Raw genomic sequence first — 112,933 nt, 5'->3', positions numbered from 1 at the left:
GCACGACGCCGCGCCCGGCGACGCGCTCGTCCGGATCGAGGATCGAGATCACCACGCGGGCAACGCCTGATGCGATGAGCGCGTCCGCGCAAGGCGGCGTCTTGCCGTGGTGCGAGCAGGGCTCCAGCGTCACGTAGGCCGTCGCTCCCCTCGCCCCCTCACCGGCTTCGGCAAGCGCCTGGGTTTCGGCATGCGGACGGCCGCTTCGCGCCGTCACGGCGCGCCCGACGATGACGCCGTCCTTGACGATCAGGCAGGCGACGGAAGGATTTGTGGATGTCTGTCCGAGATGATGGCGGGCCAGCCTCAGCGCCGCGGCCATGAACCTCTCGTCTTCACGGTTGGTCGCTGCCATGGCTCTATCCAGCGTGTGTTCTATTCGCCGGGATCGCGCGCGATCTTGGCGCTGATCTCAGTGATGACCTTCTCGAAATCCTCGGCATGCGAGAAATCGCGATAGACCGAAGCGTAACGCACGAAGGCAACGTCATCGAGGCTCTTGAGGGCCTCGAGCACCTGCAAACCGATTTCTTCGGAGGGAATCTCCGTCTCGCCCGAGCTTTCGAGACGCCGCACGATGCCGGAGACCGCCCGCTCGATGCGGTCGCGATCGACCGGACGCTTCCTCAGCGCGATCTCGAAAGACCGCAGGAGCTTGTCCCGGTCGAAAGGTACCTTCCGACCGGTCTTCTTGATGATCATCAGTTCACGCAACTGCACCCGCTCGAAGGTCGTGAAGCGACCTCCGCAATCCGGACAAATCCGGCGACGGCGAATGGCGTTCCCGTCCTCTGCCGGACGGGAATCCTTCACCTGGCTGTCTTCAGAACCGCAGTAGGGGCAGCGCATGGGCGACCGATCACATGTAGCCGTACATCGGGAAACGGTCGGTCAGCTTGACGACCTTGTCGCGAACGCCCGCTTCGACGGCGGCATTGCCCTCGTCGGAGTTGGCGACCTTCAGGCCATCGAGGACCTCGACGATCAGCTCGCCGATTTCCTTGAACTCGGCTTCCTTGAAGCCGCGGGTCGTGCCAGCCGGCGTGCCGAGACGGACGCCCGAGGTGACGAACGGCTTCTCGGGATCGAACGGGATGCCGTTCTTGTTGCAGGTGATGAAGGCACGGCCGAGCGCGGCTTCTGCACGCTTACCGGTCGCATTCTTCTTGCGCAGATCGACGAGCATCAGGTGGTTGTCGGTGCCGCCGGAAACGATGTCGAGGCCATTGGCCTTGAGCGTTTCGGCGAGCGTCCGGGCGTTCTTGACGATCTGGGCCGCATAGTCCTTGAACGAGGGGTGCAGAGCCTCGCCGAGCGCGACCGCCTTGGCGGCGATGACGTGCATCAGCGGGCCACCCTGGAGACCCGGGAAGACGGCCGAGTTGATCTTCTTGGCGATGTCTTCGTCGTTGGTCAGAACCATGCCGCCACGCGGGCCGCGCAGCGACTTATGCGTGGTCGTGGTGGCGACGTGGCAATGCGGGAACGGCGACGGGTGCTGGCCACCGGCAACGAGACCGGCGATATGCGCCATGTCGACCATCAGCCAGGCGCCGATCTCATCGGCGATCTCGCGGAAGCGCTTCCAGTCCCAGATACGCGAATAGGCCGTGCCGCCGGCGATGATCAGCTTCGGCTTGTGCTTGCGTGCCTTCTCGGCGACGTCGTCCATGTCGAGCAGGTGATCGTCTTCACGCACGCCGTAGGAGACGACGTTGAACCACTTGCCGGACATGTTGACCGGCGAACCGTGCGTCAGGTGGCCGCCCGAATTGAGGTCGAGGCCCATGAAGGTATCGCCCGGCTGCAGGAGCGCCAGGAACACGGCCTGGTTCATCTGCGAACCGGAGTTCGGCTGAACGTTCGCGAAGTTGACGCCGAAGAGTTTCTTGGCGCGCTCGATCGCCAGTTCCTCGGCGATATCGACGAACTGGCAGCCGCCGTAATAGCGCTTGCCCGGATAGCCCTCGGCATATTTGTTGGTCATGATCGAGCCCTGGGCTTCGAGCACGGCGCGGGAAACGATGTTCTCGGAGGCGATCAGTTCGATCTCGTGGCGCTGACGACCCAGCTCCTTCTCGATCGCACCGAAGATATCCGGATCGCTGTCGGCCAGAGAGCGGGTGAAGAAGGCGTCATTGGTCTGTTCAGGCATCGGCGCGAGGCTCCTCTCAAGGGTGGCAGTTCTTTAGCTTCCTCGCACGGCGAGAGCAATATCTGCTGTGCGGTTTGCGTCATTTCCCCCATCTGCCGCGCCGAAATACCGCGGGGCTCCGTGCACGAAAAAGCCGCGCGGGCAAGGCTCGCGCGGCTTCAATCGGAAAATGCCCGACTTTGCTTATTGCGGCAGATTATCCTGCTCGATCGAGCCGGCCGATTGTTCGATGCCGGTCGTCGTCTGCAATGCCAGCTGCTGTTCGCCGTCCATTTCGTAGATGTCGTCGCGGAACTGGACGATGCCGTCCATCGCTGCCCAGGCGGTGATGTACTTGAAATAGACCGGAACCTCGACCGCCAGCTTGATCGGCGAATTCTGGCCCGAACGGATCGTCGCCTCGATCTGCTGGCGCGACCAGCCGGGCGTGTCGCGCAGAAGCCACGTCGTCAGGTCGCGCACGTTCTGAACCCGCACGCAACCGGACGATTCGAAGCGCGCCAGCTTGTTGAACAGGCCCTGCTGCGGCGTGTCGTGCATGTACTCGTTGTTTTCATTATGGAAATTGATCTTCGTCGAGGCCATGGCATTGGTCTTGCCGGGATCCTGGCGGAACGTCAGGTTCGGTGCCTTTTCGGCATTCCAGTCGATTGTCTCAGGGGAGACCTCGTTGCCGCTGCCGTCGATGAGGCGGATCGCATTCTTCTCCAGATATTCCGGATCCTTGCGCATCAGCGGAACGATGTCCTTTTCGACGATCGAACGCGGCGCGGTCCAATAGGGATTGAGGATGACCTCATAGATATTCGAGTTGATGATGTGCGTCGGGCGGCTGATACGGCCGACGACGGCCGTGTGGCGCGTTGCAACGCGGCCATTTTCGACCGCCTCGATGTAGGCCGCGGGAATGTTGACGAGGACATAGCGGCTGCCGAGATCTCCGGACATGGACTGTAGCCGCACGATATTCGTGTTCAGTTGCCCAAGCCGGACATCCGCGGAGATGTTCATCGCCTTGATGGAATATTCGCCGAGCACGCCGTCCGCCGGCAGTCCGTGGCGGGCCTGGAAGCGCTTGACCGCGCCATCGACGTAGGAGTCGAATGCGCTGGAAATCCCGGCAGACTGTGGAAGGTCACCGGAAATCATCAGACGCTGGCGCAGAGCCTGCACGGCCGGATCGGAGACGCCCATCTGCAAGCGAACTGCCGAATTGACCTGCGGCCAGCCGCCGGCGGAGACGATCTGTTGATACTGCGCAATGGCGTTCTGCGTGTTGGCAAGCGTATCGATGCCGAAGATCGGATTGTTGGAAACGACGGCGGTCGCGGCCCGCGCGGCCTTCGCGTCATACTGGTCATCCCAGGAACCGCGGCGCGGCGAATTGATGATCTCGTTCAGGGCATCCTGTGCGCTTGCCGCGCCAGCGACCGCCACAGCACCGAAGGTTGCCGCCGAGCGCAGAAAGGCGCGGCGCGAGAATGCATCAATTCCATTCTTTTTCGACATATTCCTACCATCCCAATGCGTTGGCACGCGCCCTATGCGCTGGCACGCATGTTGCCGGAGCCCTAACACGATCGTGGTTAACAAAGGTCAACCAACGAGCCACCCTGCCCTCACAAGTTTTCACGATACCGCGAGTGAGAACCCTCATCCGGCAGGCGAAACGCGAAATGAATCCACGCTTGAAGAAACCACGTGGCCGCACCTACCGCATGTCGTCGTCGCTGTCACAGCAATATGGCCAATTCGTGTCTCGGCGAGGCTGAACGACGACGTGGCACGCCATTTGCTTTTCACCGCAATGGAGAGGCCCGCAGGTAGGCTGCAGACAACAACATTTTGATTTTCTAATATTTTCCCCCTGGAAAGCCGGCCAAACGCAGGATTGACGGGCCGAAGGGTGCGGCTTTTGGGCAACAGGGCGCCAAGCCGACAAATGGCAAAGGTCGGACACGCAGGGATTGCGCCCGACCCTTGAACTGGAGGTTTTGTCTGGATCAGAGACGGTACATGATCGAGTCGTTCCAGAAGCGATCCAGGCGCTGCAGCAACTTGTTCATCTGGGTGAACTCGTCCGAACCGATACCGCCGACCTTCTGGATCGAGCCGATGTGGCGCTCATAAAGCTTGGCGACGGTTTCGGCGATGTCCTGGCCATCTTCCGTCAGGCTGATGCGGACCGAGCGACGATCGACGCGGGAGCGCTGGTGGTTGATCAGGCCAAGGTCGACGAGCTTCTTGACGTTGTAGGAGACGTTCGAGCCGAGGTAGTAGCCGCGGGAGCGAAGTTCGCCGGCGGTCAGTTCCGAATTGCCGATGTTGAAGAGCAACAGGGCCTGGACGGCGTTGACGTCGCTGCGACCTTCGCGGTCGAACTCGTCCTTGATGACGTCGAGCAGACGGCGATGCAGGCGCTCGACGAGGTGAAGGGATTCCATGTAGAGACCACGGATGGTTTCTTCCTGAGGGTCTCGGGGCTGAGCCGCCTGCGGCTTCATCTTGGTGTTCATTTGACTGCCTCACTGTTTTGTTTGGCGGTGTCTGTTTGTCTTCCCGCCTTGAGTGAGACCCTATCGAATACGTCTAAAATTCTACTTAAACCGCAGCCTTAACAAGAGCTTGCCATTTGACGAGCCTGTCTCAGGGTGAATCAACTCTTACCTGCTTGGCCTGCCGCCAACGCTGATAGAAGAGCGCCGCCCGGAAAAGAACGAAGGTCACGGCAACCGCCGCATGCAGCACGAGCAGCAGCGGACGGGCGCCGAAACTGGTCGGATAGAACTCGTACATGGCGATCTCGATCGCCGCGGCGACCACCCAGACCACGGGCCCCCAGGAGACCAGCAGCCAGAGGCCGAGCGCCGCAACGGGATAGACGACGGCGAGCGCCGTGGCGGCCGCACGCCATTCGGGAGACAGGAGATCGAAGCGACCGGCGCCGCCATGGGAAAAGCCGATCAGCATGGCCCAGTAGTTGAGTGCGAACCAGATGCACGAGGCAGCGACCAGACGCAGGAAGACACCGAAGAGGATCTCGGTGAGCGATGGTTTCGGCACATGGGCAGAATCATGAAGCATGGTCGGCAAGATAGGGCGGCTCTTGCTCCTCCGCCAGCGGGATCGCTGCGCGCCCTCCCCTGCCGCCGTCATCTGAAGAGAAGAAATGCCGCAGCCTGTTCGCCTGACGCGCGGTTCCCAATTGCCGCCGCCCCATGATAAAGCGCTTGGCTAACGACGATTTTGACCGGAAAGGCGCGGCGCTATGAACGACAGGACAAATCTTGTGGACAGGATCACCGGGCACCGCCGCATGCGCCGCAACCGCAAGGCCGACTGGACGCGGCGGCTGGTGCAGGAAAGCCGCCTGACCGTCGACGATCTGATCTGGCCGATCTTCATCGTGCCGGGCAGCAACATCGTCCAGCCGATCGACGCAATGCCCGGCGTCAACCGCATGAGCGTCGACAAGGCGGTGGAAGCCGTCAAGGAGGCAGCCGACCTCGGCATTCCGGCGATCGCCACCTTCCCCAACATCGACATGCGGCTGCGCGACGAGACCGGCTCCAACAGCCTGGCTGCCGACAACCTGATCAACGAGGCGACGCGCGCGTTCAAGAAGGCGGTGCCCGAGATCGGCGTCATCACCGACGTCGCGCTCGATCCCTTCACCAGCCACGGGCACGACGGCATCCTGCGCAACGGCGAGATCGTCAACGATGAAACCGTCGAGATGATCTCCAGAGCGGCGGTCGCCCAGGCGGATGCCGGCTCCGACATCATCGCCCCCTCCGATATGATGGATGGCCGGATCGGCGCGATCCGCCAGGCGCTTGACGCCGCCGGGCACCAGAATGTCGGCATCATGTCCTATGCGACGAAGTTCGCCTCCGGCTTCTACGGTCCCTATCGCGAAGCGATCGGCACCGGCGGCCTGCTCAAGGGCGACAAGAAGACCTATTACATCGATCCGGCAAACGGCACCGAAGCCATCCGCGACGCCGCCCTCGACGTCGAGGAAGGCGCCGACATGCTGATGGTGAAGCCGGGTCTCCCCTATCTCGACATCTGCTGGCGGATGAAGGAGGCCTTCGGCCTGCCGGTCTTCGCCTACCAGGTGTCTGGCGAATATTCGCAGATAAAAGCCGCCGCCGCCAATGGCTGGATCGACGGCGAGAAGGTAATGCTGGAAACGCTGCTCGCCTTCAAGCGCGCCGGCTGTGACGGCATCCTCAGCTATTTCGCCGTCGAGGTCGCTCGCATCCTCGCCAAGGGCCGTTAGGCCCGGGTTCTTGGGCCCGAGGCTCTGCGGCGCCGAGCGTCTTTTCAGACAGGGGGGTCGCCGCAGCATTTTGAGTTGCCGGATATTTTGTCCGGATGTCGTTTCCGACCTAAGGAATAGGCAGGAGCCTGCGATCCTTGTTTTGCCGGCGTCACCGTCCCATATTCTGCATGCACCCAAGCGAGGCTTAAACGGATGACCATGCACAACGAAGAACTGAGGCTGCCGAGCAATGACTGGCGCGCCTATCAGGGCGTGCTCTCCCGGCGCATATTCGCGTTCCTGCTGGATTACGCCATCATCGCCCTTTTGTGGATCCCGGCGGCGGTCGTCGTCTTCTTCCTGGGCATCCTCACGCTCGGCCTCGGCTTCATGCTTTACCCGGCGCTCTTTGCCATCGTCGCCGTGCTTTATTTCGGCCTGACGGTCGGCGGGCGGGAGCAGGCCTCCCCCGGCATGCGGATGATGGGATTGGCGGTCGCCCGCACCGATGGACGTCCGATGGATTTCCTGACCGCCATCGTCCACCTCGTCATCTTCTGGATCGCCAACGCTCTGCTGACGCCGCTGATCCTGCTGATCGGCCTCTTTACCGATCGCAGCCGCCTGCTGCACGACCTGCTGATCGGTACCGTCATGGTCCGCCGTGACATGTACTGACCGGAAGCGCGCCCATTGTCGGCAATGCTAAAATAACTGGCCGGCAAAGGCGGAAGCTGCAAACGAGTGAGTTGACGTTTTCCATTCTTCCGCCATGCTACTGTCATGAGCAACCGCGTGAAGAGTAACCTCCGCACTCGATGAACACACAGACCGCACCGTCTCCGCAATTCTACCTCACTGCGCCGGCAGCCTGCCCTTACCTGCCGAACGAGATGGAGCGAAAAGTCTTCACCCACATGGTGGGCGAGCGCGCGCCTGAACTCAACGATCTTCTGACACAGGGCGGCTTCCGCCGCTCGCAGAACATCGCCTACCGCCCGGCCTGCGAGACCTGTCGCGCCTGTATCTCGGTGCGCATTCTTGCCAACGAGTTCAAGCCCAGCCGCTCCATGCGCCGGGTGCTTGCCGCCAATCAGGACGTGACATCGGCGGAGTATCCGGCCGAGCCGTCGAGCGAACAGTACAATCTTTTCCGTCGGTATCTCGACCGCAGACACCAGAAGGGCGGCATGTCTGACATGTCGGTGCTCGACTACGCGATGATGGTCGAGGACACGCATGTGCACACGAAGATCATCGAGTATCGCCTTAGGGTCGAAGGCGATGGCATTAGCGAGAAAGCGCGCGGACCGCTGATCGCGGCAGCGCTGACAGATCGCATGGGCGACGGGCTTTCGATGGTCTATTCCTTCTTCGATCCCGATCGAGAAGACCGCTCGCTCGGCACGTTTATGATTCTCGACCACATTCGCCGCGCCAGAGAGCGCGGATTGCCCCATGTCTATCTTGGCTATTGGGTCAAGGGATCGCGGAAGATGGGCTATAAGACAAAGTTTTTGCCGCAAGAACACCTTATGGCCCGTGGCTGGGAACGCTATGAAGGCGGAGACACCACAGTGGAAGCCGCACCTACGAAAACGGGTTAGAAATTGAGTTCATCTTCTGATGCCGCGATGCACCGGCGCGGCCTTGCCATAACCGGTCTCGGCGGTCTCGCGCTCTCCTTCGACATCCCGCTCATCCGCTCCGCCGGTGGCGACGTCTGGTCGCTGCTTGCCGTGCGCAGCCTGTCGACGTTCGTCGTCGCGCTCGGCGCCTGGTTCGTGATCAACCGCGTGTTCGGCCGCAAGCTCTCCCTGTTACCAGGCAAGACCGGGCTTGCCGTCGGGCTGTTCTACGGCATCAATTCCTGCACCTTCCTGCTCGCCGTCTTCAACACCTCGACGGCGAATGTGGTCTTCATCCTCGCCTTCACCTCGATGTTTGCCGCCATTTTGTCCTGGATCTTCCTGAAGGAACGGCCATCGAACGCCACATTGGTGACGATGCTGGTCATGGTGTTCGGCGTCGGATTGATCGTCCAGGACGGATTGGAAAGCGGCCATCTCTTCGGCGATGCGATGGCCGCATCCTCTGCCTTTCTCCTCGCCAGTGCCATCACGATCAGCCGCGCGAGCAAGCGCGACATGGCGCTGGTACCGTTGGTGACGGCGATCTTTCCGGCAGCGGTCGCTCTGCTGATGCTGCCGCCTTCGGGCTTCTCGATCGCAGAGCCTAGTTACATCTTCTTCAACGGCCTCGTGATGATCCCGCTCGCCTTCTTCTGCCTGGCGACGGGACCGCGTTACCTCTCCGCGCCGGAAGTGGGCATGTTCTACCTGCTCGAAACGATCCTGGCGCCGATCTGGGTCTGGCTGGTCTTTGCCGAAACCCCGACAACGCAGACCTTGCTGGGCGGCGCGATCCTGATTTTGGCGCTCATTGGTCATTCGCTCTGGCAGATGCGCAGCCGAGCGCTGAGAGCCGCAGTGACCTGCGCCGAGTAACGATATCGGATCAATGATCGCGGCGAGGACCGGTCGGCCGCGGGCGGCGCGGCTTCTGGTCGGATTCGCCACGGCGATCACGAATCGGGGTTCGTTCCGGCACCGGTTCCGGCGCGGCGGATGCCAGTCGGGTTTCAGGCATCTGCACGCGCATCGCCCACAGCTCACGATTGGTGTTGATCCAGGTGGCCGCCTCGCTCAAAGGCGCCGGATTCCCGCTTAGCGATTCGCCTTCGCGACGCCGCAGGCGCGTGACGAGACCCGCTGCCTCAAGGAGTGCGATGTGCTTCTCCAGTTCTTCGCCTCGCACCGCAACGGCCGAGGCGATGTCGGTGACACGCGCCTCGCCGGCAAAGAGGATCTCGAAGATCCGCCGGCGAACCGGGCTGGCGAGCGCCAGGAGAATATCGTCGAGCGTGTTGGCGTTCGGCATTGGCACCATCCTGTTGGATGGGCAGTGATCCACGATACGTGCGGCACTTACAAGCGCCGCATCTCGCTCGGTTTCAACTGTATTTCCAATACCTTAATGTACAAATTCAGTGCCCCGGAACGGGACACCGGCCATGCGGCTCGTCGGCCGCACGGCCAGCAATTGCTGGTCAGCCGCTAAACTTTCCGCTGCGCGGGAAGCCCTTCGGAACGACGCGGCCGGCCGATGCGCGATCGCCCTGCCACTCGATCAGCTCATCCTTCGTCTTGGTAAAGACACGGCCGGCGCTGTCTTCCCAGACGAGCCCCTCGGCGATCGTGAAGCAGCGGATGTCGGAGATGCCGCCATCCTTGTAGCGCTGCAGCCGGACGCCCTTGCCGCGCGCCATTTCAGGGATTTGGACGAGCGGGAAAACAAGCATCTTGCGGTTCTCGCCGACGACGGCAACATGGTCTCCCTTGACCGGCACGACCAGCTTGGTTTCGTCCGGCATCGAGACGTTCATCACCTGCTTGCCCTTGCGGGTGTTGGCGACGATGTCGCTTTCCGTCACGACAAAACCGTTGCCGGCAGCCGACGAGACAATGAGCTTGCGCGCCGGATCGTGGACGAAGGCGGTCAGCACGTCCTGGTCGTTCTCCATGTCGACGATGATGCGCAGCGGCTCGCCATGGCCGCGACCGCCAGGCAGCTTGTCGCCGCCGAGCGTGTAGACCTTGCCGCCCGTCGTGAAGACGAGGATCTTGTCGGTCGTCTGCGCCGGGAACGCCACCTTGAGCGCATCGCCCTCCTTGAACTGAAGCGAGGACGTGTCGGTGATGTGTCCCTTCAGCGCCCGGATCCAGCCCTTTTCCGAGATGACGACGGTGATCGGTTCCTTCTCGATCATCGCCTGCTGGATCGCTTCGACGTCAGCCTCCGGTGCATCGGCGAAGGTGCTGCGACGCTTGCCGATCTCGGTGGCCTTGGCAAACTTCTTTTTGACCTCGCCAATCTCCCAGGCGACGGTCTGCCACTGCTTCTCCTCCGAGGCGAGCAGTGCTTCGATCTCGGCCTTCTCCTTCGAAAGCGCGTCGAATTCGGTGCGGATCTCGAACTCTTCGAGCCGGCGCAAGGAGCGAAGGCGCATGTTGAGGATCGACTCGGCCTGCAGATCGGTGAGCGAGAAGCGCTCCATCATGACCGGCTTCGGCTCGTCTTCTTCGCGGATGATGCGAATGACTTCGTCGATGTTCAGATAGGCGACGAGATAGCCACCGAGGATTTCCAGCCGGCGATCAATGGCCGACAGGCGGTGGCGGGAGCGGCGCTGCAACACCTCGCGACGGTGCGCCAGCCATTCCGAGAGCACCTCGTTGAGCGCCATGACCTTCGGCACGCGCCCCATGGACAGCACGTTCATGTTGAGCGAGATGCGGCTCTCCAGCTCGGTCAGCTTGAAGAGCGACTCCATCAGAATGCCGGCATCGACCGAGCGGCTCTTCGGCACGAGAACGATGCGGACGTCTTCCGCGGATTCATCGCGGATGTCTTCGAGCAGGGGCAGCTTGCGGGCGACCAGAAGCTCGGCGATCTTTTCGATCAGGCGCGACTTCTGAACCTGATAGGGGATCTCGGTGACGACGATCTGGTAGCCGCCACGGCCGAGATCCTCCTGCACCCAGCGAGCGCGAACGCGGAAACCGCCACGGCCCGTGCGATAGGACTCGGCCATGCTTTCGCGACTCTCGACGATCACGCCGCCGGTCGGGAAATCGGGGCCTTCAATGCCGCCCTTCTGTGGATTGGCCGGATCGTAAAGCAGATCCTCGACACTCGCGTCCGGATGGCGGATGAGGTGCAGCGCCGCGTCGCACAGTTCGTGTGCGTTGTGCGGCGGGATCGAGGTGGCCATGCCGACCGCAATGCCGGTGGCGCCGTTTGCCAGCAGATTCGGGAAGGCCCCGGGAAGCACGGTCGGCTCCTGGTCCTCCTCGTTGTAGGTGGGGCGGAAATCCACCGCGTCCTGGTCGATCCCTTCGAGCAGGAGCGAGCAGACGTCCGTCATCTTCGCTTCGGTGTATCGCATCGCCGCGGCGTTATCGCCGTCGATATTGCCGAAGTTGCCCTGGCCGTCCACCAGCGGATAACGGATCGCAAATTCCTGGGACAGGCGCACCAGCGCGTCATAGATCGATGCGTCGCCATGCGGGTGGAACTTACCCATGACGTCGCCGACGATACGGGCGCATTTCTTGAACGACGAGTTGGGCCTGAGGCCCATTTCGCTCATCGCATGCACGATGCGGCGATGCACGGGCTTCAATCCGTCGCGGACGTCCGGAAGCGCGCGGTGCATAATGGTCGACAAGGCATAGGCAAGATAACGCTCTTCCAACGCCGCCTTGAGGTCAACCGGCTGAATATTGTCGTCCCCGCCTGACGGGGGAGTAAGGCTTTGTCCCATAGGTCCTTGCTAACGCAACAAACCCGGAACAGCAAGGTTTTCAGGGGATGCGATTGTGGAGAACCCCCTTGCGGGCCAACTGTTGGCGGTCGAAGCGATCCGCTTGCTCCGGCGCAATGTTCGTGCAACGGTCGGACGGCTATGCGTCGGAGGCGAGCGCTTGGTAACATCCCGGAAAGCATGCCCGACCGGGAACATGTGCGGTTCGACCAAGCGAATATAATTTCGCCCTGTTTCGTAATAGCTTCGGCTGCAGTTGATTTGGACGAATTGTGAGGGGGATTGCAAGACACGAACTGGCCGCCGACATCCACCGGATGTTGCCGTTCGCTCCCAGTTGACGCCCTCGGCGGAAACAAACCAGATTAGCCACGCCTCATCTTCGAAACAGCTAGACAATCAAAGATTTTACGAAGGAACTCGACAATGATGCACACGCGCAAGATCCGCCTGATGATGGCGAGCGCCGCGCTCCTCACGCTCGCCGGTCCGGCCTTCGCGCTCGATGGCGCGGATCTGATGAAGAAGCTCGACGCGGCGACGAACGCGAACGGAACATCCCTTACCTACGACAAGGCCGAAGTCGACGGCGACAAGGTAACGGTGTCCGGCGTGCAACTGAAGGTCGCCAGCCATCCGGGCGACGCGCTGAAGATCGGTGAGTTGACCTTCGAAGGTGTCGAAGAAACCGAAGGCGGCGGATACTACGCAGAAACCGTATCCTTCCCCGACGTCAATCTAAGCCAGGACGAGGGCAGCCTGTCGGTCAAGGACATCCTGCTTTCGGGCCTGACGATCCCCGCCAACGCGAACGGCGGCACCATCAACGATATTCTCCTCTACGAAAGCGCCAGCACCGGCCCGATCACGGTGAATGCGAAGGGCAAGGAAGTCTTCTCGCTGGAGAGCACCGAAGCCAACCTGGCGCGCCAGGAAAACGACGCCGGCTTCGACTTCGACGCGACGGCGTCCGGCATCAAGGCGGACCTTTCGTCCGTCGAGGACGCCAAGACGAAGGACGCAATCGAAAAGCTCGGCCTGACCACGCTTGACGGCGCCCTGACGATGAAGGGTAGGTGGGAGATCGAGAGCGGCAATGTCGCCCTGGAAGAATATTCCTTCGACTTCAAGAATGTCGGCCGGCTGAACTTCGCCTTCGACATCTCGGGCTACACGCTCGCCTTCGTCAAGTCGATGCAGGAGGCGATGAAGGCGGCCGAGGCCAACCCGAACAAGGAAGAGGCCAACCAGGCCATGGGCCTCGCGATGATGGGCCTGATGCAGCAGCTGACATTCAACAGCGCCGAAATCCGCTTCGATGACGCCTCGATCACCAAGAAGGCGCTCGACTATGCCGGTTCGCAGCAAGGCGTTTCCGGCGAGCAGATGGCTCAGTCGCTGAAGGGCCTGGTGCCGATCATGATGGCACAGCTCAATGTGCCGGAACTGCAGAACCAGGTATCCGCCGCCGTGAACGCCTATCTCGATGGCCCGAAGAGCCTGACGATCAGCGCGGCACCGGAAAAGCCGGTTCCGTTCCCGATGATCATGGGCGCCGCCATGGGCGCACCGAACACCATTCCGTCGGTGCTCGGCGTCAAGGTGACCGCGAACGACTGACCCTCGCACCTGTTCCCGGCCTCAGCCGAGCCCGAAACAAGCGACGTTACGATAAGCGTTTGCGCGCCCGTACGGGCGCGCAAACTTGAGTGGCCGCATCGGTCCCCTGATTTTGTCGCACGATCCGCGAGACTTCCAATCCGGCTTCCCCGAAGCAGGTTTGTATTTCACACCCATTGGCTGCGCACAGATCAAGGCTCGCTTCTACTTGCGGACATGCTTTCGGCTGACACCCGTACTTCTTGGCGGAGCGCGCATCGGTTGCAGCGATCGTCACTCTCCCAGCAGGCTATTCATGGCATCAAGAAAAATCCGCGGTCGGGCGATGGCGTTTTTCATCAAAATCGGGCATGCCACACTCACGCGACTGAAAATCCGACTTCTGACGAACTTGAGTACATCTAAGGCTTAGCAGGGTCATCCCGGACTTTACGTAAGAAATACAAGTATACGCCTGAATATAATCTTCACTTTACGGCAGATCGGACGTAAATGCTCGCCTGGCTCCAGCAGACTGTAAATTTTAGAGAAGAATTGGCGGACGGGAAATTCGCCCCCGTGCGCGCCGATTACTATTCGGGCCCGCCGGGTAAGCCGCTTCGCCTCCTGCTCCAGGCGCGAACGGATTTCCTGTCGATCTGGCGCGCCGGCGATTATACCGAAAAGGTCTCGCAGATCCGGATTCTCGGCCGGCAGGTCATCGTCGTCAACTCACCCGACTTGATCCGGCAGGTGGTCGTCAAACGACACGAGAACTTCGAGCGCAAGAGCCCGCAGATGCGCCGGGCGCTCGAATTCCTGCTCGGGGACGGGTTGTTCATTTCCGACGGCGACACCTGGAAGCAACGCCGGCCATTGGTGGCGGACATCGTCCACGCGAAGAGGGTTCCGTCCTTCGGCCCTGTCATGGAGAAGACGACCAGCGAACTGGTCGAGCGCTGGAACCGGATGCCCGATGGGGCCGAGGTCAATGCGCTCCACGAAATGGCGGGCCTGACCGCCGAGATCATCGCGCGCAGCGTCTTCGGCAACCAGCTCGGTGATGACAGTGCGGCCGCCGTTACCGAGGGCTTCACCAGTTACCAGTCGTTGGTCGATTCCATCAACATCGGCTATTTCCTCGGCTTTGACGACGGGCTTCCCGTCCTGCGCACCCCGAGCCTGCGTCGCTCGGTCAAGCGTATCCACGGGACCATCGACAAGGTGGTGGAGGATCATCTTGCCGGGCGCGGTGACCACAATTCCATGGTCGAACTGCTCATCCGGCGGCAACAGCGAAATCCGGAGCTGAAGCTCGACCTCGTCGCCTTGCGCAACGAGGCCGCGACCATCTTCATGGCCGGCCATGAGACGACGGCGGCCACGCTTACCTGGACCTGGTATCTGCTTTCCAAGGCGGGCTGGATCGAGAAGGCCGTCCACGACGAGATCGCCAGGGTCTGCGGCGACCGAATGCCGACGATCGACGATGTGCCGCAGCTCGAATGGTGCCGGGCCGTCATCGAGGAAACACTTCGTCTCTACCCGCCGGTTCCGATCCTGGCGCGACAGACGCGCGAGGCGGACATGATCGGCGACGTCGCTGCCGAGCCGGGCTCGCTGGTCCTGATCGTGCCATGGCTCCTCCACCGCACCGCAAGCCTCTTCGAAGACCCGCACCATTTCCATCCGGAGCGGTTCACCGAGGGCCGCCGCCCGACGCCCTACAGCTTCATTCCCTTCGCAAGCGGCCCGCGCGTCTGCCCGGGCCTGCATTTCGGCCTGACGGAAGCGATCCTGTGCCTGGCCATCATCGCTCAGCGCTACCGGGTTCGCCTGCGCGAACGCCACGCGGTCGAGCCGATCTGCCGGCTGACCCTGAGGCCGAAGGGCGGGCTGCCGGTCACCCTACATAGGCGAGAAGGCACGTCGCATGGCGCCGGATAATCCTGGCTTCAAGGGACCTATCGCCAAGCGGAAAGCCTGGATCTTCGCTGAAGAGCACCCGCCGCGTCTTGCTGACGCGCTGGCGGGGGGCGAACGCGCGCGAGCCTTTCGGCGCTACTGGATCAGCGACAATCTCTCGAATCTCGCCAACCTTGCCGCCCATTTCGGCATGAAACTGTTGCCGATGGATGCATGCTCGCGCCTGGGGGCCGCGCTTGGCCTGTTCGCGGTGCCGCGCTTTCACAAGGTCGCCGCTCAGCGCGCCCGCGATACGATCAAACATCTGCGTCCGGACCTGAGCCCCGCGGAACAGGAAGCCTTGTTTCTCGAAAACTGTCGGGCCCAGGGGCGCCTGATGACGGAGTTTTCCGTCATCAACAGATTGCAGAGATATCACGATAGGTTGCTGACCGAGGGTCTCGCGCCGATCCGCAACGCGGCGAAAGACGGCCCAATCATCCTCGTCGGGCTTCATCTCGGCAATTGGGAGGTCGGGACGATCGCGTTCCGCAATCTCGGCCTCCAGCCCCACGCCTTCTATGTTCCCCCGAAAAGCCGTGCCAAGGCATGGATCGCCGAACGCGTGCGCAGCAAGGCCGGACTGCAGTTTCTTCCGCCGGGCGCCGAGGGAATTCGGCCGGCGCTCAAGGTCCTGAAGAGCGGTGGCGTTGTCAGCATGTTCTGTGACGAAGGTTTTGGCGGCATGATCCGCGGACCGTTCTTCGACCGCAAACCGCATCAGGAAGGCAATCTCGCGCTTGCCATTCGCCTGGCACGCATGACAGGTGCCACGATCTGCCCCTGGTACGGCCTGCGTACTGACGGCTTTCGCTTCGAATGCCGGGCGCTGGAGCCCACACGACTTCCGGCCTCAGATCCCGCCAACGCGCGCCTCCTGGACGATATGCTGCTTCTGAACGAGGCGATCGAGCCCGTCGTTCGAGCCCATCTCGACCAATGGTATTTCCTGGACAACGCGCTTCGGCCGGAATGACGGCACCGCGGTTTTTTGCCCCCTTGGCTTCCATGATATGATCAGCGCTTGATGCCGTCAGACCTCGGCCTATTTACTTTGGGCGGGGATCCGAGGTCCCCGCATTCCTGACCGATAAAACGGAAGGAGGAGCCCATGGGACTGAAGCATGCGGATATTACCGCTATCCTTGGCCCGGTCGACGAGACGCTGATGGCCGAGTTGCTTGCGACCGGCGCGACGGCGGCCGAACTCGCCGAGGCCATTGCCTGGGTCAACAACGACGAGGCGCTGATTGGCGAAGGCCGCCACCTGCCGGCTGGCCGGGTTGCGGCATTGATCGATATCCTGACGCCGGACAATGACGAGGAACGGGACTTCGCGACGTAGCCGAACAGGCAGCGAGGCGCGCTGAAGGTTTTCGATTGCATGCAGGGTTGTCCCCCGCGCGGCGGGCGGCGGGAGCATGAGGCTACGTGTTTGGTGTTGAGGGAGGTCAACAATGGCAGCCAAGGAAGTCAAGTTCAGCAGCGATGCCCGCGACCGTATGCTGCGTGGTGTCGATATCCTCGCCGATGCCGTGAAGGTGACGCTCGGCCCGAAGGGGCGGAACGTAGTGATCGACAAGGCCTTTGGCGCGCCACGCGTCACCAAGGACGGCGTCTCGGTTGCCAAGGAGATCGAACTCGAAGACAAATTCGAGAATATGGGCGCGCAGATGCTGCGTGAAGTGGCGTCACGCACCAGCGACGTCGCCGGCGACGGAACGACGACGGCCACCGTGCTCGCTCAAGCCATTGTCCGGGAAGGCGTCAAGGCGATCGCATCGGGCATGAACCCGATGGACCTCAAGCGCGGCATCGATCTCGCCGTCGAAACGATCGTTGCGCAATTGAAGACCCATGCCCGAAAGATTTCCAACAACGAGGAAATCGCCCAGGTCGGCACGATCTCGGCGAACGGCGACAAGGAAATCGGCAACTATCTGGCAAAAGCGATGGAGCGCGTCGGCAACGAGGGCGTGATCACCGTCGAGGAAGCCAAGACCGCCGAGATCGAACTTGAGATCGTCGAGGGTATGCAGTTCGACCGCGGCTACCTTTCCCCCTACTTCATTACCGACCAGGAGAAGATGCGCGTCGAATTTGAAGACCCGTATATTCTCATTCACGAGAAGAAGCTCTCTAACCTGCAGGCCATGATCCCGATCCTCGAATCCGTGATCCAGGCGAGCCATCCCTTGCTGATCATCGCCGAGGATGTGGAGGGCGAAGCGCTTGCCACGCTCGTCGTCAACAAACTGCGCGGTGGTCTCAAGATCGCGGCCGTCAAAGCCCCCGGCTTCGGAGATCGGCGCAAGGCGATCCTCGAGGACATCGCCATCCTGACGGGCGGCACGGTCATTTCCGAGGATCTCGGCATAAAGCTTGAAAACGTGACGCTGGACACGCTCGGGCGCGCCAAGCGGGTGATGGTCGAGAAGGAAAACACCACGATCGTCGATGGCGCCGGAACGAAGGCGGATATCGGCGGACGTGTCAGCCAGATCAAGGCACAGATCGAGGAAACGACGTCCGACTACGATCGGGAAAAGCTGCAGGAACGGCTCGCCAAACTCGCCGGCGGCGTCGCGGTGATCCGGGTTGGCGGCTCGACCGAAGTCGAAGTGAAGGAGAAGAAGGATCGCGTCGACGACGCCCTGCATGCGACGCGAGCCGCGGTAGAGGAAGGTATTCTGCCCGGCGGCGGCGTCGCGCTGCTCAGGGTCGCGCACGCACTCGACGGGCTCAAGGCCGGCAATGACGATCAACGCGTGGGCGTCGAGATCGTTCGGCGGGCAGTCGAGATGCCCGTTCGCCAGATTGCCGAGAATGCCGGTGCCGAAGGCTCCGTGATCGTCGGAAAGCTCCGAGAAAGGAGTGACTTCGCCCACGGCTGGAACGCCCAGACCGGCGAATATGGCGACCTCTTCCGCATGGGGGTCATCGACCCCGCCAAGGTGGTGCGTGCGGCGCTGCAGGATGCGGCTTCCATCGCCGGTCTCTTGGTGACGACCGAGGCCATGGTCGCGGAAAAACCGAAGAAGAATGGACCCGCGCCGACGCCCGGTCCCGGCATGGACTTCTGACGGACGCCAGAAGCTCATCGTTGCATGACGAACGCGACCTTTGCGGACAGGGGCAGTTAACGCGTGACGTTCGCGACAGTGCCTACGGCAGGCGCTGAGACGGGTGGGACGTATCAAACGAAAAAGCCCGGCGAGACGACCGCCGGGCTTTTCTTTTTGCGAGATCTGCTCGACCTCAGTCCTTCTTCTGCGGGATCGGGCGGATCGCCAGTTCGCGCAGCTGTGCCGGGGTTGCGGCCGACGGCGCGCCCATCAAGAGGTCGACAGCCTGCTGGTTCATCGGGAACAGCGAGATCTCGCGCAGGTTCTTGGCGCCGACCAAGAGCATGACGATGCGGTCGATACCGAAGGCCATACCGCCATGCGGCGGTGCGCCGTACTGGAAGGCGCGGTAGAGGCCGCCGAACTGCTCTTCGACTTCCTGCTGCGACTTGCCGGTCAGTTCGAATGCCTTGACCATGACTTCCGGAAGCTGGTTACGAATCGAGCCCGAGGCGATTTCGAAGCCGTTGCAGACCATGTCGTACTGGTAGGCCTTGATCGACAGCGGGTCTTCGCCGTTGAGCGCTTCCAGGCCGCCCTGCGGCATCGAGAAGGGGTTGTGGGCGAAGTCGATCTTCTTCTCGTCTTCCAGCCATTCGTAGAACGGGAAATCGACGATCCAGCAGAATTCGTAGCGGTCACGGTCGACGAGGTTGAGTTCCTCGCCGGCGCGGGTGCGGGCTTCGCCGGCAAATTTGTAAAACTTAGCGGGATCGCCGGCGACAAAGAAACAGGCGTCGCCGTCGTCGAGGCCGAGCTGCGTGCGGATCGCGTCCGTGCGCTCCTCGCCGATGTTCTTGGCGAGCGGGCCGGCGCCTTCGAGCTTTTCGCCTTCCTTGCGCCAGAAGATGTAGCCGAGGCCGGGCTGGCCCTGGCTTTGCGCCCAGGCGTTCATGCGGTCGCAGAAGGCGCGCGAGCCACCGGTCTTGGCCGGGATCGCCCAGACTTCGACCTTCGGGTTCGACGCGATCATGTTGGCGAAGACCTTGAAGCCGGAGCCGGCAAAGTGCTCGGTGACCGCCTGCATCTCGATCGGGTTGCGCAGGTCCGGCTTGTCGGAGCCATACTTGCGGATCGCCGTGTCATAGGGGATGCGCGGGAAAGTCTCGGTCACCGGCTTGCCTTCGGCGAACTCGACGAAGATCTCGCGGATCACCGGTTCCATGGTCGACCAGACGTCTTCCTGCTCGACGAAGCTCATTTCGAGGTCGAGCTGGTAGAACTCGCCCGGCAGACGGTCGGCGCGCGGGTCTTCGTCGCGGAAGCACGGTGCGATCTGGAAGTACCGGTCGAAGCCGGCAACCATCAAGAGCTGCTTGTACTGCTGCGGCGCCTGCGGCAGGGCGTAGAAGTTGCCGGGGTGGATACGTGACGGTACCAGGAAGTCACGCGCGCCTTCCGGCGACGATGCCGTCAGGATCGGGGTCGTGTATTCCGTGAAGCCGACTTCGCCCATGTGGCGGCGCATCGACGAAATGATCTGCGTGCGCTTGACGATGTTCTTGTGCAGCGTGTCGCGGCGCAGATCGAGGAAGCGATACTTCAGGCGCACGTCTTCCGGGTAGTCAGGCTCGCCGAACACCGGCAGCGGCAGTTCCTTGGCGGCCGAGAGAACCTCGATCTCCTTGGCATAGAGCTCGATCTCGCCGGTCGGCATGCCCTTGTTGACGGTATCGTCGGTGCGCGCCTTGACGACGCCATCGATACGGATCACCCATTCGCCGCGCACCGTCTCTGCGATCTTGAACGCCGGGCTATCCGGATCGGCGACGACCTGGGTCATGCCGTAATGGTCGCGCAGGTCGATGAACAGCACGCCGCCATGATCGCGGACGCGGTGGACCCAGCCGGAGAGGCGAACGGTGGAGCCGACGTCCGACTTGCGGAGGGCGGCACAGGTGTGGCTGCGGTAACGATGCATCGTCTTATCCCGGAATTGCAAAGAGCCGCGCAGGCTCGTGGGACACGGCGCGCGGCAACATGGTCAAAATCGGGCGGAAAAGCGCATGATGCGCGGCCTTTGTCAAGCCGCGCGACCGCTGCCGCCCCCGATGGAGGCGCGTTGTAGACGAAGGAAGCGGCCAGTCCAAGGCCGTGCTCGAACAAGAGCCCGCCGAAATGCCGCGAAAAGAATGGCAATCGTCACAATTCGGGGCTGTCCGGCAGCAGAATGCGGGGCTACACATTTGAGGCCCGCAACGATCCCTCGAGTCGCGGCCGATTTCCGGATGTCGCCTGCCCCATGTCTCAGATTCGCCCGCTCATCCCCCTTCTCGTTACCGCAGGCATCCTCATCGGCGGCAATGGCCTGCAGGGCACCTTCATCTCGCTTCGTGCATTGGAAGAGGGGTTTTCGACATCCCTGATCGGCGTGATCGGCGCCGGCTACAATATCGGCTTCGCGCTCGGCTGCGTCTATGTCACGCGCATCCTGCGCGCCATCGGCCACATCCGCACCTTCTCGGCAATGGCTGCGATCGCATCGGCCGCGGCGATCTGCATGGTGCTCGTCATCAATCCGCTGATGTGGTTCCTGATGCGACTGCTTGCCGGCATCTGTTTTGCCTGCCTGTTCGCGACCGTCGAAAGCTGGCTGAATGCCAGCGTCACCAACGCCAACCGGGCGCGCACCCTTTCGGTCTACCGCCTCGTCGATCTCGGATCGGTGACGGCAGCCCAATATGTCATCCCCGGCATCGGCCTCGAGGGCTTCGAACTCTTCGCCATCATCTCCATGGCGCTGACGCTGTCGCTGGTCCCGATCTCCTTCGCCGATCGGTCGAGCCCCGTGGCCCCGGAAGCCATCCGCTTCGATGTGAAAGCGCTCTGGAACATCTCGCCGCTCGCGACCATCGGCTGCATCGTCGTCGGCCTGACCAACGCCGCCTTTCGCTCTCTCGGCCCGATCTATGGCCAAGGCATCGGCCTCTCCGTGACGGCCATCGCCACCTTCATGAGCGCCGGCATCATCGGCGGCGTCGTGCTGCAATATCCGCTTGGCCACTATTCCGACCGGCTCGACCGCCGGCTGATCATCCTGATCGCCACCTTCGGTTCGCTGCTGGCCGGCCTGTTCCTGGCGTTCGGCGCCGGCAACGACGAGTGGCTGAACTTTGCCGGCATCTTCCTGTTCGGCGCCTTTGCAATGCCGCTCTATTCGCTCTGCTCGGCCCACGCCAACGACCATGCCGCAGAGGGCCAACATGCACTGGTTTCGGCAGGCATGCTGTTCTTCTGGTCGCTCGGCGCGATCATCGGGCCGCTCTTTGCGTCGTTTCTGCTCGAGATCTTCGGGCCTCAGGCGCTCTTCATCTACACGGCCGCCGTCCTCTTCCTGTTCATGCTCTACACGCTGCAGCGCATGACGGCGCGCGGGCCGGTACCTGCGGAAGCGCGCGCCATGCCGTTCCGCAACCTCCTGCGCACCTCGTCTTTCTTCAACAAGCTTGCCGCCGGCAACAACCACAGGCGCAAGGACGGCTGACCCTGCGGCAAGATGCGCGCAGTCCGGCTAATTGCTGAATGCGGCGATCAGGTTTAGAACCGACGCCAGAGCGGGATGAGGAAAAGTGTTTGCGGTTTTCCGCCTGCATCCCGCTCTAACGTGATCTAACCAGTTGCCGAGATTGCCTGAATGCCCGCCATCAGTCGCCGCACCTTCCTTCAAGGTTCCGCCGCCCTCGGAGGCGCCTTTGCGCTCGGCGCCGGCATGGCGGCACGCGCCGGCACCGCCCGCGATCCGCAGATCCTGACGGCGCAGTTTACCAAAGCGCAGATCGCCACCGACGGCATCACACCGAAAGTAATGACCTACGGATTGGGAGAGGCCGAGAGCGGCGGCATGCCCCCGGTCCTGCGCATGCGCAAGGGCGAGCCCTACGCCGCCCGCCTCCTCAACCGGCTGGACGAGCCGACGACGGTGCACTGGCACGGTCTTCGCATCGCCAACGCCATGGACGGCGTGCCCGAGCTGACGCAGCCCTATGTCTATCCGGGCGATCGCTTCGACTATCTCATCACGCCGCCGGATGCCGGCACCTTCTGGTACCACCCGCACTGCAATACCCTGACGCAGATGGGCGCCGGCCTGACCGGCGTGATCGTCGTCGAGAACCCGGAGGATCCGGCGTTCGATGCCGAGATCGTGCTCAACCTGCGCGACTGGCGGCTCGGCACAGGCGGCGCCTTCATCGATCCGTTCAAGCCGCGCGACGCCGCACGCGGCGGCACCTACGGCACGGTGCGCACAGCCAATTGGCAGCAGGAACCGACCTATGATGCGCCGGCCGGCGGGCTGGTGCGCGTGCGCATCGCCGCCACCGACGTCACGCGCATCTATACGATCGGCCTCGATGGCGCCGGGGCGATGGTAATCGCGCTCGACGGCAATCCGGTCGACAAGCCTTTCGCGCTCGATCGCTACGACTTCGGCCCCGGCCAGCGCGTCGATCTTGTCGTGCGCATGCCCGATGAAGAGGGGCAGACGGCCGTGCTCGGCAATTTCCGCGGATCGAACCCCTGGACCATCGCGCGTTTCCGTGCGACCGGCTCTTCGCTGAAACGCGACCTCCGCGATGTCGCCCCCCTGCCCGCCAACCCGATCTCCGAGGCGGACCTTTCCACCGCGACCCGCGTGCCGATCGAACTGACGGCAACGGCCGAGCATAAGGCTGCCCCTTCTATCTGCGGCTCGCTCGGCTATACGTTCTGGGCGATCAACAAGGTGCCGTGGCCAGGCGACACCCCGGATCCGATCGCACCGATCGAGGAGATGAAGCTCGGCAAGAGCTATGTCCTGCAGGTAGCCAACCGAACGCCGCACGCGCATCCGATCCATCTGCACGGCTTGAGCTTCCGCATCCTCAATTCCAACAAGCGGACATTCCTGCCGCCGCCGACCGATACGATCCTGCTTTTGCCCGACGAACAGGCGGAACTGGCGCTGGTGGCCGACAATCCGGGCGACTGGGTCATTCATTGCCACATCATCGAGCACCAGAAGACCGGCATGACGGGTTATTTCAAGATCGTCTGAGATTTCGATTGTGACAGATGGCGCGACGGGCTACACGAAAATGTAAGCCGCATTTTTGCCATAGTGATTTAAATCTGATGATTGAAACAACCGCAGACCTTGAGGCGGCGTGCCAACAACTGGCCCGCTCAAATTATATTACGATCGATACTGAATTCCTGCGCGAGACAACCTTCTGGCCAGAGCTCTGCCTGATCCAGATGGCGAGCCCGGATCTCGCCGTCATCGTCGACCCGATGGCCAAAGGCATTGATCTGTCGCCCTTCTTCGCGCTGATGGCCAACCCTGAAGTCATCAAGGTATTCCATGCCGCGCGTCAGGACATCGAGATCATTTTCCATCTCGGCAACCTCATTCCGCACCCGATCTTCGACACGCAGGTCGCGGCCATGGTTTGCGGGTTCGGCGACAGCGTCTCCTATGACCAGCTCGTCAACCGCGTTACCGGCACCCAGATCGACAAGTCTTCGCGCTTTACCGACTGGAGCCGCCGGCCGCTGACCGACAAGCAGCTCGACTATGCGCTGGCCGACGTCACGCATCTGCGCGACATTTACCAGTACCTGGCCGCCGAACTGGAGCGCGAGGGGCGCTCGCTGTGGCTGACCGAGGAGATGGCGATCCTCGAGGCGCGCGACACCTACGACCTGCATCCGGACGACGCCTGGCAGCGTCTGAAGATGCGCGTCAAGAAACCGATCGAACTCGCCACGCTCAAGACCGTCGCCGCCTGGCGCGAACGCGAGGCACGCGCCCGCAACGTGCCGCGTGGCCGCATCCTGAAGGACGACGCCATCTACGAGATCGCCCAGCAGCAGCCGAAGGACGCGGAAGCCCTGGCACGGCTCAGGACCATTCCCAAGGGCTGGGAACGCTCCAGCGCCGGAACGGCGGTCATCGAAGCGGTCAATGAGGCGCTCGCGATTCCCAAGGCCGATCTGCCGAAACTGCCGCGTCAAAGCCATACGCCGGAAGGTGCCGCTGCCGCAGGCGAAATGCTGAAGGTGCTATTGAAGCTCATCGCCGAAAAGCAGGGCGTGGCCGCGAAGATCATCGCCAACAGCGACGATCTCGACAAGATCGCCGCCGAAGGCGAGAAGGCCGATGTCGGCGCGCTCAAGGGCTGGCGGCGCGAACTCTTCGGGGAAACCGCGCTGAAGCTCATCAATGGCGAAGTGGCTCTTCGTTTCGTCGACAAGAAGATCGAGACGGTGGAGCTCAGCGGCTGAGCCTGCAAGGGCGGAGCCAAGTTTCCGCCCGAATCCGGCTCTAGCCGAAAGCCCGGCGGAACAGAATCACCATCGTCTCAAACGAGGTGACAGGGCGTGGAGCCGGCGCGGTTAACCGGGCCGGCCGACACGGATGCCGCTTCTTCCGGTACCAGGGCTTTCCGCATGCGTTGGCGTTTCTCCACTTTCGAAGGACTGCTCCTGCTCCTGGTGGTTGCGGCCGCCGGCGCAGTCTACGCCTGGATTGCCTATGGCACAGGCGCGCTGATCGGCGCGACCTATGCGCTGTTCATGTGCATTCCGATCATTGCGTTCGAGCGGCGCATCATTTTCCGACGCCTCAACCGACGAATTCACGCCTTCTCGACACCGATGTTTTTCGCCGCCTCGCTTGCGATCTACTTTGTGCTTCTGGACGTCGGCTACGCGGCCGCCGGTCTGATCATGCAGACAAGCGGCGCTTTCGGAGACGTCTACTGGATGGAGGCGATGATGCCCTCCAAGACGGTGCTGCTCTATGCGCTGACGATCTCGGGCTCGCTCATCTTCATCCTCCGGGTCCGCGAACTTCTTGGACGCGACGTGTTCCTGAGCCTCCTGACGGGGCGTTACCGCAGACCGATCCAGGAGGAGCGCGTCTTCCTGTTCATCGACCTCGCCGGATCGACCTCCTATGCCGAACGCTACGGCGACCTCAGGATGCAGGAATATCTCGGCAAGCTCTTTGCGACGATTGCCGACCCCGTGCTGCGCTATCGCGGGTCGATCGACGACTATGTGGGTGACGCCGCCGTCATCACCTGGCCTTTCGACCGCGCCACCAACAACGCGGCCTGCATCCATTGCGTCTTCGACATTCTGGAAATCATCGATGCGGACGCGCACCGCTGGCAGAAGGAATTCGGCGAAGTCCCGCGCCTGCGCGCGGCGCTTCATGGCGGCACCATCGTCGCCGCCGAAATCGGCCTCGATCGGCACAAGATCACCTATTTCGGCGACACGGTGAACACCACCGCCCGGTTGGAAGGCTTCTGCAAGACGCTCGGCCACCAGGTGCTGATCTCCACCGATCTCGCCCGCAAGATGCGTCTGCCGCATTACGTCCGCGTCGAAGATCTCGGCGAGCACGCCGTCAAGGGACGCGGGCAGAAGCTCGGCGTGCTGGCGCTGCGTGCCGGAGGCTCGACGCCTGCCCTCGCCCCCAGTGCGGCGGAATAGTCATCATCGGGCGGCAGCCGCTTCAGCCGTGCAGCTTTGCGCCCTTGGTGATCTTGTCGACCAGCTTCTTGTCCGCGTGGATCGCGATGCCGGCAACGGCGGCATCATCCGGGCTGGTCTGTGCGAAGACTGCGCGGTTGGCGCTGTCGTGACCGGTGGCGAACATTGCATCGACATAGATCGACGCCCGGACGTCTTTCTCGATCGCACGGCGTTGAATGTTGCCGAGCGTCTTCCCATCGGCGGCAAGTACGATGATCGGCTGAACGCTCAAGGCGTTGTAGACGTTGCCGGCGCCGTCGCGATAATCTTCGCCGATGATGTCGGGCTTCTGCCCGGCAATACCGGTGGCGAGGAAGGCGGTGACGTTCAGCTTCTGCCAGGTTGCCAGGTCCTCGCGCAATACGATCGCAAATTTGGTATCGAACATGAAGGTCATCTCCATTTCAGCCCGACAGGGCGTGCCGGAAGACGCATTATCGGAGGATGCCGCGATCGATCTTGAACGATTGTGCGGCGCGCCGGGCGATGGCATCCGCGTCGCTCCGGTGGTCGAAGGCATCGAGCGCATCGAAGCGCGGCTACACGGGAAATTCTTCGAGCCGCACCGCCACGACACCTATGCGATCGGCGTCACGCTCGGCGGTGTTCAGACGTTTCAGTACCGGGGCGAAAGCCGCTTCAGCAAACCTGGCAGCATCATCATCCTCCACCCGGACGAGATCCACGATGGCGGCGCGGGAACGGAGATGGGGCTACGCTACAGGATGATGTATCTGCAGCCGGAAAGGCTGCTTGCCGCGCTCGACGAAACGAGCCGCTCCCTGCCCTTTGTCGCAGCACCGGTGGTGGGTGATGAGGCTTTGCGGCAGGCAGTCGGGGAAGCCTTGATGGACCTCGACAATGGCATTGACGAGCTGGCGCTCGACGACATCCTCGTGCGGATTGCCGAGGGCCTCTATCGGCATGCCGGCGCCAAGGACATCAAGCCGGGAAAGGCCGACAGGCACGCGGTTCTCGAGGCAACAGAATTCCTTCGCGCCAACCTCGAACGGCCCGTCGGTTCCCAGGAACTCGAAGCGATCAGCGGACTTGATCGCTTCACGCTCGCCCGGCAATTTCGCAAGGTTCTCGGCACCAGCCCGCACCGCTATCTCTTGATGCGCCGGCTGGAGCGCGCCCGGCAGATGATCGCCAGGGGCGAAAGCCTTGCAGGCGCGGCGCTCGAGACCGGCTTCGCCGACCAGGCGCATTTCACCCGCCATTTCAAGCGAGCTTACGGCATCACGCCCGGGCGCTGGTCAAGCCTTACCGTCGCCGGCTGAGCCTGTCACCAAAGCTTCATCGGCCTGTAAAGCAAGCATCACCCAACCGTCATCAAAGCCGCCTATCGGGTTGCCTTCTACAGTCCCGCGCGTCCGATCGGACTCGCAAAGGTCGCTGTAGCACTTTGAATGGCTGCATGCCTTTGTCCTGAAATCGAGGGCGAGGAGACATGCAGGAGGCTCCAACCCATGGTGACTTTCATGACGAAAACGCTTCTCGCCACCGCGGCTCTTTCTCTTTTGATGACGATGGCCGCTTCGGCCGAGGAAAAGTCCTTCACCGCTACCCTGAAGGGTCACGCGATCCTGCCGGCAAACACGATCATCGCGGCCCCCTCGGACGCGCCTGAATACCTGAAAACCTCGGGCAAGTTCACCACCCCGGACCGCAAGCGCGCCGAGGCGCTGGGCACCGTTCCGGGTAAGGACGGCGTTCGTCCGACCGGCCTGTCGCTGCCCTTCGATGGCCAGCCGATGCAGGGCTTCTCCGGCATCAAGGCGATGGAAGACGGCACGTTCTGGAGCCTCTCCGACAATGGCTTCGGCAGCAAGATGAACTCCAGCGATGCCATGCTGATGCTGCACCATGTGAAGATGGACTGGGATGCCGGCAAGGTCGAGGCGCTGAAGACAGTGTTCCTCACCGACCCGGACAAGAAGGCGCCCTTCCCGATCGTCATGGAGGGCTCCGACAAGCGCTATCTCACCGGCGCCGACTTCGACGTCGAATCGATCCAGCCGGTCGCCGACGGCTTCTGGGTCGGTGAGGAGTTCGGGCCTTACATCCTCAAGTTCGATCTCGACGGCAAGCTGACGGACGTCATCCCAACGACCGTTAACGGCAAGCCGATCATGTCGCCCGACAATCCGACGCTGGCGCTGCAGGCTGATCCGTCGAAGAAGACGCCCGCCTTCAACCTGAAGCGCTCCGGCGGCTATGAGGGCATGGCCCTTTCCAAGGACGGCAGCAAGCTCTACGGCCTGCTCGAAGGCCCGCTCTGGACGGACAGTGAAACAGTCGAGCAGGCCGAAGGCCGCCCGGCCCTTCGCATCATCGAACTCGATGTTGCAAGCAAAGCCTGGACCGGCCGTAGCTGGCTCTATCCGCTGGCTGAAGGCGGCGAGGCGATCGGCGATTTCAACATGCTCGATGACCGAACCGCGCTGGTGATCGAACGCGATAACGGCGCCGGCACGGTCGACAAGGCCTGCGCCGATCCGAAGGACCCCAAGCCGGACTGCTTCGCCACCGGTTCCAGGGTCAAGCGCATCTACAAGATCGCCTTCGACGACAGCAATGTCGGCAAGGCCGTGCGCAAGATCGGCTACATCGACCTGCTGAAGATCGCCGATCCGGATAACAAGAAGCGCCAGGGTGGCGGCGAAGGCTTCTATGACATGCCCTTCGTCACCATCGAAAACGTCGACCGCGTCGATGCGACCCACATCATCGTCGGCAACGACAACAACCTGCCGTTCTCGGCCGGCCGCTCACTCGACAAGGCCGATGACAACGAGTTCGTGCTGCTCGAAGTCGGCGATTTCCTGAAGGCCGAATAAACAAAAAGGGCGCGCGAACACTGCATGTTTCCTTAAATCGTTCGCCGATTTAAGGATAAAAACATGCAGTAAATCAGCCGGCTACAGCGACCTTTGCGCGTCCGACAGGACGCGCGGCGCTGAAGCGTTCGCGCGCCCTGCCCGTTTCATCCGGGGATTTTCTTCGACGTCAGCTTTCGAAGTGGAAAGCGAGCCGCTTGCCGGTAAGCTTGCCAAGTTGCTGCAGGCGCCCATCCAGTCGTTCGCCCGCAAACTCCGAGTAAGCGGCCGGAACGACGATTTCGAGATCCACGTCCGGCTGAGACGACTTGCGGAACGTCAGGTTCCGCGCGATCCCAGGCATCGATGCCGAGAAGAGATAGGCGACACGCAGCAAGCCGCCGAGCAGCTTCGCCAGCTCCAGCAGGCGCGGCGTGGTGATACCGGCGAGCGCGTTCGTGGCGCCGTCGTCGTTCAACCCTTCGAAGCGATAATAGTTGGCGAGCGCGATATAAGCGCGGCCCGCATGGGTAATCCCCGAAAAGGTCGAGTGAGCGATGATGTTCAGTGCCTGCAGGCCGCGATAATCCGGATGCGCGCGCCAGCTGATATCGGCGAGCAGGCAGGCGGCTTGACGATAACGGCTTTCCTCTTCCGTTTCCTCGATCCCGAAGAACGGCACCATGCGGCCGGTCCAGTCGGCCAGTTCGCGGGCGTGCTCGGGCGAGCGGGCGCGCAGGATGGCGATCTCGTTCGCCGCCGTCAGCAATGGGTCCTGGGCGCGTTCCTCATGCTTCAGCAGCGAGAACAGATAGCCTTCGCGCACGCCGAGCGCCGAGAACGAAATCCGCTCCGGCTCCATGATCGCGAGCGCTTCCTGCATGGCGATCGCCCCGAAGGGCAAAAGGCTTCGGCGGCTCTTCGAGATCGTCGAATAGGCCGAGGGCTTGATGTTCTTCGGCTCGATCACCTCCGGCAGGAGCGCCATCGCCTCGTCAAAGGAAATCTCGTAGCCCTGCATCATGTGCAGCGGATAATCGCGGATCTCCATGTGCAGCTTGGCGATCGAGCGCCAGGTGCCGCCGACGGCATAGAAGGTGCGCCCCGTGCCGGTCTTCAGGACAGCCGAGTTCTTCATGAACTTGCGCACCCAGGTGCGCGCTTTCGTCAACGAGCCGTTGCTGTGTTCGAACAGGCGGATGCCGCCGAGCGGCAGGGTGATGCCCTTGCCGATCTTCGTGCCCGAGACGTCGACGAGTTCGAGGGAGCCGCCGCCAAGGTCGCCAACGACGCCATCAGGATCGTAATAGCCGCTGACGATGCCCATCGCGGAATAGTAGGCCTCCTCCTCGCCGCTGAGGATGCGGACCTTATGACCAAGGATGGCCTCCGCCTTTTCGATGAAAGCCGGGCCGTTGCTGGCCTCGCGCGCGGCCGCGGTGGCGAGCACGTACATCGATGTCGCACGCGCCTGCTTCGAGAGCGCGTGAAAACGATGCAGCGCCTTCAGCGCACGCTCGACGCTTTCTTCGTCCATGCGACCGGTGGCATCGATACCCTTGCCGAGACCGCACATCACCTTTTCGTTGAACAGCATGGCCGGCGAGCGGCTCAGGCCTTCGTAGACGACAAGGCGGATGGAGTTCGAACCGATATCGATAACGGAAACCGGGCGGATGCCGGGCAGACGCCCCTGCGCTTCAGATTCGACCATGCAATTCCAGTTTATTTGTGCCAGCCGCTCTTCCAGCCGGCGATGAGCTTCGGTGCGCTGGACTTCAGGGCCTCGCCCCGGCCGGAGAGGCTGGGATTGGTCATGAAATAGTGCTGTGCGTTGAAAGGCTCGGCGTCCTTGCCGACTTCCATCCGGCGAGAGGTGCCGTCAGGAAGAATTTCGTAGCTCTGCTGGTTGTCGATGAGATTGCCCAGCATGATCTGCGACAGAACCTGTTCGTGCACAGTCCGGTTGATGAGAGGCACGAGCGTCTCGACCCGCCGGTCCAGATTGCGCGGCATCATATCCGCCGAGCCGATATAGACAAGGGCATTTTCCGATGGAAGCCCGTGACCGTTGCCAAAGCAGAATATGCGGGAATGCTCGAGGAAACGGCCGACGATGGACTTGACGCGGATGTTGTCGGAGAGCCCCGGAACCTGTGGTCGCAGGCAGCAGATGCCGCGCACCACGAGGTCGATCTCGACGCCGGCGCGGCTCGCCTTGTAGAGCGCGTCGATGATTTCCGGATCGACGAGCGAGTTCATCTTCATCCAGATCGCCGCCGGGCGCCCGGCCTTGGCGTGCTCGATCTCTTCATCGATGTGCTTGAGAATACGCGGGCGTAGCGTGTGCGGTGAGACCGCCAGCTTCATGCCCGCCTCCGGCTCGCCATAGCCGGTAATGAAGTTGAAGATGTTCGCCATGTCGTGGGCGATCACCGGGTTGCAGGTGAAGAACGACAGGTCCGTGTAGATCTTCGCCGTCACCGGGTGATAATTGCCGGTGCCGAGGTGGCAATAGGTCCTGAGCTTGCCCTCCTCGCGCCGCACGACCATCGACATCTTGGCGTGGGTCTTCAGTTCGATGAAGCCGAAGACGACCTGCACGCCGGCGCGTTCCAGGTCGCGCGCCCAGCGGATATTGGCTTCCTCGTCGAAGCGAGCCTTGAGCTCCACGAGAGCGGTCACCGACTTGCCGGCCTCGGCGGCGTCGATCAACGCACGCACGATCGGGCTGTCATTCGAAGTGCGGTAGAGCGTCTGCTTGATGGCGACGACATCAGGATCGCGCGCCGCCTGCAGCAAGAATTGCACGACGACGTCGAAGGATTCATAGGGGTGGTGGACGACCATGTCCTTTTCGCGGATTGCCGCAAGGCAATCGCCGGCATGTTCGCGCACCCGCTCGGGAAAGCGCGGATTGTAGGGCTCGAAGCGCAGGTCGTCGCGCGGCGCCTTGGTGATCTCCGAGAGCGTGTTGAGTGCCAACAGCCCCGGCAGAACGGCAATGCGGTTTTCCGGAACGCCGAGTTCCTGCACGACGAACTGGCGCAGCGATGCCGGCATCTCCGAATCGGTCTCGATGCGGATCACCGATCCACGGCGACGGCGCTTCAGCGCCGTCTCGAAGAAGCGCACCAGATCCTCGGCCTCTTCCTCCACTTCGATATCACTGTCGCGAATGATGCGGAACGTACCGGAACCCTTCACCTCGTAGCCGGGGAACAACCGGTCGATGAACTGGCTGACGACATCCTCGAGCGTGATGTAGCGGATGACGTTCTTGACGTCAGGCAGCCGGACGAAACGATCGAGCGCCACCGGCAAACGCAGGAGCGCGGTCATCGGCTCGCGGCCGGTCTTGCTGACGAGCTGCAGGCCCATCGAAAAGCCGAGGTTCGGAATGAACGGGAACGGGTGGGCCGGGTCGATCGAGAGCGGCGTCAGCACCGGGAAGATCGACTGATCGAATTCGTTGGCGAGCCAGCTCTTGTCCTGCGCCGAAAGCGACGCCGGACGCACGATCAGGATGTCCTCCTTGGCGAGATACTGCTGCAGCACGGCAAGCGAGGCCTGCTGCTCCATCTGCAGGTTGTCGATTTCCTTGAGAATGTCTTCGAGCTGCTCGATCGGTGTCTTGCCGTCAGGCGAACGCATGGCGAGGCCCTGGCGGACCTGTCCTTCGAGGCCCGCGACACGCACCATGAAGAACTCGTCGAGGTTGGCGGCAGAGATGGACAGGAAGCGAATACGCTCCAGCAGCGGATGGGCCGTGTTCAGCGTCTCTTCAAGCACGCGACGATTGAACTGCAGCCAGGAGAATTCGCGGTTGATGAAGCGCTGCGGGCTGGCCAGCAGATCAACTTCCTCCGCCGCAGCCTGGTTCTCGTTCACCGCCGATACCGCGTTATCCATGCTCATTCGATCCCATTGCTCCGGTTGCACCGGCTATCTCAGTTTGACGACGGTTCTGTGACAGTCAATCGGACCGCCGCTGATTCCCCAGTTCTTCAAGAACTTCGGAGGCGAGCGCTCGGCTGAGCTTCGTGCCGCGCGAGAGCGCCAGATGATCGATCCGCTCGACGATCGTCTGCGCTGCTCCCAGCGACCGCTCCATGCGCTGGACGATGTAGCCGACGAGCCGTTCGTCGACGAAGAGCTGACGGTCGGCGAAGAGCTTGATCAGCACCTGCGTCAGCAGCTCGTCATCCGGCTCGCCGATCTCGACGACGGTCGCCGCCTTCAGGCGCGAGCGCAGATCCGGCAGCGTCACCGGCCAGGACATCGGCCAGAGCCGCGTGGTCATCAAGAGCCCGGTGCCGTGCTGGCGTACGTTGTTGATGACGTGAAACAGGGTGGTGTCGTCGAAGCTGTTCCGGTCGGCGTCCTCGAAGAGAACAGGCTTTTCCGCCGCAATCAGCGCGGCATCGGAGCCGGCGAGCGGGTGGATTACCTCGGCTCCTGCCCGTTCTTTCCAGATGCTGGCGAGATGCGATTTGCCGGAGCCAACCGGCCCGGCGATGATGACGACCGGTGACGGCCAATCCGGCCAGTGATCGACGATGGCGATCGCCGCGCTCAGCCGGTCGGAGACGAGCAGATCCTCACGGCCCGTCGCCGGGTCGTGGCCGAAGGCCAGGGGTAATTGTTCGAATGGGCGTTTTGTCATGCTGTACTCGGGACAATCGTCGGAAATCAGGCGGCCTTGTCGCTCTTCGCCTTCTTTTCCACGGCCTTGCCGTGCCCGTGATAGAGGTCGCTATCAAGGTACCGCTGGATGCCGAAGCGGACAAGCACGCCGATGGCCGCTGCCGCCGGCACCGCCACCAACAGACCGACGAAGCCGAACAGCGCGCCAAAGGCAAGCAGGGCGAACATCAGCCAGACCGGATGCAGGCCGACGCTTTTGCCCACCAGCTTCGGCTGGAGGATGTTGCCCTCCATGAACTGGCCGCTGAAGAAGACTGCCAGCACGAGGCCGATCCAGAGATAGTCCGGCCAGAACTGCACCAGGGCGACGCCGACGGCGAGCACGAGGCCGACCATGGATCCGACGTAAGGAATGAAGCTGATCATGCCGGCGAAAAGGCCAATCAGCAGGCCGAAATTGAGGCCGACGAGCGACAGGCCGATGCCGTAGTAAAGGCCGAGAATGACGCAGAGCGAACCCTGTCCGCGCACGAAACCGGCGATTGTCATGTTCATGTCTCGGGCGATCTGGCGCACCGTCGTCACATGGTCGCGCGGCACCCAGCTATCGACCTTCTCGACCATCCGGTCCCAGTCGAGCAGAATGTAGAAGGCGACGACGGGGGTGACGACGAGCAGCGAGATGACGTCGAGCAAAGCCACGCCGGAGTTCCAGAGCTGCTGGAAGAGCGTGCCCAGGAAGGCGGCCCCCTGTTCCAGCAGCTTGCCGGAACTTTGCTTGAGCGACGGCATCTGGCTTGCCAGCCAATCCGGAATGAGCCGTGTCTGCGCTTCGTTGACGAGCAACTGCAGCTTGGCGGCATAGCCCGGGATGTTCGCAATGAAATCCGAAGCCTGACTGACGACCACGGGAATGATGATCATCAGTGCAAGCACGAAGACGACGACGAAGCCGATCAGGATGACGACCGTCGCCATCAGCCGGCTGAGGCCCAGCCGCTCGAGACGGTCGGCGACCGGATCGAGGAAATAGGCAAGCGCCATGCCGGCAAGGAACGGCAGCAGGATCGAGCTGAAAACCATGAGGAAGGCAATGAAGGCGGCAAGCACCAGCAGCCAGAAGATGACCTGGCGCTGCAATCCGGAACCGCTGACCTTGATATCCATGATGCTCCCTTTAGATCACGATGATTTTAGGTCGGATCGGCCTAAAATCATCGTGATCGTTTCTCATAAGTGAGAGCGGGACGCGGGCGGAAAGCCGCACGCACTTCTTCTCATCCCGCTCTAGCGCGCCGCGCGCACCGATCGCGTATCACAATCCTTCAAAGGAGATAGGGGGCGGCGCGGGCGCCGGTCAAGTCCAACCGGGCGGGAGCGCGCGGTTTGGAGCGATACCCGCTCGCTTCCATCGTGGGATATGGGCAAAATGTTGAAAAAACGCCGTTGACGACAGCTCTCGGCTTGCACTCCCCTGCCTGCCGTGCCAATCGCATCCGCAAATTACCTGTCGCACGACGAGCCTTGGAGAACGAGCATGAGCCAGTCGGGAAAGAACGGCCTCACCTATAGCGACGCGGGCGTGGATATCGACGCCGGCAACCTGATGGTCGAGAAGATCAAGCCGCATGTGCGCTCGACCAGGCGGCCTGGTGCCGACGGTGAGATCGGCGGCTTCGGTGGCCTCTTCGATCTCAAGGCTGCGGGCTTCACCGACCCGGTTCTGGTTGCCGCCAATGACGGCGTCGGCACCAAGCTCAAGATTGCCATCGACGCCAACAAGCACGACACCGTCGGGATCGACCTCGTCGCCATGTGCGTCAACGATCTGGTGGTCCAGGGCGCCGAACCGCTGTTCTTCCTCGATTACTTCGCGACCGGCAAGCTCGACCCGGATCAGGGTGCGGCCATCGTCGCCGGCATTGCCAGCGGCTGCCGGGAAGCGGGCTGTGCGCTCATCGGCGGCGAAACCGCGGAAATGCCGGGCATGTATTCCGGCGGCGACTATGATCTTGCGGGCTTTGCCGTCGGCGCTGCCGAACGCGGTCAGTTGCTTCCCGCCGGCGACATCGGCGAAGGCGACGTCATTCTCGGCCTCGCCTCGTCGGGCGTTCATTCCAACGGCTATTCGCTGGTACGCAAGATCGTTTCGCTCTCGGGCCTTGCCTGGGACGCCCCTGCTCCATTCGGCGAAGGAACGCTTGCCGACCTCTTGATGACGCCGACGCGTATCTATGTGAAGCCGCTTCTGAAGGCAATCCGCGCGACCGGCGCGATCAAGGCGCTCGCTCACATCACCGGCGGCGGTTTCCCGGAGAACATTCCGCGCGTGCTGCCGAAGCACCTGGCGGCCGAAATCGACCTCGATGCAATCAAGGCGCCGAAGGTATTCTCCTGGCTCGCACAGACCGGCGGCGTTGCTGCCAATGAAATGCTGCGCACCTTCAATTGCGGCGTCGGCATGATCGTCGTCGTTCCGGCTGACAAGGCCGCAGAGGTTTCGGCGGTGCTGACCGGCGAAGGCGAAACCGTCTTCACCCTTGGCCGGATGGTCGCGCGCGCCGAAGGTGCTGCCGGCACGATCTACAAGGGCAGCCTCGCCCTATGACGAGCGATGTGACGTCAGGCAAGAAGCGGGTCGTCGTCTTCATTTCGGGCGGCGGCTCCAACATGCTGGCGCTCGCAAAGGCAACGGCCGAGCCCGGCTTCCCGGCCGAGATCGTTGCCGTCATCGCCGACAGGGCGGATGCCGGCGGGCTCGCCAAGGCGGCGGCGCTCGGCATTCCGACGAGGAGCTTCCAGCGCAAGGATTTCGACAGCAAGGACGCGCACGAGGCGGCGATCCTTGCCGAGCTCGATCGCCTGTCGCCCGACATCATCTGCCTGGCTGGCTACATGCGGCTGCTTTCCGCGACGTTCATCCAGCGCCATGAAGGGCGGATCCTCAACATCCACCCCTCGCTGCTGCCGCTGTTTCCGGGCTTGCATACCCACCAGCGCGCAATCGACGCCGGCATGAAGGTCGCCGGCTGCACCGTGCATTTCGTCACTGAAGGCATGGACGAAGGCCCGATCCTCGCCCAGGCGGTCGTGCCGGTTCTCCCCGGCGATACGTCCGACAGCCTTGCTGCACGGGTGCTGACCGTCGAGCACCGCACCTATCCGATGGCGCTTCGAATGATGGCCGAGGGCAAGGTGCGCATAGAAGGCGGCCGCGCGGTGATCGATGGCGCTCGCGAGGCAACGGGCACGCTGATTTCGCCGGCGGCGTGATCGTCCGCGGCTGTCGTGAGCGACAGCAGTCCAAGCGAGCTTGGCTACCCCCTTGTGGGGAGATGCCCTGGCAGCGCAGAGGGGCATCTCCACCTTCGTCGTCATTGCTCCTGACCGTTTCAGGGCCAGGCGCCACGCCGCAAAGTCAGTTCACTTCGCCGACGCCAGCCGGCGATCGAGCGCATCGAGCACCCGCCGCGTCAGTGCCGGATAATCCTCGTCGAAGTGGTGGCCACCATCGATGCCGATGACATCGACGCCGGTCCCCTTCAATTCAGGGCAGGCATCGTCGTCTTCGTCCGTGCCGTAGATGCATTGCACGAGCGTAGGATCGATGCGCTTGATATCATCGAGCGGATCGCCGCCCTTGCCATCGCCCTCCGCGCCCAGCCAACCGAGCACCGAGACCTTGTAGTCGACCATGTGCGAGAGCGCCATCAGCGTCACCTGGCGGACATGAGCCTTGTCGCCTGACGGCAGCAGGTTGAAGGTTCGCGGCAAAACGTCGGCACCGAAGGAATAGCCGATCAGGAGCACATTGCGGACGTTCCAGTGCTTGCGATAGTAGCTCATGACCTTGGCAAGGTCGTCCGCGGTCGCCTGCGGGTCTCGCTCGGACCAGAAGTAATGCAGGGAATCGAAGCCGACAACGGGCACGCCTTGCTGCTGGAGGACGTCGCCGACCTCCTTGTCGATGTCGCGCCAGCCACCGTCGCCCGAGTAGATCACTGCCATCGTATCTCGCGTCGGCTTCGCGTCGAGAACGGTCAGCGGCAGGCCAAATGGATTGCCGGCATCGCGCTGGCTGTCGATCAGATCGGTGAGGTGATCGGACAATGCCGTGAAGGCGTCCTCATCGCTGTCTTCCTGCTCGACGTCCGGATGTTTCGCAACGAGTGCCGCGACATGCGCACGGCCATCCGCGGAGGCTGCCGGAGAAAAGACGACGGAGACCGGGTCCGGCAAGGCGCCGTCGGTCAGCCCATAGACCATCCGGTCGTCCTTCCGCACCTTATCAGCCGGTGTGCAGAGTTGCTTCTCGAGCGCGATCCCCTCCTCCGGGTCGACGGCCAGCGTCTGACCGATCGTTGCCGGCGGGGTCTGGGCGGCAATCGCAAGCGCCATCGCGCCGCCCGCGCCGACGCCCGCGACAACGGGCAACTGATAAGCGTCGGTGCCGACTGCGCGCTGCACCTGTTGGCTGAGCGACTCGATATCGGAGACCATGTAGACGCAATCGCCGTCGTCCTTGGCAAGCGACGCGAGATAGGCCTTGAGGTCAATACCGATGACGACGGTCTTGTCGCCGGTGAGCGTATCGGCGATCGCCTGCTCCTTGTCCGTCCAGCCACCGGCATCCGAAAGCAGCACCACCAGTGCGGCCGCCTTTTCCTTGGGCAGCATGATGCGTGGCGAGGGGATCATCCCGGTATCGTAGCTCTTCGCCGCGTCTTCTGCGGAAGCGGGAAGAATGGAAGCCGAAAGCAGCAGCGCCGCCGAGGCAAGGCATTTCCAGGCGTTCGCAACACGGATCATTTCTTCACCACTCCCTTGAGACCGCCGCCGATCAGGAATGTCGCATCCATCAAGGCGAGGATCGGATTGATGCCGCCGCTGGCGACAAGATAGCGCGGTTGCCACTGCGGATGAAACTTCGACTTGAAGGCACGTAGGCCCTTGAAGTTGTAGAAGCGCTCACCGTGTTCGAAGAAGGTGCGGCCGGCCCGGTCCCACACCGGCGCGATCTGGCGCGTCGACATGCCCGATAGCGGCGCCATGCCGAGGTTGAAGGTGCGATAGCCCTCCGCCTTCAGATATTCCATGACCTGAGCGAAGAGGAAATCCATCGCCCCTTTCGGCGCATCGGGCGCAAAACGCATCAGATCGACGGTCCCCTCCTTCTTGGTCCCCGTCACCAGGATGTTGGCGAAGGCGACGATGCGTCCGCCACAGGTGAGGATCGCAACGGGCTGCTGGGCCAGATAGTCGGGGTCGAAGGCACCAAGCGAGAAGCCCTTTTCCTTGGCGTTGTGATGTTCCAGCCAGGCATCGGAAACCGCCGTCAGGTCGTCCATGATCTCGGCCACCTCTGCCGGCGGTACGACCTGGAATTCGAGCCCTTCACGCTGGGCACGGCTGACCTGCTGGCGCAGGTTTGCCCACTTGCCGCCCTTCATTTCGAAGCGGGTGAGGTCGACGCGCGCCAGTTCGCCGAGCCGGAAGGCACGCAGCCCCGCATCGGCATAATAAGCTAGGCCGTCGGGTGAGACCTGGTAGAAAACCGCCCGGCACCCCGAGGCGCGCGCCTTTTCGATGAATTGCCAGATCAGCTCTGGCCAGGCATCGATCGGGCCGACGGGATCGAAAAGCGCGATCCAGGAACGGGCGCGCTGACCGTACATGATGAAGGCGCGCCCATCGGCGGAAAACAGGATGCTCTTGTCGCCCATGCGCACCAGATTGGCATCGGACATGTCCTGTGCCTCGACGATCGCCAATGCCCGCTCCATCGCATCGTCAGAGGCGGGCTCAGCTGCCCCGGTTGCCGGACGCATCAGGCTCCAGATCGCAAGCAGGCTCGAACCGATCGTCACCCCCAGGAGTGCCCGAAGCCCGCGCGGAGCCTCGGCGGAAAATTCGAACTGCCACCAAAGTTCATGGCTGTACTCGACATCGCGGTAGACGAAGAGCAGCACGACGAGTCCGCCCAGGCAGATAACCCCAAGCGCCGTCAGCCAGGGTATGGTGAGCGCCTGGCCGAAGAGCGATGCCGGACGGACGAACAGGCGCCGGCTGACAATCAATCCCAGGAGGAAGAAGGCAAGCATGCCCGCCTCCACCACCGCGACCGCCTTGATGAGTGACAGCAAAAGCGCTGCCATCGCAATCGCGATGGACGCCCACCAGGAGCCATCAAGGCGCAGGGCAAGACCACGGGAGACGACGACGAGCGCCAGTCCGAGCAGGCTTGCGAGGAAATGGGCGCCCTCGACGATCGGCAAGGGCAGCAGACTTTCCAGAAAAGCCAGGTTTTCGTCCGGCGTCGGCGTCACGCTCGAAAGCACCAGCATGATCGCCAGCACGATGCCGAGCGTCGCAAGCAGCAACGGCGTCATACGGCCGCCGATGCGCCGCACGCTCGAGGCAACCGGATGACCGGAAAGCTGCCGGAGCTCGATGCCGATAACGACGGCAATCGCGATCACCAGAGGCAGCACGTGATAGATCACGCGATAGAGAACCAGCGCGCCGAGAATGGTGTCGACATCGGTGTTGTGACTGAGCGTCGCGATGATGATCGTCTCGAAGACACCAAGGCCGGCGGGAACATGGCTAAGAACACCGACGCCGACGGCGAGCGAATAGACCGCGAGGAAGGCCGGCCAGCCGATGGTGCCGTCCGGCAGGAGCACGTAGAGGACGGTCGCCGAAGCGGCGAGATCGAGTGCCGTCACCAGGAACTGGCGGGAGACGGTGCGCGAATCCGGCAGCCGCAGCGTCATGCGTCCAAGGCTGACCTCGCGTCCGTTGCGCGCAAGGAAGAACACGGTGAACAATCCACCGAGGACGACGACGGCGATCAGGCGCAGCAACAGGGGATCCAGCCCGGTCATCGGCGCCACATATTCGCCGACGGCGAGCAGGCTGAGACAGGTCACCGTCAGAAGCCCGAGGCCGAAGGCGAGCGTCACAAAGGCGATGATCCGGGCAATCTTTTCCGGCTCGACGCCGAGGCGGGAATAGGACCGGTAGCGGATTGCGCCACCGCTCAATGCGCCGAAGCCCGCGGTATTGCCGACCGCATAGGCGCAAGCCGCCGTCAGCGCCACATCGGCATAGGGCAGTTTCCGCCTGACATAGTCGAGCGCGCTGACATCATAGAAGGTCAGCGCCAGGAAACTCAGGGCCGTGAAGAATACCGCTGCCGCGACCGACGTCCAGGACGTCTCCGCCAAGGCCTGCACGACTTCGTCGTACTGCACTTCCGATGTCAGGTGAAAGATCGCGACGCCGAAAAGGGCGATTACGAACAGCGTGCCGGCGGCCGAAAGATAGCGACGGTTGCGGCGGAGGAAGGCGAGCCAGCCTCCCTCCGCCTGTTGTTCGTCGTCGGTCGGGCTTTGTGAAAGGGAGGATGTCATGGAGCGCCCATGTCAATGATGAGGACACCAGCGCTTTAGCCTACCCGATACGGATCCAAAAGTGAAATATCCGTAATAAATTATGTTCTTACAAAACAATGATTTAGCCGATGAGTTCATGGCGGTTGAGCCTTGCCCATTGCAGCAGCATGATCGTCTTGGCGTCGCAGATCTCGCCGGTGGCGATCATCGCGAAGGCCTCATCGAGCGGTATTTCGAGAACTTCGATGTCCTCGCCCTCATGCGCAAGCCCGCCGCCGTCGCCGCGTTTCTCGTCAACGTCGATACGGCCAACGAAGAAGCTGGTGCGCTCGGTGATCGCGCCTGGGCTCATATAGGCATCGAAAAGATGGGTGGCGCCCTCGACATGGTAGCCGGTTTCTTCCAATGCCTCGCGGGCGATCGCGATTTCGGGCGTATCGTCGTCCAGCAACCCCGCTACCGCCTCGATCATATAGGCCGGGTCACCCTGCAAAAGGACGGGAACGCGCAATTGCCGTACCAACACCACGCTCTGCCGCCTGGTGTCGACGAGCAGGATCGTCGCCGCACTGCCGTGATCGTGCACTTCTCGCTTCAGCGTCGCGGTCACGCCATTCGACATGTCCTGTTCGAGCGTCACTTCCTCGAGATGGATGAACCCGTCCCAAAGCGTGCGGCGGCCGATGATCCTGACGCGCGGATCGTGATGTGTGCTCATGCGAAATCCTTCATTGGCGGGGGCAATCCGTCCGCTCCGCCCCTAGAGCGCCGTGCGTTCATATGAACGCACAAAGGACGCTCTAGCGCTTTGATTCTAGAGCATCTTTCTACTTTCAAGTGATACCACCTGAAAGCAGGATGCTCTAGTGAACGTGTTCCTTTGCGGCACGGTCTTCGCGCTCCATCTGCAAGGTCGTGTGGTGAAGGTCAAACTCTTGGCGCAACCGCGTCTCGATCGCCCGGCGCACCGCTTCGCCATCGGCGCCATCGGCAAGGACTGCGTGGGCGGTCAGCGACGGCTGGCCTTGGGTGATTGCCCATAGGTGAAGATCATGGACGGAGGCGACGCCGGGCACGGCGGCGATCGTCGCGTGGACATCGGAGAGCCGCATGCCGGGCGGCACGCCTTCGAGCAGGATGTTGACGCATTCCTTGAGCAGGACCCAGGTGCGCGGAAAGACCATGAAGCCGATGCCGACGGCAAGCAGCGAGTCCACCCATTGCCAACCGGTGAACCAGATGACCGCTGCGCCGACGATGACGGCGAGCGAGCCGAGCATGTCGGACCAGACCTCCAGATAGGCGCCCTTGACGTTGAGACTCTCGTCCTTGTAGCTGGTCAACAGCCGCATCGAGGCGAGATTGACGAGGAGGCCGATGACGGCGATCACCAGCATGCCGGCCGACTGGATCTCCTGCGGCTCCGACAGGCGCTTCCAGGCTTCATAGAGAATATAGAAGGCTACGGCGAGCAGCAGGAGGGCATTGAAGGCGGCCGCCAGGATCTCGAAGCGCGCATAGCCGTAGGTGCGCAGCAGGTCGGACGGGCGTCGGCCGACCTGGATGGCAACGAGCGCGATCGCGAGTGCCGCCGTATCCGTCAGCATGTGCATGGCATCGGAGATCAGCGCCAGGCTGCCGGTCAGGATACTGCCGACGACCTCGGTCAGCATGAACCCGCCGGTCAGGCCGAGCGAAGCCCAGAGCCGGGAGACCGGCGTGTTGCTGACATCGGCATGCTGGTGGTCGCCGGTCATGAGGCCTCCGGGTTACCGTCGTGCGATGATCTAGGGTGCGAGCCTTACCCAGACCCTGTTGTCGTGAAAAGCGGCACCGCCATAGGGCGCCACCGCATCGGCACCGGTCAGAACGTTGATCCCCTCGCCGTCGAGATGGGCGCCGTTCGGCCACAGCCCCTCGGCGATCACCACGCCGCGGCGCGTACCGCCGCCGATTTTCGCGTGCAGGCGGATCTCACCACGCTGGTTGCCAAGCTGAACGACATCGCCATCGGCAATGCCGAGCGCTGCGGCGTCCTCGGCATGGATCATCACTTCCGGGCGCACTTCCTTCTGGATCGAGGACGGCGTCTCGGAAAAGGTCGAGTTGAGGAAAGAGCGCGCCGGAGAGGTCGCAAGACGGAAGGGATGCTCGGCGTCGGCGACCTCGATGAGATCGACATGGTCAGGGAACTCCGGCAATTCAGCGTGCGGCCCCTGAATGCCCATGGACTTCGGCGGCCGGTTCGGCGCGGGCGTTCCCGCCCAGTCCGCCCTGAAGCGGAACTTGCCGTCGGGATGGCCGAAGCCCTTGAGGTAATGCGCTTCCTCGAAGGCGGGCTGGCAGTCCAACCACTTCTCCTGCTTCATCTCCTCGTAGCCGATGCCGTAATTGGCAAGCAGCCGGTCGATATGCTGGCGCTCCGTGAGACCGAAGCCGGCATGGCCGGCGACGCCCAGACGCTTGGCCAGTTCCTCGATCACGAAGAGGTTGGTGCGCACGGTCGACGGCGGCTCAACCACCTTCGGGCCGATCAGGATGTGCTGGTGCCCGCCGCCGCGATAGAGATCGTCGTGTTCGAGGAACATGGTGGCCGGCAGAACGATATCGGCGACTTCAGCCGTATCTGTCATGAATTGCTCGTGCACGGCGACGAACAGGTCGTCGCGCAGGAAACCGCGCTTCACCAGCCGCTGCTCCGGCGCGACGTTCACCGGATTGGTGTTCTGGATCAGCATCGCCGTCACCGGGCCGCGATGGCGCAGTGCCTCGGCGTCACCGGTCAGCACCCGGCCGATCTGTGACTGGTCGAGCATGCGCACATCCGGATCGTGGAAGGCCGAGCCGACCAGCTCGCGCTTGTCGAGCTTGAAAATGTCGTTGTTGGAGTGGAAGGCGCCGCCGCCCTCGTGCTTCCAGGAACCGAGAACCGTCGCCACGGAGGCGGCAGCATGGATCGCGACCGAACCGTTGCGCTGGCGCGTGAAGCCGTAGCCGAGGCGGAAATAGGTTCTGGGCGTCGTGCCGACCAGTCTGGCGAAGGCTTCGATTTCCTCGACCGGTAGACCGGTGATGGCGGATGCCCATTCGGGCCCGCGCGACTGGAGATGCGCCTCGAGCCCGGCCGGATCGTCAGCGAATTCCGCCATATAGGCCCGGTCGGCATAGCCGTCGCGGAAGGCGATGTGCATGACCGCACAGGCGAGTGCTGCGTCGGTGCCGGGCTTCAGCACCAGGCCCATGTCCGCCTGCTTGACCGTCGGATTGTCATAGATGTCGATGACGACGATCTTGGCGCCGCGGTCCTTGCGGGCCTTGACCGCGTGCGTCATCACGTTGACCTGGGTCGCGACCGCGTTCGTCCCCCAGATCACCACGCAATCGGCCTTTGCCATCTCGCGCGGGTCGGGGCCGCGCAAGGCGCCGGTCGCCATGGTAAAGCCGGTCCAGGCCATGTTGGTGCAGATCGAGCCGAAGAAACCGGAATAGCGCTTGGCGTGGCGCAGCCGCTCGATGGAGTCGCGCTGCACCTGGCCCATGGTGCCGGCATAGAAATACGGCCAGACAGCCTCCGCCCCGTGCTTCTGTTCGGCGCGGATGAACTGATCGGCGATCTCGTCGAGCGCCGCTTCCCAGCTCACCTCCTGCCAGTTGCCCTCGCCCTTGGCGCCCTTGCGGCGCTTCGGCACCATAAGACGGCCCGGATGGTAGATGCGCTCGGAATAGCGCGCCACCTTGGCGCAGATCACGCCGGCGGTATAGGTGTTGGCGGATGCGCCACGCACGCGGCCGATGCGCCCTTCGGCGGTCAGGTCGACCTCCAGCGCGCAGGCGGAGGGACAGTCGTGCGGACAGACCGAATGGCCGATCGATTTTTCTGCTTTGATGGGGGTCGCAACGTTCATGGCTTTTCTATATGGCATCGACAAACGGGCTCAAAGAGCCAATCGTTCATCCATCGAACAATTGATCACGGCCATCGGCGGCGCTCATGAACTATCGGCACATCTACCACGCGGGCAATTTCGCCGACGTCCTGAAACATGCGGTCCTGGCCCGGCTTGTCACCTATCTCCAGCAGAAGGAGAAGGCGTTCCGCGTGCTCGACACCCATGCCGGCATCGGGCTCTACGATCTCTCCAGCGAAGAGGCACAGAAAACCGGCGAATGGCGCGACGGCATCGGCCGGCTGCTCGATGGTGATCTGCCCGCAGAAATCGCCGCCATCCTCGCTCCTTATCTTTCGTCCGTTCGTACGCTCAATCCCGGCGCCGACCTGACGCTCTATCCCGGCTCGCCGAAGCTGGCGCGCATGCTCTTCCGGACGCAGGACCGGCTCTCGGCGATGGAGCTGCATCCGCAGGACTACGAGACCCTGCACCGGCTCTTCGACGGTGATTTTCAGAGCCGCATCACCGAACTCGACGGCTGGCTGGCTCTCGGCGCGCATCTGCCTCCGAAAGAGAAGCGCGGGCTGATCCTCGTCGATCCGCCTTTCGAGAAGGAAGGCGAGTACGAACGCCTCGTCGACGGCCTCGCGCGTTCCTATAGGCGCTTTGCCGGCGGCATCTATTGCCTCTGGTATCCATTGAAGCAGGGCGCGCCGATCAAGGCTTTCCACGAAGCACTGAAGGCACTCGAGATTCCGAAGATGCTCTGCGCCGAACTGTCGGTCCGCAGCGATCGCGAAACCACCGGCCTTTCGGGCTCCGGCCTCATCATCGTCAATCCACCCTTTACGCTGAAGGGCGAACTCGACCTGCTGCTGCCGTTCCTGAAAGCACGGCTGGCGCAGGATCGCTTCGCCTCCGCACGCTGCTTCTGGCTGCGCGGCGAAGAACAGGCAACCCGAGGGGCTTGACGGACGGGCGCGACACACCGCAATCTCGTGTGACGATATAGGGAGACGCCCATGACTCGCACGCTCGCAGCAACGCTTCTCATCTCGCTTTCCCTCGCCGGCGCCACAGCGCCGGGCGCATCTGCCGCCGACTATATCGGCAGCAGCCAGGCACAGTCCTACAACGCAGGGGTTTGCAGTGAAACCTCGGTGCTCGGTTTCATCACCTCGCGCTTCGAATACCGGGATGCAAACTATCTGCACGCCAATCTGTCGATCGCCGAGATCCGCGACATGGGGCAGAACCGGCAGGAGTTTCGCGACGAGACGCATCTGGTGGAGCGTGAATATTGCTACGCCACGGCGGTCATGAACGACGGCCAGCAGCGCTCGCTCTACTATCTCATCGAACGTCCCTGGGGCTTCGCCGGCGTCGGCAGAAGCATCGAGTTCTGCGTCGGCGGGCTTGATCCCTGGTATGTCTACGGCGCTCATTGCGCCTCGCTCCGCTAACCATGAAAGCAATCCGGGATGCGCGCCGGCTTCTGCCGGCGCTTCTCGTTGCGGCCAGCCTGGTCGGTTGCAGCGATCAGAACGCCGAGAAGGCGCCGGCCGCGACCGGTACGCAGTCCACGAAAGCGATCACCGCGGTGCCGGTCGGCAGCGGCTTCGATTTCTATGTCCTGTCGCTCTCCTGGTCGCCGACCTGGTGTGGCGACAATGATCCCAACGGAAAATCCAGCCAATGCGAGACGGGCAGCAACCGCGGGCTGATTGTGCACGGCCTCTGGCCTCAGAACGAAAAGGGCTATCCGGATTTCTGCCCGACGCGACAGTCCGATCGCGTGCCCGCCTCTCTCGGCAAACAATATCTCGACCTGATCCCGTCGATGGGGCTGATCGGCCATCAATGGCGCAAGCACGGCACCTGTTCCGGCCTCAGCCAGGAAGACTATTTCGCTGTCACGCGCGCGGCCTGGAATAGACTTGCCCTGCCCTCGGAGCTCTCGCCTCCCCGGCAGCAAACGAATTTGTCCGTCAACGCAATCGAAAGCGCGCTCGTCGCCAAAAACCCCGGCATGACGAAAGATGCGGTCGCGGTTACGTGCGAAGGCAACAGGCTCGAAGAAATCCGGGTCTGCTTCGACAAGTCGCTGAATTTCCGATCCTGCCCGGCGGTCGATCGCCAGGCATGCCGGAAGGACAGCGTTTCACTGCCTCCGGCTCCATAGGTATTTGTTTTTACGCGACTCCCGGCGTAGCGCCGGGAATTGCCCGCACCAGAAGAAAGACGTTCGATGAAAATACTGTACTCGCCCGCCTCGCCCTATTCGAACAAGGTTCGCATGGCGGCGCATTATGTCGGGTTCCCGGCCGAAAGCGTTCTAACCGACACCAACGCCAACCCGCCGGAGCTCGTCGACAACAATCCGCTCGGCAAGATCCCGACGCTAATCCTCGATGACGGCCGGGCAATCTATGACAGCCGTACGATCACACATTTCATCGACCGGGAAACCAAGGGCAAGCTCTATCCGAAGAATGCCGGAAAGCGCACCGACGTCGAGCTTCTCGAGGCCCTATGCGACGGTGTCTGCGACAGCCTGCTGGCGATCGTCTACGAGAAACGTTCGCACCCGCCGGAAAAGGTGCACCAGCCCTGGATCGACCGGCAATGGGAAAAAGTCGAACGCAGTCTCGACCATCTGAACGCCAACCTGCCGAAGACCGGAGCCAAGCTCCATGCCGGCCATTTCGCCCTTGCGGCGATGCTGCGCTACATCGAATTACGATTTACCGGCGAATGGCAGAAGGGCCGCGCCAAGCTCAAGAACTGGCCGGCAAAGTTCGAAAAGCACTTCCCCGATTATGCCAAGTTCAAGGCTTGAAACGAAGACGGGACATGAAAAAGGCCGGGTCTCCCCGGCCTTTTTACGATCTGGCTGAAGCCGATCAGAACTTCACGCCCATACCGACGCGAACGCTGTGCTCGTCGTAACCGGAGGAGACGTTGGTGCCGCCGACGTTGAAATCCTTCGAACCGTAATCCGTGTAACGGTACTCGACACGTGCGGTGATGTTGTCGGTGACGAAGGTTTCCGCACCAGCGCCGGCCGTCCAGCCGACCATGGTGTTCTTGTCGGAAGCGCCACCGATGCTGGCCTTGGCCTGACCAACGGCGAGACCGGCGGTGCCGTAAAGCAGAACCGGGTTCAGATCAACACCGACGCGAGCGCGCAGCGAGCCGTTGACGCCCTGCTTCATGCGCAGGTCACCCTTGCTCGAATCCTGGCCGGAGTAGCCGATATCGGCTTCACCGCCGTATACGATCTGACCGCTCTGCATGTTGTAGCCGCCGTAGAGACCACCGCCGAAGCCGGCTGCCGTGTTGCTGCCGGTCGCGTCATGCTGACCATGGTGCCAATCGGCGGTACCACCGACATAGGCGCCCGACCAGTTCTTGACTGCCGGCTCGGTGTATTCGGCCTGCGGAGCAGCCGGAACTTCGTCAATCGCATCAGCAGCCTGGGCGGCCTGGAAGGCGATGAGGGTCATAGCGGAAGCCATGAGGGTGGTGGTGAGCGTACGCATAAATATTCTCCTTTTCGTACCGATGCCCCCTGGGCTTGGGGCCCCACAGTGAAACATCGGACAACTTTCAATTAACCCGCCCGGTTGAGCTGAAATTGGCCAGCAAATGAGGATTCACAAGAGCCAAAATGTGAAATTTTGGTGGCGCAAACACGCCCAAAATTTGATGTTGCTTTGGCGCCACACGGAATTTGTTAACCATAATTCAAGATTAACGAAAGATATACTATAAGACTTCAAAATAATACAATTTACGCCAATTCCATTAATTTTTCGGCAAGGAACTGTCAGGGAGTGTTTCAGGCTCACGTTTCTTGCCTATATCTTCGTCCGCTGACGCGAAGATTCGAAAATGCGGGATGAAACGTTGAAGAAAGCACGGAAGGCGGCCCTCGTGACCGGGGGCGCCAAGCGGATCGGCAAAGCTATAGTTGAGGACCTCGCGGCCCATGGCTTTTCGGTCGCCATTCACGCCGACGCCTCATTTGCCGAAGCGGAAGCGCTGGTCGAGACCCTCTCGAAAGGCAAAACGAAGGCCGTCGCGCTTCGCGCCGACCTCACCGATACGGCCGAGACTTCGACGCTGATCGCACGCGCCGCAGAGGCACTTGGCCCGCTGGATCTGCTCGTCAACAATGCCTCGGTGTTCAAGAAGGACAGCCTCGACGCTTTCGACGAAGCAATCTGGGATCAGCACTTCGCCCTGCATGTGAAGGCCCCTTCCCTGCTGGCGCGCGACTTCGCAGCATTGCTTCCGGCGGACGCCAATGGGCTCATCGTCAATGTGATCGACCAGCGCGTCTGGGCTCCCAATCCGCGCTTTTATTCCTATATGTTGTCCAAGTCGGCGCTTTGGACGGCTACCCGGACGATGGCGCAGGCGCTCGCCCCGCGCATCCGCGTCAACGGTATCGGCCCCGGGCCGACGCTGCCGAACGAGCGGCAGGACCCGAAGGATTTTGAGGCACAGGTCGAAGCCCTGATTCTCAAACGCGGGCCGACGCTCGACGAATTCGGACGGACGATCCGCTTCCTGTTCGACACGCCGTCGATTACCGGACAGATGATCGCGCTCGATGGGGGCCAGCACCTCGCCTGGGAAACGCCCGATATCAGGGAGATAGTGGAATGAACGGACGCGTGCCGACAGACGGCGGCATCCTCTATGACGGCACCGAGGCGGAAGACGACGACGATCTGATCGAGGTCGCGGAAATCGAAAGCGCCGCCACGCCTGTCGCGTGGAACGAGAATCGCGTCGAGACCGCGGGATTGAAGGGCGCAGAACTGATCCAGGCCTTCGTCAAGCTCCTGCCGAACGGGCCCGGCGTCTATCGCATGTTCAACGAGGCCGGCGACGTTCTCTATGTCGGCAAGGCGCGCAGCCTGAAGAAGCGCGTCAGCAACTACGCGCAGGGGCGTGGCCACTCCAACCGCATCGCCCGCATGGTCCGCGAAACGGCGAACATGGAGTTCGTGACGACGCGCACCGAGATCGAGGCGCTGCTTCTCGAAGCGAACCTGATCAAGCGCCTCAGACCGCGCTTCAACGTGCTTTTGCGCGACGACAAGTCGTTTCCTTATATTCTGGTGACGGGCGATAGCCGCGCGCCGGCGCTCTACAAGCACCGCGGCGCGCGCAGCCGCAAGGGCGACTATTTCGGGCCCTTCGCCTCCGCCGGCGCGGTCGGCCGCACGATCAATTCGCTGCAGCGGGCCTTCCTGCTCCGAACCTGTACAGACAGCGTCTTCGAGACCCGGACGCGCCCCTGCCTGCTCTACCAGATCAAGCGCTGCTCGGCGCCCTGCACCGGTGAAATCAGCGATCCCGACTATGCGGAGCTGGTGCGCGAGGCCAAGGACTTCCTCTCCGGCAAGAGCCAGGCGGTGAAGGCGACCATCGCCGCCGCCATGAGCGAGGCTTCGGAGAACCTCGACTTCGAACGGGCGGCCCTTTACCGCGACCGCCTGGCGGCGCTGAGCCACGTGCAGAGCCACCAGGGCATCAATCCCGCCGGCGTCGAGGAGGCGGACGTCTTTGCCATCCACCACGAGGGCGGCATATCCTGCATCCAGGTCTTCTTCTTCCGCACCGGCCAGAACTGGGGCAACCGCGCCTATTTCCCGAAGGCCGACCCGTCGCTCCCGGCGGCCGAGGTGCTTTCGCAGTTCCTGGCCCAGTTCTACGACGACAAACCCTGCCCCCGGCAGATCCTCCTCTGCGAGGCCGTGGAGGAGCAGGAACTTCTGGGCCAGGCGCTCAGCGAGAAGTCCGGATACAAGGTGGCGATCCAGGTGCCGCAGCGCGGCGAGAAGAAGGATCTCGTCGACCACGCGCTTGCCAATGCACGCGAAGCCCATGGCCGCAAGCTGGCGGAAACCGCCTCGCAATCGCGGCTGCTCGAGGGCTTCTCGGAAACATTCAAGCTCGAGCGCGTGCCGCGCCGCATCGAGATCTACGACAACTCCCACATCATGGGCACCAATGCCGTCGGCGGCATGGTGGTGGCAGGGCCGGAAGGCTTCGTCAAAGGGCAGTACCGCAAGTTCAACATCAAATCGACCGACATCACACCGGGCGACGACTTCGGCATGATGCGCGAGGTGATGACGCGGCGGTTTTCACGACTGCTGAAGGAGGAAGGCAAACCGGACAGGAGCGCCGAGGCTGTCGATGACGGCGCCTTCCCCGCCTGGCCGGATGTCATCCTCATCGACGGCGGCCAGGGCCAGATGACCGCCGTGCGCGCCATTCTCAAAGAACTCGACGTCGAGGACTGCGTGACGGCGATCGGCGTCGCCAAGGGTGTCGACCGCGACGCGGGACGCGAGCGCTTCTTCGCACTCGGCCGCGACAGTTTCACCCTGCCGCCGCGCGATCCGGTGCTCTATTTCATTCAACGGCTGCGCGACGAAGCACACCGTTTCGCCATCGGCTCGCACCGCGCCCGCCGCAAGAAAGAGATGGTCAAGAACCCGCTCGATGAGATCGCCGGCATCGGGCCCACGCGCAAGCGCGCGCTGCTGACGCATTTCGGCACTGCCAAGGCCGTCTCGCGCGCCGGCATCAGCGACCTCATGGCCGTCTCGGGCATTTCCGAAACGGTGGCCCGGCTAGTCTATGAACATTTCCACGACGATGCTGCTAAATGAAAACCGGGTGTCACAATTCACCCAGCGTTCACATGCAATAGGGCAAATATGACAGTTGCCGACGATGACCTGTTGACCTCCGGCCAGCAAAGTCATTCTGTACCTGACGAACCAGAGAACACGAATCCATGGCCAAGCCTGTCGCCTACAGCATCCCGAACCTGCTCACCTATTTCCGAATCCTGATCGTGCCGTTGATCGTCCTTTGCTTCTTCGTCGAGGGTCGGCTGCACAGTTCGGATTTCGCACGCTGGACGGCGGTCACGCTCTTTATCGTTGCATCGATCACCGATTTCTTCGACGGCTATCTCGCCCGCATCTGGAACCAGACGTCGAACATCGGCCGCATGCTCGACCCGATTGCGGACAAGCTCCTGGTCGCGTCGATCCTGCTTCTCGTCGCCGCCGATCAGACGATTGCCGGCTGGTCGATCTGGGCCGCGATCATCATTCTCTGCCGCGAAATCCTGGTGTCCGGCCTGCGCGAATATCTGGCTGCGCTGAAGGTCAGCGTTCCGGTGACGCGCATCGCCAAGTGGAAGACGACGATCCAGATGGTCGCCATCGCCTTCCTGCTGGCAGGTCCCGCCGGCGACAAGATTTTGCCCTATACGACGGAAGCGGGTATCGTGCTCCTGTGGATCGCCGCCGGGATTACGCTCTACACGGGCTATGATTATTTCCGCGCCGGCCTCAAGCACGTGGTCAACGAATGAGCACCGTCAATCTCGTCTATTTCTCCTGGGTGCGGGAGCGCATCGGCAAGGGCGAAGAGACGCTGGACGTTCCCGCCGGCGTCGTCACCATTGCCGACCTGCTCACGCATCTGAAGACGCTCGGCGAGGAGTACGAGGCGGCGCTCGAACATGAAAACGTCATCCGCGCGGCCATCAATCAGGAACATGTCGACCATCGCGAGCCGATCGCCGGCGCCCGGGAGATCGCCCTGTTTCCGCCGATGACGGGTGGTTGAGGCAATGAGCGCGCCGGTGACCGTGCGCGTTCAGCGCGAGGACTTCGATCTCAATGGCGAGGTCGCGAAACTTTCGGCGGGACGGGCCGATATCGGTGCCGTCGTCACCTTTTCCGGGCTTTGCCGCGATGAAGCGGGCACGCTTGCCGCCCTCGAGCTCGAACATTATCCGGGCATGGCCGAGGCGGAAATCGAACGCATCTGCCGCGAGGCGGCCGAGCGTTTCTCGCTGCAGGCCGCGACCGCCATCCACCGCTACGGCAAGATCAGGCCCGGCGAAAACATCGTGCTGGTGGTCACCGCCTCGCGGCACCGGCAGGCTGCCTTCGACGGCGCCAACTTCATCATGGATTTCCTGAAGACTTCTGCGCCCTTCTGGAAGAAGGAGCACCTTGGCGACGGGACCAGCGGCGGCTGGGTCAGCGCCAAGGATGCCGACGACACGGCGCGGGAGCGCTGGTCGACGAAATAACGCTGCGCTGGCACGGAACACCCGTGGCCCATCCACCAGTCAAGGAATGATCTTCTCCTTGCGCGTCACCGCGAGCACGAGCACGAGAAAACCGAAGATCGCAAAGTCGCGCCACAGGATCGGACCATAGGCGCTCCACAGCGTTTCCAGCAGGCCGACCCCGGCGGCACCGAGTGCGGCGTAGAGCGGCGAGGCCTGGCCACCGATCGCGGCGATGAACAGCACCTTGACGCCGAAAGTGAGCCCCGTGCCGAAATCCATGTTGCCGTAGTAGGACGCAGCGAGAATGCCGCAGAAGGCAGCGATCAGCGACGCCGCGCCATAGGCGACGATGTAAACAGTCGCGGCATCGACGCCACAGAGCGCCGCAGCGCCCCGATCCTCCGATACTGCGCGCCAGAACCGCCCAGCCCGTGAATGCGTGAGATACCAGTGTCCGGCTGCCACGACCGCGGCCATGAGCACGATGTTGCCGAGCTGGATGACCGTCAGCGTCACTGGAAAGCGCGGATCGTCCCAGAAGACGATGTTGCCGTTCAGGAACGGCGGCAGCCAAAGGCTGCGCGTCTCGGAGGCGAGCCGCGCCGTTTCCATCAGGACCAGCAGGCAGCCGAGCGAGGCCACCACGACGGTGTTGGCTGACGAAAAGGCGAGCGGCCGCATGACATATCGCCCGGCAACGAGCCCGGCGCCAAGGCCGAAACTCAAGGCCGCAGCCGCGCCGAGGCCGAGGGCGGCCGGCAGCACCAGCCACAGCCGGTTCCAGCCGAAATCCGCAAACAGCACGAACATCTGGCCCGAGAAGGCAAAGAGCGCGCCATAGGTGAGATCCGCCCGGCGCGTCACGGCGAAGGCGATGGCATAGCCAAAGGCCAGCGCCGCATAAAGCGCGGCGACAGGGACGGCATTGGCGAGCTGCTGCAGAAAATAGAGCATGGCGCATCCGGAGCGTGACAAGATCAATATAACTGGTAAAATCATTTTTGCCAGTTAGGATTTTCGCATGACCTTCACCTGGACAGCCCATCGTTTTGCCGGCGGCGCCTTGGCGCTGGACGTGGCCAATTCCATCGTCCTGCGCTTCGATCCCGAGCGCCGGATCGACCGTTTCGCCGACGTTGCAGCGATCGATTCCTTTGCGGAAGCTGCCAACCGTTTCGGAGCGGAGAACACCCGCTTCGGCCCGCTGGCGCCGGTCGCGGCCGAAAACCGCGTCGGGCTGCTGCGGCTGCGCGAGGCAACCGATCGACACTTTCGCGCGGAGATATCGAACAGTGGCCGGCCGGAGTTCCTGGCCGACTTGCTGGAGGCAATCGCGGTGGTTCTGCGCGGTTCCGTTCCGCATGGCGGCGCGCTTCCGCTCGACACCGCAACCGCGCATTCGGCGCTCAGCCTTGCCGCCAACCCCGAGCCCGACCGGCTGAAGATCTGCCCGAATTGCGGCTGGCTGTTTCTCGACCGCAGCCGCAACCGCAGCCGGACCTGGTGCGACATGGCGGTCTGCGGCAATCGCAACAAGGCCAAGCGCCACTACCATCGCAACAGGGAAGAAGCAGGCCTATGACAAGGATGACCGGGATCTTGGCGGCACTTGCCGTCACACTCGCCACCACCGGCTGTCAGCGCGAGACCGGACCGGATCCGCTGAAGCTGACGGGCAAGATGTTCGTCTTCAACTATCGCCTCGCCTATGCGACCTACATGGTGACGCTCTCGAAGACCGAGCCGGTCCCGGATGGCAGCATCGTGGTCGCGCGCTTCGAAAACCCGGCTGGCGGCGACGCGCTGACGTTGGAACGCAAGCTCTTCCCGAAGCTGGAGAAGGTGGTGCTGGAAAGTCCCGACGTGACCTGCGTGAAGAAGGACCGTCCCTATGCGGTGACGATCGAGGTCAAAGGGCCGGAGGGACAGTCGCTGCAGAAACTCGAAACCACCGTGACGTCCGACGTCGATCAGGACATCATGCCGGCCAAGGCCCTGGTCGAAGGCCCGGCCTATGACAAGAACCCGGAGGTTTTCCGCGGCGGCAAGGCGCCGGCGCATTTCGAGACCGCGAAATGCCCGGTGTAAGCGACCGGCAACAAAAAGCCGGAGCGTTTCCGCTCCGGCTCAAATCCGAGTCAATTCAAGCCGTTGCGGCTCAAACTGGAGATTTTGAATCAGCCAACGATCTCGGTGCCCGAGAACCAGTAGGCGATTTCTTCGGCAGCGGTTTCCGGGGCATCCGAGCCGTGAACCGAGTTTTCGCCGATCGACAGGGCGTGAACCTTGCGGATGGTGCCTTCGGCAGCGTTCGCCGGGTTGGTGGCGCCCATGACTTCGCGGTTCTTGGCGATTGCGTTTTCGCCTTCCAGAACCTGAACGATCGTCGGGCCGGAGGACATGAATTCGACCAGTTCGCCGAAGAACGGACGTTCCTTGTGAACGGCGTAGAAGCCTTCGGCTTCGCGACGGCTCATCCAGACGCGCTTGGAGGCGACGACGCGCAGGCCGGCATCTTCGAGCATCTTGGTGATGGCGCCGGTCAGGTTGCGCTTGGTCGCGTCCGGCTTGATCATCGAGAAGGTACGTTCAATAGCCATTGGCTCAAATCCCTTGTTTCTTGAGAAGTGGCGGTTCATTAGCCGCCAATCCCGCGCAAAACAAGGGGGCCCGCCGATGATTCGGCTCGAGCCGAGCGGGTTTCATGCAGCCGTTACAGTCCGTCCGAGGCCGCCATGCAGGTCGAGGCAACGTTCGAACCAGTCGGTGACGGGATCGCCTGGCTGAAGCAGGCTTTGCGGCGAGACGATGCGCGCCCACTGAAACGCCCCGAAGACGATATAGTCGGCGAAAAGCGGTTCCGCGCCACCCAGGAAATCCTGAAACTTCAGCATGTGGCGAAGCGGCTCGAGCTTTTCGGCGAATGTTGCAAGGGCAGCCGGGCCGCCTTCGGCGACCGCTTCCAGCGACATGCCGAAGCGCTTTTCGCGGCTTTGCCGGAAATAGGCCTGATCGACCGGATCAAGGCTATCGTGAATATCCTGGATAATGATGCGGGCGATGGCGGGATGCAGCGTCGTCTGCGACCAGCCCTCCACGAAACGGGCGGTGGCCTTCGCACCCTTACCGGCGAAGAGCAGCGGGCGGTCCGGATAAGTCTCTTCGAGATAGAGGGCGATGTCGAAGCTGTCCTTCACCAGCCGTTCGCCGTCACGCAACAGCGGCACCAGCGTCGTGGCCCCGTCCTCGACGCCTGGGATTTCGGTGAAGCCGATCGGCACGACGTCAAAATCGAGCCCCTTATGCGCGAGCGACATCTTCGTCTTCCACACATGCGGCGAGAAGGGACGCGTCCTGTCGGACCCACAAAGCGAATAGAGTTTTCTCGGCATACAGACTCCCGGTCGGTTGGCGTCCCGTTGAACGACAAATCGGCGGCGTCATCAAATCAGTAAATTTCATGAGTGATATCAGCCACAGAAATGCAGTTTCGAGTTAGCGTCGCCGCCCCTTGAAGGAGATACCCAATGCTCGAGCACTTTCGCATGTTCGCCGACTATAACCGCTGGGCGAACCGCCTGATCTATGCCGCTGCGGCAGAATTGACCGATGCCGAATTGCGGGAAAATCGCGGCGCCTTCTTCGGCTCGCTGCTGGCGACCCTCAATCACATCCTTGTTGCCGATCGGGTGTGGATGAAGCGCTTTACGCACGAGGGTGATGCCCCCACTGCGCTCGATACGATCCTGCATGGCGATCTGCCGGCGCTCACCACCGCTCGCAATGCCGAGGACGAACGCATCATTGCCTGGATCGACAGCTTGAGCGAGGAACGCTTCCGCGCCGATGTCACCTACACGCCACTCACCAACCCGACGGTTATCACGCAGAAGCTGGCGCCGACGCTCGGGCACTTCTTCAACCATCAAACTCATCACCGTGGACAGGCGCATGCGACGCTGACCGCACTCGGCCAGCCGTCCGTGACGCTGGACCTGGCCTACTTCCTCAGGACTGACGGGTCACAATGGGCGTAGCGGAAAGCGCAGCGTCCCGAATCCGAGCGATCGTAGCGGTCGGAGTTCGCGCTCCCGCCACTCCGCAAGCTTCTTTAGAAGCTGACGCTGGCCGAGCCACCCGGCCAGGCCGAGCGCGATGCCGCCAACGATCGACAGGATCGAAAACGCAACCGGTGGCAGCGCCGGTTGCAGCGGCAGCATCAGCAGTTCGGGAACGAAGCGGTGCAGGATGTAGATGTGGAAGCCTGCCGCCGACAGAGGCAGGACGATCTGCGCCGACCAGTGCGGCAGGCTGATGCGCGGCAGATAAAGCAGCGCTGCCAGGACGGCGACTTGCAGGAGGTATTTGATCTTCGTCCCGATCCAGATCCCGTCGTATAGACCGAAGAACAGGAACGCCGCGGCGCCGGACAACATCAGCAGCAGGCGTTGCTTGCCGGTTTCGGCGACCGCGGCGCACCAGCCGATGACCGCGAGATAGAAAATCCATGGCAGAGTGAAGATCTGGCGATTGCCGATCGGCCACAGCAACGGTAGGGCCAACCTGGCGACGAGAGCGGCAAACAGCAGGGCCATGCCGGCGGCAAAGGGCCTCGCCGAAACAAAGCGCCGGAACTGCGGGATCGCGAAGAGCCCGACGAAGACGAGCATCATCTGGCAATAGGCTTCGATGAACCAGTAGAGATACGGCACCATGCCGTGTGCCTCCGGCAGGGCCACACCGAAATTGCCGACGAGGAAGACCGACGCCCAGGGCACCTCGCCCCAGGCTACCGCATAGGCAGCGACGATCAGATAGTAAGGCACCAGCACCTGGGCGAGCGGACGCAGGATGGCCGGGCCATCTCCGGCCAGAAGCGGCCCCATCTGGAAGCGGGCGAGGCTGAAGCCTGCGAGAACGACCATGGCTGCGGAGCCGCCGGGGATGGGCCAAAGCAATTCGTGGTGCAGGACGACGAGCAGAATCGCCAATGCCCGGATCAGCAGGTCCATCCCGATCCTTCGCGTGGCGGTCTCACGGCGCTCCTGCGCCGACAACTCGGCGATCGACAAGATCTCCCAGGCATCGGGAACTTGCCCCAGCGCCTTTTCCAGACCGATCGAGAGCTGAACGAAACGCAGGGAATCGCCGCCCAGCGACACAAAACTGTCGGAGCGCTTCACCCTCTTCGGATAGAAGACCTGCGCAAAAAGCTCTTCGATGCCGCCGCTGTCGTCGTCGACAGTCGCCGCCGCCTGGCGGGCCGCCATGTTGAGCGCGTTAAAGTCGACCTTGCCGCTGGAAAGCCGCGGCATTTCGGCAAGGGGCGTGGCCTTGAGATGCGCGAGCGTCAGCCCGCTCGCTTGCGCGAGGAACCGTCTGATCTCCTCGGCATCACGACCGCCGGCATAGAAAGCATGAAGGCCGGCATCGTCGCCGACTACGGCTGCTACGATGCCGCGCCTTTCGAGCGCCGCTTCCAGCCCATCGTGAGCGATCCTGAGGCCGGCAATCTTGGAAATCCGCTTCATGCGGCCGACGATCTGGAACAGGCCATCGGCATGGCGCATCGCGAGGTCACCGGTGCGCAGTTCGGTAAGCTCGGCGCCGCGACAAAGATCTTTGCGCGATGTGGCATACCCCATCATTACATTCGGGCCGCGATAGACGAGTTCGCCAGTCACGCCGTGACTTTCGATCGGCGCTCCGTTCTCGTTTTCGATCGAGAGGTGACCGCCGGGGATGGCTATGCCGATCCTCTCCTCATTGCCGGCAAGTGCCGCCGGCGGCACGAAGGCTATGCGCGCGGTGGCTTCCGTCTGGCCGTACATCGCAAAGAACGATGCGCCTTGGGCGCGAAGGTGGTCGTGATAGAGACGTATGATCTCCGGGCTCAACCGACCGCCGGCAACGGTCATGAAGCGCAAATGCGGGAACCGCCGTTCGCGGAAGCCCACCTTCTCCAGCAATTCGTAGGAATAGGGCACGCCCGCAAGGTTTGTGCTGTCGCTTGCGGCGAGACCATCGAGGAAGCCGGCATCGAGGATCGATCCGCCGGGAATATAGAGGCTTGCTCCAACCGCCAGGTGAGAGTTCAGCACCGACAGACCATAGGAATAGTGAAGCGGCAGGATGAGGCAACCGCGATCATCCGCCGTCAGGCCGAGATATTCTGCGATGGAAGCGGCATTTGCCGCGATGTTTTCCCGGGACAAGCGGACGGCCTTGCCGCAACCGGTGCTGCCGGAGGTGGAGAGCATCACCGCCAGCTCGGGATGCGGCGCCCTGCCGTCCTGCCGCACATACTCCGTGCGCCAGCGGCCATCGATCCGGCGAAAGCCGTAGTCGGGCTCGAAGGCATCGACCCAGGATCCGGCAGCGCCGGACTTCGGAGCCTGCATGGCCACAGCATGTCCCGCAGTCAGTGCCGCCAGGTAAGCGATGATCGCATGTTCGGAAAGTTCGGACTCGATCGCCACCAGTCCGCGTGAACCGCCGAAGGCGAGCGCCTGGCGGGCAACCCGTTCGCCGAGTTCCCGATAGGTGACTATCCGTTGCCCGGAAAAGACCAGCGCCGCGCGGTCACCCCATTTCGCCAGATCCGCAATGAACGAGAGGGACATCCTTGACCGTCGCTGTTGTCCGCGGGCTCCGATGCCCGATTTAGCAGCGCCGAATATAATTGGTGACTAAAGGCGTCAAGTATAAAGTTTGCCGAGCTGACGGCTGTCAGCTGGCATGCGATTCCCGGTTGCGCCGCGTCGCGAGCAGATGGAATTCAGCAACCATACCGGGCGGGAACGAGCAGTGACCCAAAATCTTCAGACTCCCTTAAATGCAGCCCTTCCATAGTGTTCCTCGATCCGGACATCAGCATCCGACAGACATTGAGGACCGACAGAATGACCAGGCAAGTTCCGGCGGACGCCAGCCGATCGCAGGCGAGGCAGGCAGCGATCATTCTGAAGGTGGCCCACGCGATGTCCGCGCATCGCATTGCTGCCCTGCCCCGCAATTACGAGCTTTTCTACGAAGCACTGTCCGGGCGTTTGCCGCAGCTTTCCCGGGAGCTTGGCGCGCTCGGGCACAACCCACAACAGGACTCGCTGGACGGGCTGGGCCTCAAGCATCGCCTCGTCTCCCACGCTTCCCTCGCCGCGAACCGGGCGAGAGCCGAGGCCCAGGAAGCCCTCGCCGACATGGCCAGCAAGCTCAAGCTTGCGCTGGCGCAGAAACAAGCGTTCAAGAACGAACTCGATCATTTCGCCGGTCGTCTTGCAGAAGATCCCGTCGCCCGCCTTACGGAGTTCGCCGACGCTGCCATACGGCTGCGAGAAGCGGCGGGTCGATTGATGAACGAAGAGAGCGCTCTGCAGCACCTCCTGGAAAACGGCGCACAACGCTTCGTCGAACTTGACGGCGATCTGGCCGAAAGCCGTCGGTCACTCACCCGTGACCCTGCCACCGGCCTGCCGAATCGGCTGGCACTTTCAGCGAAGCTCGACTCCATTCTCGAAACGGAGCGGATCGACCAACCGGTCGCCCTGCTTCTCGTCTCCGTGGAAGGGCTTCGCGAGATAGCCGAGCACCATGGCGGCACGGTTGCGGCCAAAGCGCTTGGCAAACTGTCGGCGCTGTTTCGCAAGTCGATCAAGAAAAACGACTTCGTTGCCCGCGTGGGCCAGCAGGACTTCGCCTTTGTCTGCCGGGACGTCAGCGCCGAAAACGCCGAGGCCATTGCGCGGCGCCTCCTGCAATCCGTAGAGGCAATGAAGGTCACCCTTCCCGGGCGCGTGCACACCACCGAGACGCTCTCGCTTGCGGCGGGCATCACCATCGCGCAGCCGGCATCGACGACCTCCGATCTCCTGATCCAGGCGGAGATCGCACTCGCCGGAGCGCGCGATGGCGCCGGCATCCTCGGCTATTCGGCGACACTCGGCCGCGACCGCGGCAAGATCTACAGTCAGAACGCCGCTTAGGTGCTCACACGTCAGGCGGCGACCGGCTGGCGGTTCTCGTCAATCTCCGTCGCCTTCTCCCGAAGACAGCCGAGCAGGCGGAAGAGCTCGGTGCGCTCGCAATCGTCGAGCGCCGAGAACAGTTCGTCGATCGTGCGATGACGTGGCTGCAGCGCCGCTTCCAGTGCCAGTCGGCCGCGATCGGTAATCGAGATGATCTTCGCGCGGCGGTCCTCCGGATCTGCTTCACGGACGACCATGCCGTCCCGTTCCAGTCCGTCGATCGCTTCGGTGACGGTTCTCGCTGCAAAGCCGAGTGCGGAGGCGATATCCGCACAGCGACGGGGTCCGAGCGTGTTGAGATAGAACAGGAATTTGCTGCGCGCGAGCGAAACGCCTTCCTCCGACATCGACGCGTTCACCAGGCGATGAACGCAGTGATAGAGATCGAAGAGCCGCTCGGCGACCTCGACTTTTTCTGTCATGGCAATGTACCTCTTTTGGCAACGCCAAAACGCAACAGCCCGGTCCCGCGTGGCGGGACCGGGCTGTTCGGTCAACCGTTTGGCGTGACTTACTGTTTGTTTTCGTCTGTCCGGCCGAAAGCCTTGGCGCCGCTGCTGGCGATCGCACCGGTTGCCGTCGCATCGACGGATCGGTCTTCGATACCTGCGTAGTAGTCGCCGCGGCTGGTCGTGCTCGCAGAGACGCCGGTGCCGGCGGAAGCCTCGGCGCGGCCGGTAAACAGCGGCGTGGAGCTCACGCCCTCATAGTAGCTGCCGCCGGCCACAGCGGCCGACGCGCCGCCAAGCATGGCGGCCGCAACGAGGATCGCGGCAATGGACTTCTTCATAAATCTGTTCCTTGGTGGAGATGGACAGTCGGGGCTAACCCCGTTCGGGCGCTTGGGAGGCCGCTTCATAAGATCACGGCGGTGATCAATCAAATCCCTCGAAAAAGGGTGCGGGCAGAAACCCGCACCCCCCTCTTCATCGTGGTCAGCGCGAGATGCCCTGATAATATTCGCCTTCGCCACCCTGCACGCTCTTCGGCGCAACGCCATAGCTCACCACCGAACCGGTGTTGGTGCGGTCGACATAGCCGGCTTCAGAATTGCCGATGGTAAAGGACGACTTGCCGGTAACGGCAGGCGTGCGCTCGGTATAGAGCGGCGTCGGGCTGACGCCTTCGTAGTAGCTGCCGCCGGCCAAGGCAGCGGAGGCGCCACCGAGGATGGCGGCTGCAACGAGAGCGGCGGAAAGAGCGGTCTGGATTGCGGTTTTCATGATCTTCACTCCTGGGAGGCTCGTTCGGTCGAACGAGGTTTCATCTAAAATGTCCGTGGCCGGATCGGTCGTCCCTCGGAACGCGGGGCCCTTGCCGATGGCGTTCAGTCGATCGAGGCGGTCAGAAGAGCGGTCCCTGCCCTTCCGATCATTGAGATGGTCCCTCACGATGAGGATGTGTAGTATCGATTGGCGGAACGCGTTGTTCAAAAATCGATAACAATGACCTCTTGAAATCCCGGACCGCCATCGCAGGAAAACGCAGCATAGCCGCGCCTCTTGCCTTCCCGGCCAAGTCCGGGCAAAAGGCCGCAATGATCCAGATTTCCGGCCTTTCCGCCCGCATCGCGGGACGTCTCCTCATCGAAAATGCATCCGTGACGCTTCCGGCGGGCACGAAGGCAGGGCTCGTGGGCCGAAACGGTGCCGGCAAATCGACGCTGTTTCGCATCATCACCGGCGACTTTGCCTCCGAAGCCGGCAGCATCTCGTTGCCCAAGAATGCCCGTATCGGCCAGGTGGCGCAGGAAGCGCCCGGCACCGAGGAGCCGCTGATCGAGATCGTGCTCAAGGCAGACAAGGAGCGCTCGGCGCTGATCGCCGAAGCGGAGACTGCGACCGACCCGCACCGCATCGCCGAGATCCAGACGCGGCTTGCCGATATCGGCGCCCACTCGGCCGAGTCGCGGGCGGCCAGCATCCTCGCCGGCCTCGGCTTCGACCACGAGACGCAGCAGCGGCCGGCATCGTCCTTCTCCGGCGGCTGGCGGATGCGCGTGGCCCTGGCCGCGGTGCTTTTCTCCGAGCCCGACCTGCTGCTGCTCGACGAGCCGACCAACTACCTCGACCTCGAAGGCACGCTCTGGCTGGAGGACTATGTCCGCCGCTATCCGCATACGGTCATCATCATCAGCCACGACCGCGATCTCCTGAACACCGCAGTCAACGCCATCGTGCACCTCGATCAGAAGAAGCTCACTTTCTATCGCGGCTCCTACGACCAGTTCGAACGGCAGAAGGCCGAGGCCGATGAATTGCAGATGAAGGCGAAGGCGAAAAACGACGCCGCCCGCAAGCATCTGCAGAGCTTCATCGACCGGTTCCGCGCCAAGGCGACGAAGGCCCGCCAGGCGCAGAGCCGCATCAAGGCGCTGGAGCGCATGGGAACGGTGGCCGCCGTCATCGAGGACCATGTCCAGGGTTTCTCCTTCCCGGATCCGGAGAAGGAAGCGGCATCGCCGATCATCGCCGTGACCGGCGGCGCCGTCGGCTACGAGCCCGGCAAGCCGATCCTCAAGCGGCTGAACCTCAGGATCGATACCGACGACCGCATCGCGCTGCTTGGCTCCAACGGCAACGGCAAGTCCACCTTCGCCAAATTCATCTCCGGTCGGCTGGCGCCTGAAGCGGGCGAATTGAAGATCGCGCCGAACCTCAAGGTCGGCTTCTTCGCCCAGCACCAGTTGGACGACCTCATCCCGGGCCAGAGCGCCGTGGAGCATGTGCGTCGGCGCATGCCGGACGCGCCGGAAGCCAAGGTGCGCTCGCGCGTGGCGCAGATGGGACTTGCGACAGAAAAGATGGAAACGCCCGCCAAGGATCTCTCCGGCGGCGAAAAGGCGCGGCTGCTGATGGGCCTTGCCGCCTTCGACGCGCCGAACCTGCTGATTCTCGACGAGCCGACCAACCACCTCGACATCGACAGCCGCAACGCGCTGATCACCGCACTCAACGACTATTCCGGCGCCGTGATCCTGATCTCGCATGATCGACACCTGATCGAGGCGACCGCCGATCGGCTGTGGCTGGTGCGCGATGGAACCGTGACGAGCTATGACGGCGACCTCGAGGATTATCGCAGCCAGATCGTCGGCGGCCCCAAGGTGAAGGACGAGAGGGCCAAGCCGGCGAGCACCGAAGACAGCGTTTCGAAGGCGGACCAGCGCAAGGCCAATGCCGACAAGCGCGCCTCGCTTGCGCCGCTTCGCAAGAAGATCAATGAAATCGAATCCTTGACCGGAAAGCTGGAGAAACTGATTCAGGCACTTGATGTGGAACTGGCCGATCCGGCGCTCTACGAAAAGTCGCCTGCGAAAGCTGCACAGAAGGCCAAGGAACGCGCCGACGCGGCAGCGAAACTCGTTCACGCCGAAGAGCAATGGCTTGAGCTTTCCGCCGAATACGAAGAGGCGATGGCCGGCTGACACAGGCCAACCGATCGCTCATCCCAGCTCAAACGTGGTGATGCCGTAGATCCGGGCAAGCGGCAGGCCGGGGTCTGGTCCGCGATACATGCGCGCCGTTTCGAACACCGGCCGCAGATTGTAGCGATCGCAAAGCGCCTTGGCCGAGGCGTTCGGTTCGGGGATATCGAGATAGACCTCGCTGCCGTTGACGCCGGAGGCGAGCTTGCGAAACACCAGATCGGCGCCGGTCTCCGTGTCGGAGAAGAGCGGTCCGATCTTGAAGCCGTTGCGGCAGGCACGAATCGTCCCGCAGGCGGCGACCGCCCCATCGCGCAGCAGCAAGACACTGCGCCGTCCATCACTCGACTTCAACCATTCCCGAAGGAATGCCTCGCGACGGGCCGGGACGAAGCGGCGGTCATATTCGGTGAGGAGCGACATATGAACCGGCGCGACCTCCAGGAGATCGGCACCCGGCGGCTCGACGACATCGATGACACCGCCATAGCGGATGTTCGCATGAGCGTAAGCGAAGCCGGATCGGCGATAATTCTTCTGCTGGGCGACCACGCCGTCGAGGCCGACGATGCGCCCATCGGCGGACGACATCGCCTGCTGCCACAATTGGCGGCCGATGCCCTGGCCGCGAAAGTCCGGCCGCGTGATGAAGAAGCCGAGAAAGCCATAGCTTTGGTTGTATCGCACCAGTGAAATGGCTCCGACGGGTCCTTCCTCTCCATCCGCGATCCAGTAACCGTCCGGGTCGGCCGTCCAGAACGGGCCTGCGTCGCCGAGGCCGGGATTCCAACCTTCCTCCGCGGCCCATTCGATCATGACATCGAGTTCGGCACGGCTTGCGCGACGGATTTGCAACTGCATGTTCACTCCTCTTCGGGCGGTCAGATCACCCTGTTGACCCGCCCCCGCTGGCGAGACGACACGGCACGTCCGGTGGTAGAGCTAGAGCGATGGCGTTCAGAGGGAATGATCGTCTGTCGATTTCCACGACATTGATGGCATATGTTGGCGGCAGACCGGCGGCGCTTGCCCCCTTTGCGCAATCTGCTACAAGAGCCGACAATAAGTCATACAAATCGAGCGGAACACCAATGGCCCCCATCAAAATTGCGCTTGTCGGCGTCGGCAAGATCGTTCGCGACCAGCATCTGCCGGCGATCGCCAGAAACGGCGACTATCACCTGATCGCCGCGGCCAGCCGGCATGGCACGGTCGACGGCATCGACAATTTCAAATCGATCGAGGCGATGCTCGAAGCCGTGCCTGCGATCGAGGCCGTGTCGCTCTGCATGCCGCCGCAGTATCGCTACGAGGCGGCCCGCACGGCGCTCGACGCCGGCAAGCACGTGTTCCTGGAAAAGCCGCCGGGCGCCACCCTTAGCGAAGTCGCGGACCTCGAAGCGCTGGCGGCATCGAAGGGGCTGTCGCTGTTTGCCAGCTGGCACTCCCGCTACGCACCGGCCGTGGAAGCGGCAAAGTCCTTTCTGGCGACTACGACGATCAATGATGTCCAGGTCATCTGGAAGGAAGACGTGCGCCACTGGCACCCGAATCAGGAATGGATCTGGGCGGCGGGCGGTCTCGGCGTGTTCGACCCGGGCATCAATGCACTTTCGATCGTCACCCACATCCTGCCGCGGCCGCTGTTCGTGACCTCGGCCGTGCTCGAATTCCCCGAGAATCGCGACGCGCCGATTGCCGCCAACATCAGCTTCACGGATGGGAAGAAACTGCCGGTTTCCGCCGAATTCGACTGGCGCCAGACCGGCAAGCAGAGCTGGGACATCGTCGCCCGGACCGCGGCAGGCGAGATGGTGCTGTCCGAAGGCGGCGCCAAGCTCGCCATCGATGGCAAGCTCGTGCACCAGGAGCCCGAACAGGAATACCCGATGCTCTATCGGCGCTTCGCCGAGATCGTCAAAGCCGGGACGTCGGATGTCGATCTGGCGCCGCTGCGCCATGTCGCCGATGCCTTCATGCTCGGCAAGCGCAAGTTCGTCGAAGCGTTCCACGATTGAACTTCTGAGCACGGCAGAAACACGAAGCCCGCGGCATCGGCCGCGGGCTTTCTCGTCGCAATGCGTTGTAAACTCAAGCCTTCTTTTCCCAGCGGCCGTCGCGGTTCTGCTGCCAGTAGGTGAGGTTGTGCCCCTCCCCCTTCAACCGCTTCCAATGGGCGCGCGCACCCTCGAGCTGATCCTGGTCGTAACCATCGAACATGAAGACGACGCGCTCGTAGGTCGAAACATCAGGCGGGCTGGCGCCGTCAATGACGAAGCGAACCGTCGCGGCATTCGCATTGCCTTCGTCGGCCACCAGCAAGACCGGCTGATCTGCGGCGAAGTCGCCGGCATCCGTGCCATGCGGCAGGAAGCTTTCGTCGCGATAGACCCACAGATGCGTGTCGAGCGCGTCGCGCCGCTCGGCATCGATCGTCTGCACAGCCACCCGCCAGCCGCGCTCGACGCTCTTGTCGAGCAACGGCGGCAACGCGTCTTCGAGTTTCGATTCCGTCAGGTGATAGAACAGGATTTCGGTCATCCCGATTGCTTCCCGCCTTTCGTCACGTCCGTCGCGGCCGGTCAGGATTCGTAGCTCGCCCGCACCAGTTCATCGAGCAGCCGGACACCGAATCCCGAGCCCCAGGACTGGTTGACCTCGTCCGTCGGCGCGCCCATGGCGGTGCCGGCGATATCGAGATGCGCCCAAGGCGTATCCTTGACGAAACGCTTCAGGAACTGCGCCGCCGTTACCGCACCGCCGTGCCGGCCGCCGGTGTTCTTCATGTCGGCGAACTTGCTGTCGATCATCTTGTCGTATTCCTTGCCGAGCGGCATGCGCCACAGGCGTTCCTGCGTCGCGATGCCGGCGGCGAGCAACTGACCGGCCAGGCGGTCGTCGTTCGAGAACAGGCCGGCGTGGTGGGTTGCGAGCGCGACCATGATGGCGCCGGTCAAGGTCGCGAGATCGATGATCGCCTGCGGCTTGAAGCGGTCGTTGCAGTACCACAGCGCATCGCACAGCACGAGGCGGCCTTCGGCATCGGTGTTGATCACCTCGATCGTCTGGCCGGACATCGAGGTCACGATGTCGCCGGGGCGCTGTGCGCTGCCGTCGGGCATGTTTTCCACAAGGCCGATGATGCCGATGGCGTTGACCTTCGCTTCGCGCGCAGCGAGCACATGCATGAGGCCGATGACGGCGGCGGCGCCGCCCATGTCACCCTTCATCTCCTCCATGCCGGCGGCCGGCTTGATCGAGATGCCACCGCTGTCGAAGACGACGCCCTTGCCGACGAAGGCGAGCGGACGCTCCTTGGCCTTGCCGCCCTTCCACTGCATGACAACGAGCCGCGGCGGGCGGGTAGACCCCTGCGCCACACCCAGCAGCGCGCCCATGCCGAGTTTCTTCATTTCCTTTTCGGTGAGAATCTCCACCTCGACGCCGAGCTTCTCCAGATCCTTTGCCTTGGCGGCAAACTCGACCGGGCCCAACACGTTCGCCGGCTCGTTCACCAGATCGCGCGCCAGGAAGACGCCCTCGGCAACCGCCTGCGCGGTGGCGAAGGCCTTCTTCGCGGCGATAACGGTGCCGGTGACGATCGTTACCTTGGCCGGCTTGCCGGAGAACTTGGCATCGTCGTCGGCTTTCTTGGTCTTGTAGCCATCGAATCTGTAGGCGTTCATCTCCATGCCGAGCGCGAAATCGGCGGCCGCCTTGCCGGTCACGTCAACCTCGGGCGCGTCGATGAAGACGGTCACCTTGTCGGCCGAACCGAGCTTCGCGGCAACGGCACCGCCGGCCTTCAGCCAATCGTGTTCCGTAAGCGCATCCGCTTCTCCAAGCCCGAGCACGATGATTCGGTCTGCAGGCGAGCCATGCGGCGCGACGATATCGAGGCTGGAGAACGCCTTTGCAGTGAACTTCTTCACCTTCGCCGCCTTCGTCACGACGTCTTCCGGATCGGCGACATCGGCGCCGGCTGCAGCTCCGCCGCCCGACGTCTTGAGGAGCACGGCGACACCGCCGCTCGGCCGGTGGGACTTGGCAAAGGTGAACTCGAACTTCATCGGCATTGAAAAACTCCGGCTACTTTCTTGTCTCTGCGCGCATCCGGAGAATCGAAAGAAGCTTCCGAGAGCCGGCGCCAGGGCAAGGTGATGGTGGCCGCGACGCGCTGGGATGACACGGCGAGGCTTGTGGCGATCCGCCCTGTTACCGGGCGGTTACAGTGGAAAATATTCGCAACATTCGCCACCGTCAAAGCTGTGGCCGGCACCCTTCTCGCTTTTCAACCGCTTGGCAAGATGCCCCCGGATGTTTACATGCGGTTAACCGAGGTTCTTCGCCTTAAATTATCCCTGTTGCTTCAGAATTTGAGCGACGCGAATAGCAGGCAGGAATCAGGCTTCGGCTTGGACCCGGGCAAAGCCCGGCCCGATGCCGCCGCCGGAACAGAAACATGAGCAGGATTTTGGACCGGACACGGGCATGAAGCTGATCGAACGCTACATATTCCGGCGTGCCTTGATCATGTTCCTGGCGACACTCCTGCCATTGCTCGGCATCGTGTGGACGACGCAGGCGCTTGCCAACGTCAATCTGGTCACCGACAGCGGCCAGTCGGTTCTGGCCTTCGCCAAGCTGGCAACGCTCATCCTGCCTTCGGTCATCCCGATCATCCTGCCCTTTGCACTGGTCATCGGCGTCACCCAGACGCTCACTACGATGAACACCGATTCGGAACTGACGGTGCTCAACGCTGCCGGCAGCTCGCGCATGGCCATCATCCGGCCGGTCATCTACCTGGCAGTGGGCCTGAGCGTCCTGTCTTTCGCCGTCGACAATTTCGTCGAGCCCTATTCGCGCGTTTCGGTACGCAAGATGCTGGCGACCGCCAATGCGGATCTGCTGTCGTCCGTCGTTCAGGAGAACTCGTTCCGCAAGGTTGCCGACGGACTCTATGTCCAGGTCGGTGCGCGGCGAAGCGGCGGCGTATTGCAGGGCATCTTCGTTGCCGATTCGCGCAATCCAGCCTTCGAACTCGTCTATTACGCCCGCGAAGGCGCGGTCGACGAAAAAAGCTCCGCGCTGGTGATGAAGGACGGCGAGGTGCAACGCAAACTGCCGGACGGCAGCGTCTCGATCATCAAGTTCGATTCCTATGCCTTCGACCTCGCCGACATGACCAAGACGACGCGCGAGGCGACGATCCGGGCGAAGGACCGGGACCTCGCCGGACTGCTCAATCCCGATCCGAACGATCAGGTCTACAAGAACAAGCCGCTTGCCTTTACCGCCGAGATCAACCGCCGCCTGACGGAGTGGACCTTCCCGCTGCTGTTCGGGCTGATCGCACTGGTGTTCAGCAGCGATGCGCGGTCTCACCGGGAAGCGCGCCTCCATCCCATGGTGAGCGCGCTCGGAACGGCGCTGCTCATCCGCTGGATGACCTTCTATGCCGGCAACAGCGCCGAGGATTCCATCTGGTTCGTGCCCCTGATGTACATCGTGCCACTTGCAGCCGGTGCGCTCTGCATTCACCAGCTCGTGAGCAACAAGCGTCTCGACATCCCGATGACCTGGCAGGAAAAGCTGCAGGATCTCCTTGAACGCCTGCGCCTGGTGCGGCGTGACGCCGAAGGAGGGCAGCCATCATGATGGGCACGCTCGGACGCTACTTCTTCATCCGCTACGCGGTCACCACTTTCTGGTTTCTCGTCGGCATCTTCTCGCTGATCTTCATCATCGACTTCAGCGAGCAGGCAAGCCGCCTGGCGAACCTGCCACATTATTCGATCACCGGCGCCCTGCTGATGACCGCGCTTCGCATCCCGCTGATCCTGCAGCAGACGATTCCGTTTGTGGCGCTGTTTTCGGCAATGGCGGCGCTGATCTCCCTTAACCGGCGCTACGAACTGGTCGTGACCCGCGCCGCAGGTATCTCCGTCTGGCAGTTCCTGCGCCCGTTCGTGCTGGGCGCCTTCCTCTTCGGCGTGCTCGCCGTGATCGCGCTCAACCCGCTGGCAGCCTGGGGCACGAAACGTGGGGAGGCACTGCTGGCGGAATGGGGCGCCTCGCGTTCCTCCGACGCGGGGTCGATTCCGTGGCTGCGACAGATCTACAACGGGACCGATACGATCATCGGCGCGCGCTCGGTCCAGGACAACGGCACGACGCTCCTCAACGTCACCGTCATCCACTTCGATCCACAGGGCTCGATCATTCTGAGACAGGATGCGGCCTCGGCGAAGCTCGAAGATGGTTACTGGCTTCTTAACCAGGTAACGGAAACGCGCAACGGACAACTGCCGCGTCGTTTGAAAACAGCACAACTCAGCACCAATCTGAAGGCTGAGTTTGTTCAGGAACGTCTTGCAAAGGCTGATTCCATTCAGTTTTTTGACCTGCCCGGCAAGATCGAAGTGGCTCGCTCTTTTGGTTTTTCAACCAATGCCATGGAAACCCAATTCCACTCGATGCTCTCGCTGCCGCTGCTTCTCGTCGCCATGACGCTGATCGCCGCCTGCGTGTCGCTCAAATTTAGCCGGTTCAACCAATCTCGCTCCGTAATTCTCGGTGGCATCCTTTCAGGCTTCGTGCTTTATGTCGTCACCGTGCTTGTCAAAGCATTCGGGAGCAGCGGCATTGTGCCTCCTTTCGTTGCAGCCTGGTTGCCAGTTGTTGTAGCGATGGCGCTGGGCTCGACGATTCTTTTAAATCAGGAGGATGGCTAGTGGCGGTAGTGAACCGCAAACGCATGACGCTGATCAACGCTACCCTGCTCGCAGGCGTGGCGCTGCAGACACTTGCCATGGGAATGAGTGCGCCTGCTATGGCGCAGCAGGCTTCGGACCGCCTCGATTCGCTGCGTCCGAACATGCCAGAAGACGCCAAGCTGCTTCTGTCCGCCAATGAGCTCGTCTACAACAAGGACGCCGAGAAGGTGATCGTGCGCGGCAACGTGCAGATCGACTACGGCGGCTACAAGATGGTGGCCCGCCAGGTCGAGTACGACCAGAAGAATGGCCGCATCTATGCATCCGGGGACATCCAGTTCATCGAGCCGGGCGGCAATGTCGTCTACGCCGACAAGATGGACGTCACCGACGATTTCGGCAACGGTTTCCTTGAGCAGATGCGCATCGAAACCACCGACCTGACCCGACTTGCCGCAACGAGCGGCGAGCGGCGGAACGGCGAGGAATTCATCCTGAACGAGGCCGTCTACACGGCCTGCACACCCTGCGCGACCAAGCCGGAACATCGCTCGCTGTGGCATATCAAGGCGCAGCGCGTCATTCAGAACGGCCGTACGCGGACGATTCGCCTGGAGAACGCCCGTTTCGAGCTCTTCGGCAAGCCCATCGCCTATATTCCGGTGATGGAGTTGCCCGACCATACGGTCAAGCGCAAGAGTGGCTTCCTTTTCCCGACCTTCCGCTCGGCGCAGAAGCTCGGCGTCGGCGTCGGCGTTCCCTACTATTGGGCGATCTCGCCCTATATGGATGCGACGGCAACCGTTACGGGCCTGACCCGGCAGGGTTTCCTGCTGGAAGGCGAGTTCCGCCAGCGGTTCCACAACGGCTTCCATACGCTGAACGTCGCCGGCATCAGCCAGCTCGACAGGAGCAAGTTCACGCCTGGCACGGTGGACGCCGAGAAGACCAGTCGCGGCATGATCGCGTCGAAGGCCGAGTTCGAGATCAATCCGCGCTGGACGTTCGGCTGGAACGTTCTCGTCCAGTCGGACGCCAACTTCGCCAAGACCTACGAACTGTCGAACTTCGACGGAACGACCTATGTCAACCAGGCCTACCTGACCGGGCTCGGCAAGCGAAACTTCTTCGACCTGCGCGCCTTCTACTTCGACATTCAGGACGCGGACCCGAACAGCATCAAGGAAAATCAGCAGCCTGCGGCGCAGGTTCTCGATTACTCCTACAAGGCGCCTCAGCCCATTTTGGGCGGCGAACTTTCGGCAACCGTCAACCTGACGAACATCAAGCGCAATCGGCTGGACCTCGAGAATGTTCCAGGCGTCGTCGATCGCTTCCGCGGTCTGGAGGGCACAACCCACCGCCTGACGGGCGAGCTTGAATGGAAGCGCACTTTCATCGCCCCCGGCGGCCTCGTCGTCACACCGCTTCTGGCGGCGCGCGGTGATGCCCTCGGGCTCAACATGGACGCGCCAGGACCGCTCTATACCGGCGACTACAACACCAGCGACGCGACGACGCGGCGCATGTTGACCGCCGGTCTCGAGGCCCGTTACCCGATTCTCTTCGTCGGCGAGGACAGCAGCCACGTGCTCGAGCCGATCGCTCAGCTCTATGCACGCCCGGACGAACAGGATGCCGGCGGCCTGCCGAACGAAGACGCCCAGAGCTTCGTGTTCGACGCGACCAACCTTTTCGACCGCGACAAGTTCTCGGGCTTCGACCGGGTCGAAGGTGGCACGCGCGCCAACGTCGGCTTCCGCTATACCGGCACCTTCGACAGCGGCTATGGCCTCCGCGGTGTCGTCGGTCAGTCCTTCCATCTCGGTGGCCTGAATTCGTTTGCAACCGACGACCTGGTGAAGACCGGCGCGAACTCCGGTCTGGAAACGAAGAGCTCAGACTATGTCGCGATGTTCGGCATCGATGCACCGTCCGGCCTGATGGCTAGCCTCTCGGGCCGTCTCGACGAAAAGGATCTGGCACTGCGTCGTGCCGATGCGACCGTCGGGTACCTCGGCACGACGTGGCAGGCGGCGATGACCTATACGCGCATCGAAGCGCAGCCGCTTTATGGTTCGCAGGTGGATCAGGACGAAATCCAGACGGCCGCCGCCTATAAGTTCCACGACTATTGGTCGGTCTTTGGTGCCATCACCTACGACATCAACCGGGACGTCATCTCGCGCAACGGCTTCGGCATCACCTACGACGATCAGGACACCCTGTTCTCGATCGTCTACAAGCAGGAACGCGATACCGGCAGCACGCTGGCGAACGATTGGTCGATCGGTGCCAGGATCAGCTTCCGCACCCTCGGCGACGTCAATGTCGGCGACACCAAGTTCGAAGAGCTGGACTACTATTAAGATCATTGGAACGAGGGGGCGAAACGCGAAGTTCGCCCCCTCTCGCAATTTTGGGCTGCTCAAACGGTCTTGTCATCGTTTGGCCGCATGTATTATGCATTTCCTCCGACAAGATAAGGCAACGGCGCAACGCCGGCAGGCGGACAAGACCCGACGACAGTGATCGTCCGGCAAACAGGAAAAGGTAATGGGCGGGAAAATGTCGATCTCGAGGACGCTTTCGGTATTGGCTGTGGCCGGAGCCCTGAGCATCGCGGCATGTGTCGGTGCGCAGGCTGCAAGTCAGGTTAAGGTGACGGTCAACAACACCGTGATCACCTCGGGCGATATTGCCAAACGTGTCGCATTCATCCGCCTGCAGCATCAAAAGGGCGGAGCAGACGAAGCCAAGAAGCAGCTTGTCGACGAGGTGCTGAAGCGTGCCGAGATTGCCCGGCTTGGGCAGTCGGTCAGCACGCAAGAGGTCGATGCCGCCTTTGCCCGCTTTGCCGGAGGCAACAAGCTTTCGCCGGAACAGCTCGGCAAGATCCTCGACCAGGCGGGCGTCGGCGTAGAGCATTTCAAGCAGTATATCGCCGTCCAGATGAGCTGGCCGCGCGCGGTCAACTTCCGCTACGGAAATTCGAGCCGGCTGCAGGGCGCCGATCTCGTCAAGCGGATGATGGAAGGCGGCGGCAGCAAGCCGGTGACGACGGAATACTTCCTCCAACAGGTGATCTTCGTCATTCCCGAAAAGAAGCGCGGCGCCATCACGGCAAAGCGGCAAGCTGAGGCAAATGCCTCGCGGTCGCAGTTCCCGGGCTGCGAGACCTCCAAGGTGTTCGCCGCCAACTATCGCGACGTTTCGATCCGCAATCTCGGTCGCATGCTCGCCCAGCAATTGCCGGACGAATGGAAGCCCCTGGTCGAAAAGGCCGGCGAAAACGGCACGACCGGAACTCGCGTAACGGAAAAGGGCGTTGAATACCTGGCGATCTGCAAGAAGCGTGAGGTCAACGACGACACGGCCGCTGAAATCGTCTTCCGCGCCGAGGATATCGGCAAGAAGAAGGCGGGTGGAGAAGACCCGAACAGCGAAAAGTACCTCGAGGAACTGCGCAAGAAGGCGCAGATCGTCAACAAGTAAGCACATCGGTAACATGCGCGAACCAACCGGCGGGCCACTCGCCCTGACCATGGGCGATCCGGCCGGTATCGGGCCGGATATCAGCCTTTCCGCCTGGCTTGGCCGCCGCGAGCACGCGACGGCACCTTTCCTGTTTGTCGGCGATCCTTCGGTGCTTGCCGCGCGAGCGGCGATGCTCGGCTATTCGGTTCCCGTGCGGGAGACGGATTGCGCCGGCGCCATTGCCGTGTTCGATGCGGCACTGCCGGTGCTGCCGGTCACCTGTCCTGCCCCGGTTACGGCGGGCGATCCCGACACCGCCAATGCCAGCGCTGTCATCAAGGCGATCGATATGGCGGTGCAGCTCGTAACCGCCGGCGAAGCTTCGGCCGTTGTGACCAACCCGATCGCCAAGGCAGTCCTCTACGACGCCGGCTTCCGTTTTCCCGGCCACACCGAATACCTGGCGGATCTTGCGGAGAAGGCGACGGGACAAACCGTTCTGCCGGTCATGATGCTGGCCGGACCGAAGCTGCGCGCGGTTCCGGTCACCATCCACATCCCGCTGAAGGACGTACCGGGCCAGTTAACGCCGGATCTCATCTATCGCACCTGTGCGATCACGGCGGCTGATCTGCGCAACCGTTTCGGGCTCGAGCGACCGCGCCTCGCGATCGCCGGGCTCAACCCTCACGCCGGCGAAAACGGTGCGCTCGGCCTTGAGGACGACGCCGTCATCCGCCCCGTGATCGACCGTCTGCAGGCCGACGGGATCGATGCTGTGGGTCCTCTGCCGGCGGATACGATGTTCCATGATCGGGCGCGCGCGACCTACGACGTAGCAATCTGCATGTATCACGATCAGGCGCTGATCCCGGCCAAGGCGCTCGGCTTCGACGACAGCGTCAATGTCACGCTCGGCCTTCCCTTTATCCGCACGTCGCCGGACCACGGCACGGCCTTCAGCCTTGCCGGCAAAGGCGTCGCCCGCGACGACAGCCTCAGGGCGGCACTTGATCTTGCCGCGATGCTCGCGGCCAATACCCCGGGAGATATCCGCTGATGGCCGCGCTCGACGGTCTTCCTCCGCTGCGCGACGTGATCCAGCGCCACGGCCTCGACGCCAGGAAGGCGTTGGGCCAGAACTTCCTGCTCGACCTCAACCTGACGCAGAAGATTGCCCGGACCGCCGGTTCGCTCGAAGGCGTGACGGTCATCGAAGTCGGGCCTGGTCCCGGCGGCCTGACGCGCGCCATCCTGGCCCTCGGAGCCAAGAAAGTCATCGCGATCGAGCGCGATTCCCGCTGCGTGCCGGCGCTTGCCGAAATTGGCGCGCATTATCCGGACCGGTTGCAGGTGATCGAAGGCGACGCCCTGAAAACACCGTTCGAGACGCTTGCCGACGGTGGGCCGGTCAAGATCATCGCCAACCTGCCCTACAATGTCGGCACGCAATTGCTCGTCAACTGGCTTTTGCCCGAACGCTGGCCGCCGTTCTGGCAGTCATTGACGCTGATGTTCCAGCGGGAAGTGGGCCTCAGGATCGTCGCCGAAGCGGATGACGATCACTACGGACGGCTCGGGGTGCTCTGCGGCTGGCGCACCAGGGCGCGGATGGCTTTCGACGTGCCGCCGCAAGCCTTCACCCCGCCGCCGAAGGTGACATCGTCGGTGGTCCATCTGGAGCCTGTGGAGAACCCAATCCCCTGCTCCGTTTCGGCACTCGAGAAGGTGACGCACGCCGCCTTTGGCCAGCGCCGCAAGATGCTGCGGCAAAGCCTCAAGCCGCTTGGCGGCGAAGCCCTGCTGGCAAAGGCCGATATCGACCCGCAGCGGCGGGCCGAGACGCTTTCGGTGGAAGAATTCTGCCGTCTGGCAAACTGCCTCTGAGCCGCAGCAGCGGAGCTTTCGGCCGGCGAGGCCCGATCACACACCCTGTCTGGTGAGCGGCTTTGAGCGCCGCGCGTTCCGGTGAACGCACGAAGGTCGCTCTAGAACGTGCTGCATTTTTCCGGAATCGGGGATTCGCAAATCAGTTGGGATGTGATTCCCTGTCCATGCCGGAAGGATGGCCGGCATGGATGACGCGAGCTTATTCGGAGGACCTGCGGGAGCGGGCGCTGGCCCGATTGCGTAGCGGGGAGACGACGCGGTCGATCGCGGCCGCGCTTTCGATTGCTCCCTCCTGCGTTTCAAAATGGAAGCGACGTCTTGCCGAGACCGGCTCTCTTGAGCCCGGCCGTGTCGGCGGACGCAAGAAGCGCACCCTGTCGGGCGAGCGGGCGGACTGGTTGCGTGAACGCTGTCAATCCGGGCCGTTTACGACACGGGGATTGGTGGCGGAATTGGCCGAACGTGGCATCAAGACCGACCGTCGAGCGGTTTGGGTCTTTGTTCGAGCCGAAGGCCTGAGCTTCAAAAAAAACAGTTCTGCCGGCTGAGCAAACGCGAGTGGACATTGCCCGCAAGCGGCTGCGATGGAAGACCCACCAGCATCGGATCGAAGCCCGTCGGCTGGTCTTTCTCGATGAAACCTGGATCAAGACGAATATGGCGGCGCTCAGGGGCTGGGCGCCGCGCGGCCGGCGGCTCGCTGCGCCGGTCCCACACGGCCACTGGAAAACCCTGACCTTCATCGCCGCCTTGCGCTGCGACCGTATCGATGCGCCTTGGGTCATCGACGGGCCGATCAACGGCGAGCTCTTCACCCTCTATGTCAAGAAGGTCCTCGTGCCCACGCTCGCCAAGGGCGACATCGTCGTCCTCGACAATCTCGGCAGCCACAAGGGACAAGCCGTCCGTCGCGCCGTCAGGGCCGCAGGGGCGCACCTCTTCTTCCTGCCGCCCTACAGCCCCGACCTCAATCCCATCGAGCAGGTCTTTGCCAAACTCAAGCATCTCATCAGGAAAGCAGCCCCACGGACCGTCGAGGCAACATGGCGCAAGGCCGGTGAATTGCTCGACACCTTCTCGCCAGCCGAATGCGCCAATTATCTCAGAAACTCAGGCTATGCTTCCGAATGAAAGCAGCATGCTCTAGAACGGATTTTCCGTCAGAAGCCCATTGACGAAATCGAACAGGCCCGGACGTCGGTCGCGACGAAGCCGTTCCGCCTCGACGATTGCCCGCACGGAGGCGAAAGCGCGGTCGAGGTCGTCGTTGAGCACGATGTAATCGTACTCGCGCCAGTGCTCGATTTCGGCGCGTGAGTTGGCAAGCCGCGTCGCAATCACCTCTTCGCTGTCTTCGGCCCGACGGTGCAGGCGTGACTGCAGCTCGGTCATCGACGGCGGCAGGATGAAGATCGACACGACGTCGCCGGCCATCTTTTCCTGAAGCTGCTGGGCGCCCTGCCAATCGATATCGAAGAGCATGTCGCGGCCGGCGGCCATCGCCGCTTCGACCGCATCGCGTGGCGTGCCATAGAAATTGCCGTGCACCTCCGCCCATTCGAGCAGCGAGTCGGTCGCCCGCAACGCCTCGAATTCCCGGATCGACTTGAAGTGATAATGCCGGCCATCGATTTCGCTCGGACGGCGCTGGCGCGTCGTCACGCTGACGGAGATGCTCATCTCCGGATCGGCTTCCAGGAGGTTGCGCGCGATCGTCGACTTGCCGGCGCCCGAGGGCGAGGAAATGACGAGCATCAGCCCACGACGGGCGATCTTGATGGGCGAAGGGGTCGCCGGGGTCATGCTTTACTCCAGATTCTGGACCTGTTCGCGGAACTGGTCGATGACGACCTTGAGTTCGATGCCGGCGGCAGAAACGGCGGCCGCATTCGACTTGGAACAGATCGTATTCGATTCTCGGTTAAATTCCTGTGCCAGGAAATCAAGCTTGCGACCGACGGGGCCGCCCTTCGCCAGCAGCTCACGCGCCGCTGCGATGTGGGAGCCAAGCCGGTCGATCTCTTCCCGAAGATCGGCCTTGGTGGCGAGGAGCGCCACTTCGGCATAAAGGCGTTCCCGGTCGAGCGAGGAACCGTTGTCCATCACCAGGGCCACCTGCTGGGCAAGCCGGTCGGCGATCGCCGCGGCGCTACGGGACGGATCGGCTTCCACGGTCGCCGTGAGTGCCTCGATGCCTTCGACCTGCGCCAGCAGGATCTGACAGAGCGCGGCCCCCTCCTCCTCACGCATGGTGCGGAGATCGGCAAGCGCGAGCCTCAACCCTTCGACGATGTCCGTATCAAGGGCAGCACGCTCTTCTTCGCTTTCTTCCGGCTCGCGAAAATCGACAATGCCGCGGATTGAGAGAAGCGTGTCAAATTTCAACGGCGCCGGATCGACGAGATCGCCGAGTTGTTCGCGCAAATTCAAGACCGCCGTCAACGCGCCCTGATTGACCACCGCCTCGACGGTTGCTTCCGCGCCGCTGACGGAAAGTCCGATCTGGAGATTGCCACGCGCGAAATAGTCTGCCGCGAGTTTGCGCACCTCGGGCTCGAAGCGCTCGAGCCCTTGCGGCAGGCGCAACCTGAGATCAAGGCCCTTGCCATTGACGGAGCGCAGTTCCCAGGCCCAACGGCGGCGGCCACTGCTGCCTTCCCTGCGGGCAAAGCCGGTCATCGATTGGAGCGGCATCGTCACCTCCGTTGTGTTTCAGCAGAAGCAATACGGCGACGGCGCGGCATCCCGCAAGGGATATCCGCGCCGTGATCTATCCGTCCACAATGCAGCGTTTATTGCGGCTGCGCTGCTGCCGGTTCAGCCGCTGCAGCATCCGTGGCAGCCTTCGCGGCTTCCGCTGCCTTCTCGGCTTCCGCCTTGCGCCAACGCCTTACATTCGCGTTGTGCTCGTCCAAAGTCTCCGCGAAAACATGGCCCCCCGAACCGTCGGCCACGAAGTAGAGTTCCGGCGTACGCGACGGATTGGCGACGGCCTCCAGCGCCGCACGGCCCGGATTGGCGATCGGCGTCGGCGGCAAACCCTTGATGATATAGGTGTTGTAGGGCGTCTGCTTGTCGATGTCGGACTTCAGGATCGGACGGTCCGCCGGCTTTCCGTCGCCGCCGAAAATGCCGTAGATGATCGTCGGGTCGGACTGCAGCCGCATGCCCTTGTCGAGCCGGTTGATGAAAACGGAGGCGACCCGCGGCCGTTCGTCGGCGCGACCGGTTTCCTTCTCCACGATCGAAGCAAGCGTGACGAGTTCCTCGACCGTCGAAACCGGCAGGTCCGGATCACGCTTCTGCCAGATCTGATCGACCAGCGCCTTCTGCGCCGCAATCATCTGCTGGACGATCTCGCCGCGCTTGGTGCCGCGCGTGAACTTGTAGGTGTCCGGCATCAGCGAGCCTTCCGGCGGAAGTTCCTTCGGCAGGTCGCCGACCAGAACCGGATCGTCGGAAAGCTTGTGGAACATCTGCTTGACGGTCAGGCCTTCGGGCAGAGAAACGGAATAGAGGATCGATTTGCCCGACTTCAGAAGCTGCATCACGTCCTGCATCGACGAGCCGGCCTTGATTTCATACTCGCCGGCCTTCAGCGTCTCATTGTCGAGATAGGCTTCCGAGACAAAGCGGAAGACGCGCGCGTCGGTAATGATGTTGCTGCGCTCGAGACCGCTGGCGATCTCGCTCATACCGGCGCCGCTCCTGACGATGAAGTTCTGGTTTGCCTGCAGCGGACCCGGCTTCTCGTACTGATGCATGGCGTAGTAGACCGTGCCGGCCGCGGCAAGCGCCGCGAAAACGATGATGGTCATCACGAAGTTCAGGAAGATCACCACCTGGCTGCGGGCCTTGCGCGACCGCTTCGGAGGCTGCGGCACCTTTTCCGGGCGCAACGCCTCGTTGGCCGATTTCGGAATGATCGGCCCGTTGCTCGCGTTTTCATTGCGGCCGAATTGCGCCGCGCCGTTATCGTTTGAGTCGCTCACGATTATCCCGAACCCGAAATTCGCAACCTCATTCTCTTCCTGCCCCGGTGCGAATTTCGGACTGGACCATGGCAGGCTTAAGTCAATTTCAAAATCGGCGCCGGCCTGGCGGGCGGCGTTCCGCAGTCTTCATCACAATAGACCTGCGGCGCAGTGCCTTGGCACCAGGAACCACAGAAATGTGTCGGTTCACCGCCTGTTCAAGAGAAGACGACGGACGGCTGACACTTTACAGAACCGTACGCCTTATAGGACGCCTTAAGGTCGCTGTAACACTCTAAATGGCTGCCTGCTTCCTCCCTAAATCGGATGAATTTAAGGAGACAGGCAACCGTTCGGAACGTGCCGCCCCGGTTACTACTGGGCGAGCGACATGTTCCCGGCAATAGCTAAATGGCAATCTGACAGATATGCCTTGCGCGAACATAGCGGTCGGCAAGCACCGCCGCGATGGCGTTGCATCCTCCCAAATCATGCTTGTAGCGAGCAATGCGGCAAAAGCAGGATCATCGGACCGACTTGTTGGATCGATCCGATGATTGGCAGGGGCCGATCAGCCGTCCGTATAGCGGCGCAGGACCAGCGACGCATTGGTGCCGCCAAAGCCGAAGGAATTCGACAGCGCCACATTGATCTCGCGCTTGCGCGCAACGTGCGGCACGAGGTCGATCTTGGTTTCCACGGACGGATTGTCAAGGTTGAGCGTCGGCGGCGCGATGTTGTCGCGAATCGCGAGCGCCGAGAAGATCGCCTCGACAGCGCCGGCAGCGCCGAGCAGATGACCGATCGCCGACTTGGTCGAGGACATGGAGATCTTCGACGCATGCTCGCCGACCAGGCGCTCGACGGCACCGAGCTCGATCGTGTCCGCCATGGTCGAGGTGCCGTGGGCGTTGATATAGTCGACGTCGGCGGCCGTCAGGCCGGCGCGCTTCAGCGCCATCTGCATGCAACGATAGGCGCCATCGCCGTCTTCCGACGGAGCGGTGATGTGGAAGGCGTCGCCGGAAAGGCCGTAACCGACGACTTCAGCATAGATCTTCGCGCCGCGGGCCTTGGCGTGCTCGAGCTCTTCGAGGATGACGACGCCAGCGCCCTCGCCCATGACGAAGCCGTCACGATCGACATCGTAGGGACGCGATGCCTTTTCCGGGTTGTCGTTGTGCTGGGTCGACAAGGCCTTGCAGGCGGCGAAGCCCGCAAGCGAGATCCGGCAGATCGGCGATTCCGCACCGCCGGCGACCATGACGTCGGCATCGCCGAGCGCGATCAGACGGCTCGCGTCGCCGATGGCGTGCGCGCCGGTCGAGCACGCGGTGACGACCGAGTGGTTCGGGCCACGCAGCTTGTGGCGGATCGACACCTGGCCCGAGGCGAGGTTGATGAGGCGGCCGGGAATGAAGAACGGCGAAATGCGGCGGGGACCCTTGTCGCGCAGCGTATAGCCGCCTTCGACGATACCTTCGAGACCGCCGATGCCCGAACCGATCAGGACGCCGGTCGCGATCTGGTCCTCGTTGCTCTCCGGCTTCCAGCCGGCGTCGGCGAGCGCCATGTCGGCGGCCGCCATCGCGTAGACGATGAACGGATCGACCTTGCGCTGCTCCTTCGGCTCCATCCAGTCGTCGGCGTTGAAGGTTGCGTCGGTGCCGTCACCGAAAGGAATGCGGCAGGCGATCTTGGCAGGAAGATCCTCGACCTCGAATTCGGTCACCTTGCGCGCAGCATTCTGCCCGGCAAGAAGGCGCGCCCACGTCGCCTCAGTTCCGCAACCCAAGGGAGATACCATGCCGGTACCGGTGATAACGACACGTCTCATAGTCCGCGACCCACCCTGACTTTTCAATTTCAGAGCCGGATCGGACCACGTGTGACGAACCCGATCCGGGCATCCAATTTAAGGTTCTTATTCACGATCAGAGGAAAATGCGGCAAAACGCTTGCTGATCGAAACCCGCGCTCGCGGGACAGCCCACTTCCCTGGGCTGAAACGGGCCGCTTTAGGCGGCCCGTCTACGGCCGTAGCCGCTTGGATATTAGGCCTGGGCCTTTTCGATGAACTTGACGGCGTCGCCGACGGTCAGGATCGAGTCAGCGGCATCGTCCGGGATTTCAACGCCGAATTCTTCTTCGAAAGCCATGACCAGTTCGACGGTGTCGAGCGAGTCCGCGCCGAGGTCATCGATGAAGCTTGCGCCTTCGCTGACCTTTTCGGCGTCGACGCCAAGATGATCAATAACAATTTTCTTTACGCGTTCTGCGATATCGCTCATGTCGGAGTTCCTCGACCTTCGTTTCTGTGGGCGCCTATCCGGCACCGGTACTCTTACTTCAGCCTGATAGACCAAGACGGGCTACCCGGCAATCCATCCAACCGGAACTGCGGCAAACCCAGGGCAGCCAAGGCTGCCGGACACCTGGCGGGACCGGTCGACTGCTAACAGTCATGGCCCGATTAACACGGTTTAAGTCTGCCGCAAAGTCCGAAAATGCCTGACATTCGCTTGGTCAACATTGAATTTCAGGCATTTGGCAGGCGCATCCCGGGACGTTGAATATCGCCCGTCGCACAATCTCGACGGGCGCCGCATCCCGAACCGGATCAGATCATCGCCATACCGCCATTGACGTGAATCGTCTGGCCGGTGACATAGCCAGCCTCGTTCGACGCGAGGTAGACGACGGCCGACGCAATCTCCGCGCCGGTGCCCATGCGCTTCATGGGGATCGCGCCCATGATCGCATCTTTCTGCTTGTCGTTCAGCTTGCCGGTCATCGCGCTCTCGATGAAGCCGGGCGCGACGCAGTTGACCGTGACGTTTCGCGTCGCGATCTCCTGCGCCAGGGACTTCGAGAAGCCGATCATGCCGGCCTTGGAGGCACAATAATTGGCCTGGCCCGGATTGCCGGTGACACCGACGATCGAGGTGATGTTGACGATGCGGCCGAAGCGGCGGCGCATCATCGGATGGGTGAGCTCGCGCGTCAGGCGGAAGACGGCTGTCAGGTTGACTTCGAGAACGCTGTCCCAGTCCTCATCGCTCATGCGCACGAAGAGGCCGTCCTTGGTGATGCCGGCATTGTTGACGAGGATGTCGACGCCGCCGAGTTCGGCCTCGGCCTTTTCGCCGAGCGCCTTGACTTCGGCACGGTCCGAAAGGTTCGCCGGGAAGAGCTGCACGCGATCGCCGAGTTCGTTGGCAAGCGCTTCCAGCTTTTCGACGCGCGTGCCGTGCAGGCCGACAGTTGCGCCCTGGGCGTGCAGCATGCGGGCGATTTCTTCACCGATACCACCGGATGCGCCGGTGACGAGAGCCTTGCGGCCGGAAAGATCGAACATCTGATTGATTCCTTGTAACTGGAGCGCTTACGCGATCGCTCAGGCGAGCAAGGCGGCAAGTGCGGTGTCGATATCGGCAGGCGTATTGACGGCAATACCGTTGACGGCCTTGTCGATCCGGCGGGCAAGCCCGGTCAGGACCTTGCCGGAACCGAGTTCATAGAGCGTCGTGACGTTGTTGGCGGCAAACCACTCGACCGTCTCGCGCCAGCGGACCTGGCCCGTGACCTGCTCCACCAGCAGCCGGGCGATCTCGCCGGCATCGCTGACAGGTGCGGCCAGCACGTTGGCGATCACGGGCACGACGGGATTGCGCTTCTCGACCTTGGCGAGAGCCTCGCGCATGGCGTCGGCGGCCGGCGCCATCAGGCTCGAATGGAAGGGAGCGGAAACCGGCAGCATCAAAGCGCGCTTGGCGCCCTTTTCGGATGCCAGTGCGGCAGCCTTCTCGACGGCTACCTTCTCGCCGGAAATCACCAGCTGGCCGCCGCCGTTATCGTTGGCGATCTGGCAGGAGCCGAGCGCCGAAGCTTCGCGGCAAACGGCTTCGACGTCGGCATGCTCCAGGCCGATGATCGCGGCCATCGCGCCCTTGCCGACCGGTACGGCCGCCTGCATCGCGTTGCCGCGGATACGCAGGAGACGCGCCGTGTCGGCGATCGAGAAGGTGCCGGCGGCACAGAGTGCCGAATATTCGCCGAGCGAATGGCCGGCGACGAAGGAGACCTTTGACTTGATGTCGAGACCTTTGGCTTCGAGCACCCGGATGACGGCCATCGATACGGCCATCAGCGCGGGCTGCGCGTTCGCGGTCAGCGTCAGCGTTTCCTCGGGGCCGTTCCACATGATTTCGGACAGCTTCTCGCCGAGTGCCTCGTCGACTTCGGCAAAAACGGCTGCCGCTTCCGGAAAGGCGTCCGCCAGATCCCTGCCCATGCCGACAGCCTGGCTGCCCTGGCCGGGAAACGTGAATGCAATGCTCATGGGATAGTCCCTTCCCTAGATCACTATGATTTCGGGTCGGCTCGACACGAAATCATAGTGATCGGTTCTTATGAGTTGGAGCGGGATGCGGGCGAAAACCGCAAACACTTTTCCCCTAGCCCACTCCGGTTTCCTCTCCATTCACATTCCTGAACGGCGAGTCAAGCTTGGAGGCCCGTGCGGGCGAGGCCGACGGCGCCTTTTGCCCTTGATCTTCAACAATCAAGGCGTAAGTTTGCCGCCCGATGTCGTTCTGCCCTGCCACCGACGCACAGGCAAAGGCGGCCACTCCATTCCCGCGCGCGCCCCTTTCCTCCCCAAGTCGGCGCCCGCCCTTCACAAGGATACTTATCTAGATGCGCTACAACACGCTTGGCCGCACCGGCATCAAGGTCTCGGAAATCTGCCTGGGCACCATGACCTGGGGCTCGCAGAACTCCGTTGCCGAGGCACACGAGCAGCTGGATCACGCCTTCGACACGGGCGTCAATTTCATCGATACGGCTGAACTCTACCCAACGACCCCGCTCTCGCCCGAGACCTACGGCAATACGGAGCGTTTCATCGGCGAATGGCTGGCGAAGCGCGGCCGCCGCGACGACGTCGTGCTCGCGACCAAGGTCGCCGGCCCCGGCCGCCCCTATATCCGTAATGGCGATCCCACGACCCCCGAAGGCATCGAACTGGCAATCGACGCCAGCCTTCGACGTTTGAAGACCGACTATGTCGACCTCTACCAGATCCACTGGCCGAACCGCGGTCACTACCACTTCCGCAATGCCTGGTCCTACGATCCGGCCAAGCAGGACAAAGCGCATGTCGCCAGCGATCTGCGAGCGATCCTCGACAAGCTCGGCGATCTCGTGAAGGCCGGCAAGGTCCGCGCCATCGGTCTCTCCAATGAGACGGCCTGGGGCACGATGAAGTTCATCGACATGGCCGAACGTCACGGCCTCCCAAGGGTCGCCTCGGTCCAGAACGAATACAATCTGCTCTACCGCGCCTATGATCTCGATCTTTCCGAGCTGTCGCATCACGAGGACGTGGGCTTGCTCGCCTATTCGCCGCTCGCAGCCGGACTGCTCAGCGGCAAGTATCTGGACGGTGCCAGACCGACGGGCTCCCGCCTGTCGATCAACGGCGATCTCGGCGGCCGCTTCACGCCGCACCAGGAACCGGCGGTCGCCGGCTATGTGCAGCTTGCACGCGAGCACGGTATCGATCCCGCTCAGATGGCAATCGCCTTCTGCCTGACGCGTCCGTTCATGGCGTCCGTCATCATCGGCGCGACCTCGATGGTTCAGTTGAAGACCAACCTCGGCGCCGCCAATCTCACTTTGTCGCAGGACGTCATGAACGGCATCCGGCGACTGCACCGTCTCTACCCGATGCCGATCTGATCGGCATCGGTCCGTCAGAGAAGAGGTCGGAGTGAAAATATCCGGCGAGCCTTGCCTTCTGTGGAAAAATGCGTATAAGCGCGCTGTTCGAAATGCCCGGTCTTCTGGCTGGTGGCTGAACGGAGGGCCGGTTTCCCGCGAGGGCGCCGTCAGGAATGCAAGGCATTCCGGCCTCCCGTGTCTCCGCTCTCGACCGTCTCGATACAACACTTTCTTGCCGGCTCTTGCGAGCCCATAAGAACAGTCGTTGAGGCTTAGCCGCCGAGGTCCGGGCTGATTAACGCAAGAAAGGCAAGCCACAATGGCTCTTTATGAACACGTATTCCTGGCCCGCCAGGACATCACGCCGCAGCAGGTCGACGCTCTCGTCGAGCAGTACAAGGGCGTGCTCGAAGCGAACGGCGGCAAGGTCGGTCGCGTCGAGAACTGGGGCCTGAAGTCCCTCACCTACCGCATCAAGAAGAACCGCAAGGCTCACTACGTTCTCATGGACATCGATGCTCCGGCACCGGCCGTTCACGAAGTCGAGCGTCAGATGCGCATCAACGAAGACATCCTGCGCTATATGACGATCGCCGTCGAAAAGCACGAGGAAGGCCCGTCTGCCATGATGCAGAAGCGCGACCGCGACGACCGTCCGCGCCGCGATGGCGACCGTCCGGAGCGTGGCTTCGGCGACCGTGGTCCGCGTCCGGACCGTGGCGACCGCGAAGACCGCCCGCGTCGTCCGCGCGAAGACCGCGCGTAATCAAGAAGCTTTAGGAGATAAAGACAATGGCTGAAGTTTCTTCCGCTCCGGTTCGTCGCCCGTTCCACCGTCGCCGCAAGACCTGCCCCTTCTCGGGCGCAAACGCTCCGCGGATCGACTACAAGGACATCCGTCTGCTGCAGCGCTACATTTCCGAGCGTGGCAAGATCGTTCCTTCCCGCATCACGGCCGTTTCCCAGAAGAAGCAGCGCGAACTCGCCCAGGCGATCAAGCGTGCACGCTTCCTCGGCCTGCTGCCCTACGTCGTTTCCTAAGAACGGCTGACTCTCCGTCGGTCATCTGACTCGACGGAGACCGACTCCGGGATAAGGCGCTCCGCCGACGTGAGCGCCTTATCCCTCCCTTCCGCGGTGGGCGCGGATCGGAACTGGTGCGAAAGCGCCAAAATCCCATGCTGGGGCCGGGCCTTTGCCATCCCCTAACTGCACGAAGCAGGACAGCGAACGTGACGAATGTGAACAGGACATCGCTGCTGACCGGCGTTCTCGCCGGCTTTACCGCCGCCCTCTTGTCGATGGGCGCGAACACGCAGTCGTCTCTTGCCATCGTCCTTTATGCCGCTTCCGCACTCCCGATCCTGATTGCCGGCCTCGGCTGGGGCAATGCCGCCGCGATTGCTGCGATCGTCAGCGCCGGCGCCACCGCCGCCGCGCTCGTCTCGCCCTATTTCGCACTGCTGATTCTCGTCGTCACGCTGATCCCGGCCGGCTGGCTCAGCCACCTCGCCAATCTCGCCCGCCCGGCTTCCGAACTCGGCGGCCCGGACGAGGCTCTTGCCTGGTATCCGCTGTCCGATATCCTCAGCCACCTCGCCGGCCTCGTGACCATCGGCATGATCATCGTCGGCTTCATCGTCGGCTATGGCGCCGACATCTCCGACCGCATGGTCGATATCGTCATTGAGGCGGTGAAGGCGCAGGATCCGGGCTACAATCCGGACGTCGCTGCCGTTGCCCAGATCAAGTCGCTCTTCACCCTGGCCCTGCCGCTCGTCCAGGGCGCGATCTGGGTATTGATGCTCTTTACCGCCTACTACGTCGCAACTCGCATCGTGCAGATGTCGGGCCGGTCGTTGCGCCCGCGCGAGGACATTCCTTCGACGCTGCGCATGCACCGCAACGCGATCTTCATTTTCCTCGGCGGCCTGGTCCTGACCTTCCTCGGCGGCGCGCCCGCGACGATCGGCGCGCTGATCTGCGGAACCTTCGGCGCAGGCTTTCTGCTCGCCGGCTTCGCCTCCTTCCATTTCCGCACGCGCGGCAAGTCCTGGCGGCTTCCCGTGCTGTGGATCGCATACCTGTCGGTGCTCGTGTTCACGATCCCGGCATTCTTCTTCCTCCTGTCCGGCCTGATCGATACGCGACGCACCATCGCAGTCACGCCGGTGGGAAAAAACTGACCAACGAACTGAAACTCTGAAAGGAAACCAACATGGAAGTCATTCTTCTCGAACGTATCGCCAAGCTCGGCCAGATGGGCGACACCGTAAAGGTTCGCGACGGCTTTGCCCGCAACTACCTCCTGCCGCTCGGCAAGGCACTGCGCGCCAACGCTGCCAACAAGGCCCGTTTTGAAGCCGAGCGTTCGACGCTCGAAGCCCGTAACCTCGAGCGCAAGTCGGAAGCCCAGGCGGTTGCCGAAAAGCTCGACGGCAAGTCCTTCATCATCGTCCGCTCCGCTGGCGAAACCGGCCAGCTCTACGGCTCGGTTGCCGCTCGCGACATCATCGAAGTGCTCGCTGCCGAAGGCTTCAACGTCGGCCGCAACCAGGTTGACCTCAACCACCCGATCAAGTCGATCGGCCTGCACAAGGTCACGCTGCACCTGCACTCGGAAGTCGAGATTTCGATTGAAATCAATGTGGCCCGTTCGGCTGAAGAAGCCGAGCGCCAGGCCAAGGGCGAAAGCCTGACCTCGGCCGACGCCATCTACGGCGTCGACGAAGATGCTCTGAAGCCGGAAGACTTCTTCAATCCGGAAGCCGAATTCGAAGGCGAAGAAGAATAAGCCTTAGCGGCCATTCGACAGACGAAAGCCCGGGTCATCGATCCGGGCTTTTTTCTTGGTCGCTTCTTTCTACGCTTCTTCACGTAAGGCGGCAGCCTACCCCTGCGCAGCGACGGGCGCGGCGTGGCCAGTCGCCTGGGCCGGTGCGTCCTTGTCGACGCGCACGACCACCGAGAGCCCGGGCGAGAGCATCTCGGCCAGCGGCTGACCGGGATCGACCACGATCCGCACGCCGACGCGCTGGGCCACCTTGGTGAAGTTGCCGGTGGCGTTGTCCGCCCTGATCACGCTGAATTCCGAACCGGCCGCCGGCGAGAAGCGCTCGATATGCCCCGTAAGTTCGCTCTTCTGCAGGGCATCGACCGCGATGGTGACGGGCTGGCCCGCCTTCATGCCGTCGAGCTGCGTCTCCTTGAAATTGGCGACGACCCATACATCGTTCGGCACCAGTGCGAGGAGTTGCGATCCCACCGTCACATATTGCCCGATCCGCGCACCGATCTCGCCCAGCCTGCCGTCACGCGGCGCAACGATGCGCGTGTTTTCGAGATCGATGCGCGCCAGTTCGACGGCAGCTTCCGCGCCGGTCACGGCCGCTTCCAATCCTGCACGCGCGCCAAGCGTCGTCGCCAGCGCCTGCTTCGACACTTCCAGCCCGGCTTCCGCCTGGCTCACGGCGGCGGCGGCCTGCTCGAAGCCGGCGCGTGCCTGATCGGCATCGCTGCGTGTCGACACGCCCTTTTCGGCGAGCGGACGAATGCGGTCCCAGGTGGCGCGCGCCCTGTTGAAGGCCGCCTTGGCGCTGTCGAGCTGTGCTTCGCTGGCGGCGATGCCGGCCTTGGCCGACAGTTCCTGCTGATAGGAATTGGCGAGCGCCGCCTTCTGTCCGGCAAGCGTGGCTTCGGCCTGAGCCAGCTTCTGCGCATAGATGCGATCGTCAATCTTCACCAGCAATTGCCCTGCCTTGACGGTCTCGTAGTCGCGCACCGGAACGTCGGCGACGTAGCCCGAAAGCTGCGGGCTCATGATCGTGACATAGCCGCGCACATAGGCATTCTCCGTCATTTCGACGGAGCTGTGAAAGGGTGGCAGCCGCCAGGCGTAGAGCACAAGGGCGACACCGGCGATGCCGGCGAGAAGCACAAGGATGGTCGTTGGAGAACGCAGGAACTTCGGCATGGTCGTCAACTCGATTGATCAAGCGGCCGGCATTGGCGCAGGGGCAGTCAGCCTCTGCGTGAGCCAGTTGCAGGACATGTGCAGGAGCAGGTCGGCGAGTGCGAAAAGCGCGATCACGGCGGCAAGCAGGAATGCGTCGTTATAGGCGAGTATGTAGGCTTCCCGCGTCACTTGCTGCGACAGCAGCAAGGTGCCCTCGCCGTTCAGCAGGGTCCTATCGCCCATCACCTTGCCATAGGCGGCGGCGAGCTGGTTGACGCGCTGAGCAACCAGCGGATTGGACAACACCATCTGCTCGGCCAGGATATTGGAATGGAACTTCTCGCGGATCGTGATGAAGGTCCCGAAGGCCGCGGAACCGATCAGGCTGCCGATGCTCTGGGTGAACAGGAAGATGACGATGAAGCTCAGGATGTAGCTCGGCCCCTTCGCCAGCGCCGCCTTGAAACCGCGCGCCATGGCAGGCGGCAGGAAGAGCGCAGTGCCCGCGGCGATCATCGCCTGGCTCAGATACATCTGCTCGGGCCGTGTCAGGCTCGTCGCCTGGCTGTCCATATAGGCGCCGGTCGCAAGCAGGCCGAGCGCGAGGATGTGCACACGCTCCGCATGCTGCGGGTTCATCAGCACCGCGCAGAGTAGGCCACCGGCGACGGCCGCGGCGAGGATGATCCAATAGAGCGTTGCGACCTGTTCGAACTGGAGGCCGAGCTGCTGATAGAAATTCGCAGCGATTGCCGATTGCTCGGAGGCGACCAGGCGGAAGATCAGCAGGACCGCGGCAAAATGGATGATTTCCTTCGAGGCGATCCAGCGTACATCGATCAGCGGCACCTGGCGATGGAGCTCAATCAGCACCACGGTCGTCAGCGTCGCGATCGAGACGACCAGGAGAACGCCGAGCCAGGGCGCCTCCAGCCACCAGTAGAGACGCCCCATGGTCAGCACGACGGCGAGACAACCGAAGGCGACGGCGACGAGCAGGTAGCTCAGGATATCCATGCGCTGGATAACCTTGGCGTGCGGCACCGGCGTCAGCGGCAGCAGATAGATGATCGGCAGCGCGATCAGCGCCAGCGCCATTTCGAGCGTATAGAGCGCATGCCACTGGCCGTATTCGATGAGGGTCGGGGAGATGAGCCGGGTGATTGGCGCGGAGATCGTCGTGCAGGTGAGTGCGAGCGCCAGACCGACCGTCAGTTTGCGCGCCGGCGGAAAGGCCTCGAGCATATAGAGGAAGCCGAGCGTCGACATCGGTGCGGCGGCGATGCCGCTGATGAAGCGGACGACGATGGCCGAATGCAGGTCGGAAACGAAGACGTTCATCAAGGAGACGATGACGAAGCCGACGATGCTGATTTCGGCAAAGCGGCGCAGCCCATATTGAGCGCGGATCTTCACCAGCGCGATCGACAGGCTGACATTGGGCGCCATGTAGGCCGCCGACAGCCAGCCGGCCTCGACCGAAGTTGCCGAGAGCGATCCCTGAACCTGCGTCAGATTGGCCAACGCCAGGTTCATGCCCAGGCCCTGCGTCAAAAACAGAAGAACGGAACCGACCACATAGACCGCCGATAGCGCCGGGCTTTTGTCGGCTGGTGCTGGCGCCGGAACCGGTGCAACAGGAGCAATCTCCTCCAGGTCGCCGGCCGCACTGATCTCCGCCGCCGGAGCATTGCGATTATCGTTTGCAGCAGCACTCGCAACTGCGCTCATCGCCGTCACTCCCGCGCCAGCGACTGAACGTTGTCGGCGATCGCCCGCACCACCCGCTTTGTCACGGCAAGTTCGGCGGCATCAATACCTTCCAGCACTTCCGCCCGGATCTCATCGGCAAGCCTCAGGATTTCGTCCGCGACGCTGCGGCCATACTCGGTCATGTGGATCTGCTTGGCGCGCCGGTCGGAGGCCTCGACCCGTCGCTCGATGAAACCCTGCTTCTCCATGCCGTCGAGCAGGCGCACCAGCGTCGGCGTCTCGATGTCGAGCTCATCGGCCAGCTCGCGCTGGTTCAAACCATCCTTCCGGGTCAGGGCGAAGAGCGCGCGGGCCCGTGACAACGTCAGCCCCCTTTCCTTCACCCGCGCGTCGAACACGGCCCGCAGCTTGCGATTGACCAGCGACAGGGCATCGAACAGTTCGCGGTTTACGGTAGGCTGATACATTTGTATCTTTTCCATATTACTAGCATGCTAACTATTTTGATCCTATTTAATCCAATTGCGGCCGGTTTTCAAGATGGAGATTTGAGCGGATCAAGGAGAGGGCTACACTTCCGTAGCCCGGTTGGGTGATTCGTTCGTCAACGTCCAACTTTGTGGGAAGGCGAGATTCCACGCTTTTGTGAACCCGGCCTGTGGATCAGTCGAACAACGGGAAAAGCGCCAGACCGCGATGAGACGCTTTGCGAGTGTGTCCCCCCTGCACTTGACCCGGCTCGCGGTAGATCGCAAACCGGTTCCACACCAGACAGAGGCAGAGATAAAACGACATGAACGACGCGGCGCGAAAGCTATCCCCTATCAGCAACGATCAGGTGGACCAGCACTATCGCGAGGCGCCGAACAACCTTGAAGCCGAACAGGCTCTGCTCGGCGCGATCCTCGTCAACAATGACGCCTTTTACCGCGTCTCGGACTTCCTGAAGCCGGTGCATCTCTATGAGCCGCTGCACCGCAAGATCTTCGAGGTCGCCGGCGACATCATCCGCATGGGCAAGACCGCGAACCCGGTCACCATCAAGACCTTCCTCAAGGCCGACGAGAAGGTGGGTGACCTGACCGTCGCGCAATATCTAGCGCGTCTTGCCGCCGAAGCCGTGTCGATCATCAACGCGGAAGACTATGGTCGGGCGATCTACGACCTGGCGCTTCGCCGTTCGCTGATCACGATCGGCGAGGACATGGTCAACATCGCCTATGACGCGCCGCTCGACATGCCGCCCCAGGGTCAGATCGAGGACGCCGAGCGCCGCCTGTTCGAACTTGCCGAGACCGGCCGCTACGACGGCGGCTTCCAGTCGTTCAACGATGCCGTAGCGCTCGCGATCGACATGGCGGGTGCGGCCTTCGAGCGTGACGGCAGCCTTTCCGGTATCTCGACCGGCATCCATTCGCTCGATGCCCGCATGGGCGGCCTGCAGCGCTCGGACTTGATCGTGCTCGCCGGACGTCCCGGCATGGGCAAGACCTCGCTTGCCACCAACATCGCCTATAACATCGCCGCCGCCTACGAGCCCGAAGTCCAGGCGGATGGTTCGTTCAAGGCGAAGAACGGCGGTGTCGTCGGCTTCTACTCGCTCGAAATGTCGTCCGAACAGCTTGCCACCCGTATCATCTCCGAGCAGACCGAAGTCTCCTCGTCGAAGATCCGCCGTGGTGACATTTCCGAGGCCGATTTCGAAAAGCTCGTCGCCTGCTCGCAGATGATGCAGAAGGTGCCGCTCTATATCGACCAGACCGGTGGTATCTCGATCGCCCAGCTTTCCGCCCGCGCTCGACGCCTGAAGCGCCAGCGCGGCCTCGACTGCCTGGTGGTGGACTATATCCAGCTCATGACCGGCTCGGGCAAATCGAGCGACAACCGCGTGCAGGAGATCACGCAGATCACCACGGGCCTCAAGGCGCTCGGCAAGGAACTGAACGTTCCGATCATCGCACTGTCACAGCTCTCCCGTCAGGTGGAAAGCCGAGAAGACAAGCGCCCACAGCTCTCCGACCTTCGTGAATCGGGCTCGATCGAACAGGACGCCGACGTGGTGCTCTTCGTGTTCCGTGAGGAATACTACGTGAAGAACCTGGAGCCGCGCGACGAGTTCGATCCGAAGTACGAAGAGTGGAAGATGAAGATGGAGCAGGTGAAGGGCACGGCCGATGTGATCATCGCCAAGCAGCGCCACGGACCGACGGGCACCGTGAAGCTTGCGTTCCAGTCGGAATTCACGCGCTTCGCCGACCTCGCCGATCCTTCCTTCAGCCAGTACGAAGAACACTAAAGTTCCGTGGGGGCGGCCGGAGCGGGATGGGAAAAATGTTTGCGGTTTCCCATCCCGCTCTCACTTCGCAGCCAGCGGCCCAAGCGCGACGGTCTAACCTTTTACCAGGCGCCGCCCAGAACCTGACGCAACAGCGCTACCGAGACCACGCCGACTGCAACCGATGCCAACAGCGGCAGCCTGGTCGCGGCAACGGCCGTCGCGGCGGCCGCAATCGTTTCGGCTGGGCCGGTGACCAGTGCCGTCGGAGCGATAACCGCCATCAGGACCGCTGGCGGAATGGCTTCGAGGGCACGCTTCTGGTTCTCTCCGATCGTCACGTAGCGGATGAGCACGAGGCCGGCGATGCGTGTCGCGATCGTCGCGGCGGCCATGGCCAGGATCGCAAACAGTGTGTCGAGATCGACGGTCATGCGTGGGCCTCCTTGCGTCCGCCGGAAAGCACGGCCACGACGACGCCGGCGGCGGCGCCGGCCGCGATGTACCACACCCCCGGCAGCAATTGATGCGCGACCACAGCCGCACAAGCGCTTGCGGCCAGCACGGCGCCCGTTTCACGCCCCTTCCAGAACCCCATGACCAATATGATGAAAACGGCCGGGAAGGCAAAGTCGAGACCGATGACCTTCGGATCGCCGAGCAGGGCGCCAAGCATCGCGCCCGTCAGGCTCGTCAGCACCCAGGCGCAATAGAAGGGCACGGCGAGGCCGGCATACCAGGCGGGCGTCAGCCTGCCATTGCTCGCGCGCATCTCGGCCATGGCCCAGATTTCATCGGCGAGCAGCAGCATGGAGGTATAGCGCGCCGGCCCGGAGAAACCGTCGAGCTTGCTGCCGATCGAGGCGCTCATCAGCACATGGCGGATATTGACCAGCAGGGCCGAGAAGCCGAGTGCGGCCCAGGAGGCCGGGTGCGTCCAGATATCCATGGCGACGAATTGCGACCCACCGGCAAAGACCAGCGCGCTCATCAGCGTCACCTCCGCCGGCGTCAGCCCCTTGGCCGCAGCCACCGCACCGAACACCAGACCGATTGGCATCACGGCGACGATCAGCGGCGTCATCGCGATCGCCGCGGCCCTAAATTCCTGAAATGTACTTCTTACCTGCAACGTCCCTGGCTCCATTTGCGCGAAACGGAGAACGTCTAAAGGCCGGAGCGGCTTGCGTATTGAACGAAAGTGATTGCTCTCATCAGTAAGAGCGCGATGCGGGCGGAAAGCGGCACGCATCTTTCCACATCCCGCTTTAGCCGGCGCGAAAAGCACCGGGTGTCACGCCGGTGCGCGCTTTGAAGTGGCGGCTGAAATGCGCCTGATCGGCGAAGCCGCACTGATAGGCCGCATCCACCGCCGACCAGCCATGCCTGAGCAAGGTCTTGGCAGCACGCACGCGCTTGTCGGTCAAAAAGGCATGCGGGGTGATATGAAATTCCTTGCGGAAGGCGCGGATCAGGTGCGCGCGGCTAAGCCCTGCGACCTTGGCCAGCTCCTCGAGCCCGACGTCTTCAACGTAATTCTCGACCAGATAGTCCCGCGCCCGATGCACAGCGGACTGCTCGCGCGTCTCGATCGGGGTGATGATCGTACTGCCGTGCCTCTCGAACATCGCCGCAAGCACGGCGAACATTTTTTCTTCGGCCTCGAGCTGACCGCCCGCCAGCTCAAGCGTTCGGTGTGCTTGATGAAAGGATAAGGCGAGGTCCGCATCCTGCAGCACACGTTTCGAGAAGGACGGCGTTCCCTTGAAAGGGCGGCCGGTCACGTCCTCGATGATGTTCACCAGCAGATCGGCGCTCGGATAGACCATGCGGTAGCGATAGCCGCTGCCGCCGGGATGACCGTCGTGGATCTCGTCGGGGTTGATCAGGTAGAAGAACCCGGGGCCGGCTTCCGAGCGTTCGCCCTTGATCTTGCTGATCTGCGAGCCCGCCTCGATCGCGCCGATGCTGAAGGTCTCGTGCGCATGCGGCGCGAATTCGTGGGTGATGAATGTCGCCGTCAGGCATTCCATCCCCATGAAACGAGCGTCCCGCCAGAAGCGCGTGCGTTCGGCGCCCTCAATCGGCGTGTCATCGATGGCCTGTTGCTGCGAAATCGTCTGCATGCGGGAATCATAGTGGTCCGAGACGATCCCGTCTTGCACAAAAGTGCTCGGTTCCCGACGCAGCCCGCCTGGACTTTTGACAGGCGAGCATTTGCGACCATGGGCCGTTGGCTGTATTGCTTTTCGGATCGTCCACGCAGAGTGTCCGGCATGCTTCCTCCCGAATTCCTTTCCGCCTCCAACCGCCTCACCATCGATCTCGGCGCGCTTGCTGACAACTGGCGGGCGATGAATGCCCGCTCCGGCAAGGCGCGGGCGGCAGCGGTGTTGAAGGCGAACGCCTACGGGCTCGGTATCGAACATGCCGCCCCTACCCTCTATGCGGCCGGCGCGCGTGACTTCTTCGTTGCCAATGCCGAGGAAGGTGCCGAGCTGCGCCCCCTCGTTCCGGAGGGCCGTATCTACATTCTCGCCGGCATGTGGCCGGGAAACGAAGAGCTCTTCTTCGACAACGATCTCGTGCCCATCATCAATTCCGAGGAGCAGCTCGCCGTGTTCATGGCCGCGCTTTCGGAGCGCGGTGATCATCCCTGCGTCCTGCATGTCGATACCGGCATGAATCGCCTCGGCCTCTCGGTCGAGGCCGCAGTGACCCTTGCCAACGACCCGGCGCGGCCCGCAAGCTTCTCGCCCGTCTTGATCATGAGCCACCTCGCCTGCGCCGACGAACCACAGCATCCGTTGAACGCCTACCAGCTCGCGCGCTTCCGCGAAGCGGCAGCCGCCTATGAGGGCGTCGATGCCAGCCTTGCCAATTCCGGCGGCGTATTCCTCGGCACCGACTATCATTTCGAGCTCACCCGGCCGGGCATTGCCGTCTATGGCGGCGAGGCGGTCAACGATGCCATCAATCCGATGACGCCTGTCGTGACCGCCGAAGCCAGGATCATCCAAATTCGCGAAGTTGCCGCCGGCGGCACCGCCAGCTACGGCGCCTCCGCCCGCTTCGACAGGGACAGCCGCATCGCCACCGTCGCGGTCGGCTACGCCGATGGCTACCATCGCTCGGTTTCCGGCGGCGGCGTGACTCTGCGGCAGGCAACTCCGTCAGGGGCATTCGGCTTCCTACACGGCAAGCGCGTGCCGCATGTCGGTCGCGTCACCATGGACCTCAGCCTGTTCGACGTCACCGACCTTCCGGCAGGTGCAGCACGCCCGGGCGATTACATAGAGCTCTTCGGCCGCAACATCGCTATTGACGACATTGCGCGCGCCGGCGGTACGATCGGTTACGAACTGCTGACCAGCCTCGGACATCGCTACATCAGGAACTATGTCGACGCCGTCTGACGCGGTTTCCCGCAAATTCCTTGCGGCCCTCGCTAAAATTCACCTTTTGTTCCGCGTTTCACGGCATTATGTGACGACAAAGCTGATTCTCCTGTCACTGACGGTATCGCTCCGCTGCGATCGCCGGTGGCCCTCCAGATTTCGAAAGTCGACCCCGATGGCGAAAGCCCGCACACAATTCATCTGCCAGAACTGTGGCACCGTCCACACCCGCTGGGCGGGCAAATGCGAAGGCTGCGGCGAGTGGAACACCATCGTCGAGGAGGATCCGACGGCCGGCATCGGCGGCGGTCCGTCGCGCGCACCGAAGAAGGGCCGCCCCGTGGCGCTCACCACGCTTTCCGGCGATATCGAGGATGCGCCGCGCATCCAGACCGGCATTTCGGAACTGGATCGGGTGACCGGCGGCGGCTTCGTGCGGGGCTCGGCGCTGCTCGTCGGCGGCGATCCCGGGATCGGCAAATCGACGGTTCTGATGCAGGCGGCCGCAGCACTCTCGCGCCGCAAGCACCGCGTCATCTATGTCTCGGGTGAAGAGGCGGTGGCGCAGGTGCGCCTGCGTGCGCAGCGCCTGGGCGCGGCTGACAGCGACGTGCTGCTTGCGGCCGAAACCAATGTCGAGGACATCCTCGCAACGCTCGCCGACGGCAAGCGGCCCGACCTCGTCATCATCGACTCGATCCAGACGCTCTGGAGCGACATCGTCGATTCGGCACCCGGCACGGTGACCCAGGTTCGGACCGGCGTGCAGGCGATGATCCGCTTTGCCAAGCAGACGGGAACCGCCGTGGTCCTGGTCGGCCATGTCACCAAGGAGGGGCAGATTGCCGGCCCGCGCGTCGTCGAGCACATGGTCGATGCCGTGCTCTATTTCGAAGGCGACCGCGGTCACCACTATCGCATCCTGCGCACCGTCAAGAACCGCTTCGGCCCGACCGACGAGATCGGCGTCTTCGAGATGTCCGACAAGGGTCTGCGCGAAGTCGCCAATCCGTCCGAACTGTTTCTCGGCGAGCGCAACGAGAAATCGCCAGGTGCGGCCGTCTTTGCCGGCATGGAAGGCACGCGCCCTGTTCTCGTCGAAGTCCAGGCCCTCGTCGCGCCGACTTCGCTCGGCACGCCGCGGCGCGCCGTCGTCGGCTGGGACTCGGCCCGGCTGTCGATGATCCTCGCCGTACTCGAGGCCCATTGCGGCGTGCGGCTCGGCCAGCACGATGTCTATCTCAATATCGCCGGCGGTTACCGCATTTCGGAGCCGGCCGCCGATCTAGCTGTGGCTTCCGCACTGGTTTCATCGCTTGCCGGGCTTGCCCTTCCAGCAGATTGCGTCTATTTCGGCGAAGTCAGCTTGTCGGGTGCCATCCGGCCGGTTGCGCATACCGCACAACGCCTTAAAGAAGCCGAGAAACTCGGGTTCTCAGAGGCGGTTCTGCCATCCGCTTCCACCGAATTGCCGAAAAACGGCAATGGCCGATGGAGCGAAATGGAAGCTCTGCCGGATCTGGTGGCGCGCATCGCGGGATCGCGACACGCGCTGAGGCCGGCGGAGGAGGCAGACTAACACAGCGGATGCCGCAGACCGCCCCTACTGCATAGTTCCTTAAATCGGGATCGATTTAAGGACAAAATTATGCAGCAGGTCTAAGTGCTACAACGACCTTTGCGCGCCCGAAAGGACGCGCGGCGCTGTAGGGGCCGCGAAAAGGCTGCGAATGCCCTACTGCATGTTTCCTTTGATCGTAGCCGATCAAAGGACAAAAACATGCAGCACATCAAAGTGGTACGGCGACCTTTGCGCGTCCAATAAGACGCGCGGCGCTGTAACATCAGGCAGGGCCGATGGCGGATAGGCTTGAGGAGACCCGGACGAACCGGGTCCGGAGTAAGGACAAAATGCCCATTACAATTCTCGACGGTATCGTTCTCGGCGTCGCCCTGTTTTCCGCAATCCTGGCCATGGTTCGAGGCTTCTCGCGCGAAGTGCTCTCGGTCGCGAGCTGGGTGGGTGCGGCCGCAGCCGCCTATTTCCTCTACCCGCAGCTTCTGCCCTACGCCAAGCAGTACACCAACAGCGATACCGTCGCATTGATCGGATCGGCGGCGGTGATCTTCCTGATCGCGCTGATCATCATTTCCTTCATCACCATGCGGATTGCCGATTTCATCATCGACAGCCGCATCGGCGCGCTCGACCGCACCCTCGGCTTCCTGTTCGGTGCCGCCCGCGGTATCCTGCTGGTCGTCGTCGCCATGCTGTTCTTCAACTGGCTCGTGGCGCCGCAGCAGCAGCCGACCTGGGTCACCCAGGCGAAATCGAAGCCGCTGCTCGACAATCTCGGCAACAAGCTGATCGCGCTGCTGCCGGAAGAAGCCGACGCCACCATTCTCGACCGCCTGCGCGGCAAGGACACGAGCGGCGAAGGTGAAGGCGAAGCGCCGGCGGCTACCCCCGGCCAGACACCGTCGACGACGCCCGAGCAGGCGCCTGCCGACGACGCACCGGCCACCAACGGCTGAGACAGGAACGATTTGCCGACAAAGCCCGCCCCGCGGGCTTTGTCCTTTTGGGGAATAACGCTTGCAGCCGTTTTCAGCTAAGATCGCTTGAAGACGGCGGGCCTGATCACGATATGCGCACCGGTACGGAGCAAAGGCGACTGTGATGACCGATCTGAGATCCATGGAAATCCACGATGAACTCGAAGGCGATGAGCTGCACGAAGAGTGCGGCGTCTTCGGCATATTGGGGCACCCGGACGCGGCGGCGCTGACGGCGCTCGGCCTGCATGCGCTCCAGCATCGCGGCCAGGAAGCGGCCGGCATCGTCACCTTCGACGGCAAGCAGTTCTGCACAGAAAAGCGCATGGGCCTCGTCGGCGACCACTACACGGACCCGGCGACGCTGGCGAAGCTCCCGGGCTTCATGTCGATCGGCCACACCCGCTACTCGACGACCGGCGAAGTGGCGCTACGCAACGTCCAGCCGCTCTTTGCCGAACTCGAAGTCGGCGGTATCGCCGTCGCCCACAACGGCAACTTCACCAACGGCCTCACCCTTCGCCGCCAATTGATCGCCGATGGCGCCATCTGTCAGTCGACCTCCGACACCGAAGTCGTCCTGCATCTGATCGCCCGCTCCAAGCAGACCTCCTCCTCCGACCGCTTCATCGACGCCATCCGCCAGATGGAAGGCGGCTATTCGATGCTGGCGATGACCCGCACCAAGCTGATCGCAGCGCGCGACCCGATCGGCATCCGCCCGCTCGTCATGGGCGAGCTCGACGGCAAGCCGATCTTCTGCTCCGAGACCTGCGCGCTCGACATCATCGGCGCGACCTACGTGCGCGACGTCGAGAACGGCGAAGTGATCATCTGCGAGATCCAGCCTGACGGTTCGATCACCATCGATGCGCGCAAGCCCGAGGTGACGCAGCCGGAGCGCCTCTGCCTGTTTGAATATGTCTATTTCGCCCGGCCGGATTCGGTCGTCGGCGGCCGCAGCATCTACGTGTCGCGCAAGAACATGGGCATCAACCTCGCGAAAGAATCGCCCATTGAGGCGGACGTGGTCGTGCCGGTGCCGGACGGCGGCACGCCGGCTGCGCTCGGCTATGCCCAGCAGAGCGGCATTCCGTTCGAATACGGCATCATCCGCAACCACTATGTCGGCCGCACGTTCATCGAGCCGACGCAGCAGATCCGCGCCTTCGGCGTCAAGCTCAAGCACTCCGCCAACCGCGCAATGATCGCCGGCAAGCGTGTCGTTCTGGTTGACGATTCGATCGTGCGCGGCACGACGTCGGTGAAGATCGTGCAGATGATGCGGGACGCCGGTGCGCGCGAAGTGCATATCCGCGTCGCGAGCCCCATGATCTTCCATCCGGACTTCTACGGCATCGACACGCCGGATCGTGACAAGCTGCTCGCCAACCAGCATGCCGACCTCGCCTCCATGTGCCGCTACATCGGCGCGGACTCGCTCGAGTTCCTGTCGATCGATGGCCTCTATGAGGCGGTCGGCGGCGAAAAGCGCGACCCCAAGGCGCCGCAGTTCACCGACCACTACTTCACCGGGGACTATCCGACCCGCCTTCTCGACCAGGAAGGCGCCAGCAATGTCCGCAAACTCTCGGTTCTCGCCAGCAACGGATAATCAGACAATAAAATGACGATCGATCTCAAAGGCCGGGTGGCCGTGGTCACCGGCGCATCGCGCGGTATCGGTTATTTCACCGCTCTCGAACTGGCCAAGGCCGGTGCCCATGTCGTCGCCTGCGCGCGCACCGTCGGTGGGCTCGAAGAACTCGACGACGCGATCAAGGCCGCGGGCGGCTCGGCGACGCTGGTGCCGTTCGACCTCGCCGACATGGCAGCGATCGACAAGCTCGGCGGCGCGATCAACGAGCGCTGGGGCAAGCTCGACATCATGGTCGCCAATGCCGGCGTCCTCGGCACCATCTCGCCGATCGGCCATGTCGAGGCGAAGGTGTTCGAGAAGGTGATGAACATCAACGTCAACGCCACCTGGCGGCTGATCCGCTCGCTGGAGCCGCTGCTGATCAAATCGGATGCCGGCCGCGCGCTGATCCTGTCGTCCAGTGCCGCCCACAAGTGCAAACCTTTCTGGGGGCCTTACTCCGCGTCGAAGGCAGCCGTCGAGGCTCTTGCCCGCACCTGGGCCGGCGAAACGCAGCGCCTGCCGCTGCGCATCCTCTCCGTCGATCCCGGCGCCACCCGCACGGCGATGCGCGCGCAGGCAATGCCCGGCGAGGATCCGGAGACCGTGCCGCATCCTTCAGAGGTCGCGGCCAGGCTGCTTGCGCTCGTCGGTCCGGACCAGACCGAAACCGGCAAGCTCTATATCGTCCGCGAAGACAAGATCGTCGACTACCGGATGCCGGAGTAATCCTCTACAGCGCCGCGCGTCTTATCGACGCGCAAAGGTCGCTGCGGCACTTTGATTTGCTGCGTGTCCTTCTCCTTAAATCGAGGTCGATTCAAGAAGACATGCAGTAGGACTTACCCAAACGGAAAGGCCACCGTGTCGCCACGGTGGCCTTTTCCTTTGTACCCTGAGCTGGAGCTCAATCATTCCTTGTCACCGGGCAGGCCATCGCCGCCCGTCGATGGGTGGGCCGGCCAATCGCCGCCATATTTGCGCTGCCACGAGCGCGCGCCGAAAGGCAGCGTGATCAGGTAGCCAAGCGCCGTCACCGCCATCGTCTCCCACGTGTAGGTCATCAGCGTCGCGACATAGAAGACGACACCGAGAATGGCCGGCAGGACGAGATCACGGCGCACGCGGCTATTTTCCGACTTGCCGGACCAGACCGGCAGGCGGCTGACCAGCAGGAAGGCGATCAGCACGGTGTAGCCCGATGCAATCAGCGCGAAGGTGCGCTCCGGCGCCAGGCCCAGGAGGCCGAGGTAGACCGGAAGCAGGACCAGCATGGCGCCCGCCGGGGCCGGCACGCCGACGAAATACTCCGACTGCCACGGCGCCTTGGACTGGCGCTCGGCCATGACGTTGAAGCGCGCAAGCCTGAGGCCACAGGCGATCGCGTAGATCAGCGCCGCGATCCAGCCGATCGAGCGGGCCTGATCGAGGATGAAGACATAGAGCACGAGGGCCGGTGCCACGCCGAAATTGATGATATCGGCGAGCGAGTCCATCTGGCCGCCGAAATTCGACGTCGCCTTCAGGAGGCGGGCGACGCGGCCGTCAATGCCGTCGAGAAAGGCCGCAAGCAACACCATGGCAACGGCAAGCTCGATGCGGTTTTCGAAGGCGAGCCGAATGCCCGAAAGGCCCGCACAGATCGCCAGCACCGTGATCAGGTTCGGGATCATCAGGCGCAGCGGTATCTCGCGCAGCCGAGGGCCGCGACCGGTGTCGTTTGAACCGCTCGCGTCGCCGCCGACATTGAGCGGCTCGGCCGGTTTTTCCTGTTCAGAGCCTTCCATGTACACTCCTTATGCGCGACGGCTGAGGACCGGGCCCTTGGCCGAACCGAATTCGGCAAGCACGGTCTCACCCGCTACGGCAGTCTGCCCGACGCTGACGCGCGGTTCGGCTCCTGCGGGCAGGAAGACGTCGAGGCGCGAGCCGAAACGGATCAGGCCAAAGCGCTCGCCGGCGTCCAGCGAGCCGTTTTCATATTTCCAGCAGAGGATGCGGCGGGCAACGAGGCCGGCGATCTGCACGACGCCGATCGCGCCGTGCTTCGTGTCGATCACGAGGCCGTTGCGCTCGTTCTCGTGGCTGGCCTTGTCGAGCTCGGCGTTGACGAACTTGCCGGCGCGATAGGCGACGCGGGTGATCGTGCCCGCCATCGGCGCACGGTTCACATGGCAATTGAACACATTCATGAAGACCGAGATGCGGAGCATCGGTTCCGAGCCGAGGTTCAGCTCTTCCGGCGGCATCACCGTGGCGATCGACGAAACGCGGCCGTCGGCCGGGCTGATCACCAGGTCGTCGTCGATCGGCGTCATGCGCTCCGGATCCCGGAAGAAATAGGCACACCAGGCGGTCAGCACGAAGCCGATCCACATCAACGGCTCCCACAGGAAGCCAAGCACCAGCGACACGACGAAGAAGATCGCAACGAAGCGATAGCCTTCCTTGTGCACCGGGACGAGCGTGTTGCGGATCGTATTGACCAGACTCATAAACTCTACTCCAGATTTTCCGTGGAACGTGAACTACCGCGAAATGCCCCAGCGGGCAACGCCACCCGCCCCATAGCGACAAAACGCGTCGCGACCAGCAAACATCCTCAGACCGCCGGCTCGCCGCGCGTGACGATGCCGAGATCATCGTTTTCGCGCACCCGCTTCAGCTGCTCTTCCGCCTGCGTCGCTTCGCGCTGGCGGCTCCACATCGAGGCATAGAGGCCATCGCGGTCGATCAACTCGCCATGGGTGCCGCGCTCGGCGATGACGCCGTCCTTCAGCACGATGATCTCGTCGGCGTTGATCACCGTCGAAAGCCGGTGCGCGATGACCAGCGTCGTGCGATTGCGCGAGACGACGTCGAGCGCCGACTGGATTTCCTGCTCGGTCCGAGTGTCGAGCGCCGAGGTCGCCTCGTCGAGGATCAGGATCGGCGGCGCCTTGAGGATCGTGCGGGCAATCGCGACGCGCTGCTTCTCGCCGCCGGAAAGTTTGAGGCCGCGCTCGCCCACCATGGCCTGGAAGCCTTCCGGCAGCGTGCGGATAAAGCCGGCGATCTGTGCGGCCTCAGCCGCCGCTTCGACCTCGGCCTCGCTGGCCGAAACCCGGCCGTAGCGGATGTTATAGGCAATCGTGTCGTTGAAGAGCACGGTATCCTGCGGCACCATGCCGATGACCGAACGCAGGCTCTTCTGCGTCACCGTCCGCACGTCCTGGCCGTCCACGGTGATCGCCCCTTCCTGCACGTCGTAGAAGCGATAAAGCAGCCGGGAGAGCGTCGACTTGCCGGCGCCCGACGGGCCGACGACGGCAACGGTCTTGCCGGCGGGCACCTCGAAGGTGATGCCCTTGAGGATCGGTCGGGCCGGATCATAGGCGAAGTGCACGTCCTTGAAGGCGATAGCCCCCTTGCCGATGACGAGCTCGGCGGCATCGGGGCGATCCACCACTTCCGCCTGCACGTCGAGCAGGTCGAACATATGCTCGATATCCGTCAGGCCCTGGCGGATTTCGCGGTAGACGAAGCCGATGAAATTGAGCGGGATCGCGAGCTGGATCAGCATGGCGTTGACGAAGACGAAATCGCCGAGCGTCTGCTCGCCGCGCTGAACGGCCAGCGCCGACATGATCATCATGACCGCCGTGCCGGCACCGAAGATCAGCGCCTGGCCGAAGTTGAGCCAGCCGAGCGAGGTCCAGACCTGCGTTGCCGCCTTTTCATAGCGCTCCATCGACTTGTCGAAGCGTCGGGCCTCCATGTCCTCGTTGCCGAAATACTTGACCGTTTCGAAGTTCAGGAGCGAGTCGATCGCCTTGGTATTGGCGTCTGTGTCGCTGTCGTTCATCGAGCGGCGAATGGCGATGCGCCAGTCGCTCGCCTTGACGGTGAACCAGATGTAGAGCCAGACGGTAACGGCGGTCACGAAGAGATAGCCGAAGCCGTAGCCCCACCAGAAGATCACGGCCGTCAGCAAGAACTCGATCAGCGTCGGCAGGCTGTTCAGGATGGTGAAACGAACAATCGTCTCGATGCCCTTGGTGCCGCGCTCGATGACGCGCGAAAGCCCGCCCGTACGCCGTTCCAGATGGAAGCGCAGCGAGAGCTGATGCATATGCACGAAGGTCTTGTAGGCGAGCTGGCGGACGGCGTACTGGCCGACGCTTGCAAACAGCGCGTCGCGGAGCTGATTCAGTCCCGCCTGCAGCAGGCGCGCCAGGTTGTAGGCAAGCACCAGCATGACGGCGCCGGTCAGGACCTCAGGCAGGAAGCCCATAGCGTCCGGCTTGCCATTCAGCGCGTCCGTCGCCCATTTGAAGGAATAGGGAACGAGGATCAGAACGACCTTGGCGATGATCAGAATGACCGTTGCCCAGATGACCCGGAGCTTGAGGTCGGCCCTGTCCTTCGGCCACATATAGGGCCAGAGATTGGCAATCGTCTGCAACGGATTGCTCGTATCGGCCGAAACAGTTTTCTTCTGGGGTGCCACGTTCTGATCCGCTCTTACGTTTCGCGCTGCTCTTCGTCCTCACATCGAGGTCGATTCAGGCCGTAGCCCGAGACAAGCAACGCCACCATCACCGTTCAATGAAAAGCGGCGCCTCGTTGAAGGCGCCGCCCTGGGTCGAGAGATAGGCATCCATCGCCGCCGCCGCAATGTGCCTGGCGGACGATCGGCTGCCTATTGCTCGTGTTTCATGTGCTTTCTGTGAATCTCGCGGGATTCGTCATCGGGCAACGCCTTATCCGGCACGCCGAAAACCTGCCCCGGGCGAATGCGGTCCGGGTCTTCGATCTGGTCCTGGTTGGCAAGGTAGATCGTGGTGTAGCGCAAGCCCGCACCATAGACGCGACGCGATATCTGCCACAGCGTATCGCCGCGACGGATGATCACCGAGGACTTGCTCTCCTTGAGAGGCTCCTGCTGGACGGTCTGCGGCTCTTCCTGCTGGGGGACAGCGGCTGCGGCTTCCGTGCCTTGTGCCGGCGTCGTCGTGGCGTCGCTGGCCATCGCGCTGCCTGCGCCCATGACTTTCGCCAGTTCACCCGGCGCAGGGGCATTGCCCTTCTGCTGGGCTTGCCCGTCCGATGCCGGCGTCGCGCTGCCGCGCTCAGCCAGAACCGGGCCGACGGTCGCATCGACCTTCGCAAGCGCCGAGGCGACGCTCGGCGCATCCTGCGGCGCCGCCTTCAAGGCTGACAGCGCGTCGGCTGCCGCCTTGGAAGCCCGCGACGCAGCCGTTGCCAGCGCCTGATCGGAACTGTCGGCAAGCCGGAAATCCGCTAGCGACTTCAGTGCAATTTCCGTCGCGGAACGCGCTGCGGCAAGCTGCTCGCCGCTCGGCACCTTGCCGTTGGCATAAAGTCCCTTCAAGAGGGCCAGCGCCTTGCCGGCCTCGGCGCGCACGCCGTCAAGCCCGGCTGTCGCCGAAGGCGTGCCCGACGGCGCGACTGCGGCAACCTGGGAGCCGGCGGGACGATCAAAGGGAACCGATGCGCGCATGGCGACCTTGGTGCCATCCTCGTTCAGCATGTCGGCGCGGATGATGTGGCTGCCCACGGTCAACTCGACCTCGCCATCGACAACGAAATTGCCCTTGTCGTCGGCCTTGATTTCGCCGATCAGCTTGTCATCCGCATAGACGCGCACCAGCGCATGCGGCTTGGCGCTGCCCGCGACGAACATCTTGCTTCCTTCGATCTCGACGGCGGTCACCTGCAGGCCGGGTACGCCAGGCGTCTTTGCCGGTGCCGAAGACGCGTCGCCGGTTGCCAGCGGCGTCTGCGATGCGACCTCAGCCGGCTTGCCGTCGGCTGTCGGCACGGTTTCACTCTTGGCCGCTTCCGGCGTCGTGATCAGCCGGCTTGCTTCACCCGGCTTGGACACCATGGCGAGAAGCTGCCCCGAAGGGTCCTTGGGAACTGAAACGGTCGCGACTTCCTCGGAGGTCTTCACGGCGCCGTCGTCACCGGTGCTGCGCAGCGTCAACTGATAGTCGCCGGCCGGCAACGGCTTGTCGAACACCGCTGCGAAGTCGCCCGTCGCGCCGACATCGGCGGTACCGACAACGGCATCGCCGCTCAGGATCTCGAGCTTCGAACCGGGCTGCGCGTGCCCAGCGATGACCGTCGATCCATCCGGCTCCACACGCAACACGTCGAACCCGGGAACGGCAGAGTTTTCGGCAGGTGCGTTCGTCGCCGCAGCGTTTGCCGTCGCGCCGGCGGCCTCACCGGCCTTGGCGTCCAGCGGCTTCGCCGTTCCCTCGGTCGCTTGCGGGCCAGAAGCGGTTTCGTTCGACTCTGTCGCATTGCCTGCCGCCGGCTCTTCCGCCGGCTTCTTGGCGTCACCGCGCAGGTTCGGCTGCACCACGAATACCATCAACGCTGTTGCTGCCACGAGGACAGTAATGGCCACCCAGCCGGCCCTATTTTTTATCATGCCACTCTCCACACGGAGCGGAGCAGAACTCCGCGCATGCCCTCTCATCGGCCTGCGGTGCGGGCTAACGCCATGCATTATAGCGCAACAGCAAGCAACCGTCCGATTTCTTCAATCAATCCCTGAAATTGCTAGCGATTCCTGATTCGCCATACAAGCTGTCGGCCCCCCGGCAAACGGCTGAAAACCGGCTTTCCCCTCATTTTTCTTGACCCTTGCTGCGGTGCAATGTCTTTTGGGGGCATGAGCACCGAAAGCACCACGATTCGATCCATCTGCGTCTATTGCGGTTCACAGCCCGGACGCGACAATGCCTATATGGAAGCCGGCCGCGCACTTGGCCGCTCGATTGCCGACCACGGTCTCCGCCTCGTTTATGGTGGCGGCACGCGCGGCATCATGGGAGCCGTCGCCAGCGGCGTCCTTTCGAACGGCGGCGAAGTCACCGGGATCATCCCTGAATTCCTGATGGACAAGGAAGCGACCCGCCATTCGCTCGGCCAGCTCAACGAGCTGATCGTGACTGCCGACATGCACGAGCGCAAGCACACAATGTTCGAACGCGCCGACGCCTTCATCGCGCTCCCTGGTGGCATCGGCACGCTGGAAGAGATCGTCGAGATCATGACCTGGGCGCAGCTCGGCCGTCACCGCAAGCCGATGGTCTTCGGCAACATCAACAATTTCTGGCGGCCGATGCTCGACCTGCTGCAGCACATGCGCGACGAGGGCTTCGTCCACACCGCGCATCTCGTGCAGCCACTGGTCGTCGACGACGCCGCTGATATCGTGCCGGCCATCCTGGCGGCTGCCAATGGTGGCAATGGCCGCGAGGGCGAGGCGGAGATCATCTCCCGTCTTTGATGGCAGCAAGCACCGACATGAAAAAGGCGCGTCCACCAACGCGCCTTTTTGATTTGTATCGACTGCGAGCTTACTCCGCGGGACTTGCCTGCAGCACGCGGCGCGCCCGGCTTTCCGCCAGCATTGCGCCCGAATAGATCACCAGCGCCGCCCAGATCAGGCCGAAGGCAATGAGCTTCGCCGTGCCGAAGGGTTCATGGAAGACGAAAACGGCAATCAGGAAGATCATCGTCGGGGCAATATACTGCATGATGCCGATCGTCGACAGGCGCAGCAACTTGGCACCGTTGGCATAGATCATCAATGGAATGGCGGTGACGACGCCGCAGGACATCAGCCAGAGAATATCGGCCGTGCCGGTATCTCCGAAATGGCCCTGCCCGGTCGCCTCGAGCCAGATTATATAGCCAAGCGCCGGAACGCTGAGCAGCAGGACTTCCAGGAAAAAGCCCTGGTTCGGACCGACAGGCAGTGTCTTGCGGAAGAAGGCATAGAAGCCCCAGGACAGGCAAAGGCCGATCGATACCCACGGCAGGCCACCAGCATCGAAAGCAAGTACGGCGACCGCGGAGGCCGCAAGCGCAATCGCGACCATCTGCGCCGGGTTCGGCTTCTCCTTCAGCAGCACCGCCCCGAGGAAGATAGAAAACAGCGGGTTGATGTAGTAGCCGAGCGCCGTCTCGATCGCCCGGCCGGCACCGATCGCCCAGACATAGATGCCCCAGTTGATGGTGATCAACACGGCGGTCAGCGCTGCCATGCGCAGCATGCGCGGCGAGCGCAGCGCCACCTTGATGTCATCCGTACGCCCGAGCCAGAGCAGAACCAGGCCCGCAAGCGGCACCGACCACACGATCCGGTGCGCCACCACTTCCGGCGCCGGAATGTGAGCGACGGCCTTCATGAAGAAGGGCAGAAAGCCCCAAAGGAGATAGGCGGTCAGCGCGAAGGCAAAGCCTTTCGCGGAATCGGTGTTTTCGGCGGGTACTTTCGCGTTCGGCTCAGCCATAACATCTTTTCCTGGTGCGTTTGCCGGCGAGCCTTGGTGGAACGAGCCGCTCTCTGATCTCTGCTGCCCGTCTCCTAAATCGTCTCCGACTCAAGGGCAAAACATGCAGCAATACAAAGTGCGACAGGACCTGTCTGACGGGACGCGCGGCGCTGTAGGGAAGGCGCGGCTTACCGGCCGGCACAAGCTCCCATGGAGCGTCCTACCCCAATGCCCGGTTATGTACCAATTAATTTCCGTGAAGGGATGGTGAGTTTTACTCATCACCCCGCCGGAGCGGACCCAGTCTTAGCTTGCCGCCGACGTCATTCGGCAGCGATCAGGCCCACATGGTCCCGGTTCTTCAGCAGCTTGAAGATGATGCTGTCCATCAGTGCCTGGAAGGATGCGTCGATGATATTGTCGGAGACGCCCACCGTCCACCAGCGCGCGCCGGTTCCGTCGGTCGATTCGATCAGCACGCGCGTGATCGCCTCGGTGCCGCCGTTGAGGATACGAACCTTATAGTCCGCGAGCTCGAGATCGGCGATCTCCGACTGGTACTTGCCGAGGTCCTTGCGCAGCGCGAGGTCGAGCGCGTTGACGGGCCCGTGCCCTTCGGCAACCGACATCATCGTCTCGCCATCGACCACCACCTTCACCACCGCTTCCGACACGGTCTTCAGATTGCCGTTGGCATCGAAGCGGCGCTCGACCATGACGCGGAAGCTTTCGACGTGGAAGAAGTCCGGCACCGTACCGAGAATGCGGCTCGCGAGCAGCGCGAAACTCGCGTCCGCGCCCTCATAGGCATAGCCGGTCGCTTCCCGCTCCTTGACGATGGCGATCAACTTGTCGAGCTTCGGGTCATCCTTGCTCACAGCGATGCCGCGGCGCTTCAGCGCGTTGATGAAATTGGCCTTGCCGCCCTGGTCCGATACCATGACCTTGCGCAGGTTGCCGATGCTCTCGGGCGCGACATGCTCGTAGGTGCGCGGATCCTTCAGCAGCGCCGAGGCATGGATGCCGGCCTTGGTGGCAAATGCGGACGCGCCCACGTAAGGGGCCTGCTGATCCGGCGAACGGTTCAAGAGCTCGTCGAACGAATGGGCGAGCTTCGTCAATTCCTGCAAGCGATCGGCATCGATCGCCGTTTCGAAGCGGCTGGAATAGGTCTCCTTGAGCGCGAGCGTCGGGATCAGCGTGACGAGATTGGCGTTGCCGCAGCGCTCGCCGATGCCGTTCAGCGTTCCCTGGATCTGGCGCACGCCAGCTTCCACCGCGGCCAGCGAATTGGCGACCGCCTGGCCGGTATCGTTATGGGCGTGTATGCCGAGATTGGCGCCGGGCACGCCGGCGGCGATCACCGCGGCGACGATCTCGCGCACCTCCGGCGGCTGCGTGCCCCCATTGGTGTCGCAGAGAACGACCCAGCGGGCGCCGGCTTCAAAGGCCGTCTTCGCGCAGGCGAGCGCGTAAGCCGGATTGGCCTTGTAGCCATCGAAGAAATGCTCGCAGTCGACCATCGCCTCACGGCCGGAAGCGACCACGGCCTCGACCGAAGCGCGGATGTTGTCGAGATTTTCCTCGTTGGTACAGCCGAGTGCAACCTCGACATGGTAGTCCCAGCTCTTGGCGACCAGACAGATCGCGTCGCTCTTGGCGGCAAGCAGCGCCGCGAGGCCCGGGTCATTGGACGCCGAAACGCCGGCGCGCTTGGTCATGCCGAAGGCCACAAAAGCGGCCTTCTGCGTGCGCTTGCGCGTGAAAAACTCGGTGTCCGTCGGGTTCGCACCCGGATAGCCGCCCTCGATGTAGTCCATGCCGAAGCCGTCGAGCAGGCTCGCAATCGCAATCTTGTCCTCGACCGAAAAGTCGATGCCGGGCGTCTGCTGCCCGTCCCGTAGCGTCGTGTCGAAGAGGTAGATGCGTTCCCTGGTCATGGCTAATCGTCCAACTGCTCTGTTCTTGCCTGGTCTTACTTGGTCTTGCCTGCGTATCTGTCCGTGGCGCGGATCAGCCGGTCGAGAATGCCCGGCTCGGAATAGGCGTGCCCTGCCCCCTCGATCAGGTGCAACTCGGACCCGGGCCAGGCCTTATGCAACTGCCAGGCATATTTCGCCGGACAAGGCATGTCGTAGCGTCCATGGATGATAACCCCGGGAATGCCGTGAAGCCGGTGAACATCCCGCAACAATTGGCCATCCTCCATCCAGCCGGCATTGACGAAGAAGTGGTTTTCGATGCGCGCGAAGGCGTCGGCATATTCGTCGTCCTCGAAGGGAGCGCTGGTCGATAGTTCCGGCAGCAGCGTAATCGTCTCGCCTTCCCAGATGCTCCAAGCCTTTGCAGCCGCAAGGCGCGTTGCCTTGTCGTCGCTCGTCAGGCGACGGTGATAGGCGTGCATCATCTCATGCCGCTCTGCTTCCGGGATGGGCGCGATGAACCGCTCCCACTTGTCCGGGAACATTTCCGAGACGCCGAATTGATAGTACCAGTCGAGTTCGGCTTTCGTCAGCGTATAGATACCGCGCAGCACAAGTTCCGAAACCCGCTCCGGATGCTTTTCGGCATAGGCGAGCGCAAGCGTCGATCCCCAGGAACCACCGAAGACCAGCCACTTGTCGACCCCGGCCTCTGCGCGCAGCCGCTCGATGTCGGCAACGAGATGCCATGTGGTGTTGGCCTCGATCTTCGCATGCGGTGTCGACTTGCCGCAGCCGCGCTGGTCGAACAGGGTCACATCATAGAGTGTTGGATCGAACAGGCGGCGATGATTGGCAGAAATCGTGCCGCCGGGTCCGCCATGCAGGAAGACGGCAGGCTTGGCGCCTGGCGTGCCGACCTTTTCCCAATAGATCACGTGACCGTCACCGACATCGAGGTGGCCCGAGGCATAGGGTTCGATTTCCGGATAGAGCGTACGCAATACAGTCGTCATTTTCAGTCTTTCGTCAGCGGCCAGTGCA

102 protein-coding genes and 1 pseudogene (2 of these 103 running past the window's edge) are annotated in these 112,933 nt (G+C 62.6%); 52 read left to right on the top strand and 51 right to left on the bottom strand.

Annotated features, from left to right (window positions below; translation table 11 throughout):
* The 6 genes from ribD to AC1Z3V_RS23375 form a co-directional block, all read right to left on the bottom strand.
* Positions 1 to 355 carry the beginning of a bifunctional diaminohydroxyphosphoribosylaminopyrimidine deaminase/5-amino-6-(5-phosphoribosylamino)uracil reductase RibD gene (gene ribD / locus AC1Z3V_RS23400; RefSeq protein ID WP_483502024.1) on the bottom strand. Its footprint begins 749 nt before the window's first position, so 355 of the gene's 1,104 nt are visible here — the first part of the coding sequence; the start codon lies at positions 353 to 355; the stop codon falls past the left edge of the window.
* A 20-nt stretch (positions 356 to 375) separates the two neighbouring features.
* Positions 376 to 849: a transcriptional regulator NrdR gene (gene nrdR, locus AC1Z3V_RS23395; RefSeq protein WP_034803756.1), complete on the bottom strand. Its 474-nt coding sequence runs from the start codon at positions 847 to 849 to the stop codon at positions 376 to 378.
* Between the two features lie 10 nt (positions 850 to 859).
* Positions 860 to 2,155: a serine hydroxymethyltransferase gene (gene glyA / locus AC1Z3V_RS23390; protein WP_429808602.1), complete on the bottom strand. Its 1,296-nt coding sequence runs from the start codon at positions 2,153 to 2,155 to the stop codon at positions 860 to 862.
* A gap of 183 nt (positions 2,156 to 2,338) precedes the next feature.
* Positions 2,339 to 3,664, bottom strand: a complete 1,326-nt coding sequence (locus tag AC1Z3V_RS23385; protein WP_429808599.1) for a L,D-transpeptidase family protein — start codon at positions 3,662 to 3,664, stop codon at positions 2,339 to 2,341.
* A gap of 494 nt (positions 3,665 to 4,158) precedes the next feature.
* Positions 4,159 to 4,671: a transcriptional regulator LdtR gene (gene ldtR, locus AC1Z3V_RS23380; RefSeq protein ID WP_065777474.1), complete on the bottom strand. Its 513-nt coding sequence runs from the start codon at positions 4,669 to 4,671 to the stop codon at positions 4,159 to 4,161.
* Positions 4,672 to 4,801: 130 nt separating this feature from the next.
* Positions 4,802 to 5,239, bottom strand: coding sequence for a DUF6163 family protein (locus AC1Z3V_RS23375; protein ID WP_429808941.1), 438 nt, complete (start codon positions 5,237 to 5,239; stop codon positions 4,802 to 4,804).
* Between the two features lie 184 nt (positions 5,240 to 5,423).
* Between AC1Z3V_RS23375 and hemB the strand changes: the two genes are divergently transcribed.
* The 4 genes from hemB (at position 5,424) to AC1Z3V_RS23355 (ending at position 8,929) form a co-directional block, all read left to right on the top strand.
* The gene (gene hemB, locus AC1Z3V_RS23370) at positions 5,424 to 6,440 is read left to right on the top strand and encodes a porphobilinogen synthase (RefSeq protein WP_483502022.1); all 1,017 of its coding nucleotides are present in this window, start codon (positions 5,424 to 5,426) and stop codon (positions 6,438 to 6,440) included.
* 195 nt (positions 6,441 to 6,635) lie between these two features.
* Positions 6,636 to 7,100 carry an RDD family protein gene (locus tag AC1Z3V_RS23365; RefSeq protein ID WP_483502020.1) on the top strand — a complete coding sequence of 155 codons (465 nt, stop codon included), beginning with the start codon at positions 6,636 to 6,638 and terminating at the stop codon, positions 7,098 to 7,100.
* A 140-nt stretch (positions 7,101 to 7,240) separates the two neighbouring features.
* Positions 7,241 to 8,029: an arginyltransferase gene (locus tag AC1Z3V_RS23360; protein WP_429808591.1), complete on the top strand. Its 789-nt coding sequence runs from the start codon at positions 7,241 to 7,243 to the stop codon at positions 8,027 to 8,029.
* A gap of 3 nt (positions 8,030 to 8,032) precedes the next feature.
* Positions 8,033 to 8,929, top strand: coding sequence for a DMT family transporter (locus tag AC1Z3V_RS23355; protein WP_429808588.1), 897 nt, complete (start codon positions 8,033 to 8,035; stop codon positions 8,927 to 8,929).
* Between the two features lie 106 nt (positions 8,930 to 9,035).
* On the opposite strand, the pseudogene AC1Z3V_RS23350 reads toward AC1Z3V_RS23355, so the two are convergent.
* Together AC1Z3V_RS23350 and parC are read right to left on the bottom strand one after the other, a co-directional pair.
* Positions 9,036 to 9,362: pseudogene (locus AC1Z3V_RS23350) on the bottom strand (helix-turn-helix domain-containing protein); the annotation flags it as partial.
* 169 nt (positions 9,363 to 9,531) lie between these two features.
* Positions 9,532 to 11,808 (bottom strand): DNA topoisomerase IV subunit A, encoded by a 2,277-nt coding sequence (gene parC / locus AC1Z3V_RS23345; RefSeq protein ID WP_483502017.1) that lies wholly within the window; start codon positions 11,806 to 11,808, stop codon positions 9,532 to 9,534.
* A gap of 426 nt (positions 11,809 to 12,234) precedes the next feature.
* Between parC and AC1Z3V_RS23340 the strand changes: the two genes are divergently transcribed.
* From AC1Z3V_RS23340 to groL, 5 genes are all read left to right on the top strand, one after another.
* Positions 12,235 to 13,428, top strand: a complete 1,194-nt coding sequence (locus AC1Z3V_RS23340; RefSeq protein WP_483502016.1) for a hypothetical protein — start codon at positions 12,235 to 12,237, stop codon at positions 13,426 to 13,428.
* Positions 13,429 to 13,986: 558 nt separating this feature from the next.
* Positions 13,987 to 15,354, top strand: coding sequence for a cytochrome P450 (locus AC1Z3V_RS23335; protein ID WP_483502015.1), 1,368 nt, complete (start codon positions 13,987 to 13,989; stop codon positions 15,352 to 15,354).
* The gene (locus AC1Z3V_RS23330) at positions 15,341 to 16,348 is read left to right on the top strand and encodes a lysophospholipid acyltransferase family protein (RefSeq protein ID WP_483502013.1); all 1,008 of its coding nucleotides are present in this window, start codon (positions 15,341 to 15,343) and stop codon (positions 16,346 to 16,348) included. Before AC1Z3V_RS23335 ends, AC1Z3V_RS23330 begins: the two co-directional genes overlap by 14 nt.
* Before the next feature lie 135 nt (positions 16,349 to 16,483).
* The gene (locus AC1Z3V_RS23325; protein ID WP_483502012.1) at positions 16,484 to 16,717 is read left to right on the top strand and encodes a hypothetical protein; all 234 of its coding nucleotides are present in this window, start codon (positions 16,484 to 16,486) and stop codon (positions 16,715 to 16,717) included.
* A 112-nt stretch (positions 16,718 to 16,829) separates the two neighbouring features.
* Positions 16,830 to 18,455, top strand: coding sequence for a chaperonin GroEL (gene groL / locus AC1Z3V_RS23320; RefSeq protein ID WP_483502010.1), 1,626 nt, complete (start codon positions 16,830 to 16,832; stop codon positions 18,453 to 18,455).
* Positions 18,456 to 18,630: 175 nt separating this feature from the next.
* Here the strand turns inward: groL and aspS are convergent, their stop codons facing one another.
* A complete protein-coding gene (gene aspS / locus AC1Z3V_RS23315) occupies positions 18,631 to 20,418 on the bottom strand; it encodes an aspartate--tRNA ligase (RefSeq protein ID WP_429808568.1) in 1,788 nt (595 codons plus the stop codon).
* Positions 20,419 to 20,739: 321 nt separating this feature from the next.
* Here aspS and AC1Z3V_RS23310 point away from each other — a divergent pair, with 321 nt between their 5' ends.
* The 4 genes from AC1Z3V_RS23310 (at position 20,740) to AC1Z3V_RS23295 (ending at position 25,979) form a co-directional block, all read left to right on the top strand.
* Complete coding sequence (locus tag AC1Z3V_RS23310) at positions 20,740 to 21,981, top strand: MFS transporter (protein ID WP_483502009.1); 1,242 nt, start codon at positions 20,740 to 20,742, stop codon at positions 21,979 to 21,981.
* A 150-nt stretch (positions 21,982 to 22,131) separates the two neighbouring features.
* Positions 22,132 to 23,532: a multicopper oxidase domain-containing protein gene (locus AC1Z3V_RS23305; protein WP_483502008.1), complete on the top strand. Its 1,401-nt coding sequence runs from the start codon at positions 22,132 to 22,134 to the stop codon at positions 23,530 to 23,532.
* A 77-nt stretch (positions 23,533 to 23,609) separates the two neighbouring features.
* Positions 23,610 to 24,761: a ribonuclease D gene (rnd, locus tag AC1Z3V_RS23300; protein WP_429808559.1), complete on the top strand. Its 1,152-nt coding sequence runs from the start codon at positions 23,610 to 23,612 to the stop codon at positions 24,759 to 24,761.
* Between the two features lie 165 nt (positions 24,762 to 24,926).
* Complete coding sequence (locus AC1Z3V_RS23295) at positions 24,927 to 25,979, top strand: adenylate/guanylate cyclase domain-containing protein (RefSeq protein WP_483502006.1); 1,053 nt, start codon at positions 24,927 to 24,929, stop codon at positions 25,977 to 25,979.
* A 22-nt stretch (positions 25,980 to 26,001) separates the two neighbouring features.
* Here AC1Z3V_RS23295 and AC1Z3V_RS23290 read toward each other — a convergent pair whose 3' ends face one another.
* Positions 26,002 to 26,409 carry a DUF2000 family protein gene (locus AC1Z3V_RS23290; RefSeq protein ID WP_483502004.1) on the bottom strand — a complete coding sequence of 136 codons (408 nt, stop codon included), beginning with the start codon at positions 26,407 to 26,409 and terminating at the stop codon, positions 26,002 to 26,004.
* On the opposite strand from AC1Z3V_RS23290, the gene AC1Z3V_RS23285 reads away from it, so the two are divergent.
* On the top strand, positions 26,408 to 27,304 hold the full coding sequence (locus AC1Z3V_RS23285; RefSeq protein ID WP_483502003.1) for an AraC family ligand binding domain-containing protein: 897 nt from the start codon (positions 26,408 to 26,410) through the stop codon (positions 27,302 to 27,304). The genes AC1Z3V_RS23290 and AC1Z3V_RS23285 overlap by 2 nt on opposite strands.
* 201 nt (positions 27,305 to 27,505) lie before the next feature.
* Positions 27,506 to 28,864, top strand: a complete 1,359-nt coding sequence (locus tag AC1Z3V_RS23280) for an esterase-like activity of phytase family protein (protein WP_483502001.1) — start codon at positions 27,506 to 27,508, stop codon at positions 28,862 to 28,864.
* A gap of 169 nt (positions 28,865 to 29,033) precedes the next feature.
* On the opposite strand, the gene ppx is transcribed toward AC1Z3V_RS23280, so the two are convergent.
* From ppx to AC1Z3V_RS23260, 4 genes are all read right to left on the bottom strand, one after another.
* On the bottom strand, positions 29,034 to 30,557 hold the full coding sequence (gene ppx / locus AC1Z3V_RS23275) for an exopolyphosphatase (RefSeq protein WP_429808547.1): 1,524 nt from the start codon (positions 30,555 to 30,557) through the stop codon (positions 29,034 to 29,036).
* Between the two features lie 11 nt (positions 30,558 to 30,568).
* Positions 30,569 to 32,755 carry an RNA degradosome polyphosphate kinase gene (locus AC1Z3V_RS23270; RefSeq protein ID WP_483504136.1) on the bottom strand — a complete coding sequence of 729 codons (2,187 nt, stop codon included), beginning with the start codon at positions 32,753 to 32,755 and terminating at the stop codon, positions 30,569 to 30,571.
* A gap of 64 nt (positions 32,756 to 32,819) precedes the next feature.
* Positions 32,820 to 33,509, bottom strand: a complete 690-nt coding sequence (gene hdaA, locus AC1Z3V_RS23265) for a DnaA regulatory inactivator HdaA (protein WP_483502000.1) — start codon at positions 33,507 to 33,509, stop codon at positions 32,820 to 32,822.
* A 26-nt stretch (positions 33,510 to 33,535) separates the two neighbouring features.
* Positions 33,536 to 34,657 carry an AI-2E family transporter gene (locus AC1Z3V_RS23260; RefSeq protein ID WP_429808541.1) on the bottom strand — a complete coding sequence of 374 codons (1,122 nt, stop codon included), beginning with the start codon at positions 34,655 to 34,657 and terminating at the stop codon, positions 33,536 to 33,538.
* 370 nt (positions 34,658 to 35,027) lie between these two features.
* Between AC1Z3V_RS23260 and purM the strand changes: the two genes are divergently transcribed.
* Together purM and purN are read left to right on the top strand one after the other, a co-directional pair.
* Complete coding sequence (purM, locus tag AC1Z3V_RS23255; RefSeq protein ID WP_483501998.1) at positions 35,028 to 36,098, top strand: phosphoribosylformylglycinamidine cyclo-ligase; 1,071 nt, start codon at positions 35,028 to 35,030, stop codon at positions 36,096 to 36,098.
* Positions 36,095 to 36,763, top strand: coding sequence for a phosphoribosylglycinamide formyltransferase (gene purN, locus AC1Z3V_RS23250; RefSeq protein WP_483501996.1), 669 nt, complete (start codon positions 36,095 to 36,097; stop codon positions 36,761 to 36,763). The genes purM and purN overlap by 4 nt, the downstream gene beginning before the upstream one ends.
* Positions 36,764 to 36,913: 150 nt before the next feature.
* On the opposite strand, the gene AC1Z3V_RS23245 is transcribed toward purN, so the two are convergent.
* The 5 genes from AC1Z3V_RS23245 to AC1Z3V_RS23225 form a co-directional block, all read right to left on the bottom strand.
* Positions 36,914 to 38,299, bottom strand: coding sequence for a virulence factor family protein (locus AC1Z3V_RS23245; RefSeq protein WP_483501994.1), 1,386 nt, complete (start codon positions 38,297 to 38,299; stop codon positions 36,914 to 36,916).
* Positions 38,296 to 40,905, bottom strand: a complete 2,610-nt coding sequence (mprF, locus tag AC1Z3V_RS23240) for a bifunctional lysylphosphatidylglycerol flippase/synthetase MprF (protein WP_483501992.1) — start codon at positions 40,903 to 40,905, stop codon at positions 38,296 to 38,298. Before mprF ends, AC1Z3V_RS23245 begins: the two co-directional genes overlap by 4 nt.
* A gap of 103 nt (positions 40,906 to 41,008) precedes the next feature.
* Positions 41,009 to 41,605 (bottom strand): NUDIX domain-containing protein, encoded by a 597-nt coding sequence (locus AC1Z3V_RS23235; protein ID WP_483501990.1) that lies wholly within the window; start codon positions 41,603 to 41,605, stop codon positions 41,009 to 41,011.
* A 145-nt stretch (positions 41,606 to 41,750) separates the two neighbouring features.
* Positions 41,751 to 42,644: a cation diffusion facilitator family transporter gene (locus tag AC1Z3V_RS23230; protein WP_483501989.1), complete on the bottom strand. Its 894-nt coding sequence runs from the start codon at positions 42,642 to 42,644 to the stop codon at positions 41,751 to 41,753.
* 30 nt (positions 42,645 to 42,674) lie between these two features.
* Positions 42,675 to 44,810 (bottom strand): molybdopterin-containing oxidoreductase family protein, encoded by a 2,136-nt coding sequence (locus AC1Z3V_RS23225; RefSeq protein WP_483501987.1) that lies wholly within the window; start codon positions 44,808 to 44,810, stop codon positions 42,675 to 42,677.
* Between the two features lie 68 nt (positions 44,811 to 44,878).
* Here AC1Z3V_RS23225 and AC1Z3V_RS23220 point away from each other — a divergent pair, with 68 nt between their 5' ends.
* From AC1Z3V_RS23220 to AC1Z3V_RS23205, 4 genes are all read left to right on the top strand, one after another.
* Positions 44,879 to 45,748: a 23S rRNA (adenine(2030)-N(6))-methyltransferase RlmJ gene (locus AC1Z3V_RS23220; RefSeq protein WP_483501985.1), complete on the top strand. Its 870-nt coding sequence runs from the start codon at positions 44,879 to 44,881 to the stop codon at positions 45,746 to 45,748.
* Between the two features lie 51 nt (positions 45,749 to 45,799).
* Positions 45,800 to 46,240, top strand: a complete 441-nt coding sequence (locus AC1Z3V_RS23215) for a hypothetical protein (protein ID WP_483501983.1) — start codon at positions 45,800 to 45,802, stop codon at positions 46,238 to 46,240.
* A gap of 2 nt (positions 46,241 to 46,242) precedes the next feature.
* Positions 46,243 to 46,959 (top strand): ribonuclease T2 family protein, encoded by a 717-nt coding sequence (locus AC1Z3V_RS23210; protein WP_483501981.1) that lies wholly within the window; start codon positions 46,243 to 46,245, stop codon positions 46,957 to 46,959.
* Positions 46,960 to 47,025: 66 nt separating this feature from the next.
* A complete protein-coding gene (locus AC1Z3V_RS23205) occupies positions 47,026 to 47,616 on the top strand; it encodes a glutathione S-transferase (protein WP_483501979.1) in 591 nt (196 codons plus the stop codon).
* Between the two features lie 64 nt (positions 47,617 to 47,680).
* Here the strand turns inward: AC1Z3V_RS23205 and AC1Z3V_RS23200 are convergent, their stop codons facing one another.
* Entirely contained in the window at positions 47,681 to 48,319 is a 639-nt protein-coding gene (locus AC1Z3V_RS23200) for an outer membrane protein (protein ID WP_429808507.1), read from the bottom strand.
* Positions 48,320 to 48,686: 367 nt separating this feature from the next.
* On the opposite strand from AC1Z3V_RS23200, the gene AC1Z3V_RS23195 reads away from it, so the two are divergent.
* The 5 genes from AC1Z3V_RS23195 to AC1Z3V_RS23175 all read left to right on the top strand — a co-directional run bounded on the left by AC1Z3V_RS23195 (position 48,687) and on the right by AC1Z3V_RS23175 (position 52,917).
* On the top strand, positions 48,687 to 49,451 hold the full coding sequence (locus AC1Z3V_RS23195; protein WP_483501977.1) for an SDR family oxidoreductase: 765 nt from the start codon (positions 48,687 to 48,689) through the stop codon (positions 49,449 to 49,451).
* Positions 49,448 to 51,472 carry an excinuclease ABC subunit UvrC gene (uvrC, locus tag AC1Z3V_RS23190; RefSeq protein ID WP_483501975.1) on the top strand — a complete coding sequence of 675 codons (2,025 nt, stop codon included), beginning with the start codon at positions 49,448 to 49,450 and terminating at the stop codon, positions 51,470 to 51,472. The genes AC1Z3V_RS23195 and uvrC overlap by 4 nt, the downstream gene beginning before the upstream one ends.
* 128 nt (positions 51,473 to 51,600) lie before the next feature.
* Entirely contained in the window at positions 51,601 to 52,188 is a 588-nt protein-coding gene (gene pgsA / locus AC1Z3V_RS23185) for a CDP-diacylglycerol--glycerol-3-phosphate 3-phosphatidyltransferase (protein ID WP_429808499.1), read from the top strand.
* A complete protein-coding gene (gene moaD / locus AC1Z3V_RS23180) occupies positions 52,185 to 52,445 on the top strand; it encodes a molybdopterin converting factor subunit 1 (protein ID WP_173516085.1) in 261 nt (86 codons plus the stop codon). The genes pgsA and moaD overlap by 4 nt, the downstream gene beginning before the upstream one ends.
* Positions 52,446 to 52,449: 4 nt before the next feature.
* Positions 52,450 to 52,917 (top strand): molybdenum cofactor biosynthesis protein MoaE, encoded by a 468-nt coding sequence (locus tag AC1Z3V_RS23175; RefSeq protein ID WP_429808494.1) that lies wholly within the window; start codon positions 52,450 to 52,452, stop codon positions 52,915 to 52,917.
* 39 nt (positions 52,918 to 52,956) lie between these two features.
* Here AC1Z3V_RS23175 and AC1Z3V_RS23170 read toward each other — a convergent pair whose 3' ends face one another.
* Positions 52,957 to 53,853 (bottom strand): branched-chain amino acid ABC transporter permease, encoded by an 897-nt coding sequence (locus AC1Z3V_RS23170; protein ID WP_483501972.1) that lies wholly within the window; start codon positions 53,851 to 53,853, stop codon positions 52,957 to 52,959.
* A gap of 67 nt (positions 53,854 to 53,920) precedes the next feature.
* Between AC1Z3V_RS23170 and AC1Z3V_RS23165 the strand changes: the two genes are divergently transcribed.
* Both AC1Z3V_RS23165 and AC1Z3V_RS23160 read left to right on the top strand, forming a co-directional pair.
* Positions 53,921 to 54,481, top strand: coding sequence for a CGNR zinc finger domain-containing protein (locus AC1Z3V_RS23165; RefSeq protein ID WP_483501970.1), 561 nt, complete (start codon positions 53,921 to 53,923; stop codon positions 54,479 to 54,481).
* Between the two features lie 5 nt (positions 54,482 to 54,486).
* On the top strand, positions 54,487 to 54,987 hold the full coding sequence (locus AC1Z3V_RS23160) for a hypothetical protein (protein ID WP_483501968.1): 501 nt from the start codon (positions 54,487 to 54,489) through the stop codon (positions 54,985 to 54,987).
* Between the two features lie 89 nt (positions 54,988 to 55,076).
* Here the strand turns inward: AC1Z3V_RS23160 and ndk are convergent, their stop codons facing one another.
* A complete protein-coding gene (ndk, locus tag AC1Z3V_RS23155; RefSeq protein WP_153441477.1) occupies positions 55,077 to 55,499 on the bottom strand; it encodes a nucleoside-diphosphate kinase in 423 nt (140 codons plus the stop codon).
* 102 nt (positions 55,500 to 55,601) lie between these two features.
* Positions 55,602 to 56,291 (bottom strand): glutathione S-transferase family protein, encoded by a 690-nt coding sequence (locus AC1Z3V_RS23150; protein ID WP_483501966.1) that lies wholly within the window; start codon positions 56,289 to 56,291, stop codon positions 55,602 to 55,604.
* A gap of 135 nt (positions 56,292 to 56,426) precedes the next feature.
* On the opposite strand from AC1Z3V_RS23150, the gene AC1Z3V_RS23145 reads away from it, so the two are divergent.
* Positions 56,427 to 56,936 (top strand): DinB family protein, encoded by a 510-nt coding sequence (locus tag AC1Z3V_RS23145; protein WP_483501964.1) that lies wholly within the window; start codon positions 56,427 to 56,429, stop codon positions 56,934 to 56,936.
* Here the strand turns inward: AC1Z3V_RS23145 and AC1Z3V_RS23140 are convergent.
* Positions 56,922 to 59,522 (bottom strand): AMP-binding protein, encoded by a 2,601-nt coding sequence (locus tag AC1Z3V_RS23140; protein ID WP_483501962.1) that lies wholly within the window; start codon positions 59,520 to 59,522, stop codon positions 56,922 to 56,924. The genes AC1Z3V_RS23145 and AC1Z3V_RS23140 overlap by 15 nt on opposite strands.
* A gap of 279 nt (positions 59,523 to 59,801) precedes the next feature.
* On the opposite strand from AC1Z3V_RS23140, the gene AC1Z3V_RS23135 reads away from it, so the two are divergent.
* Positions 59,802 to 60,881, top strand: coding sequence for a GGDEF domain-containing protein (locus AC1Z3V_RS23135; RefSeq protein ID WP_483501961.1), 1,080 nt, complete (start codon positions 59,802 to 59,804; stop codon positions 60,879 to 60,881).
* A gap of 11 nt (positions 60,882 to 60,892) precedes the next feature.
* Here AC1Z3V_RS23135 and AC1Z3V_RS23130 read toward each other — a convergent pair whose 3' ends face one another.
* The 3 genes from AC1Z3V_RS23130 to AC1Z3V_RS23120 form a co-directional block, all read right to left on the bottom strand.
* Positions 60,893 to 61,345, bottom strand: coding sequence for a MarR family winged helix-turn-helix transcriptional regulator (locus tag AC1Z3V_RS23130; protein WP_483501959.1), 453 nt, complete (start codon positions 61,343 to 61,345; stop codon positions 60,893 to 60,895).
* Positions 61,346 to 61,434: 89 nt separating this feature from the next.
* Positions 61,435 to 61,713: a hypothetical protein gene (locus AC1Z3V_RS23125; protein WP_429808471.1), complete on the bottom strand. Its 279-nt coding sequence runs from the start codon at positions 61,711 to 61,713 to the stop codon at positions 61,435 to 61,437.
* A gap of 145 nt (positions 61,714 to 61,858) precedes the next feature.
* The gene (locus AC1Z3V_RS23120; protein ID WP_483501957.1) at positions 61,859 to 62,146 is read right to left on the bottom strand and encodes a hypothetical protein; all 288 of its coding nucleotides are present in this window, start codon (positions 62,144 to 62,146) and stop codon (positions 61,859 to 61,861) included.
* A 314-nt stretch (positions 62,147 to 62,460) separates the two neighbouring features.
* On the opposite strand from AC1Z3V_RS23120, the gene AC1Z3V_RS23115 reads away from it, so the two are divergent.
* Entirely contained in the window at positions 62,461 to 64,350 is a 1,890-nt protein-coding gene (locus tag AC1Z3V_RS23115; RefSeq protein WP_483501956.1) for an ABC-F family ATP-binding cassette domain-containing protein, read from the top strand.
* 18 nt (positions 64,351 to 64,368) lie between these two features.
* Here the strand turns inward: AC1Z3V_RS23115 and AC1Z3V_RS23110 are convergent, their stop codons facing one another.
* Complete coding sequence (locus AC1Z3V_RS23110; RefSeq protein WP_483501954.1) at positions 64,369 to 65,211, bottom strand: GNAT family N-acetyltransferase; 843 nt, start codon at positions 65,209 to 65,211, stop codon at positions 64,369 to 64,371.
* Between the two features lie 230 nt (positions 65,212 to 65,441).
* Here AC1Z3V_RS23110 and AC1Z3V_RS23105 point away from each other — a divergent pair, with 230 nt between their 5' ends.
* Positions 65,442 to 66,368: a Gfo/Idh/MocA family protein gene (locus tag AC1Z3V_RS23105; protein ID WP_483501952.1), complete on the top strand. Its 927-nt coding sequence runs from the start codon at positions 65,442 to 65,444 to the stop codon at positions 66,366 to 66,368.
* 73 nt (positions 66,369 to 66,441) lie between these two features.
* Here the strand turns inward: AC1Z3V_RS23105 and AC1Z3V_RS23100 are convergent, their stop codons facing one another.
* Positions 66,442 to 66,891: a DNA polymerase III subunit chi gene (locus tag AC1Z3V_RS23100; protein ID WP_483501950.1), complete on the bottom strand. Its 450-nt coding sequence runs from the start codon at positions 66,889 to 66,891 to the stop codon at positions 66,442 to 66,444.
* Positions 66,892 to 66,932: 41 nt separating this feature from the next.
* Complete coding sequence (locus AC1Z3V_RS23095; protein WP_483501949.1) at positions 66,933 to 68,426, bottom strand: leucyl aminopeptidase; 1,494 nt, start codon at positions 68,424 to 68,426, stop codon at positions 66,933 to 66,935.
* A 21-nt stretch (positions 68,427 to 68,447) separates the two neighbouring features.
* Here AC1Z3V_RS23095 and AC1Z3V_RS23090 point away from each other — a divergent pair, with 21 nt between their 5' ends.
* The 8 genes from AC1Z3V_RS23090 (at position 68,448) to AC1Z3V_RS23055 (ending at position 77,567) form a co-directional block, all read left to right on the top strand.
* Positions 68,448 to 68,816 (top strand): hypothetical protein, encoded by a 369-nt coding sequence (locus AC1Z3V_RS23090; protein ID WP_483501947.1) that lies wholly within the window; start codon positions 68,448 to 68,450, stop codon positions 68,814 to 68,816.
* A 25-nt stretch (positions 68,817 to 68,841) separates the two neighbouring features.
* Complete coding sequence (lptF, locus tag AC1Z3V_RS23085) at positions 68,842 to 70,011, top strand: LPS export ABC transporter permease LptF (RefSeq protein ID WP_429808450.1); 1,170 nt, start codon at positions 68,842 to 68,844, stop codon at positions 70,009 to 70,011.
* The gene (gene lptG / locus AC1Z3V_RS23080) at positions 70,005 to 71,087 is read left to right on the top strand and encodes an LPS export ABC transporter permease LptG (protein ID WP_429808934.1); all 1,083 of its coding nucleotides are present in this window, start codon (positions 70,005 to 70,007) and stop codon (positions 71,085 to 71,087) included. Before lptF ends, lptG begins: the two co-directional genes overlap by 7 nt.
* The gene (locus AC1Z3V_RS23075; RefSeq protein WP_483501945.1) at positions 71,087 to 73,438 is read left to right on the top strand and encodes an LPS-assembly protein LptD; all 2,352 of its coding nucleotides are present in this window, start codon (positions 71,087 to 71,089) and stop codon (positions 73,436 to 73,438) included. Before lptG ends, AC1Z3V_RS23075 begins: the two co-directional genes overlap by 1 nt.
* 187 nt (positions 73,439 to 73,625) lie before the next feature.
* Positions 73,626 to 74,564: a SurA N-terminal domain-containing protein gene (locus tag AC1Z3V_RS23070; RefSeq protein ID WP_483501943.1), complete on the top strand. Its 939-nt coding sequence runs from the start codon at positions 73,626 to 73,628 to the stop codon at positions 74,562 to 74,564.
* 13 nt (positions 74,565 to 74,577) lie between these two features.
* Positions 74,578 to 75,606 (top strand): 4-hydroxythreonine-4-phosphate dehydrogenase PdxA, encoded by a 1,029-nt coding sequence (pdxA, locus tag AC1Z3V_RS23065; protein ID WP_483501941.1) that lies wholly within the window; start codon positions 74,578 to 74,580, stop codon positions 75,604 to 75,606.
* Entirely contained in the window at positions 75,606 to 76,433 is an 828-nt protein-coding gene (rsmA, locus tag AC1Z3V_RS23060) for a 16S rRNA (adenine(1518)-N(6)/adenine(1519)-N(6))-dimethyltransferase RsmA (RefSeq protein ID WP_483501939.1), read from the top strand. The genes pdxA and rsmA overlap by 1 nt, the downstream gene beginning before the upstream one ends.
* A 191-nt stretch (positions 76,434 to 76,624) precedes the next feature.
* Positions 76,625 to 77,567, top strand: a protein-coding gene (locus AC1Z3V_RS23055; protein ID WP_483500817.1) for an IS630 family transposase whose coding sequence is annotated in 2 segments (ribosomal slippage) — positions 76,625 to 76,960 and positions 76,962 to 77,567 — 942 coding nt in all. Because the reading frame shifts where the segments join, the coding sequence is not laid out codon by codon here.
* Between the two features lie 12 nt (positions 77,568 to 77,579).
* Here AC1Z3V_RS23055 and gmk read toward each other — a convergent pair.
* The 7 genes from gmk to fabD all read right to left on the bottom strand — a co-directional run bounded on the left by gmk (position 77,580) and on the right by fabD (position 84,752).
* Positions 77,580 to 78,239, bottom strand: coding sequence for a guanylate kinase (gmk, locus tag AC1Z3V_RS23050; RefSeq protein ID WP_173516065.1), 660 nt, complete (start codon positions 78,237 to 78,239; stop codon positions 77,580 to 77,582).
* Between the two features lie 3 nt (positions 78,240 to 78,242).
* Positions 78,243 to 79,130: a YicC/YloC family endoribonuclease gene (locus tag AC1Z3V_RS23045; protein ID WP_483501937.1), complete on the bottom strand. Its 888-nt coding sequence runs from the start codon at positions 79,128 to 79,130 to the stop codon at positions 78,243 to 78,245.
* 98 nt (positions 79,131 to 79,228) lie between these two features.
* Positions 79,229 to 80,428, bottom strand: coding sequence for an endolytic transglycosylase MltG (gene mltG, locus AC1Z3V_RS23040; protein WP_483501935.1), 1,200 nt, complete (start codon positions 80,426 to 80,428; stop codon positions 79,229 to 79,231).
* A gap of 553 nt (positions 80,429 to 80,981) precedes the next feature.
* Positions 80,982 to 82,247, bottom strand: a complete 1,266-nt coding sequence (gene fabF / locus AC1Z3V_RS23035) for a beta-ketoacyl-ACP synthase II (RefSeq protein ID WP_483501934.1) — start codon at positions 82,245 to 82,247, stop codon at positions 80,982 to 80,984.
* A 217-nt stretch (positions 82,248 to 82,464) separates the two neighbouring features.
* Positions 82,465 to 82,701: an acyl carrier protein gene (locus AC1Z3V_RS23030; RefSeq protein ID WP_003531676.1), complete on the bottom strand. Its 237-nt coding sequence runs from the start codon at positions 82,699 to 82,701 to the stop codon at positions 82,465 to 82,467.
* Between the two features lie 329 nt (positions 82,702 to 83,030).
* Complete coding sequence (gene fabG / locus AC1Z3V_RS23025; RefSeq protein ID WP_173516061.1) at positions 83,031 to 83,768, bottom strand: 3-oxoacyl-[acyl-carrier-protein] reductase; 738 nt, start codon at positions 83,766 to 83,768, stop codon at positions 83,031 to 83,033.
* Between the two features lie 39 nt (positions 83,769 to 83,807).
* Positions 83,808 to 84,752, bottom strand: a complete 945-nt coding sequence (fabD, locus tag AC1Z3V_RS23020; protein WP_483501932.1) for an ACP S-malonyltransferase — start codon at positions 84,750 to 84,752, stop codon at positions 83,808 to 83,810.
* Positions 84,753 to 85,108: 356 nt separating this feature from the next.
* Between fabD and AC1Z3V_RS23015 the strand changes: the two genes are divergently transcribed.
* The 5 genes from AC1Z3V_RS23015 to rplI all read left to right on the top strand — a co-directional run bounded on the left by AC1Z3V_RS23015 (position 85,109) and on the right by rplI (position 88,928).
* Positions 85,109 to 86,152 carry an aldo/keto reductase gene (locus tag AC1Z3V_RS23015; protein WP_483501931.1) on the top strand — a complete coding sequence of 348 codons (1,044 nt, stop codon included), beginning with the start codon at positions 85,109 to 85,111 and terminating at the stop codon, positions 86,150 to 86,152.
* A gap of 301 nt (positions 86,153 to 86,453) precedes the next feature.
* The gene (rpsF, locus tag AC1Z3V_RS23010) at positions 86,454 to 86,900 is read left to right on the top strand and encodes a 30S ribosomal protein S6 (protein WP_173516058.1); all 447 of its coding nucleotides are present in this window, start codon (positions 86,454 to 86,456) and stop codon (positions 86,898 to 86,900) included.
* 26 nt (positions 86,901 to 86,926) lie between these two features.
* Positions 86,927 to 87,175 (top strand): 30S ribosomal protein S18, encoded by a 249-nt coding sequence (gene rpsR, locus AC1Z3V_RS23005; protein ID WP_025426448.1) that lies wholly within the window; start codon positions 86,927 to 86,929, stop codon positions 87,173 to 87,175.
* 191 nt (positions 87,176 to 87,366) lie between these two features.
* On the top strand, positions 87,367 to 88,320 hold the full coding sequence (locus AC1Z3V_RS23000; protein WP_483501929.1) for a DUF2232 domain-containing protein: 954 nt from the start codon (positions 87,367 to 87,369) through the stop codon (positions 88,318 to 88,320).
* 32 nt (positions 88,321 to 88,352) lie between these two features.
* Positions 88,353 to 88,928, top strand: a complete 576-nt coding sequence (gene rplI, locus AC1Z3V_RS22995; protein ID WP_483501928.1) for a 50S ribosomal protein L9 — start codon at positions 88,353 to 88,355, stop codon at positions 88,926 to 88,928.
* A gap of 96 nt (positions 88,929 to 89,024) precedes the next feature.
* On the opposite strand, the gene AC1Z3V_RS22990 is transcribed toward rplI, so the two are convergent.
* Genes AC1Z3V_RS22990 through AC1Z3V_RS22980 form a run of 3 tightly spaced genes read right to left on the bottom strand, consistent with a single transcriptional unit; the run spans position 89,025 to position 92,269 of the window.
* Positions 89,025 to 90,107 (bottom strand): HlyD family secretion protein, encoded by a 1,083-nt coding sequence (locus tag AC1Z3V_RS22990; protein ID WP_483501926.1) that lies wholly within the window; start codon positions 90,105 to 90,107, stop codon positions 89,025 to 89,027.
* Positions 90,108 to 90,125: 18 nt separating this feature from the next.
* A complete protein-coding gene (locus tag AC1Z3V_RS22985) occupies positions 90,126 to 91,820 on the bottom strand; it encodes an MFS transporter (protein WP_483501925.1) in 1,695 nt (564 codons plus the stop codon).
* 5 nt (positions 91,821 to 91,825) lie between these two features.
* Positions 91,826 to 92,269 carry a MarR family winged helix-turn-helix transcriptional regulator gene (locus AC1Z3V_RS22980; protein WP_483501924.1) on the bottom strand — a complete coding sequence of 148 codons (444 nt, stop codon included), beginning with the start codon at positions 92,267 to 92,269 and terminating at the stop codon, positions 91,826 to 91,828.
* A gap of 326 nt (positions 92,270 to 92,595) precedes the next feature.
* On the opposite strand from AC1Z3V_RS22980, the gene AC1Z3V_RS22975 reads away from it, so the two are divergent.
* Entirely contained in the window at positions 92,596 to 94,098 is a 1,503-nt protein-coding gene (locus AC1Z3V_RS22975; RefSeq protein ID WP_429808405.1) for a replicative DNA helicase, read from the top strand.
* A gap of 101 nt (positions 94,099 to 94,199) precedes the next feature.
* Here AC1Z3V_RS22975 and AC1Z3V_RS22970 read toward each other — a convergent pair whose 3' ends face one another.
* From AC1Z3V_RS22970 to AC1Z3V_RS22960, 3 genes are all read right to left on the bottom strand, one after another.
* Entirely contained in the window at positions 94,200 to 94,511 is a 312-nt protein-coding gene (locus tag AC1Z3V_RS22970; protein ID WP_483501922.1) for an AzlD domain-containing protein, read from the bottom strand.
* Positions 94,508 to 95,161 (bottom strand): AzlC family ABC transporter permease, encoded by a 654-nt coding sequence (locus tag AC1Z3V_RS22965; protein ID WP_483501921.1) that lies wholly within the window; start codon positions 95,159 to 95,161, stop codon positions 94,508 to 94,510. The genes AC1Z3V_RS22970 and AC1Z3V_RS22965 overlap by 4 nt, the downstream gene beginning before the upstream one ends.
* 184 nt (positions 95,162 to 95,345) lie before the next feature.
* A complete protein-coding gene (locus AC1Z3V_RS22960) occupies positions 95,346 to 96,203 on the bottom strand; it encodes an AraC family ligand binding domain-containing protein (protein WP_483501920.1) in 858 nt (285 codons plus the stop codon).
* 150 nt (positions 96,204 to 96,353) lie between these two features.
* Between AC1Z3V_RS22960 and alr the strand changes: the two genes are divergently transcribed.
* The 5 genes from alr (at position 96,354) to AC1Z3V_RS22935 (ending at position 102,399) form a co-directional block, all read left to right on the top strand.
* The gene (gene alr / locus AC1Z3V_RS22955; RefSeq protein ID WP_483501918.1) at positions 96,354 to 97,493 is read left to right on the top strand and encodes an alanine racemase; all 1,140 of its coding nucleotides are present in this window, start codon (positions 96,354 to 96,356) and stop codon (positions 97,491 to 97,493) included.
* Positions 97,494 to 97,650: 157 nt separating this feature from the next.
* Positions 97,651 to 99,054, top strand: a complete 1,404-nt coding sequence (radA, locus tag AC1Z3V_RS22950; protein WP_483501916.1) for a DNA repair protein RadA — start codon at positions 97,651 to 97,653, stop codon at positions 99,052 to 99,054.
* Positions 99,055 to 99,386: 332 nt separating this feature from the next.
* A complete protein-coding gene (locus tag AC1Z3V_RS22945; RefSeq protein ID WP_483501915.1) occupies positions 99,387 to 100,010 on the top strand; it encodes a CvpA family protein in 624 nt (207 codons plus the stop codon).
* Positions 100,011 to 100,155: 145 nt separating this feature from the next.
* Positions 100,156 to 101,646, top strand: coding sequence for an amidophosphoribosyltransferase (gene purF, locus AC1Z3V_RS22940; protein WP_429808384.1), 1,491 nt, complete (start codon positions 100,156 to 100,158; stop codon positions 101,644 to 101,646).
* A 12-nt stretch (positions 101,647 to 101,658) separates the two neighbouring features.
* Positions 101,659 to 102,399, top strand: a complete 741-nt coding sequence (locus AC1Z3V_RS22935; protein ID WP_483501913.1) for an SDR family NAD(P)-dependent oxidoreductase — start codon at positions 101,659 to 101,661, stop codon at positions 102,397 to 102,399.
* Between the two features lie 182 nt (positions 102,400 to 102,581).
* On the opposite strand, the gene pssA is transcribed toward AC1Z3V_RS22935, so the two are convergent.
* The 4 genes from pssA to AC1Z3V_RS22915 form a co-directional block, all read right to left on the bottom strand.
* A complete protein-coding gene (gene pssA / locus AC1Z3V_RS22930) occupies positions 102,582 to 103,457 on the bottom strand; it encodes a CDP-diacylglycerol--serine O-phosphatidyltransferase (RefSeq protein WP_429808377.1) in 876 nt (291 codons plus the stop codon).
* Between the two features lie 9 nt (positions 103,458 to 103,466).
* Positions 103,467 to 104,165 (bottom strand): phosphatidylserine decarboxylase, encoded by a 699-nt coding sequence (locus AC1Z3V_RS22925; RefSeq protein WP_429808374.1) that lies wholly within the window; start codon positions 104,163 to 104,165, stop codon positions 103,467 to 103,469.
* A gap of 107 nt (positions 104,166 to 104,272) precedes the next feature.
* Positions 104,273 to 106,159, bottom strand: a complete 1,887-nt coding sequence (locus AC1Z3V_RS22920) for an ABCB family ABC transporter ATP-binding protein/permease (RefSeq protein ID WP_483501911.1) — start codon at positions 106,157 to 106,159, stop codon at positions 104,273 to 104,275.
* Between the two features lie 192 nt (positions 106,160 to 106,351).
* A complete protein-coding gene (locus AC1Z3V_RS22915) occupies positions 106,352 to 108,112 on the bottom strand; it encodes a LysM peptidoglycan-binding domain-containing protein (protein ID WP_483501910.1) in 1,761 nt (586 codons plus the stop codon).
* A gap of 243 nt (positions 108,113 to 108,355) precedes the next feature.
* Between AC1Z3V_RS22915 and AC1Z3V_RS22910 the strand changes: the two genes are divergently transcribed.
* Entirely contained in the window at positions 108,356 to 108,976 is a 621-nt protein-coding gene (locus tag AC1Z3V_RS22910) for an LOG family protein (protein ID WP_483501909.1), read from the top strand.
* Positions 108,977 to 109,046: 70 nt separating this feature from the next.
* Here the strand turns inward: AC1Z3V_RS22910 and rarD are convergent, their stop codons facing one another.
* The 4 genes from rarD to AC1Z3V_RS22890 form a co-directional block, all read right to left on the bottom strand.
* Entirely contained in the window at positions 109,047 to 109,985 is a 939-nt protein-coding gene (gene rarD, locus AC1Z3V_RS22905; protein ID WP_429808363.1) for an EamA family transporter RarD, read from the bottom strand.
* Between the two features lie 305 nt (positions 109,986 to 110,290).
* Entirely contained in the window at positions 110,291 to 111,907 is a 1,617-nt protein-coding gene (gene cimA, locus AC1Z3V_RS22900; protein WP_429808360.1) for a citramalate synthase, read from the bottom strand.
* 35 nt (positions 111,908 to 111,942) lie between these two features.
* Complete coding sequence (pip, locus tag AC1Z3V_RS22895) at positions 111,943 to 112,905, bottom strand: prolyl aminopeptidase (protein WP_429808357.1); 963 nt, start codon at positions 112,903 to 112,905, stop codon at positions 111,943 to 111,945.
* A gap of 2 nt (positions 112,906 to 112,907) precedes the next feature.
* Positions 112,908 to 112,933, bottom strand: the 3' portion of a protein-coding gene (locus AC1Z3V_RS22890; RefSeq protein ID WP_483501907.1) for a GFA family protein. Its footprint extends 496 nt past the window's final position; only the last 26 of its 522 coding nucleotides appear in the window; the start codon falls outside the window, past its right edge; it ends in the stop codon at positions 112,908 to 112,910.

The sequence above is a fragment of the Ensifer sp. 38_S197 genome (assembly GCF_056924495.1).
This window is presented reverse-complemented; position numbering and strand designations above follow the sequence as displayed.

Excerpts from the sequence above, each read along its gene's own strand:
- nrdR (WP_034803756.1), bottom strand. The coding sequence starts at position 849 with ATGCGCTGCCCCTACTGCGGTTCTGAAGACAGCCAGGTGAAGGATTCC.
- glyA (WP_429808602.1), bottom strand. The coding sequence starts at position 2,155 with ATGCCTGAACAGACCAATGACGCCTTCTTCACCCGCTCTCTGGCCGAC.
- AC1Z3V_RS23385 (WP_429808599.1), bottom strand. The coding sequence starts at position 3,664 with ATGTCGAAAAAGAATGGAATTGATGCATTCTCGCGCCGCGCCTTTCTG.
- ldtR (WP_065777474.1), bottom strand. The coding sequence starts at position 4,671 with ATGAACACCAAGATGAAGCCGCAGGCGGCTCAGCCCCGAGACCCTCAG.
- AC1Z3V_RS23375 (WP_429808941.1), bottom strand. The coding sequence starts at position 5,239 with ATGCTTCATGATTCTGCCCATGTGCCGAAACCATCGCTCACCGAGATC.
- hemB (WP_483502022.1), top strand. The coding sequence starts at position 5,424 with ATGAACGACAGGACAAATCTTGTGGACAGGATCACCGGGCACCGCCGC.
- AC1Z3V_RS23365 (WP_483502020.1), top strand. The coding sequence starts at position 6,636 with ATGACCATGCACAACGAAGAACTGAGGCTGCCGAGCAATGACTGGCGC.
- AC1Z3V_RS23360 (WP_429808591.1), top strand. The coding sequence starts at position 7,241 with ATGAACACACAGACCGCACCGTCTCCGCAATTCTACCTCACTGCGCCG.
- parC (WP_483502017.1), bottom strand. The coding sequence starts at position 11,808 with ATGGGACAAAGCCTTACTCCCCCGTCAGGCGGGGACGACAATATTCAG.
- AC1Z3V_RS23340 (WP_483502016.1), top strand. The coding sequence starts at position 12,235 with ATGATGCACACGCGCAAGATCCGCCTGATGATGGCGAGCGCCGCGCTC.
- AC1Z3V_RS23330 (WP_483502013.1), top strand. The coding sequence starts at position 15,341 with ATGGCGCCGGATAATCCTGGCTTCAAGGGACCTATCGCCAAGCGGAAA.
- AC1Z3V_RS23325 (WP_483502012.1), top strand. The coding sequence starts at position 16,484 with ATGGGACTGAAGCATGCGGATATTACCGCTATCCTTGGCCCGGTCGAC.
- groL (WP_483502010.1), top strand. The coding sequence starts at position 16,830 with ATGGCAGCCAAGGAAGTCAAGTTCAGCAGCGATGCCCGCGACCGTATG.
- aspS (WP_429808568.1), bottom strand. The coding sequence starts at position 20,418 with ATGCATCGTTACCGCAGCCACACCTGTGCCGCCCTCCGCAAGTCGGAC.
- AC1Z3V_RS23310 (WP_483502009.1), top strand. The coding sequence starts at position 20,740 with ATGTCTCAGATTCGCCCGCTCATCCCCCTTCTCGTTACCGCAGGCATC.
- AC1Z3V_RS23305 (WP_483502008.1), top strand. The coding sequence starts at position 22,132 with ATGCCCGCCATCAGTCGCCGCACCTTCCTTCAAGGTTCCGCCGCCCTC.
- rnd (WP_429808559.1), top strand. The coding sequence starts at position 23,610 with ATGATTGAAACAACCGCAGACCTTGAGGCGGCGTGCCAACAACTGGCC.
- AC1Z3V_RS23295 (WP_483502006.1), top strand. The coding sequence starts at position 24,927 with ATGCGTTGGCGTTTCTCCACTTTCGAAGGACTGCTCCTGCTCCTGGTG.
- AC1Z3V_RS23285 (WP_483502003.1), top strand. The coding sequence starts at position 26,408 with ATGAAGGTCATCTCCATTTCAGCCCGACAGGGCGTGCCGGAAGACGCA.
- AC1Z3V_RS23290 (WP_483502004.1), bottom strand. The coding sequence starts at position 26,409 with ATGTTCGATACCAAATTTGCGATCGTATTGCGCGAGGACCTGGCAACC.
- AC1Z3V_RS23280 (WP_483502001.1), top strand. The coding sequence starts at position 27,506 with ATGACGAAAACGCTTCTCGCCACCGCGGCTCTTTCTCTTTTGATGACG.
- ppx (WP_429808547.1), bottom strand. The coding sequence starts at position 30,557 with ATGGTCGAATCTGAAGCGCAGGGGCGTCTGCCCGGCATCCGCCCGGTT.
- AC1Z3V_RS23270 (WP_483504136.1), bottom strand. The coding sequence starts at position 32,755 with ATGGATAACGCGGTATCGGCGGTGAACGAGAACCAGGCTGCGGCGGAG.
- hdaA (WP_483502000.1), bottom strand. The coding sequence starts at position 33,509 with ATGACAAAACGCCCATTCGAACAATTACCCCTGGCCTTCGGCCACGAC.
- AC1Z3V_RS23260 (WP_429808541.1), bottom strand. The coding sequence starts at position 34,657 with ATGGATATCAAGGTCAGCGGTTCCGGATTGCAGCGCCAGGTCATCTTC.
- purM (WP_483501998.1), top strand. The coding sequence starts at position 35,028 with ATGAGCCAGTCGGGAAAGAACGGCCTCACCTATAGCGACGCGGGCGTG.
- purN (WP_483501996.1), top strand. The coding sequence starts at position 36,095 with ATGACGAGCGATGTGACGTCAGGCAAGAAGCGGGTCGTCGTCTTCATT.
- AC1Z3V_RS23245 (WP_483501994.1), bottom strand. The coding sequence starts at position 38,299 with ATGATCCGTGTTGCGAACGCCTGGAAATGCCTTGCCTCGGCGGCGCTG.
- mprF (WP_483501992.1), bottom strand. The coding sequence starts at position 40,905 with ATGACATCCTCCCTTTCACAAAGCCCGACCGACGACGAACAACAGGCG.
- AC1Z3V_RS23235 (WP_483501990.1), bottom strand. The coding sequence starts at position 41,605 with ATGAGCACACATCACGATCCGCGCGTCAGGATCATCGGCCGCCGCACG.
- AC1Z3V_RS23230 (WP_483501989.1), bottom strand. The coding sequence starts at position 42,644 with ATGACCGGCGACCACCAGCATGCCGATGTCAGCAACACGCCGGTCTCC.
- AC1Z3V_RS23225 (WP_483501987.1), bottom strand. The coding sequence starts at position 44,810 with ATGCCATATAGAAAAGCCATGAACGTTGCGACCCCCATCAAAGCAGAA.
- AC1Z3V_RS23220 (WP_483501985.1), top strand. The coding sequence starts at position 44,879 with ATGAACTATCGGCACATCTACCACGCGGGCAATTTCGCCGACGTCCTG.
- AC1Z3V_RS23215 (WP_483501983.1), top strand. The coding sequence starts at position 45,800 with ATGACTCGCACGCTCGCAGCAACGCTTCTCATCTCGCTTTCCCTCGCC.
- AC1Z3V_RS23210 (WP_483501981.1), top strand. The coding sequence starts at position 46,243 with ATGAAAGCAATCCGGGATGCGCGCCGGCTTCTGCCGGCGCTTCTCGTT.
- AC1Z3V_RS23205 (WP_483501979.1), top strand. The coding sequence starts at position 47,026 with ATGAAAATACTGTACTCGCCCGCCTCGCCCTATTCGAACAAGGTTCGC.
- AC1Z3V_RS23200 (WP_429808507.1), bottom strand. The coding sequence starts at position 48,319 with ATGCGTACGCTCACCACCACCCTCATGGCTTCCGCTATGACCCTCATC.
- uvrC (WP_483501975.1), top strand. The coding sequence starts at position 49,448 with ATGAACGGACGCGTGCCGACAGACGGCGGCATCCTCTATGACGGCACC.
- pgsA (WP_429808499.1), top strand. The coding sequence starts at position 51,601 with ATGGCCAAGCCTGTCGCCTACAGCATCCCGAACCTGCTCACCTATTTC.
- moaD (WP_173516085.1), top strand. The coding sequence starts at position 52,185 with ATGAGCACCGTCAATCTCGTCTATTTCTCCTGGGTGCGGGAGCGCATC.
- AC1Z3V_RS23175 (WP_429808494.1), top strand. The coding sequence starts at position 52,450 with ATGAGCGCGCCGGTGACCGTGCGCGTTCAGCGCGAGGACTTCGATCTC.
- AC1Z3V_RS23170 (WP_483501972.1), bottom strand. The coding sequence starts at position 53,853 with ATGCTCTATTTTCTGCAGCAGCTCGCCAATGCCGTCCCTGTCGCCGCG.
- AC1Z3V_RS23165 (WP_483501970.1), top strand. The coding sequence starts at position 53,921 with ATGACCTTCACCTGGACAGCCCATCGTTTTGCCGGCGGCGCCTTGGCG.
- AC1Z3V_RS23160 (WP_483501968.1), top strand. The coding sequence starts at position 54,487 with ATGACCGGGATCTTGGCGGCACTTGCCGTCACACTCGCCACCACCGGC.
- ndk (WP_153441477.1), bottom strand. The coding sequence starts at position 55,499 with ATGGCTATTGAACGTACCTTCTCGATGATCAAGCCGGACGCGACCAAG.
- AC1Z3V_RS23150 (WP_483501966.1), bottom strand. The coding sequence starts at position 56,291 with ATGCCGAGAAAACTCTATTCGCTTTGTGGGTCCGACAGGACGCGTCCC.
- AC1Z3V_RS23145 (WP_483501964.1), top strand. The coding sequence starts at position 56,427 with ATGCTCGAGCACTTTCGCATGTTCGCCGACTATAACCGCTGGGCGAAC.
- AC1Z3V_RS23140 (WP_483501962.1), bottom strand. The coding sequence starts at position 59,522 with ATGTCCCTCTCGTTCATTGCGGATCTGGCGAAATGGGGTGACCGCGCG.
- AC1Z3V_RS23135 (WP_483501961.1), top strand. The coding sequence starts at position 59,802 with ATGACCAGGCAAGTTCCGGCGGACGCCAGCCGATCGCAGGCGAGGCAG.
- AC1Z3V_RS23130 (WP_483501959.1), bottom strand. The coding sequence starts at position 61,345 with ATGACAGAAAAAGTCGAGGTCGCCGAGCGGCTCTTCGATCTCTATCAC.
- AC1Z3V_RS23125 (WP_429808471.1), bottom strand. The coding sequence starts at position 61,713 with ATGAAGAAGTCCATTGCCGCGATCCTCGTTGCGGCCGCCATGCTTGGC.
- AC1Z3V_RS23120 (WP_483501957.1), bottom strand. The coding sequence starts at position 62,146 with ATGAAAACCGCAATCCAGACCGCTCTTTCCGCCGCTCTCGTTGCAGCC.
- AC1Z3V_RS23115 (WP_483501956.1), top strand. The coding sequence starts at position 62,461 with ATGATCCAGATTTCCGGCCTTTCCGCCCGCATCGCGGGACGTCTCCTC.
- AC1Z3V_RS23110 (WP_483501954.1), bottom strand. The coding sequence starts at position 65,211 with ATGCAGTTGCAAATCCGTCGCGCAAGCCGTGCCGAACTCGATGTCATG.
- AC1Z3V_RS23105 (WP_483501952.1), top strand. The coding sequence starts at position 65,442 with ATGGCCCCCATCAAAATTGCGCTTGTCGGCGTCGGCAAGATCGTTCGC.
- AC1Z3V_RS23100 (WP_483501950.1), bottom strand. The coding sequence starts at position 66,891 with ATGACCGAAATCCTGTTCTATCACCTGACGGAATCGAAACTCGAAGAC.
- AC1Z3V_RS23095 (WP_483501949.1), bottom strand. The coding sequence starts at position 68,426 with ATGCCGATGAAGTTCGAGTTCACCTTTGCCAAGTCCCACCGGCCGAGC.
- lptF (WP_429808450.1), top strand. The coding sequence starts at position 68,842 with ATGAAGCTGATCGAACGCTACATATTCCGGCGTGCCTTGATCATGTTC.
- AC1Z3V_RS23070 (WP_483501943.1), top strand. The coding sequence starts at position 73,626 with ATGGGCGGGAAAATGTCGATCTCGAGGACGCTTTCGGTATTGGCTGTG.
- pdxA (WP_483501941.1), top strand. The coding sequence starts at position 74,578 with ATGCGCGAACCAACCGGCGGGCCACTCGCCCTGACCATGGGCGATCCG.
- rsmA (WP_483501939.1), top strand. The coding sequence starts at position 75,606 with ATGGCCGCGCTCGACGGTCTTCCTCCGCTGCGCGACGTGATCCAGCGC.
- gmk (WP_173516065.1), bottom strand. The coding sequence starts at position 78,239 with ATGACCCCGGCGACCCCTTCGCCCATCAAGATCGCCCGTCGTGGGCTG.
- AC1Z3V_RS23045 (WP_483501937.1), bottom strand. The coding sequence starts at position 79,130 with ATGCCGCTCCAATCGATGACCGGCTTTGCCCGCAGGGAAGGCAGCAGT.
- fabF (WP_483501934.1), bottom strand. The coding sequence starts at position 82,247 with ATGAGACGTGTCGTTATCACCGGTACCGGCATGGTATCTCCCTTGGGT.
- AC1Z3V_RS23030 (WP_003531676.1), bottom strand. The coding sequence starts at position 82,701 with ATGAGCGATATCGCAGAACGCGTAAAGAAAATTGTTATTGATCATCTT.
- fabG (WP_173516061.1), bottom strand. The coding sequence starts at position 83,768 with ATGTTCGATCTTTCCGGCCGCAAGGCTCTCGTCACCGGCGCATCCGGT.
- fabD (WP_483501932.1), bottom strand. The coding sequence starts at position 84,752 with ATGAGCATTGCATTCACGTTTCCCGGCCAGGGCAGCCAGGCTGTCGGC.
- AC1Z3V_RS23015 (WP_483501931.1), top strand. The coding sequence starts at position 85,109 with ATGCGCTACAACACGCTTGGCCGCACCGGCATCAAGGTCTCGGAAATC.
- rpsF (WP_173516058.1), top strand. The coding sequence starts at position 86,454 with ATGGCTCTTTATGAACACGTATTCCTGGCCCGCCAGGACATCACGCCG.
- rpsR (WP_025426448.1), top strand. The coding sequence starts at position 86,927 with ATGGCTGAAGTTTCTTCCGCTCCGGTTCGTCGCCCGTTCCACCGTCGC.
- rplI (WP_483501928.1), top strand. The coding sequence starts at position 88,353 with ATGGAAGTCATTCTTCTCGAACGTATCGCCAAGCTCGGCCAGATGGGC.
- AC1Z3V_RS22990 (WP_483501926.1), bottom strand. The coding sequence starts at position 90,107 with ATGCCGAAGTTCCTGCGTTCTCCAACGACCATCCTTGTGCTTCTCGCC.
- AC1Z3V_RS22985 (WP_483501925.1), bottom strand. The coding sequence starts at position 91,820 with ATGAGCGCAGTTGCGAGTGCTGCTGCAAACGATAATCGCAATGCTCCG.
- AC1Z3V_RS22980 (WP_483501924.1), bottom strand. The coding sequence starts at position 92,269 with ATGTATCAGCCTACCGTAAACCGCGAACTGTTCGATGCCCTGTCGCTG.
- AC1Z3V_RS22975 (WP_429808405.1), top strand. The coding sequence starts at position 92,596 with ATGAACGACGCGGCGCGAAAGCTATCCCCTATCAGCAACGATCAGGTG.
- AC1Z3V_RS22970 (WP_483501922.1), bottom strand. The coding sequence starts at position 94,511 with ATGACCGTCGATCTCGACACACTGTTTGCGATCCTGGCCATGGCCGCC.
- AC1Z3V_RS22965 (WP_483501921.1), bottom strand. The coding sequence starts at position 95,161 with ATGACGCCGCTGATCGTCGCCGTGATGCCAATCGGTCTGGTGTTCGGT.
- AC1Z3V_RS22960 (WP_483501920.1), bottom strand. The coding sequence starts at position 96,203 with ATGCAGACGATTTCGCAGCAACAGGCCATCGATGACACGCCGATTGAG.
- alr (WP_483501918.1), top strand. The coding sequence starts at position 96,354 with ATGCTTCCTCCCGAATTCCTTTCCGCCTCCAACCGCCTCACCATCGAT.
- radA (WP_483501916.1), top strand. The coding sequence starts at position 97,651 with ATGGCGAAAGCCCGCACACAATTCATCTGCCAGAACTGTGGCACCGTC.
- AC1Z3V_RS22945 (WP_483501915.1), top strand. The coding sequence starts at position 99,387 with ATGCCCATTACAATTCTCGACGGTATCGTTCTCGGCGTCGCCCTGTTT.
- purF (WP_429808384.1), top strand. The coding sequence starts at position 100,156 with ATGACCGATCTGAGATCCATGGAAATCCACGATGAACTCGAAGGCGAT.
- AC1Z3V_RS22935 (WP_483501913.1), top strand. The coding sequence starts at position 101,659 with ATGACGATCGATCTCAAAGGCCGGGTGGCCGTGGTCACCGGCGCATCG.
- pssA (WP_429808377.1), bottom strand. The coding sequence starts at position 103,457 with ATGGAAGGCTCTGAACAGGAAAAACCGGCCGAGCCGCTCAATGTCGGC.
- AC1Z3V_RS22925 (WP_429808374.1), bottom strand. The coding sequence starts at position 104,165 with ATGAGTCTGGTCAATACGATCCGCAACACGCTCGTCCCGGTGCACAAG.
- AC1Z3V_RS22915 (WP_483501910.1), bottom strand. The coding sequence starts at position 108,112 with ATGATAAAAAATAGGGCCGGCTGGGTGGCCATTACTGTCCTCGTGGCA.
- AC1Z3V_RS22910 (WP_483501909.1), top strand. The coding sequence starts at position 108,356 with ATGAGCACCGAAAGCACCACGATTCGATCCATCTGCGTCTATTGCGGT.
- rarD (WP_429808363.1), bottom strand. The coding sequence starts at position 109,985 with ATGGCTGAGCCGAACGCGAAAGTACCCGCCGAAAACACCGATTCCGCG.
- cimA (WP_429808360.1), bottom strand. The coding sequence starts at position 111,907 with ATGACCAGGGAACGCATCTACCTCTTCGACACGACGCTACGGGACGGG.
- pip (WP_429808357.1), bottom strand. The coding sequence starts at position 112,905 with ATGACGACTGTATTGCGTACGCTCTATCCGGAAATCGAACCCTATGCC.